We start from the raw sequence: 115343 nt of genomic DNA, 5'->3' as shown, positions 1-115343 counted from the left end.
GCCTGCTGGCAATAGTGGCAGGTGAAGTCCGAAAAGGCCACGATGCGCACCGGCGCCGCCGCATTGCCCTTGACCGGGCGGCCCGACAGCGAGATCTGCTTTTGGGGCGTGTTCTTCACTTCCTTGTGCCACTGGGCTTCCAGGGCGGCCTTGCGGCGCGCATTGGCGCCCGCCTGGGCGATGTCCAGCACGTCTTCGCTGTGGGAGCGCAGCACGTCCAGGACGATCTCGGGATGTTCACGCAGCAGATCCTCCAGCATCTGCTTCAAGTTGGCGTCGGTGACGGTGGCGGCACGGGCGGGAGTCGTGTCCATGACGGGGGCCAGGCCCACCGCCAGTAAAAGGACACCGCCCAGCACCAGAGGACGGAACAGTTTCTTCATGCAAAGATCCTATCGCGCCATGTCGCTTTCCGGCCCTTCAAGCCGGCTCTGCATGGCGGCATCTTCGATTTTGAACAGGAGTTCATCAAAATCGACAGGTTTCATCAGGTAGCCGAAAGCGCCTTCGCTCATGGCCTGCACAGCAAGCTGCATGTCCGCATGGCCGGAAAGCAGGATCACCTGGGCGGTGGGCCACTGCTCCACGATGATCTTAAGGGCGGCGATGCCGTCCATATTGGGCATCTTCACGTCCATGACGACGATGGGAAAAGGCTGTTCGCGCATGGCTTCTATGGCCTGAAGGCCGTCCGCCGCCGTGGCGCACTGGTAGCCGCGCCGTACAAGACGCTTGCCCAGCAGGGCCGTCACTTCCTTTTCGTCATCCACCAGAAGAATGCGCGTATCAGCCATGGAACCAACTCCTTGTTGCAATGCGGCGCTGATTTTAGCCAGAAACGGAATCCGGGGCAAGAACCCCTGCCCCGGGCCATGGCGGGGACCGCGATGCCGCCGGACATACCGGCATTTTTTTGTCACGGACGGTTCACGTCTTCCCATTTGCCGGGCTTTTCTTTATTTTGTTCCGCAGATGGCGGCCCCGGCAGAGGGGCCTCACTTTTTTGTTTGTTTCCCGTGAAACAGCTCCCCCTGTTTCCCGTGAAACACAGCCCGGAGGACAGCATGGCGCGCATCATTTCCATAGCCAACCAAAAAGGCGGCGTCGGCAAGACGACCACCGCCATCAACCTTTCCGCCGCACTGGCCGTCATGGAAAAGCGCGTGCTGCTGGTGGACTGTGACCCCCAGGCCAACAGCACCAGCGGTATCGGTATCGCCCAGGAAGACCTGCACCACGACCTCTACTCCACCTTCTATACGCCGGAGAACATCCACGAGAGCATCAGCAGCACCCGTACGCCCTTCCTCGACGTGCTGCCCGCCAGCACCAACCTGGTGGCCGTGGAACTGGAACTGGTGGACAAGATGGCCCGCGAGTTCTACCTGCGCGACTGCCTCGAACCCCTGGGCACGGAGTACGATTACATCATCATCGACTGCCCGCCCTCCCTGGGCCTGCTGACCCTCAACTCCCTCTGCGCCTCGCAGGAACTGCTCATCCCCCTGCAGTGCGAGTTTTTCGCCCTGGAAGGTATCGTCAAACTGCTGCAGACCTTCGAGCTGGTCAAAAAACGCCTCAATCCCAAACTGAACCTGCTGGGCGTGGTGCTGACCATGTACGATGCCCGCAACCGCCTGACCCGCGAAGTGCGCGACGAAGTGCAGCGCTGCTTCCCCGACCACCTCTTCGAGACGGTCATCCCGCGCAACGTGCGCCTTTCCGAAGCGCCCAGCCACGGCAAGTCCATCATCCATTACGACATCAAGTCCAAGGGCGCCGACGCCTACCTCAACCTTGCCAAGGAAGTGGCCCTGCGCGATCCCGCCCGCATGCCGCAGCCGCGCTAAAAAGCACATGACGGCCGGTCGTTCCTGAAAAGCCGGAAAGCCCGCCGTCATGCCCGTGCTACGGGCATAAAAAAAGCCGGGCAAAGCCCGGCAAAAACAGCGGCAACGGGAAACACCGCCGGCAAAGCTAGTCAGGATTGTACGGCGTACATTCCACGGCCATGTGGTCGCGGAAATGCTTCTGGCGCACCGTGGACTGGCAGCTCTTGCAACGGAAGACCAGCAGGCCGCCCAGATTGGCCGTGGTCAGATGGAACGGATGCGCGGGGTCGTTGCGCCAGTCGGCGGTATGGGCGCCGCAATGCGGACAGGTGACCTCGGGGCTGTACGGATAACGGAAATCCCAGAACTGGAGCAGGCGCTCAAAATCAGCCACGGGCTCGTCGTTCAGGTGTTCCAGGGGGGGCTCCATGGCCTTCAGGGCCTTGACGACGGCCGCCTCGCAATGCGACCACAGGGCGGCAGAAAGCTGCACCCCTTCCAGATTTCCCTGACGGTCGGTCAGGTACAGAAGATGCTTGTTGGACATGGTTTCCTCTGGTCAAAAGGTTTGGGGCAATCACTGTCGTAAAAAGTGCCGCCAGCACGGCATGATGTCAAGGAGAGAGCATGAGTAGCAAAGGTCTCGGCCGCGGCCTGGACGCCCTGTTGCGCCGTACGGATATGGGCGCCGCCCGGCAGGAAAAGAACGATACGCCGGAAAAAGAGACGGGCACGGAACACAGCCCCACCCTGCTGCCCCTGTCCCATCTGCATGCCAATCCCAGCCAGCCCCGCCAAACCTTCGACGCCGAATCCCTGGCCGAACTGGCGGCCTCCATCCGTGAACAGGGCATCATCCAGCCCCTGCTGGTGCGCCCCCTGGCCGACAGGCCCGGACACTACCAGATCGTGGCCGGTGAGCGCCGCTGGCGGGCCGCCCGGCAGGCGGGCCTCGGACAGGTGCCCGTGCATGTGCGCGAGATGAGCGATGCCGAAGTCATGGCCGCCGCCCTTATCGAGAACCTGCAGCGCGAAGACCTCAATCCCATGGAAGAGGCCCAGGCCCTGCAGCAGCTGCGCGAGACCCTCAAGCTGACGCAGGAGGCCCTGGCCGCCCGCCTGGGCAAGAGCCGCCCGGCCATCGCCAATGCCCTGCGCCTGCTCCAGCTCTCGCCCGTCGCGCAGGACGACCTCCATCACGGCCGCCTCAGCGCCGGTCATGCCCGCTGCCTGCTGGCCCTGGGCAATGACGAACGCGCCCTGGCCGCCGCCGAAGTGCTGCGCAGCCATATCATCAGCGAGTCCCTGAGCGTGCGCCAGGCCGAAGAGGCCGTGGCCCTCTGGCGCGAGGAGCAGCGCCTGCCCTGGACCGCCGCCAGCGAAGCCGCCCCGCAGCGGCCCGCCCCCTGCAAGCGCAAAAAGCTGCCTCAGATCGCCGCCCTGCAAAAAAGCCTCTGCGCCGCCCTGCCCTGCAAGGCCCGCGTCAGCGGCGATATGGAAAGCGGCCGCATCACCCTGCGCTACACCAGCCCCCAGGAGCTGGAAGCCCTGCTGAACCGCCTGCACTGCCACATCCCTGAAGACGAACCCGCCGGGGAAGCCATCGCGGCCCCGGTGGATGCCAAGACTCCCCGGCAGTAGCCGGGAGGCAAAGAAAGATAATGGCGAGAGGGGAAGGGGCGTTTCTTGTAAAAACTGCCCCTTCCCCTCTCGCGCTCTCCCCATCCCTGAAAAAACTTTTCTTCCGATCCGGCCGGAGGGTCCCCGCCGTTGTCTGGAAGACAGTGATTCCCTCCCTGTAAAAATGGGCAGTAACTCTTCCCACACGAGTGACAAAAAAAACAACAGGGGGCACGGTGTATCCGGTCAGGATACACCCTGCCCCCTGTTCGTATCTTTCAGGTCAATCACACTGGAGATCCAGGCTCCCCCCGGAGACCAGCAGAGACCAGCAGCCAGGGGATACCCTTAGCGTTGCCGGACTCCATCATTCCCCCTTCCCCCTCAAGCATCTTCTCCCCCTACCCACGCCGCCGCAGGCGCGCGGCGAACATGCCTTCCAGCCAGGGATGGTCGTGGGGCGTCTGCCATTGCACAAGGCGCTCCAGGCCGCTGTCTTCCGCCAGCAGCCAGTCCACGGCCTGCTCGTTCTCCAGCGGATGCAAGGTACAGGTGATGTAGGCCAGCTCGGCGCCGGGCTCCAGACGTGCGGCCAGAGCCTTGAGGATGGCCCGTTGCAGGTCGGCGTGCTCGGCAAGGGCCGTCCGGGGACGACGACGCAGATCGGGACGGCGAGCCAGCACGCCCAGGCCGCTGCACGGCACATCGGCGATGATGCCGCCCTGCCAGCGGGCGACGGGCGGCCGGGAGGCATCGGCCAGGGCCAGATGCGGCAACGCAAGGCCCAGGCGGCGGCAATGGCCCGGCACCTGCCGCAGACGGGAGAAGCTGCGGTCCGTGCACAGACGGACATCACCGCCCTGCTCCAGCAATTGCACGCTCTTGCCGCCGTAACCGGCGCAAGCATCCCAGACGGGCCAGCCACGGCCCAGCCAGTCTTCCAGCCCCAGCGCGGCCATCACTTCCTGCGAGGCCGCCGCCTGCTGCGAAAGGGCCCCCTGCTCCAGCAGACGGGCAAGCGCCTCGCCCTGCACGGCGGCAGGCGTCTGCCCGGGCGCGAAGGCCACGCCCCAGCGTCCCACGGCCTGCGGCGCGGGCCCGTCCGCCGGGACGCAGGCCAGCAAGGCCTGCTTCAGATCCACGGCCTGAGGACGCGAGGCATTGACGCGCAGCGCCTGCCAGGGGCGCGCTCCGGAACGGGCCAGCAGGGCCCGGCAGGCCTCATCACCATAGGCCTGTTGCCACAGGGCCACCAGCCAGCGCGGCACGGCATGGAAGCGGGCCAGCCGCAGTTCGGCTTCCGGCAGGGCAAGGCTGCGCAGCTTGCGGGCCGCGGCCGCATCCTCGGCAAAAAACGTTTCTTCCTCCGCAGGCCCGGCATAGAAATCGGGAGCCTGGACGGCATCCCCCAAACGCTGCACGGAACGCAGGCTGCCGTTGACCACCTTGGCCAGCCCCGGCCCGTAGAGCTGCCGGGCCAGATCCACGGCCGTATGCAGGACGGCATGGGCAGGCAGACGATCCAGGAACAGCAGCCCATAGGCCGCCACCGCCAGCAGGCGCCGCAACGGCAGAGGCAGCTTGAGCGGCTGCCGCAGCACCTTGCCCAGCACGAAGGCCAGACGGTTCTCCATGCGCAGGGTGCCGTAAGCCAGCTCCGCCGCCAGATGCCGGTCACGCTCGGCCAGACCGCCTTCCTGCTGCCGGGCCGTATCTTCCAGCACCTGCTGCAAGGCCGCCTGGATGGTGCAGCCCGCACTGAAGGCGCTGTCCAGCAGGCACAGGGCCCGCAGGGCCAGGGCCGGGGCCGCGGGCGGGAGCTGCCGCAGACGGCGGCTTTCCGTAAAATGGCCGTTGCCTTCGGCGGCAAAGGCCTGACCGGCCGTGTCCCGGCCTGCTTTCCTTTTTGTTCCTATCATAGGTATCACTTTGAAATAAAATGATTATTTTTAGCGTTATCTCCGGTCTCCGCGCTGTCCTCAAGCCCGAGGAACAGACGCACGGCCCCCTCCACGGCCGCAAGGGACACCAGCGTATCCAGACAAGGACCGCAGGGACGCTGGTTGAGGATGCCGAAGACCGGCAAGGGGTAGCTGTCCTGGATGCCGGAGGTAAGGTCCCGTTCGCAGGCCACGGCGATGATCATGCGGGGCCGCGTCTGGACCACGATGCGCCGGGCGATAGTTCCGCCGGTGGCCAGCGCCAGATGGAAACCGTAACGGTCCCGCAGCTGCAGCAGGCCGCCCACGGGGCATTGTCCGCAACGGCGGCACAGATCCACATTATGGTTGAGCCGGTGCGGGCAGGCGCTGCGCTGGATGCAGTGCGGCAGCAGCAGGAGCAGCCGCTCCGGCCGCACGCGCGGGCGATCGGCCAGCACCAGTTCGTTGTTGACCTTGATGAAGGAATGCCGCACCCGCTTGCGCTCCATGCGTACCACCTTGGCCAGCAGCTCCATGAGCGGAAAGAACAGGCGAATGGTCACATGGCGTACGCTGCTCACCCCGGGGAGATAGCGCCCCGTGTAGACATGCCAGACCAGCGTGCCGCACATCCAGATCAGGGCCAGGATGCCTGCCCCGCCCACCAGCATGCACAGCAGCGGCAACCAGGTGAGGGTCTGGCCATAGTCCGACCAGGGCAGGATGAGGAAGAAGGCCAGGGCCAGACAGGCCACGCAGCAGGAGGCCAGCATCAGGCCGATGAAGATGCGCTTGCGCCCGCCGCCGTACTGACTGGCGGGCAGGGAATAGGGAGACTTTCGCAGCATAGGACTCCAGTGAAGGCCAAAAACGGTCACACGGCCGAAAATGGCCCACAGATGCCCTGTACGGCATTTTTGCTCATCAGCCATGCCGGGCATCAAAAAAAGAAAAAAAAGCGCTCATATGGCCAGCCATGACAGGGGCCTTCAGGACACACCGGACGGGCTTGCCCGTCATGATCACAGTGCTGCCATCCTACACCAAAGCCCGCCGGGACAACAGATGCCCCTTGCCTCCCCTCCCGGCAGGAAGACGGCCTGCCTCTGCCGCGATCCGTTCCGGGCAAGGCGTCGCGTGCCCTGCCCGTCCGCATGGCACAACTGCAGCTTCAGGACGCAGAGGAGGGACAGCCGCAGACGGACAGGAGCCGGAGCATACCCTGCCCCCGTATCCGTCCTCCTCTTGACAGACGGCCCGCAATAATGTCCCCTGCCCTGAAAGGAGGACGTATGAGAAAATGCATGGATGCGGAGAACCTGCATCGCCGGATGAAGAAGCTCATGGGCCAGTTGCAGGCCATCGACCAGATGATCGACAAGGACGTGCCCTGTGAGGATATCCTTATCCAGATCAACGCGGTCAAGGGCGCCCTGCACCGGGTGGGCCAGATCGTGCTGGAAGGCCATTTGCAGCACTGCGTGCGCGACGGCATCGAACACGGGGATGCCGACGCCACCATCGCGGCCTTTGCCAAGGCCGTGGAACATTTTTCCCGTCGCAGCTAGCCGGGCCTGCCCGGCTTTTTTTTTGTCCCCCGCTTGACTACCTATACCCCTATAGGTATCTTGAAGGCCAGTTCGTAACTTTCCACCCCGCCTGTCCCGCGCACGTCCGCCGCAGAGCCCTCCGGCACATACCGGCCCTGTGGATGCCCATGACGCCCCGGACAGACAAGGAGGCTCCATGCTGGCAGACGTCAAGGAATGGCTCAGGGAAGAACCCCGGCAGGCCCTGGCCCTGGGTATCTCGGCAGTGGCCCTGCTGCTGAGTTTTCTGGAAGTTGTCCCCGGTCCTGTGGACCCGGCCTGGCTGGCCGTGCTGCTGTGCGGCGTGCCCATCATCAAGGAAGGCGCCGAAGGCCTGTTCACGCGCTTCGACATCAAGGCCGACGTGCTGGTCTCCATGGCCCTGCTGGCGTCCGTCATCATCGGCGAGATCTTTGCCGCCGGTGAGGTGGCCTTCATCATGCAGCTGGGCGCCCTGCTGGAGGAACGCACCGTGGCCAAGGCCCGGGCGGGCATCGAACGGCTGGTGCATCTGACCCCGCGCACGGCCCGGCGCCTGGACGGCACGGCCGAGAGCATCATCCCCGCCGAAGAAGTGCGCGTGGACGACCTGCTGCGCGTGCTGCCCGGCGAGACCATCCCGGTGGACGGCATCATCGTCAGCGGACAGACGGCCATCGACCAGTCCGTCATGACCGGCGAGTCCCTGCCCGTGGACAAGGGCCCCGGCGATACGGTGTCCAGCGGCACGGTGAACCAGTTCGGAGCCTTCGACATGCGCGCCGTCAAGGTGGGCGAGGACAGCTCCCTGCAACGCATGATCCGCCTGGTGCAGTCCGCCGACGCGGGCAAGGCCCGTATCGTGAGCCTGGCTGACCGCTGGGCCACCTGGATCGTAGTCACGGCCCTGACCGCCGCCGCGGGAACCTGGATCGTGACCGGCGAAGTGCTGCGCGCCGTGACCATCCTGGTGGTCTTCTGCCCCTGCGCCCTGGTGCTGGCCACGCCCACGGCCATCATGGCCGCCATCGGCAATGCCACCCGCCACGGCGTACTGGTCAAGGAAGGGGATGCGCTGGAGCGTCTGGCCCGCGTCAGGGTCGTGGCCTTCGACAAGACCGGCACCCTGACCCGGGGCACCCCAAGCGTGGCCCATGTGCACAGCGCCCTGCCCGAACTCGCGCCGCAGCAGCTGCATCTCCTGACCGCCGCTGCGGAGCGACGCTCCGAACACCCGCTGGGCAAGGCCATCGTGCGGGACGCGGGCACGCAGGACATCCCCGAAGCCGAAGATTTCCGCATGCTGCCCGGGCGCGGTGTCTCCGCCCGTGTGGACGGCCATGCGCTGCTGGCGGGCAACCCTGCCCTGCTGCAGGATAACGGCATCGCCCTCTCCCCCACGGACAAGGAAGAAGCACAGCGCGCCCTAGATGCGGGCCAGAGCCTCGTCTATGTGACCCTGGACGGACGTTTTGCCGGTTTCATCGCCCTGGCCGACAGCTTGCGCCACACGGCCGACGCCACCCTGCAGGGCCTGCGGGACGCGGGCGTATCCACCATGCTGCTGACCGGCGACAATGAGGCCGCCGCCCGCAGCGTCAGCACGGGCCTGGCCCTGGACGGCGTGCGCGCCAACTGCCTGCCCGCCGACAAGCTGGAATGGATCGCGGACAGCCAGCGTCAGGAGCGGCCCGTCTGCATGATCGGTGACGGCATCAATGACGCGCCCGCCCTGAAAAAGGCCTTTGTGGGCGTGGCCATGGGCGGCATCGGCAGCGACATCGCCGTGGATGCCGCCGACATGGCCCTGGTGCATGACGACATCAAGGAACTGCCGCACATCTTCGCCCTGTCCCGGCGCATGATGCGCACCATCACCCTCAACCTGTCCTTCTCCATGATCCTCAATTTCGCGGCCATCTTCCTGGCCATGGGCGGCCTGCTCTCGCCGGTGCTGGGCGCCCTGGTGCACAACGCCGGCTCGGTGCTGGTCATCATCAACTCGGCCCTGCTCCTGAACTGGCGGCAAAAAACGTAAAAATAAGGACTATCGCACCTACCTATTTGTGATTGGCCGGGGAACGTAAGCTCCCCGGCTTTTTTATGATGGCAGTCAGCTTATCTTCTAAAGTCACAGAAATAAAATTAGGATATATCTATATCTTATTGTAATTAATTAAATTTTTAAAATTTCTCATGCAGATAAAAACATAAATATAACACAAATTACAAAACAAAATACCTATTATATACTATTGATTTATACTATATTTTCAGCTATATGTCTTAAAAAATAAAGGAAATATTATGAATATATCATCAAATACAATATACACAGAAAAAATAACACCATCAAAAAAATACAAATATGCTGCATGCATCATTTTTATCTTAGTCATAATTACATACTCATTATTTATAGTAAAAAAAGATGCGCTTCATGTTGATGAAGTATTATCTTTTGTCATATCAACATATAATTCATATGGATTTGAAAAAAATTTCGATGAAGGAGTATTATATTCTTCAGATGCTCTAAAAAAACATTTATTTGGATACGAGGATAGTATCTATGACACTATCAATGACATTGTTTCTTTAAGGGAAAATAACAGAGACTCTCCTCATACAAATTTTTACTATTCTCTTCTTCGTTTATCGCTTATAGGAAGTCAATTTTCCGGCATAGATACGCTTATGATCCGTGCTGGAATATTAAATATTTGCATTTCAATCATCACTTTTCTATTATTATATAAACTTTCATTTGTTATCTTTACAACAGACACTGCACGAATTACATGCCTGATACTTGCTTTTTTCTCACCAGCTGCGATAGCTAATGTCCTTTTCTATCGTCCTTATCAGCTACAAACATTGTTCTTCGTCATTAGTATATTTTTATTTTACACTATCACAAAAAAAATAAATAATACCACAGCCAAAATAGAATATAATGCGCATACCATCATTAGCTATTCTTTTATTATATCATTAATAATTTTAACAGGATACTTTTCACTCCTCTATATTTTTATATTTTTTATATCATTGATATATATTTCGTATATAAAAAATATAAAATGGTTAAAAATAATAACATTCATAAGTGCCATAACGATACTTTTTATATTTATTATCTATCCAAGATTTTTTCTTGGACTGACATCATATCGCGCATCAGAATCTTTATTTAAAACTATATCACTTACACCAATAGAAAATATACAGCAATCACTATCCTATCTTTATAAACTTGTTACCAGCAACTTTCTCTGCATATCAGGAGTATTGAGCGTTATTCTGATATATGTATTATATAAATTAAAATCATTTTCTTTATTCTGGGTTACCATAGTTACGGCAGCGGTCTTCTTTTCATCCGCTGCGCTAATCATGGCCCCCTACAAAACACTACGCTACATCATGCCGATATTCCCTATTTACGCTCTTATTATCGCAAAAGTATGCGATATCGAAGGAAAAAGAGGTGTCATATCCTGCATGGTTATCCTGACATTTTTCATCTCGACAATGTTTTCAACTCCTATAGAGAATTATAAAAGCCAGCCTACATCGCTCCCCCGTCACGGGACTGTCATTGTGGCTGAAAAAAATACTTGGAAGTTATCATCTCTTATTCCATTCCTTGAAGGAGAATACAGCTTTAAAAATTCGTGTCCCAAAGCATCCTGGTATTCATCAAACGCTGCTGAAAAAGTATTTTTTATCGATGAACAATGTCTGACAGCAGAGGTAAAAGACACACTCTCCCTCGAAGGCAGACAAGGATATTATACCATCGCCAAACGAAAGGACTCTTCAGCCGAATAAGCACGGCAGAAAAAACAGAAAGGCCGCTCCGTCAGGAGCGGCCTTTCCTCTCTCTTTTCGGTCCATGTGCGCTGTCACTGCCCGCCGGTCAACGACGGGTGACGTCACCTGGATAACGTTTTTTTCGGGGTCAGGGGCGTGGGGGAAGGGGCAGTTTTTACAAAAAACGCCCATTCCCCCACAAAAAATATCTACTCGCCAAAAGGCACGGCCATGCCGCACACGCCATGCTGCGCCGGGCGCAGATGGCCGTTGACGAAGGCCGCGGCCTCCATATCCTTGCGGCCCTGGGGGCGCACCACCAGCAGGCGGTACCAGCGGTCGGCACAGGCCACGCACAGACCTTTCTTGTCCGTACGCAGGCTGCCGGGCTGCACACCGTCGCAGGGCTCGTCCACGCGACCGGGCTGGAGCAGCAGGGGCAGCAGCTCGTCCTGCCCCTCGAAACGGGCCTGAAGACGCGCACCGGGCCAGGGCGTCACGCCGCGGATGCGGGCGTGGACCTCGGCGGCCGGGCGGGCCCAGTCGATATAGCCGTCTTCCTTGGCCAGTTTGGCGGCGTAGGTGACGCGGCTCTCGTCCTGTTCCCGAGGCTGAGCGCTGCCGTCGCGGAGCTGATCCAGCACCGTGACCAGCAGCTCGCCCCCGGCTTCGGCCAGGGCGTCATGCAGGCTGCCCGCCGTATGCTCGCCGATGGGCACCTCGCACTGGGCGTAGACCGGCCCGGCGTCAAGGGCGGGCACGATGCGCATGATGGACACGCCCGTCACGTCACCGGGCTGCCAATTTTCCATGACGGCGCGCTGGATGGGCGCGGCGCCGCGGTAACGCGGCAGCAGGGAGGTGTGGACGTTGAGGGTGTCCACCGTAGGGATGTCCAGCACGGCCTGCGGCAGGATGAGGCCGTAGGCGGCCACCACCAGCAGGTCGGGCTTGAGGGCGGCCAGCTCGTCCACCGCGCCTTCCTGACGGAAGTTCAGGGGCTGGTGCACGGGCAGGCCCAGCTCCAGGGCCAGCTTTTTCACCGGCGAGGGCGTCAGCTTGTGGCCCCGGCCGGCAGGCCGGTCAGGCTGGGTGTAGACGGCCACCACGTCGCCGCCGGGCCACCGGACCAGCCGCCGCAGCACGGCGGCGGCCAGGTCCGGAGTACCCATGAAGACTATCCTTTGCGCTTGAGCCATTTCTTCACCCGGGTGTCGTACAGGGAACGGCGCAGGCGGCCGATGCGGTCGATGAAGAGGGTGCCGTCCAGATGGTCGGCCTCATGCTGGATGACGATGGCCGGGAAGCCTTCCAGATCCTCTTCCACGATCTTGCCGTCCAGATCCATGTAACGCAGGTGCACGCGCTCGGCGCGCTGCACGTCGGCCCGGTAGTTGAGGGGCACGGAGAGGCAGCCTTCCTGACGGCTGAGCACGGTGTCCTCGCTCAGGGTCAGTTCCGGGTTGATGACGACCCGGGGCTGCTTCTCCTCGTCCTGCGCGGCGGGGTCCATGACCAGCATGCGGATATTACGGCCCACCTGCGGGGCGGCCAGCCCCACGCCGGGGGCCTCGTACATGGTCTCCAGCATGTCGGCGGCCAGCTGGCGGATCTCGTCGGTGATCTCCGTCACGGGCACGCATTTTTCCTTCAGGCTGGCAGCGGGATAGGTCACAATATCCAGAATCATGGCATCCTCCCGCTAGGCCTGGGCGTTCTCGGCGGGTTTGGCGGCTTCCTTGTCGGTCTCGCGCAGGCGCAGACCCAGTTCACGCAGCTGACGCGCGGACACCGTGGAGGGCGCCTCGGTCATCAGGCAGGTGGCCTTCTGGGTCTTGGGGAAGGCGATGACGTCGCGGATGCTGGACGCACCGGAAAGCAGCATGACCAGACGGTCCAGACCAAAGGCCAGACCACCGTGCGGCGGCGCACCGTGCTCCAGGGCCTGGATGAGGAAGCCGAACTGGGCCTCGGCCTGCTCGGGCGTGAAGCCCAGGGCCTGGAACATGTGGCGCTGCACTTCGGCGGAGTGGATGCGGATGGAACCGCCGCCCACTTCGTTGCCGTTGAGCACCATGTCGTAGGCACGGGCCAGGGCGCGGGCCGGGTCGCTGTTCATGATCTCCAGATGACCGGGCGCGGGCGAGGTGAAGGGATGGTGGCAGGCCACATAGCGCTTTTCTTCCTCGCTGTATTCGAACAGCGGGAATTCCGTCACCCACAGGAAGTTGAAGGTATTCTCGGGGATCAGGCCCAGCTGGTTGCCCAGGTGCACGCGCAGGTTGCCCAGGGCGGCGTTGACCATGGCGGGCTCGCCGGCCTGGAAGAAGACGATGTCGCCCACCTGGAGGTCCAGGGCCTCACGGATGCCGGCGCGTTCTTCTTCGGACAGGAACTTGGCGATGGGCGACTGCCACTCGTTTTCCTTGATCTTGATCCAGGCCAGGCCCATGGCGCCGTAGATCTTGACGAACTCGGTGTAGGCGTCGATCTCCTTGCGGGTCATGGATTCGCCGCCGGGCACCTTCATGGCCTTGACCAGCTTGGCCTGGGCAAAGAGCTTGAAGCCGGAACCGCGCACGATGTCGGTGATGTCCACCAGCTCCAGACCGAAGCGGGTATCGGGCTTGTCCACACCGTAGCGGCGCATGGCTTCTTCATACTTCATGCGCGGGAAGGGACGGGGGATGTCCATGCCCATGACGTCGTGGAACACGCGGGCCATGAGGTTTTCGGCCATGGTCATGACCTTTTCCTCGTCCACGAAGCTCATCTCGATATCCACCTGGGTGAATTCGGGCTGGCGGTCGGCACGCAGGTCTTCGTCACGGAAGCAGCGCACGATCTGGAAGTAGCGGTCGAAACCGCCCACCATGAGCAGCTGTTTGAACAGCTGGGGCGACTGCGGCAGGGCGTAGAACTGGCCGGGGTTGAGGCGGCTGGGCACCAGGAAGTCGCGGGCGCCTTCGGGCGTGGACTTGGTGAGCACCGGGGTTTCCACTTCCAGGAAGCCGTCGTCGTCCAGCTGGCGGCGGATGGCCTGGGCTACCTTGTGGCGCAGGCGCAGGTTGGCCTGCATGCGCGGACGGCGCAGATCCAGATAACGCCAGGCCAGGCGCAGGTTCTCACCGGCGTCGCAGCGTTCTTCGATGGCGAAGGGCGGGGTCTTGGAGGTGTTGAGCAGTTTCCACTCATGCACCACCACTTCGATGGCACCGGTGACCAGGTTGGGGTTGGTCATGCCCTCGGGACGGGGACGCACCACCCCCTTGATGGCCAGCACGTATTCGGAACGCAGGATGTGCGCGTTCTCGTGCGCGGCGGGAGCGATATCGGGGCTGAAAACGACCTGGGTCAGGCCTTCACGGTCACGCAGGTCCACGAAGATGAGGCCGCCGTGGTCGCGGCGGTATTGCACCCAGCCCATGAGGCAGACCGTCTGTCCATCGTTGTCCAGGGTCAGCTGGCCGCAAGTGTGGCTGCGGGTCCAGTCGCCGAGGTCTTCGATGAACTTCTGGTGCTCCTGCTGCACGTCCAGGCTTTGCGTCTGTTCAGTCATTATTTTTTCCCATTGTCAGAATTGGCAGCAAGGAAGTCCGCCGCGGCATCCAGGGACAGGGTCTGCTGCTCACCGCTGTCCATGTCTTTGACGACCACGGCGCCGGCGGCCGCTTCATCGGGGCCCATGATGCAGCAGAAACGGGCATTGGACTTGCCCGCCTGACGCATCAGGCCCTTGAAACCGGCATCGCTGAAATTCATCTCGCCCTTGAGGCCCAGGCCGCGCAGGCGCTGCACCAGGCCGAAGCTCAGGTCGCGGCTCTGCGCGTCCATGGCCACGGCATAGAAATCCGGGCGGGGGGCTTCTTCGTCCCCGAGCATGAGGGCCAGGCGTTCCATGCCGCAGGCAAAACCCACGCCGGGCACGTCGGGGCCGCCCACGCTCTTGACCAGGCCGTCATAACGGCCGCCACCGGCCACGGCGGCCTGCGCACCGATGCTTCCGCTTACCACCTCGAAGGTGGTGCGGCAATAGTAGTCCAGACCGCGCACCAGACGGTGGTCGATCTCGTACTTGACCCCGGCGGCGTCCAGCAGGCGCAGCACGGTGTCGAAGTGTTCCTTGCACTCGGGGCAGTTGTAGTCCAGCAGGCGAGGCGCTTCGTCGGTGACGCAGCGGCATTTTTCCTGCTTGCAGTCCAGCACGCGCAGGGGGTTGGTCTCCATGCGGCGGGTGCAGTCCTCGCACAGCTGGTCACAGCAGTCCTGGCGGTGCAGATAGTCCACCAGGGCCTGCTTGAACAGCGGGCGGCAGTGGGCGCAGCCCAGGGAGTTGAGCTTGAGCGTCAGATCCTTGAGGCCCAACGCGGTGAGGAAGCGCGTGAGCATGATGATCAGATCCGCGTCGGCATAGGGGCTGTGGGAGCCCAGGCATTCGCAGTTGATCTGGTGGAACTGGCGCATGCGGCCCTTCTGGGGACGCTCGTAACGGAACATGGGACCGGTGGTGAACAGACGGCTCACGGACTCGCGACTGTAGCGGGCATCTTCCACATAGGCGCGCATGACGCCAGCCGTGGCTTCGGGGCGCATGGTCATCATGCGGCCCTTGCGGTCCGGGAAGGTGAACATCTCTTTCTGCACCACGTCGGTCTCTTCACCGATGGAGCGCTTGAACAGGTCGGTGTATTCCAGCACGGGGGTGCGCAGCTCCACGAAGCCGTAACGGCTGAAGATCTCGCGCGCGGTATTCTCCATGCGGGTGAACAGCGAGCTCTGCGGCGGATACATGTCCGCGAAGCCCTTGATACGATTAGCGATAACAGCCATGTGAAAAACCTCGGACTAACGGCTGCCGCAGCAGCCGCCGCATTCCAGACGGAGTTTGCCCGACTCGCGGCAGGGCACGGGATAATTGCCGTCGAAGCAGGCCAGGCAGTAGCTGTCGGACTGCATGACGGAGCGCAGCAGGCCGTCGATGCTCAGGTAATGCAGGGAATCCACGTCCAGCATCTTGGTGATCTCGGGCAGGCTGTACTTGGCGGCGATGAGCTCGCCGCGCGAGGCGAAGTCGATGCCGTAGAAGCAGGGGAACTTCACCGGCGGGCAGCTGATGCGGATGTGCACTTCCTTGGCGCCCAGCTCGCGCAGCTTCTTGACGCGGGTGATCATGGTGGTGCCGCGCACGATGGAGTCGTCCACGATGCAGATCTTCTTGCCTTCGATCATGGAGCGCACGGGGTTGATCTTCACGCGCACGCCGAAGTTGCGCATGCTCTGCGTGGGCTGGATGAAGGTACGGCCCACGTAGTGGTTACGGATCATGGCGTGCTCGTAGGGCAGCTCGGCGCACTGGGCGAAGCCCACGGCCGAATAGACGCCGGAATCGGGGAAGGGCATGATGAAGTCCACGTCGGGGGTGGACTCGTGGGCCAGCTGCCAGCCCATCTGCTTGCGGCACTGGTAGACCTGCTCGCCGAAGACGAAGGAGTCGGGGCGGGCAAAGTAGACCAGTTCGAAGATGCACTGGCGGGGACGTTCCGGCAGAGGACCGCGCAGCTGTTCGCTGTGTTCGCCCTTGCCGTCCATGATCAGCATCTCGCCGGGCTGGATGGGGCGCTCGTAGTCGGCTTCCAGCAGGTCGAAGGCACAGGTCTCGGAGGCCAGCACCGGCGCGCCGTCCAGACGGCCCAAGGCCAGGGGATGGAAACCGTAGGGGTCGCGCACGGCCACCATGGTGCCGCCGGCGTAGACCAGCAGACAGTAGGCGCCGCGCACGCGGGCGCAGGCTTCGCGGATGGCGTCCACCAGGTCATGCTCGCGCAGGGCGCGCACGATGAGGTGCATGAAAACTTCGGTATCGTTGGTGGTGCTGAAGATGGCGCCGCCGTTCTCCAGCTCCTCGCGCAGCTCCATGGTGTTCACCAGGTTGCCGTTGTGGGCGATGGCGATGTCCAGCCCCTTGTAGTGGGCCACGAAGGGCTGGGCGTTGCGCGCCGCGGAACGGCCCGTGGTGGAGTAACGCACATGGCCCAGAGAGATGGTGCCCGGCAGAGCCTGCAGATTGGCTTCGGCGAAGACATCGGGCACCAGGCCCATGCCTTTGTGCTCGTGCAGCAGGCCTTTCTCGTCGATGGTGACGATGCCCGCGCTTTCCTGTCCGCGATGCTGCTGGGCGTACAGACCGAAATAGGTCAGTCGCGCCGCTTCCTCATGACCGTAGATACCCAAAAGACCACACTCGTGGCGAATCATAGCGTTTCCTCACTGCCAGCGCAAAATGCGTTGTTGTCTCCTCCGCCCTGCGGCGGGACCGTCTTCCCTCTCACCGCTCCGGGGCCCGCCTTGCAGGCAAGGCGGCCGACCAGCGCACGGCGGTACAAAGGGCGTGTCATATAACGGCGGGCCGCGCAATGCAAGTCCGCGCCCGCGCCGTTCCTCCCCTGACTCCTGCTCTGCCCCGGACAGGGAAAGAAGGGATGCACGGCCGGGTCTCCCCGGTCCTGTGCCTGCCCGGGTCCGGCCCGGCAGCTGCCGAAAACCGGAACCAAAGGGCGCGGCGTCCCCAGGGGCGCCGCGCCGCGTATCTATTCGTTGCCGTCATCGGCTCCCGCTTCCGCCGGAGCGCTCTCCAGAGGTGCCGCCGTGCTTTCGGGCGCGTCGTCATCGTCCTCCAGATCGTCCATGCGGCTGCCGGTCTGGCCGCCTTCGTCCACGCGGTCGAAGCCCACCACATGCGCGCCTTCGTCCAGACGCACCAGCATGACGCCCATGGTGGCCCGGCCCTTGCTGCGCACGTCTTCCACGCCGATGCGCACCACCTTGTTGGCCGAGGTCAGCATGATGAGGCCGTCGTTGTCACGCACGGGCATGGCGCCCACCACGGGACCGGTCTTGGACGTGACCTTGAAGTTGATGATGCCCTTGCCGCCGCGCGACTGCAGGCGGTAGAGGTCCACGCGGGTACGCTTGCCGAAGCCGTTGGCGGAAATGGACATGATCTCCGTGGTCTGGTCGTTCTCCTTGAGGATGACGCCGGCCACCACCACGTCCTGGCGGCGCAGGGCGATGCCCTTGACGCCCGTGGCCACGCGGCCCATGGGGCGCACGTCCTTGCAGGCGAAGCGGATGGAGTAGCCGTCGGCCGTGGCCAGCACGATGTGGCTGTCCTCACGGATGGGCCGCACCACCACCAGCTCGTCGTCCTCGCGCAGGCCCACGGCCATGAGGCCGCTCTTACGGCAGCGCGCGTAGAGCGAGGCCGAGGAGCGCTTGACCATGCCGCGCTTGGTCACGAAGAGGAAGTACTTGTCCTCGGCGAACTCGCGCACGGCCAGCACCGTGGTGACCCACTCCCCTTCTTCCAGGGGCAGCAGGTTGTTGATGTGCACGCCCTTGGCCGTGCGGCTGCCCTCGGGCACCTGATGCACCTTGAGCTGGTGCATGCGGCCCTTGTTGGTGAACAGGCACAGGTACTGGTGGTTGGTGGTGGTCAAAAACTCCTGCACATAGTCGTCATCGGAGGTATGCAGGGCCGCGATGCCCTTGCCGCCGCGCTTCTGCTGCTGGTAGTTCTCCAGGCTGGTGCGTTTCATGTAGCCGCGACGCGACAGGGTGATGACCACTTCCTCGTCGGGGATGAGGTCTTCGATGTCGATACCGCCCAGGGCGTCGGTGAGCACCTCGGTACGGCGCGGCGTGGCGAAGGTCTCGCGGATCTCGCGGATCTCGCGCTTGAGCTCGGAACGCAGCACTTCGGGATTCTCCAGCACGGACTTGAAGAACTCGATCTTTTCCAGCAGTTCGCGGTATTCGGCCATGAGCTCTTCACGCTGCAGGCCGGTCAGGCGCTGCAGGCGCATGTCCAGGATGGCGCGGGCCTGCACCTCGGAGAGCTCGAAGCGCTGCATAAGGCCGGCGCGGGCCTCGTCCGGGCTGGCGGAGGCGCGGATCAGGGCCACCACTTCGTCGATATGGTCGATGGCGATGCGCAGGCCTTCCAGAATGTGGGCGCGGGCCTCGGCCTTCTGCAGGTCGTAGCGGGTGCGGCGGATGACCACCTCGCGACGATGGTCCACAAAGCAGGACAGGGCCGTCTTGAGGTTGAGCAGCACGGGACGGTTGTCCACCACGGCCAGCATATTGATGCCGAAGCTGGTCTCCAGCGGCGTGTACTTGTACAGGCTGTTGATGACGATGTCCGGGATGGTGCCGCGCTTCAGGTCGATGACCACGCGGATGCCCTTGCGGTCGGATTCGTCGCGCAGGTCGGAGATGCCGTCGATCTTGTGGTCATTGACCAGACCGGCGATCTTCTCCACCAGCGAAGACTTGTTGAGGCCGAAGGGGATCTCGCGGATGACGATGGCCTGCAGGCCCTTCTTGCGTTCTTCCACTTCCAGACGGCCGCGCACTTTCACGGTGCCGCGACCGGTGTGGTAGGCATCGGACAGGCCTTTGCCCGCATAGACGAAGCCGCGCGTGGGGAAGTCCGGGCCTTTGACCACTTCCATAAGGTCCGAGATGGTGCACTGGGGATCGTCCAGCAGCATCTGCAGGGCGTCGCACAGCTCGCCCAGGTTGTGGGGCGGGATGTTGGTGGCCATGCCCACGGCGATGCCCGACGAACCGTTGAGCAGCAGGTTGGGCACCTTGGTGGGCAGCACCGAGGGCTCCTGCAGGGTGTTGTCGTAGTTGGGCCGGAAGTCCACGGTCTCCTTGTCGATGTCGGCCAAAAACTCGCTGGCCAGACGCGACATGCGCACTTCCGTGTAACGCATGGCGGCCGCGGCGTCGCCGTCGATGGAACCGAAGTTGCCCTGCCCGTCCACCAGCGGGTCGCGCATGGAGAAATCCTGGGCCAGACGCACCAGGGCATCGTACACGGCGCTGTCGCCGTGGGGGTGATACTTACCGATGACGTCACCGACGATGCGCGCCGATTTCTTGTGCGGACGGTTGTAACTGTTGGCCAGCTCGTACTGGGCGTACATGATGCGCCGGTGCACGGGCTTGAGGCCGTCGCGCGCGTCGGGGATGGCGCGCCCGATGATGACCGAAAGGGAATACTCCAGATAGGACTTGCGGAGTTCCTTCTCAATGCTGACTTGCGGCTGCTGTATGCCGCTGTTCTGTTCAGACACGTTTGCCTCGCAGGTAAAATATCAAATCGGGAGCGGGTCCCGTGTTCTTTCTCAGATGTACCGGGGGAGCCGCCGGGCGGCCCCCGCCGGGGAGCGTCCTCAGGCAGCCAGCCAGTACCTGCCCCAGAGCCAGACCAGCAGCAGCATGGTCCCCTCACCGAAGCAGACACGGATCACGGCGGGCAGAAGACGACGCACGTCCCCCGCGCAGCGGGAGCTGGTGAAGATGAAGACGAAGATGTTGCTGAACAGCACCGCCATGGCTGCCGGATAGGCCAGGCTGTAGGCCTTGGGGTAACCTTCCAGCGAGATGGTCAGCCACAGGCACATGGCCGCACAGACCAACCAGCCGCAGACGGCGATGACGGAGCAGCCGAAGCAGCTCTTCTTTTCCTTGCCAGTATCCTGCATGCGTCGTTCCTCCGGCAGCTAGATGTCCAGATCCTGCACGCTCAGGGCGTTGCGTTCGATGAACTCGCGGCGGGGCTCCACCCGGTCGCCCATGAGTTCCTCGAAGGCGTCCGAAGCCTCGTTGGCGTCCTCCACCGAGACCTGCAGCAGCACGCGGTTCTCGGGGTTCATGGTGGTCACCCAGAGCTGTTCGGGGTTCATTTCACCAAGACCCTTGTAGCGCTGGATGTTGATGCCCTTGCGGGCCTCGTCCAGGGTCATCTGCATCAGGTCGAACACGTCGCCGGCCTGGCTGCTGCTGTCCTTGCGGCGCAGACTGAAGCTCAGCTCGCCGCACTGCTCGCGCAGGTCGTTGAACAGCTGCCAGGTCTGCCGGTACAGGCGGGAGGCAAAGAACTCCATGCCGCGGCGGGTGTGGTGGCTGCCCGTGTTCTCGAACACGGCGAACACGCGGCCTTCGTCCTCGTCCTCGCTGTGTTCCCGTTCCAGGCTCAGGGCGTATTCGTGCTTCTCCAGCCAGGTCAGGAAGTCGGCATCGCGGGCTTCCAGCAGCTCACGGTCCACGGCGCGGGGATAGGTGGCCAGGGCCAGGAACAGGGGACGCGGCATGCCGGTGCTCTCGGCATCGGCCACGCGCAGCTCGATCTTCTCGATGGTCTCCATGAGGCGGATCAGGTCGCTGCCCGTGTATTCCCGCCCGTTGGCGGCCACCACGGTCACGTCCTCGCTCACGCGGTTGAGCAGGAACTCGTTGAGCTCGGCGTCGTCCTTGATGAACTTTTCCATGCGCGCGTTGTGCACACGGTACAGGGGCGGCTGCGCGATGTAGACGTAGCCCTTCTCCACCATCTCCTGATACTGCCGGAAGAAGAAGGTCAGCAGCAGGGTGCGGATGTGGGCGCCGTCCACGTCGGCGTCCGTCATGATGATGATCTTATGGTAGCGCAGCTTGTCGAGGTCGGTGTCCTCTTCGCCGATGCCCGCGCCCATGGCCGTGATGAGGGCCTTCACTTCCTTGTTGGCCAGCATCTTGTCGAAGCGGGTACGCTCGGTGTTCAGGATCTTGCCGCGCAGGGGCAGGATGGCCTGGTTGCGCGGGTTGCGGCCCTGCTTGGCGGAGCCGCCTGCGGAGTCACCTTCCACGATGAACAGTTCGGATTCCGCGGGATCCTTGCTCTGGCAGTCGGCCAGCTTGCCGGGCAGGGAGTTGTCCGAGAGCGCCCCCTTGCGGCGCACCAGTTCCTTGGCGCGGCGGGCGGCGTCACGGGCGCGGGCGGCGTCCACGGCCTTGTCGATGATCAGGCGGATGTCCTTGGGGTTCTCCTCAAAGTAGACCGTGAGCCTGTCATAAACCATGCCGGCCACCATGCCGGCCACTTCGCTGTTGCCGAGCTTGGTCTTGGTCTGGCCTTCGAACTGGGGCTGGGGCAGCTTGACGCTGATGACGGCCGTGAGGCCTTCGCGCACGTCGTCGCCCGACAGGGCCGTGCCCTTGAGCTTCTTGGTCAGGTCCGGCTGGTTCTTCACATAGCCGTTGATGGCGCGGGTGAGCGCCGTGCGGAAGCCCACCAGATGCGTGCCGCCTTCCTTGGTATGGATGTTGTTGGCAAAGGTGAGGATGGTCTCCTTGTAGCCGGCGTTGTACTGGAGGGCAAAGTCGATGGCCACATTGTCCACCACGCCTTCGGCCATGATAATGGGATGAATGCCCTGCTGGCCGGAGTTGAGATCGCTCACGAACTGGCGGATGCCGCCCTCGGCGTGGAAGACGTGAGTTTCGCTGGTGCGCTCGTCGATGCACTCGATGTACAGGCCCTTATTGAGGTAGGCCAGCTCCTCGAAGCGCTTCTTGAGGGTGTCGTACGAGAACTCCAGCACCTCGAAGATCTGTTCGTCGGGCTGGAAGCGCACCGTGGTGCCGTGGCCGTCGGCCTCGCCGATGACCGTCAGCTGGTCCTGCGGCACGCCGCGGGAATAGTGCTGGCGGTAGCGCTTGCCGTCACGGCGCACCGTGACCGTCAGCCACTCGGACAGGGCGTTGACGCAGGACACGCCCACGCCGTGCAGGCCGCCGGAGACCTTGTAGCTGTTGTTGTCGAACTTGCCGCCGGCGTGCAGTTTGGTCATGACCACCTGCACCGCGGGCACGCCTTCCTTGGGATGGATGTCCACGGGGATGCCGCGGCCGTCGTCGCGCACGGTGACGCTGTTGTCGGCGTGCAGGATGACGGTGATGCGGGTGCAGAAGCCGGCCATGGCCTCGTCGATGGAGTTGTCCACCACTTCGTACACCAGATGGTGCAGGCCGCGCACGTCGGTGGAACCGATGTACATGGCCGGGCGCTTGCGCACCGCGGACAACCCTTCGAGAATGGTAATGGATGAGGCGTCGTAGCTGGAGGCCATGTCAGGAGCCATTAAACATCTTCCTCGCTATAATAGGTGGATTCGGAAATCTTCATGGGCATGATGATGACCGTGTACTCGTTGTCTTCGGAACCGCGGATGCCGCAGGGGCCCTCGGCGCCGGTCAGGATCATGTCCACGCTGGGCGAACTGAAGTGGCCCAGCACGTCCATGAGGTTGCGGGTGGGGAAGGCGATGCGGCTGATGTCACCGCGGTAGGTCACTTCCAGGCTCTCGTTGGCCGAACCGGTGTCCTGCCCCTGGGCGGAGAGGCACACTTCGTTGTCGCCCAGGTCGAGATAGGCGCAGCGGTCGCTGTCGGTGTTGAAGATCTGGATGCGGCCCAGGGCCTCGATGGCTTCCTTGCGGTTGACGGTGAGCAGGCTCACGCCGTCGCCTTCCAGGCGGCTCATGAACACCGTGTAGTCGGGATAGTCATGGCCGGCACGCGGCACGGACAGGCTCTCGGCACCGTCCAGGGTACGCAGGTACAGGCGCTTGTCGGTGATGTTGAGCTCGATCTCGTCCACGCCCAGCCACTTCTTCATGTCCTGCAGGTACTTCTTCTGGATGAGCACGCCCTCTTCGGGCAGACGGGCGGCCAGATCGTCATGGGTGAAGGAGACCAGGGCGAACTGATGGCCGTTGAGGCCGCAAACGTCGATACGGCCGTTGCCGCAGGGCTTCATGTACAGGCAGGTGATGGCGTCGGTGGCGTCGTCGTCGCTGATGCAGAAGACCACGCGATCCAGCACGTCCTGCAGGAAGTCGCCCGACCAGGTCACCGGGGACTCGGCCGGGAATTCGGAAAAGTTCTGGAACCACTCGGCCCCGCTCACAGGCAGCTTGTACGTGCGGCGGCCCTGTTCCAGCAGCAGGTTGCCGGTGCTCTCGTCCAGCGTGAGCTGGAGCACACCCGCAGGCAGCTGACGCACCAGATCCACGAAAGCGCGGCCCTGCACACCGATGAGGCCGGGCTGCTTCACTTCGGCGGGATAACGGCCGGTGAATTCGATATTGGCGTCCGTGGCCATGATGGACAGGCTGCCCTTCTCGGCCTTGAGCCAGATGGAACGCAGGTAGGCGGCTCCTGCTTTGGCAGGGATGATGGCTGCCGCTTTCTGCAGGCCTTCGATGATCTGTTCTTTATTAACAGAAAGTTTCATAAAAGAATCCTTGTAATAATTGATGCCTGTGCTTTTGTGCGGAACATATGCAACAGGCTGTTTTTACTTGAAATTTTAGCTATCCTGTTAAGCACTGTCCGTCTACGCCCCGAACACTTTGTCCGTAGGGGAGCTGTCCGGCTGTTCCTGATGTGCGCATTTCTCCAGTCTGGCGACAAGGTGTTGCACATCTTTGTTACTTTCCAGCATTTTTCCAATCTTTTTAACCGCATGGATGACGGTACTGTGGTCGCGTCCACCAAAGGCCCGGCCCAGTTCGGGATAGGAGAGGCCCAGATGGCGACGGCAGACGTACATGGCGGCCTGCCGGGCCATGACCAGCCGCGCGTGGCGTCCCGTGCCCGTGATGTCGGCGGGGGCGGCATCGCAGCAGCGTGCGGCCTCGGCCAGGATCTGTTCGTGGCCGGCATGGCAGGCCTGCACCGGTCCCGTACGGGCCAGACGTTCCAGATCGTCCAGGCTGGGGTGCCGGGCGGCATCATCTTCCCAGGCGGATTTGACCCGGAGCAGCAGGGAACGCAGGCCATGGAAATGGGCCGCGCGCCGCGCCATGAGGCGCAGATGCTCGCGGGGCAGGTCCAGGGCGTTCTCCCGGCAGCATTGCTGCAGGTAACGCATGCGGGCTTCCATATCCGGCGGGGTCAGTTCGGCGGAGAACAGTTGCCGGACGCGGGCGGCAGGACCGGGCTCCCAGGCTCCGAGGGCATCGGGACCGCCCTCCAGGGCAAGGACCACCGGGGCCTTTTCGGGGCGATGCGCCAGCAGGGCCGCCAGCAGGCGCTGGGGACGGGGCTGTCCGTCCAGGGTCTGGATATCGTCCAGGAACAGGGCATCGGCCTGTTGCCAGAACAGGGGGGCCGTCTGTTCCTCCAAAGGACAGTGCTGAAAAAAACGGGCCGCCGGGGCCAGGATGACGCGCAGGCCCTGTCGGACGAGGGACGCGGCCATATGCTGCAACAGATGGCTCTTGCCCGTGCCTTTTTCGCCGTGGAGCAGGAAGGGGCTGTGCCCGGGCTCCCGCAGGGCAACGGCCCTGGCCATGGCCAGGGGAAAGGCATTACGGGCGCCGCCCGGCAGCGGCATCTCGTCCCTGCTGCCGTCGGCATGAAAAAAGAGGGCGTCCGGGATGCGGGCCGGGGCCATTTGCGGCGCCGGGCCCTGGGGCAGGGGCTGCCCGGGCAGGACATATTCCAGCCGGGGAGTATCAGCGTCCGGCCAGACGGCCTTCACGGCTGCCGAAAAATCCGTTTTGTGCGGCGCGAACCAGCGGGCGAAGTAGATATGGGGAAAGGTGATCCGCAACACATTGCCGGACGGGAGGTGTTCCATGACCAGACCATCCAGCCAGGGCGCTCCCCCGCCATCCGGGCCACCGGGGATGCCGCCGAGCAGATGCCGGCGCAGGCGGTGGCGAAAATCCTGAAGGGAAACATGTGCATTTGTCATGAGCGGCCCCTTGCGATCCGGGACCTTCTTCCGGTCGTCGCAAAGATGTTTTTATAGCATAAAAACGTCCGCTAAACAAGTCCGCGTCTCGTTCTCAGGCGCGACGGATGGGTCAGGAAGGCTTGCATTTGGCCGGTGAGCCTTTTTGCCTTCTTCTGTGTGGGGGGATACGGCAGCGCAAAACAAAAGCCCCCAGCAGCCTGCCTGTACAGACTGCCGGGGGCCGGATCCTTACCTATGTCACTTATGACACTTTTGTGCGTATCTCTATTAATATATTGTTTTTATTATTTTTTATCAACGAACGTCTCCGGCAGGAGCCAGGCGGCCAGGGCACTGACGGCAGCCAGGAGCGCCAGCGGGGCAAAGGCCCATGTCCAGGGCTGGGAAAGGCCCGCCTGCTGGGCAAAGGAGAGCAGCGCCCCGGAGATCAGCTGGAGCAGGGCCCCGCCCACGAATACCGAAGATGCCAGGATGCCGCTCAGGCTGCCTACCATGCGGTTGCCGAAGCGTTCCCGGCCGGTGGCATAGCCCACGGGGCAGGGGCCGTTGGCCGCGATGCCCAGGCCCAGGGAGACCACGAACAGCAGGGGCACGCTCAGGCTGGCGCTGCCCAGGCTCAGGGCCGCGCCGGAGACGCAGGCCAGCAGACTGGCCAGGACCATGGCCTTGCGGCGGGACTTGAGGCGCTTTTCGCTGATCCAGGTCAAAAGCGGCGTCCCGGCGATGAAGCCCACAGCGCCCATGGCCAGGATATTGCCGATGAGGCTGGGCGAAAGGCCGAAGGTCCCGCCCATGTAGACAGCGCCCCAGAGCCCGTGGAACACGAAATACTGCGACGGCAGGGTCAGATACCAGACAACCATCTTCCAGAAGTCGGACTGCCTGGCCATGGCGGCCACGTCACGCAGCACGTCGGCCAGACGGATGCCGCTGCAGGTGGCCGCCAGATGGGGCGGCCAGTCCCGCACCACGGTATAGATGATGACGGTCAGGGAACAGGTCAGCACGGAAAGCGCAAGGAAGACCAGCCGCCAGCCCACCCAGTGGTTGGCCAGGGAAAGCGGGGTCGTGGCCAGCAGGCCGCCCATGCCGCCCGCGATGAAAAACAGGGTGCAGAGCCGGGAGAAGGTCTCGGGCGCGAACCAGCGGCTGAACAGGGTGAAGGAAGAGGACATGACCCCGGCCATGCCCAGACCGTTGAGCAGGCGCCCGGCCACGGCCATGGGCAGGCTGTGGGCCGTGGCGAAAAGGAAGCCGCCCAGGGCCGCCACCAAAAACTGGAAGCTCAGCAGGCGGCGCGGGCCGAAACGGGTGGAGAGGATGCCGGAAAAGACCTGGGTAAGGGCATAGGCATACAGGTACACGGAACCCAGCAGGCCCATGTCACCGGAGGAGAGCCCGAGGTCCTGCATGACATCGGGGGTGACCACTGTGATGGCCACGTTCTGGATGAAGACCACCAGATAGGCTGAGGAAAGGACGAAGAACAGCCATTTTTTGTAGGAAAGATGCAAAGACACGGAAAACCCCACGAAAGCGTCCTGTGACGCTGCTGCGATGATGATTGTTTGTTGCGTGAGCAACATCTACACGGCAGGCGCAAGAAAATCAAGAGGGGATGTTTTTATTATTATCTTTGTTTTCAGTATGTTATGATATTTACGCACATGATGACACAAGGAACACCCCTTAGAAAGGGCATGGTGCGCTCCGTGTTCCCCGTCCGGAGGGGATGGCGGGCATCTTGCTGGACAACTGACGGGCGCGCAGGCTATATGCCATACTGTTTGGAGTGTACCGCATGAAGAAAACAGGACTTGCAGTCTTTTTCGTCCTCGTGATCCTCCTCGGCCTGCTGGCCGGACAGCTGGGCATAGCCCACCTGCCCTGGAGCTCAGAGGATACAGATACGGCTTCCGGCCCGGCCGTGACGGAACAGGGCGCCGAGACCCCGGCCCGCGACGGGGAGGCAACGGCCCCCGCGACCGGGACGGAAGAAGACGCCGGGCAGGAAAAAGCCCCTGCCGCGCCCGAAGCTGCCGCCACTGCCGCAGAAGCAGCGACGGACCAGGATGCCCAGCCCGCAGTGCCCCTGCCCGAAGGGGCCGAGATCATCAACGGCGAGGCCGTGGTGCACGGCACGGTGGAAAAGGGCGATACCGTCAGCAAGATCATCGAGGGCAACACCTCTTCCGGATCCCATCCTTATGTGAGCGCCGCCCGGCAGGTCTTTTCCATGCGGGCCTTCCGTACCGGTCAGCCCTACACCATCGTGGTGGACCCCGCTTCCGGCCAGCTCAAGCGCTTTGAATACGAGATCGACGCCAGCCGCCGTCTGGTGGTGGAAGGGGCGGAAGAGCCCGTGGCCCGCGTGGAGCCCATCGAGTATGTGACTACCCTCGTCCAGGTGGAAGCCACCATCGACGACAATCTTTTTCAGGCCGTGGCCGACATCGGCGAAAGCCCGCAGCTGGCCCTGACCCTGGGCAATCTGTTCGGCTCGGAGATCAACTTCATCCGCGACCTGCAACCCGGCGACAGTTTCAAGGTGCTGGTGGAAAAGCGCTACCGCGACGGCGAATACAAGGGCTATGGCCGCGTGCTGGCCGCCCACTTCACCAACACGGGCACCACCTACGAGGCCTATCTGTTCCGCGACGGCAAGAATAGACCGCAGCATTACAACGCCAAGGGCGAGAACCTGCGCAAGACCCTGCTGCAGGCGCCGCTGGCCTTCACCCGCGTGACGTCCCGCTTCTCGCACAACCGCAAGCATCCCATCCTCGGCTACAGCCGTCCGCATCTGGGCGTGGACTACGGCGCGCCCACCGGTACGCCGGTCAAGGCCGTGGGTGACGGCGTGGTCACCCGGCGCAGCTGGGCCGGAGGCTACGGCAACCAGGTCATCATCAAGCATTCGGCCGGACTGGAATCCATGTATTCCCATCTGTCCGGTTATGCCCGCGGCCTGCGCAACGGGCAGCGCGTGCGTCAGGGCCAGGTCATAGGCTTTGTGGGCAGCACGGGCCTTTCTTCCGGGCCGCATCTGGATTTTCGCCTGCGGCAGAACGGCAAGTTCGTCAATCCGGCCAAGGCCATCAACCCGCGCGGCGAGAGCGTGCGCAAGGCCTCCATGGACCGCTTCCGCAAGACCGTGGAAAAGGAACGCGCCCTGCTGCTGGGCCACACGTCCCTGCTGGAGTATGATGTGGACAGCATCGTGCCCGTGGATGATGTGGAGCCTTCCGCCAAGTAGCGGTCATGATGTTTTTTGGGCAGTACGCCAATGCGAACGCCCCGTGCCATGCACGGGGCGTTCGTTTTTGGGGGGAGCCCCCCCATCCCCCTCCAAATGCACTTTCTCCGGGGGGGCCTGTCCCGCTCCTGAAAAGCAAAAGCCCCTATGGAGGGGCTTTTGCTGAAGCAGGTGGCCGTAGCCGCAACTGTTGCAGAAGCCCGGGGGAGGAAGTTTTCCCCCGGGATTGTTTCACGTGGTTACTGCCCGTCTCCGGGAAGGCTGAGATCATAGGGGATGCCGGAGAAATAGCGCGTCAGCAGCTGGTGGAGCTGCGGGTAAAAGGTGGTGCGGTTGTCCCCGGCGTCCAGCAGCTGGTCCAGGCGGTGCACGCCGGTGGAGACGCCCGGTCGGAGCTGATCCGGCGGCGGCAGGGTGATCCAGCGGGTACCTTGGAGCTTCCGGCTGCCGCCAAGGCCCTGCCTGTCCGTATTGATGAGCATGTGGATGCTGCCGTCGAAGCCCATGTAGACATCGTGCGGGGTGAAGGCACCGGACAGGCGGTTGGCGAGGAAACGCAGCAGCTGGCTTTGCCCCCGGCTTTCCTGTACGGGTCGCAGGGCCGTTAGAAAGGCGTCGATGGCGGCCTTTGCCTCACCGTGCTTGCCCTTGGTCCAGCGGCTGCCTTCCAGCAGGCCGTGCAGGGCCGTGGCGGCATCGTCCCGGCCGGATTCCAGGCAGACGGCCAGCTGTTCCGCCACGCCGGTCTCCTTGTGGATGGCGTTGTCGAGGAGCCTGCCGCAGGCCACGGCCGCGTCCCTGCCCTTTTCCAGCAGCCTCAGGCCATCCTGCAGGGCCGCGCGTGCCACCACGCCGCCTTCCTGATCCTGCAGGCCGCCAAGGATGCGTTCCACGCTCTGCCGGACAAGATCGAGGCCCTCCCGGGCGCCGTCGGTATCCAGTCCACGCGCTTCAGGTTGGGCGCTGTGTACGGTGGGGTTCTCCGTCTGCATCCGGGCCAGGGTCAGGTTGGCCATGAAACGGGCGACGGACGTGCGCAGTTCCGTGATGGCCTGCTGCCGGTGTTCCGGCTCGCGCGGGCCGTTGGTACGCAGGCGCAGGGCCAGACGGCTGATCTGGAGCCCTTGGGAGATGAGGCTGTCCGCCTGCGGCAGTCGGGCGCGCTGCAACAGCGCTCCCGCGTGGCCCACCACCTGATGCAGGGCGCGCGCTTGCTCAAGGGCGTCCAGGCGGCTCTCGGCCTGGTCGGTCCCGGCAAGCTGGAATACGGGGCGGTCCATGGTCGGTTCGAGATGGCGCAGCAGATCGGCCCGTCCTTCCTGGAAGCGCTGGCGCACGACTTCCGGCATTCGGGCATCTCCTGTCCTCCGGTCGATGACGGACAGAGCGTCCCTGACGGCCCAGGCATCCGTGGCTGGAGAGCGCAGGGCCTCGATGAGCGTGTCACAGGCCCGGCCCCATTCCTGACGGTCCATGTCCGGGGGCAGATCGCTTTCGGCCAGCTCGTGCAGCAGCAGGCAGGCCCGGCAGCGGCTGTCCCGCTGCGCCAGTTCGCTCAGCCCTTCCGTCAGCTGGCCGTACAGGCGGGAGATCTCATGTATCTGCCGACGTGCCTGCCGGATGCCCTGCCGGAACGGGTCCGCATCGGGGCGAACCGTGTCCGCCGGGGCGCTGTCCCCGCTCGCGGGCCGGTCGCCGCGTTCGATGGCGGCCAGCTCCTGCCGGACGAAGTCCGCGTCGATGCGGCGGAAGTCCTGCCCTTCCTGCCCCACGCTCTTCGACGTATCCAGATGGCGCAAGGCCAGCCCGCAGACATCGTCCAGGGCGCAGTGGATGGCCCGGCGCATCTTTTCGTCCACCTGATGCTGGACGTGGGCAAAGCTGTCCGCATCAGCCGTCAGCCTGTCCTGCAGCACGGCGTCCACGGCTTCCAGGGCCGCTTGCAGGGTGTCCCGGGCCTCGCCCGTGAAACGGGCCAGAGCGGCCTGGCGTTCCTGCAAGGCCTGCCGGGCTTCCTCCCTGAAGGTGATGCGGCCCAGGAAAAAGTCCCGCAGGGCGGCGGGGCTGAAACGGGAGCGATAGGGCTGCGGGGCCGTTTGGGGCGTCGTGTCATCGACCGGTGCGGCGGAAGCCGTTCCAAGGTCGGTGGCCCGAGCCTCCACCCGGGCGGCCATGTCGTCCGCGCCGGTGTGCAGGGCATCCCGGATCAGGGCCAGGTCGGCGGCCATATCCGCCTGTCCGTCATCGAGGTCGGCGATGACGGCATCCAGCAGGCCGCTCGTCTGCAACTGCCGCAACTCCACGGCGCGTTGCGGAGCTTCCTCGCGCAGGATGGCCATGTTGCGGCGCACACGGGTCTGGAGCAGTTCGGCATAGTCCGCGCCCCGGCTGGTCATGGGGCGCGCCGCCTGCCGCAGTCCGGCAAGCTCCCGCAGGGCCGATTCCAGATCCGCACGGCGCTGGGGATCGTCGGGCGCACCGGCAGCGGCATTGCGCAGATGGCCCAGTATCCTGCCCGTTTGGGCGCTGAAGTCTTCCAGCCCGCGACGGAACTTGCCCTGGGCACGCCAGCCGGCCGGGGTGAGGCTGTCCAGCAGCTTGGCGAACCAGCGTCCCACCGTTTTGGGCGGGCCCGGGATGCGGTCGGTCTGCCGTGTACCCGGCTCCAGCACCTCCATGCTGTGTCTGCCAAGGCGGCCCATGCCGCCCAGGGCGTCATAGCCGAAATCCGTATCGAGACTGATGTAACGTGTCTGCGTTGCCTGCACTGGTCCTGGCATGGCGTCCCCCTTCATGATGAGTATGGTTGAGAGCGGCGGCGTGGTGGCCTTCTCCGGCCCGGGCAGGCGGGCGTGGGATTCTTTGCGGCGGTGATGCCTGTGGTCTCGCCTGTGTGGCACAGGTCCGGTGCGGGGCTCTCTGCATGGCTAAGAAGTTCCGCACAGTTCCTTTGCGGCGTTGTCACCGGTGAGACATGTCTCCCGGACGCGGAGCTCCGGCCAACATCGCTCCGGTATATGGTGCCGGAAGACGGCAGCAGGCAGCGGGGCCCTCCCGTCTAGCGGCCCTGCTGCACCACATCGGCCCAGTGGGCCAGGACATCCAGAAAATCTTCCAGCGCGGTGAAGAGCGTCTCTTCCCCGGCTTCGGCCGCCGCCACGCGGGCAAAGGCCATGATCTCCTCACCGTCCAGGCCGAAAAGCGTGTTGCCGCTCTCCCGGCCCAGGCAATGGGCCCGCATCATCCGGGCCATCAGGTCCCTGCCCTGCTCACCGGCAGGGAGCGTCCCCAGGCGGGCATACAGATAGATGGCGTCCTCGTCGTCCGTGACCTCAAGGTCCACGATAAAGCGGCCGTCGAAGCGCAGGCGGCACAGACCGTCCCCGTTGAATGCCAGGGCGGCCCCGGTCTGGCGTGAAAGCGCGTCCAGCATCTGGTGCGGTGTCATAGTTGCTCCGGTCGTTGAAGATGTGAAGGATGCCTGCCCGGCCTGTCCGTGATGTCTGTACGGGCAGATGCATCAACAGTGCCAGCGCTCCCGGCAGGGACAGTGACCGTGTCATGGCTGTGTTTCGGGACGTCCTGCGCAGGAGAGGGGGAAAAGGGGTGGGAAAAATGCTGTCATGGCCGCCCGCTGGCGTGAACGCCGTTGGCGGTCCGGACGGGACGGCCTTACGGGCCGTCCCGGGGATACGGACGTGCCCTCCTTTCCGGAGAGCGTAGGATTCAAACTTATTTATCGTTCAAAAACAAAGAGTTGTGATTGTTATGCACATCTGTGCGCGCATCAGGCATGGCGCAACAGTTTGGCTGCGAAGGCCGCGGCGCCGAAACCGTTATCTATATTAAGGACGGCCAGACCGGGCACACAGGAACAGAGCATGCTGTGGAGGGCGGCCATACCGCCCGCGCCCACGCCGTAGCCCACGGACGTGGGGACGGCCAGCACCGGGCAGGGCACCAGCCCGGCCAGCACGCCGGGCAGGGCGCCTTCCATGCCGGCCACGGCGATGATGAGGCGGGCGGCGCGCAGATCCCGGATGTGCGGGGCAAGGCGGTGCAGCCCGGCCACGCCCACGTCGGTGAGGAAGCCGCAGTCATGGCCCCAGAAGCGCAGCGCTCCGTAGGCTTCGGCGCCCACGGGGATGTCGGCCGCTCCGGCCGTGACCACCATGATCTCGCCCCGTTCGGGCCACGGCGGGCCCAGTTCAGGTACTTCCTGTCCTTCACCGCCCAGACAGAAAAGGCGGCATTGCGCCCAGTAGCGTCCTGCGGGGAATTCCTGTTGCAACAGGGCCCCCTGCGCTTCCGAAGCGCGGCTGACCAGCACGGGGGCACCGCGAAGGCTGAGGCCGCGCACGGCCCCCACCAGGGCCCCGTCGGTCTTGCCCTGGGCGAAGACGACCTCGCCCAGGCCGGTACGCAGGGCGCGTTCATGATCCAGATGCAGGCCCTGCAGGCTGTCGGCCGCAGTGGCGTCTCCCAGATGCCGCAGGGCCTGTTCCGGCGGGATGTCCCCCCGGGCCACGGCCTGCAGCAGGCTTTCGATAGCTGTATGATCCATCCCCTGCATATAGGGCAAAGGACATCGCTTGTCAGCAGCGGATGGAGGGCCGGTTTCCGCGCTCTTCTTGAGTTTCTGCCGGAATGCCCCTATAGTTGTCCGTTGCCCGAATCTTTGCGGGCAATAAATTCCGTGCCTTTTTTCGGAGTGCCCATGCTTGATTATATCCGTTCCAATGCCCAGTCCTTTGGCGTCAAGGTAGCCTTCGCCATCATCATCCTCGTCTTCATGTTCTGGGGCGTCGGCAGCCTGACCGACGGCGGTTCCAGCAATGTGGTGGCCAAGGTCAACGGTGAGGCCATCACGGCCCAGCAGTTCGAGCAGGCCTATCAGCGGGCCGCCGAATACGCCATGCGCAACGATCCTTCCCTGACCCGTGAGGCCCTGGTGCAGCAGAAGCTGGGCCGTCAGGTGCTCAACGAGCTCATCAGCGCCCAGCTGATCCGTCAGGAAGCCGCCCGCGTGGGGATGACCGTGAGCCCTGAAGAGATGCATTATGTGGTCTCCAAGTTGCCCGCGTTCCAGGACGCCCAGGGCAAGTTCGATCCCGAAGCCTACAAGCGTACCATCGAAGCACAGCGCATGAGTGTGGCCGAATACGAACAGGGCCTGGCGGACAGCATCCTGCGTGATAAGGTGATGCGCACCGTGGCCGGCAGCGCCTGGGCCGCCGGTGGCGAAGCCCGCAAGTATTATGATTTCCTCACCCAGCAGCGCACGGTGGAGTACCTGTACCTGCCCGCTGCCGATTTTGCCGCTTCGGTGAAGCCCACCGAGGAAGAGCTCAACGCCTGGTACGAGGCCCACAAGGCCGAGCTGGCCAGCCAGCCCCGCGTGGAAGTGGAATATGTGGCCGTGGCCCCCGAAAGCCTGGTGCGCCCCGAGAGCGTGAGCGCCGAGGCCGCCCTCAAGTGGTATGAAGCCAACAAGCAGCGCTTCCGCCAGCCCGAACAGGTCAAGGTGGCCCACATTCTGGTGCCCCTGGCGGAGAACGCTCCCGAAGCGACTGTGAAGCAGGCTATGGAAAAGGCCGCCCGCATCCGCAGCGAGGCGGAAAAGGGCGACTTTGCCGCCGTGGCCGATGCCAACAACGGCCCCAATGCCGCCGGCCCCGGCGGTGAGCTGGGCTGGATCCAGCGCGGCCAGACCGTGAAGCCTTTCGAAGATGCCGCCTGGGCCCTGCAGCCCGGCCAGATCTCCGAGCCCGTGCGCAGCCAGTTCGGCCTGCACATCATCAAGATGGAAGATCGCAAGGACGCCAGCGTGCAGCCCTTTGCCGAAGTGGAAGCCGAAGTGCGCGCCACCCTGGCCAAGCAGGAAGGCGTGGAAAAGGTCAACGACGTGCTGGACAGCCTGATCGGTGACAACATCAACAACCGGCCCCTGCAGGAAAGCGCGGCCCGCGCCGGCAGCTACAAGGATACCGACGGCAAGGAACAGCCCCTGCTCAAGGCCGAACGTACCGGTCTGGTGGGCCAGGCCGAACTGCAGAAGGCCCTGGGCATCAGCGACGAGATGGCGGCCAGCCTGATGAAGGCCCCGGCCAACTCCCCTGTGGACACGGCCCTGGAGGCCGGTGACCGTTATCTGGTGGTGCGGGTGCTCACCTCCGAGCCGTCCACCACGCCCAGCCTGGATCAGGCCCGCGACCGCGTCATGAAGGCCCTGGTGGCGGAAAAGTCCCTGCAGGCCGCCATGGAAAAGGCCACTGCCATCCGCAAGGCCATGACCGACGGCACGCTGCCCGCTGAAGACGCCGCCCGCGTGCGGAGCGCCGACCTGACCCGTGACGGCGCCCTGGCCTCCTTCGTGCCCAACCCGGTCATGAACCAGGTTATCTTCCGCGCCGCGCCGCAGACCTGGATCGACCAGGCCTTCAGCGTGTACGAGCAGGAAGACAGCAGCAAGTGCGGTGCCCTGCTCTGCCGCGTGACCGCCGTGGAACAGCCCAAGTCCGACGGCTGGGCCGGCATGGAGAACCTGCTCACCGAGCTGGTGCAGCGCAAGCGCGTGGAAGGCATGTACCAGACCTTCATGCGCATGCTGGAGCAGAAGGCCAAGATCGAAGTCTACAACAGCCGCGTGCTGGAAAGCGCCGGTATCTAGGAAAGATAAAGGCTGGGGGAGGAAACCCCTTTTGCTAGCGGCAAAAAAGGGTTTCCTCCCCCAGACCCCCTCCTTCCCCAAAACCCGCTTATCAGAGGCTGCCCGGAAAGGCAGCCTCTTTTTTTGTTGCCGGGCGTACTCCCGAAGGCATGAGACTGAACCACCTGTGGACGGTCGGCCTTTGTCTTGTGGGGGCAGGGGATCAGGACAGGCGTCACACGCCGGACGACCATGATGAGAAGGGAAAATGTGCCGCCTTTTTTCGTGGATGCGGGAGCGGGTATTCGCCCTCCCGGCCTCCCCTTTTGGGGGATACTTGCCGGGCCGGGACTTTACTGACAAAATAACCGTTCCCTGCGGCATTTTTCCCTGATTTTTTCGGGCGTCGTACGTCCCGGAGCAGGGATTGCCCTGTGGGGCAAAACAGCATATGAGCGGTTTTTGGAAGGATGGGGGGAGTTTGAGGGGGGAAGGGAACCTTTTTTCCGCCAGGAAAAGGTTCCCTTCCCCCCTCAAAAAAGCTCCCCTCTCCGCCATCCCTTATCGCATAGGAGGTCACCATGTGTGGCATTATCGGATATGCCGGGCACCGTCCGGCGGTGCCTGTGGTCATCGAAGGCCTGCGGCGTCTTGAATACCGCGGCTATGATTCCGCGGGCGTCGCCTGCGTGCAGCGCGGCGAGCTGTGCATCACCCGTGCCCAGGGCAAGCTTTCCGCCCTTGAGGAAAAGCTGGCCAAGGAGCCTGTTTCCCTGGCCACCTGCGCCATGGGCCATACCCGCTGGGCCACGCACGGCGTGCCCGCCGAGCGCAATGCCCATCCCCATGCTTCCAACGACGGCCGCCTGGCCATCGTGCATAACGGCATCATCGAGAACTATCAGGAGTTGAAGGAAGAGCTGCTGCAGAAGGGCTACGTCTTCCATTCCGAGACTGACACGGAAGTGCTGGTCAACCTCATCGCCGACTGCCATAAGCAGGAAGCCGACCTGCTCAAGGCTTTTGCCGCGGCCCTGCGCCGGGCCCACGGCGCCTACGCCGTCTGCCTCATGAGCCGGGAATATCCCGGTGAGATCTGGGCCGCGCGCATGTCCGCCCCGCTCATCTTCGGCATCGGCACGGGCGAGCACTTCGTGGCTTCGGACATCCCGGCCTTTTTGCCCTACACGCGCACGGTGGTCTTTCTGGAAGACGGCGAGATCGTGCACGCCACCAACTCCGAGTATGAGATCCTGAGCCTGGCCGATCTTTCCCCCGTGGAGCATGAGCCCCAGACCATCCAGTGGGATATGCAGGCGGCCCAGAAGGGCGGCTACCGCCACTTCATGCTCAAGGAGATCTTCGAGCAGCCCCAGGTCATCGTGGATGGTCTGAGCGGTCGCCTCAACGCCGCCCGTGATACGGTGCTCCTGCCCGAGCTGGACGCCCTGCCCGTGCCGCGCCGCCTGCATATCGTGGCCTGCGGCACGTCCTACCATTCCGGCCTTTGGGCGCGGCATCTCATCGAGCCCTGGGCCAAGGTGCCGGTGCAGCTGGAGATCGCTTCCGAGTTCCGCTACCGCGAGAGCCTGCCCCTGGACAAGGACGACATGGTGCTGGTCATCAGCCAGAGCGGCGAGACCGCCGATACCCTGGCCGCCCTGCGCATCGCCCGCGAACACGGCGTGCCGGTGCTGGGCCTGTGCAACGTGGTGGGTTCGTCCATCGCCCGCGAGTCCTCGGCCGTCATCTACACCCAGGCCGGGCCCGAGATCAGCGTGGCCTCCACCAAGGCCATGTGCAGCCAGATGCTGATGCTGGCGCTGGTGGCCCTGTACTGGGGCGGCCGTCAGGGCATCATGGACGCGGCGGCCCGCGCCCGCCAGATCGCCCTGCTGGAATCCCTGCCCTCCCAGCTGGATGCCGCCCTGCCCGCCATGCATGAGAAGGCCCGCCAGCTGGCCCGTGCCTATGCCCAGGCCCGCAACTTCTTCTACTTGGGCCGCGGCCACTGCTACCCGCTGGCGCTGGAAGGGGCGCTCAAGCTCAAGGAGCTTTCCTACATCCACGCCGAAGGTTATGCCGCCGGCGAGATGAAGCACGGCCCCATCGCCCTCATCGATCCGGCCTTCCCCACCTTTGCCCTGGCTCTGGACGACGCCCTCTTCCCCAAGGTAAAATCCAACATCGTGGAAGTGCAGGCCCGTCAGGGCAAGGTCATCGCCCTGACCAATCCGGGCATGGATCTGGCCGTGGACGATGTCTGGGAGATCCCCGCCCTGCCCGCTCCCTTGGCCGGTTTCATGGCCCTGCCCGCCATGCAGCTGTTCAGCTACGAGATGGCCGATTATCTGGGCAAGGACGTGGACCAGCCCCGCAACCTGGCCAAGAGCGTGACCGTGGAATAGAGCCGCTCTTCCTTCCCTGACATATGAAAAAGGACGCCGTGAGGCGTCCTTTTTGCGTTTGGCCCCATGTGTCCACTGGGGCTCAAGAGAACTTTTTTGCTGGTTGGGGCCCGTTGGGGACCGTCAGCACAGAAAAATCATAGGAGTGGTGCTGCTTGGTACCCTTCAAGATAAAGCGCGTTCGGGGGAGGATGGGGGCCTTCCCCACAAAAAACACGCGCCCCTTCCGGGCATTGCCAAAGCATTTTGGCCTGTGGCATAGTATCTGGTGCAAAATTTCACGCCCGCCGGATGCTCGCGCATCGCCCCGTCGCCGTGGACGGGGAAAGGCCGGGCCTGCCTTTTATCGCCATCACGGCACAGCACAGACTACGCAGGAAGCAAGATGATCCAACTGAGCGACAAACCGGTCATTGTGCAGGGCAACACCCTGATGGAACAGGAAGAAGCCGCGGCGCGCGGCATCGACTGCGCCGCTGCCCGTCAAAATACCCTGGCCTGGAACATCCTGGCCGCCCACAACACGGCTGCCGGGGACGACCCCACCCTGCGCCTGCGTTTTGACGCCCTGGCCTCGCACGACATCACCTATGTGGGCATCATCCAGACGGCCCGCGCCAGCGGCCTGGAACGCTTCCCCATGCCCTACGCGCTCACCAACTGCCACAACAGCCTGTGCGCCGTGGGCGGCACCATCAATGAGGACGACCACCTCTTCGGCCTGACCGCCGCCCGCAAGTACGGCGGCATCTTCGTGCCGCCCCATCTGGCGGTCATCCACCAGTACGCCCGTGAAATGATGGCCGGTTGCGGCAAGATGATCCTGGGCTCCGACAGCCACACCCGCTACGGTGCCCTGGGCACCATGGCCGTGGGCGAAGGCGGCCCCGAGCTGGTCAAGCAGCTGCTGGGCAAGACCTACGACGTGGCCCGTCCCGAAGTGGTGCTGGTCTGGCTGGAGAACGCTCCCCGTCCCGGCGTGGGCCCGCAGGACATCGCCATCGCCCTCATCGGCGCCGTGTTCAAGAACGGCTTCGTCAAGAACCGGGTCATGGAATTCGCCGGCCCCGGCGTGGCGGGCCTTTCCGTGGAATACCGCTGCGGCATCGACGTCATGACCACCGAGACCACCTGCCTGTCCTCCATCTGGACCACGGACGACAAGGTGCGTGATTACCTGGCCATGCACGGCCGCGCCGACGATTACACCGAGCTGCGTCACGACAAGCCCGCCTGCTTCGACCGCTGCATCCGCGTGGACCTGTCCACCATCGAACCCATGATGGCCCTGCCCTTCCATCCCAGCAACGCCTATCCCGTGGCCGAAGTGGTGCGCCATGCCGACGAGCTGTTCGCCGCCGTGGAAGAAGAGGCCCGCAAGCAGTTCGGCAAGGCCGGTGAAGGCCTGAAGCTGCGCGACAAGATCCATGACGGCGGCGTCTGGGTGGATCAGGGCATCATCGCCGGTTGCGCGGGCGGTTCGTTCGAGAACTGCTGTATGGCCGCCTCCATCCTGGACGGCCGGAGCACCGGCTGCGGCGAGTTCTCGCTCTCCGTCTATCCCGCCAGCGAACCCCAGGCCATCGCCCTGGTGCGCAACGGCGCCGCCGCCAAGCTCATGGCCGCCGGTGCGGTCATCAAGAACGCCTTCTGCGGTCCCTGCTTCGGCGCGGGCGACACGCCTGCCCACGGCGCCCTGTCCATCCGCCACTCCACCCGTAACTTCCCCAACCGCGAAGGCTCCAAGCCCGGCAACGGCCAGATCTCTGCCGTGGCCCTCATGGACGCCCGCTCCATCGCCGCCACCGCCGCCAACGGCGGCCGCCTGACCCCGGCCACGGAACTGGATTGGGACAAGCTGGCCGTGGACACCACCTACACGTTCGATGCGGGCATCTACCAGCGCCGCGTCTACAACGGTTTCGGCAAGGCCGATGCCGCCGCGGAACTCAAGCGCGGTCCCAACATCGCCGACTGGCCGTCCATGAGCCCCCTGCCGGAGAACCTGGTGCTGCCGCTGGCTTCGGTCATCACCGACCCCGTGACCACCACCGACGAGCTCATCCCCTCGGGCGAGACCTCGTCCCTGCGTTCCAACCCGCTCAAGCTTTCCGAGTTCACCCTGTCGCGCAAGGATCCCGCCTATGTGGGCCGCGCCAAGGACGTGCAGGCCATGGAAAAGGCCCGTCTGGCCGATCCTGCCGATGCCGCCCTGCTGGCGAAGCTGGAAGGCATGCTGGCCCCCCTCAAGGCCGCGCAGCCTGAAGTCTATGCCGCGGTGCTGGGCGCCGGCCTGAAGGACACCGGCATCGGTTCCACCATCTTCGCCCTCAAGCCCGGTGACGGCTCCGCCCGCGAGCAGGCCGCTTCCTGCCAGAAGGTGCTGGGCGGCTGGGCCAACGTGGCCGCCGAATACGCCACCAAGCGCTACCGTTCCAACCTCATCAACTGGGGCATGCTGCCCCTGCTGGCCGATGCCGCTCTGGCGCAGAAGCTCAGCGTGGGCGACTGCTTCGTCCTGCCCGGCATCCGTACCGCCGTGGAACAGGATGCCGCCGGCATCACCGGCTGGCTGGTGAGCGCTGCCGGGGCCGTGGAGGCCGTGGAACTGCGCCTGGGCGACCTGACCGCCGACGAACGCCAGATTATTCTGGACGGCTGCCTCATCAACTTCTACAACCACAACTAACGCTGCGGGACGAGACCGCCGCGTCGCCATCTGGAAAGGGGCCTCACCGGGAGGCCCCTTTTTCTTTTTTGGGCCCTCCCCTCTTTGGCAAAGTATTTTTCTGTATTCCATCAGGTGGAACGTCCGCAGGGCACTCTCGATCCTGCCGCCGGGGCGCGTTCCTTGCCTGCCCTTCCAACACATATGCCAACACGGGCAAGGGGCAGCTCCGGCGGCCCTGCGGCTGCCCGGCCTGACAGTCGCGACGGCGGGAGCTCCCTTGCGAGACGGGGAACTCCCGCCTATGTTTTTAGAATGGGAGGGAGCGTAGCCTCTTCCTCCAAACATCCCTCCAGACCATCAGGCATGAAAAAAGGACGGCCCTCGCGGGCCGTCCTTGTCGTCTCCGTTACTGTACGGCAGCCTTACAGGCTGGCAGCCACTTTGCGCAGCAGGCGGGCCAGCTGGTTGGTGAAGCCGGATTCATTGTCGTACCAGATGATGAGCTTGGCCATGGTGCCGTCCATGACCTGGGTGGATAGGGCGTCCACGACGCCGCCGTGGGTGCTGCCCTTGAAGTCGATGGAGACCAGGGGCTCGTCGCAGTAGCCCATATTATCGTGCAGGGCGCCGTCATGGGCGGCCTTGAGGGCGGCATTGATCTCTTCGGCGGTGGCGGGCTTTTCCAGCTCGCAGGTCAGGTCCACCAGGGAGATGTCGGGGGTGGGCACGCGCACGGCCATGCCATCCAGCTTGCCCTTGAGGGCGGGCACCACCAGGGCCAGGGCCTTGGCCGCGCCGGTGGAGGTGGGGATCATGGACACGCAGGCGGCGCGGGCACGGCGCAGGTCCTTGTGGGAACCGTCCAGGATGCGCTGGCTCATGGTGTAGGAGTGGATGGTGGTCATCAGGCCGTGACGGATGCCGAAGGCATCGTTGAGGACCTTGGCCACGGGAGCCAGGCAGTTGGTGGTACAAGAGGCGGCGGAAAGCACGGTATGGGCGGCGGCATCATAGATGCCGTCATTGACGCCCATGACGATGGTGGCATCGGCTTCCTTGCAGGGGGCCGAGACCACGACCTTCTTGGCGCCGCACTGCAGGTGCTGGGCGGCGTCCTCGCGTTTTTTCAGGGTGCCGGTGGTTTCCACGGCGATGTCGATGCCAAGGCGGGCCCATTCCCACTCACCGGTCTTGCAGCGGGTGACTTCGATATGACGACCGTTGATGATGATGCCGTTGTCGTCATGATCGACGGTGCCGGGGAAAATGCCGTACACCGAGTCGTATTTGAAAAGGTGGGCCAGCGAAGCATTGTCGGCGCGGGCGTTGATGGCGGTGATGCGGATGTCTTCCGAGTCAGCCAGCAGACGCAGCAGATAACGACCGATGCGGCCAAAGCCGTTCATCCCCAAAGATACGGACATGTTGCGCTCCTTCACGCGAGAGAGATGGAAAACGCCGCCTCCCCGGTGGAGGCGGCGTGAGATACTGGTTTAGGCCTTGCCGGAAGATCCCATGACGTTGCGGATCTTATGGGCGACCATATCCTTGACGGCCTGTCGCGCGGGTTTCAGGTACGCGCGGGGGTCGAAGGCTTCGGGATGTTCCACCAGATACTGGCGGATGGAGGCGGTCACGGCCAGACGGATGTCGGTATCCACATTGATCTTGCACACGCCCATGCCGGCAGCCTTGCGCAGCATGTCTTCCGGCACGCCGCGGGCGCCGCCCACCTGGCCGCCGAACTTGTTGCAGGCTTCCACGAATTCCTGGGGCACGCTGGAGGCGCCGTGCAGCACCAGCGGATAGTTGGGCAGGCGCTTGCCGATCTCTTCCAGGCGTTCGAAGTCCAGCTTGGCTTCGCCCTTGAACTTGTAGGCACCGTGGCTGGTGCCGATGGCCACGGCCAGGGAGTCGCAGCCCGTGCGCTCCACGAAGTCCACGGCCTGGTCGGGGTCGGTGTACACATGGTCGGCATTGCTCACATGCTCTTCCACACCGGCCAGCTTGCCCAGTTCGGCTTCCACCCAGATGCCGCGCGGGTGGGCGTATTCCACCACCTGCTTGGTCAGGGCGATGTTTTCTTCATAGGGCAGGTGCGAGCCGTCGATCATCACGGAGGTGAAACCGCCGTCGATGCAGTCGCGGCACAGCTCGAAGCTGGAGCCGTGGTCCAGGTGCACCACCACGGGCACGGAAGGATCCTCGGCCAGGGCGGCTTCCACCAGCTTCATAAGGTATTTCTGCCCGGCATAGCTGCGCGCGCCCGAAGAGACCTGAAGGATCACGGGGGATTTTTCCTCCGAGGCGGCCTGCATGATGCCCTGCACGATTTCCATGTTGTTGACGTTGAACGCGCCCACAGCATACCGGCCCGCATAGGCGGCGGCGAACATTTCCTTAGGCCCGATAAGCGGCATGGATTCCTCCTGCACCAGGTGCGATACGACACTGCGCGCACCATGCGCGAGTGTGGGATAAAATGGGAAGGCGGACAGAAAAAGCCTGTCCGGCCGGCCTGTCTGATGTATCGACGGCCGCCGCCGGATCCGGCAGGGATGCATGCCGGAAAGACTGTTGTGGGGCAGCCGCAACGAAGCGATTCATTATATAAAAAAAAGCCCCAAAGGGGAATGACTTTGGGGCGGTCGTGGAAAAATTCATAAAATCGGCACCCGCAGGGGCCGTATGCTGTTTAGGAAAGCAGCATGTCCTCCAGACTGCGCAGGCTTTCGTGGTCCGTGAACTCGAAACGCAGGGGCGTCACGGTGATGTAACCGCGATTGAGCAGATCCTTGTCCGAACCGGCGTTGATGGTGTGCGGCGGGATCTCGCCTTCCAGCCACCAGTAGGGCTCGCCGCGCGGGTCCTTGCGTTCGGCGTAGGCGTTCTTCCACACGGCGCTGGTCTGCGGGCAGATGCGCAGGCCCTTGGCCTCGGACAGCGGGCCGCGGGGATAGTTGACGTTGATGACGCGGCGGTGCGCCACCTTTTTCCAGTCGATGCGCGCGGCCAGCTCCACGGCGTGGCGGGCGATGGCATCCATGTCCGGATGGCCGCCGCCGGCATCGCAGGAGAGCGCCATGCTGGGCAGGTCTTCATGGGCGGCTTCGGTGGCGGCGCCCACGGTGCCGGAATAAAGGATGTCCGGGCCCACGTTGCTGCCCGCGTTGATGCCCGAGATGACCATGTCGGGCCGCTTTTTCAGCAGGTTGCCCAGGGCCAGTTTCACGCAGTCCGTGGGGGTACCGTACAGGCCCAGACCTTCGAAGTCGGGTTCCTCGATCTTGTGGGCACGCAGGGGATCGAAAAAGGTCAGGGAATGGCCCACGCCGGACTGCTCATGCATGGGGGCCACCACATGCACGGTATGCCCGGCTTCGCGCAGGGCCCGGTACATGGCACGCAGGCCCTCGGCCCGGATGCCGTCGTCGTTGGTCAGGAGCACACGCATTTGACAATACCTCTGAAACAAGGGAATCTTTATGGATAAACAGGCCCCCGCGGGCCTGCGGGGATACCCCGGGACCTCAGAACATACAAGACAGGCGGCCTTTGGCCGCAGAGTCAGGATATATGCAAAAAGGCATCTTCGTCAAAGACATGGCGGCCCCCAACGAGGCGGAAGGCGTCTTCGTCATCACGCTGGCCGCGCAGGGCAGCTCGCGCAACGGGCCTTACTGGCGGCTCGTGCTGGCCGACGCCAGCGGCAGCGTGGAGGCCAAGATCTGGTCGCCCCTGAGCGCCTCTTTCCCCGCCCTGCACACGGGCAGCTTCTTCTACGCCCACGGCCGGGTGAGCACCTTCCGCGACCAGCTCCAGTTCACGGTGGAGGAAGGCCGCCTGCTCTCGCCGGAAGAAGGCGCGGCCTTGGACCTGGCCGACTTCATGCCCGCCAGCCCCTACCCGCTGGATGCCATGATGGACGAGCTCATGGGCCTGATCCGTGAGGAGTTCCGCTACAAACCCTGGCGCAAGCTGGTGGACGGCGTGTTCAAAAATGAGGAGCTGCGCGAGGCCTTCCGCACCTGCCCGGCGGCCAAGGGCGTGCACCACGCCTATGCGGGCGGCCTGCTGGAACACACCCTGAGCGTCTTCAAGCTCTGCCGTCGTCTGGCCGACCAGTATCCCGAGCTGGACCGCCAGACCCTGCTGGCCGGGGCCCTGTTCCACGACTTCGGCAAGATCCGCGAATTTTCCGGCGGCATCGCCAACGATTATACCGACGAGGGCCGCCTGCTGGGGCATCTGGAGATCTGCGTGGAGATGCTGGCCCCCTATCTGGAAAAATCGGGCCTGGAGCCCGAGTTGCAGCGTCATCTCAAGCATCTGGTCCTGAGCCACCACGGTACGTTGGAATTCGGGGCCGTGCGCGTGCCGCAGACCGCCGAGGCCCTCGTGCTGCACTATGCGGACAACATCGACGCCAAGATGGCCCAGTGCCGGGGCCTGTTCGCCCAGCTGGGCGAAGGCGAGAGCTGGACGCCCTATCAGGCCACCCTGGGCCGGGCCATGCACCGCTGCGCGCAGACGCCGGTGGAAGAAAAAGTCGAAAAGAAGCCCCGCGCTTCCCGGAAGCCTTCCGGGGAGGACGGGATGCTCTCCCTGCTGTGAGGCTGCCATGTTCATCACATTCGAAGGCATAGAAGGTTCGGGCAAGACCACGGCCCAGCAGTTGCTGGCCCTGGAACTGGAAAAGCGCGGCCACGACGTGCTGCTGACGCGCGAACCGGGCGGCTGCGGTCTGGGGCGCGCCCTGCGTCCCATCCTGCTGGATGCCCGCAATTCCGGCCTGTGCAACCGGGCCGAGCTCTATCTCTTCCTGGCCGACCGGGCCCAGCATGTGGCCGAGATCATCCGTCCGGCGGTGGAAGCCGGGCAGATCGTCATTTGCGACCGCTATACCGACTCCACCCTGGCCTATCAGGGCTACGGCCGCGGCCGTGATCCCGACCGCCTGCGCCGGGCCAACGATCTGGCCACCGGCGGCCTGCAACCGGATCTGACCCTGCTCTGCGACCTGCCCGTGTCCGTGGGGCTGGAGCGCGCGGGCCTGCGTAACCGGCGCGAGGGCACGGTACTTTCCGAAGGCCGTTTCGACAGCGAGAGCCTCAATTTTCACGAGCGCGTGCGCCAGGGCTATCTGACCATCGCGGCGGAAGAGCCCGACCGCATCGCCATCATCGACGCATCGCAACAGCCCGAGGACGTGGTGCTGCAATGCCTCTCCGCCGTGGAGCGGCATCTGAAGCAGCGCGGCAGCGGGCTGGAATAAGACGTAAGGATATTGCCATGAGCGAACTGTATACCGTCACCGCCGAGGAAGGCCGCCTGCGCTTCCTGCCCCGTACCGATGCCGCCCTGGAGCAGGCCGTGCTGGACGAGAGCCCCCTGCCCGGCTGCGAATTCGTTTCCCGCCTGGGCGATCCCGGGCTGCTGCATTGCGTGGTCTTCCGTCATGAGCAGAAGCCCGGCGGCGTCTTCGTGGTGGAAGACGACAACGGCCTGCTCTTCGCGGCCGTGGCCGAGACCAACCTTGCCTATGCCATGGCCCTGGGCCGCCTGGGCAAGATGATCTCCTATGCGCGCTACAGCGCCGACATCTTTGCCGAAAACATGCTGGACGACGATGACTGATCCCCTGAGAGCCCGTAACCGGCTGGGCGTGGTCTTCTTCCCCGCCTTCGACTGGGCCATCTCCGCCACCCATCCCGAGCGTGAGGAGCGCCTGCTCTACACCCGCGACCAGCTGGCGGAAGAAGGCCTGTTCGACATCCCCGGCATCACCGAGTACCGTCCGGAGCTCGCCACCAACGCCCAGGTGGAGCGCGTGCATTTCTGTCTGCCCTCCACCGGCGCCGTGGTCACCGATTCGCACCGGGCTTCGGCGGGCGGGGCCATCACGGCCGCCCGTCTGGTCATGGAGAAGAAGGAAGACAAGGCCTTTGCCCTGGTGCGTCCTCCGGGCCACCACGCCATGCGCGTGACCCACGGTAACCGCGGTTTCTGCAACATCAACAACGAAGCCGTGATGGTGGAGTACATCCGCGACCACTATCCGCATCCCACCGGGCGGCCCCTGCGCATCGCCATCGTGGATACGGACGTGCACCACGGCGACGGCAGCCAGGATATCTTCTGGAACGACCCGAACACCCTGTTCATCTCCCTGCATCAGGACGGCCGCACCCTCTATCCAGGCACGGGCTTCCCGCAGGAATGCGGCGGGCCGGGTGCGCTGGGCCGCACCATCAACATCCCCCTGCCGCCCGAGACTTCGGACGAGGGCTACCTTTACGCCATCGAGCATGCCGTGCTGCCCATGCTGGCGGACTTCAAGCCCGATCTGGTCATCAATTCCGCCGGGCAGGACAACCACTTCACGGATCCGCTGGCCAACATGAAGCTCTCGGCCCAGGGATATGCGGCCCTCAACCGTGCCCTGAACCCGGACATCGCCGTGCTGGAAGGCGGCTACGCCATCCGCGGCGCCCTGCCCTATGTGAACTTGGGCATCTGTCTGGCGCTGGCCGGTCTGGACGCGGGGGACATCCGCGAGCCCCAGTGGCGGCCCGAGAGCACCCGCCAGAAACAGAAGATCAGCGACTACATCGCCCGCCTTTGCGACGGCCTGCTGGAGCTGTACCACAACCCGCCGTCCGTGCCGCAGGAAGGTGAGGAAGAGAACGGTTGGTGGACGCGGCGCAAGCACGTCTTCTACGATACGGACATGCTGCGCGAGAGCCAGCGCGAAAGCTGGCGCCTGTGCCCGGACTGCTCCGGCCTGGGCTGCTTCGAGACCAGCTCCGAGCGCGTGGCCCGCTCCCTGTGCCTGCTCATCCCCCGCCATGCCTGCCCCCGCTGCCGTGCCGAGGCCGAGGCCCGCGCCGCGGCGGCCCGCAAGGCCGGCCTTCACGCCCATGTGCTGGTGCTGGACGGTGACGCCGCGTGAAATAGGCCGTTGGAACAAAGCTCGTCACCGGATACTGGCCGGTGACGATATTGAGGGGGCGGGGGGAACTTTTCCTGACGGAAAAAAGTTCCCCCCGCCCCCTCAAACTCCCCCACCCCACTCTGAAACTTTTGTCCAAGTCAATAATGAATTGCTGGCACGCGTGTCGCGGAGAGGGGGCAGTCATTTTGCCGTTCCCTGACAAGTCCGATAAACTCGTCAAGGCTCATAAGCTTCCTTTGCTGGGCTAGGCTGAATGAGCCGTGGATCTGCTTGGGAATGACAAGCTGGACCTTGTGGGCGCCCATTTCATCTGTCTGGTTTTGGCTTATGCCGGACTGCAAGGTAAACAGATGCTTTTCCTCTATCCGGTCTGCTTCTGCCAGAATTTGGCGCCAGCGGTCTTTGCAGGTTGTCTTTACACCAAGCATGGTAAGATTGCGGGCAGGGAAAGAAGGATTTCTGTATGCTTCGATACCGGGAAACAAAAAGTCGGGCTTTGAATGTCCTTCTGTCTGGGGGGTACGGGAAAACTTGATATTCAGCCTTTCAAACAGAAAGGACAGATGATTTTCGAGAGCATTTCCTGCACGTGACTTCCGCCTGTTTTGAACGGACAGCGAGAAGGAAATGAATTTGTCAACACGGGTGTCTCCTGAAAATCCTTCATCAATCCGCTTGCCGACAAGGTGCCGCTCCAGCGTACGAAAAAGGGCTTCTTCTTTTTGCATCCATGTACTTAAAACGTCATCAGCCCTGTTGTCATAGGCATCGAAATCCCCGACTTTTTCACGGGCAAAAGCTGAAAAATCTAGAGTAGAAGGGAACTTACCATTAAATCTGCACAGCATTTCTTCAAGGCAACTTTCCTCTGTAGAAGGTAAAACAATACCAAGCTGTTCCAGAAGATGCTGGGAAAATATCCCTGTTTTTATGCTATCATTTTCTGATTCTTCCCGAATTGTAAAAGATTTTTTAGAGTGTTCAGGAAGATTGAAAAGCCACATAAGTTGCTGTTCTGCTGTAGATCCCTGTTTGGCAATAATAATAAAAGCAGAACCATCATTTTTAATAGCCATGACAAAAAGGTCATTAGCGGTGGCTTTTCTCCGAAATTCAGTTTTTTGAAAATACAGACGGTATTCACTACGGGGTTTTTTGCGTGAGTCATACCATGTAAGGCAATCTTCTTCCCGGACACCTTCCTCCATGTCATCACTGAAATAACATAAAGTGGCATTTATCTTTTTCCTTGTAGTACCAAGAATTTTTTTTAGTCCAGTTACTCCATTGAATTCATGCTGACGGGAACTCTTGGGATTGACTTCAACATTACTCAGCCGCTTTGAGGCTACACTGCGGAAATATTCTGAAAGAAATCCTTTTTTCATCCCTGCACCTCCAGATCCTCAGTCCCGTGCTGCAGCCAGTCTGACAAAAGGCGGGTGACAGCATCCAGCTCCGGCAGCTGTTTCTGGCGCAGGGCGCACTCCCAGACAATGGCCACGCGCCAGCCGTTTTCATGCAACAGGGCGACAACCTCTCCATCCCGCTTTTTGTTGCGGTCGATTTTTGTCTGCCAGAAATCACGGTTTGTTGAGGGAAGACGAAAGTATTTGCAGTCATGCCCATGCCAGAAACATCCGTGTGTAAAAATGACTGCCCTGTATTTGGGGAAAACCATATCAGGCTTTCCGGGAAGGCGGCGGTCATTGATACGGTAGCGGAATCCGAGAGAAAACAGCCGTTTTCTGACGGTAATCTCTATGCGGGTATTACGGGAGCGGATGCCGGACATCATCCTGCTGCGGGTCTTTCTGTCTACAATATCAGTCATGGGGGCAAGATTCCACAATACAGGAGGAAGCCAGTTTTTTTTCTTTCATAATATATGGTTTCATATGTTCCGCTGCCCGTTTCATCAGGGGAACAATGACGGAATTGCCAAACTGTTTGTAGGCTCGTGTATCGGAGACAACAATTTTGAACGTATCGGGGAAGCCCATGATTCTTGCACACTCACGTGGCGTCAGGCGGCGGGGATTGCGGTTCTCTCCCTGGAAAACAAGAATTTCGGAACCATCCTTGTAGTAGCGGGCAGACAGGGTTCTGGCGATATCGTCAGGTCCGGTTACAGAGCATCCAAAGCCGTTGCCTTTGGCACGGTGTTTTGCGGCATAGCCCTGCAAGTAGGTCCAGAGATTGTCGGTAAGCGTATATTTGGGGAGTACCTGTCCCCGGGGATCCGTAAACCTGCCATCGTCCATGTCCTGTTCAGATCCGTCTTGCGGATGGAGGATATCCCGCAGCTTTTTCTGGCCTGCCGGAGGCAGGCTCATATCATCCCACGAAAAGTCTGTTTCATGGGCGAAACCTGCTATCAGGATGCGCTCCCGGTGCTGGGGAACAAAATGTTTTCCGTCCAAGACCTTGTAGGCGATATGATAGCCCAGTTCTTTTTCAAGAGTTTCCCTGATTACTGCAAAGGTATGCCCTTTATTGTGGGAAACAAGATTTTTGACATTTTCAAGCAAAAAAGCCTTTGGACGTTTTGCGGCAATAATTCTGGCTACATCAAAAAAGAGGGTCCCCTGAGTGGTACATTCAAAGCCATGGGGGCGGCCAAGAGAATTTTTTTTGGAGACACCGGCAATGCTGAAAGGCTGGCACGGAAAACCTGCAAGCAGGACGTCATGGTCCGGAATGTCTGCAGCATCAACAGCGGTAATATCTCCGGTGACAGGGTGCGCTTCCCCAAAGTTGGCAATATAGCTTTTTCTGGCATAGCTGTCCCACTCACTGGTAAAGATGCATTTCCCGCCATTTGCTTCAAATCCTAGCCTGATGCCTCCTATTCCTGCAAACAGATCAATAAATGTAAAATCGCAGTCCTTCTGCTCTTCAATTTGCAGAATTTCCCTCAGTGCAGGCAGCAGGGCGTGGGGAAGGGGGCTTTCACCTTTTTCCCAGCGCGCGATCTGTCGCGGTGTATAATGCAAACGGGCTGCAAGCTCTTTCTGTGAAAGGAAGTTGCGTACTTTTTTTAACAAATCAAGGTTGCCGGAATCGGAAAACAGTCCCAAGCTCATATTGATGTCTCCAGGTCATTTTGGAGACAAAATGTCATGTGTCTGTCCAACCGTCAATTCCCAGGCATCACCAAAGCGCCAGGGCCACGCTGGCCACCGCCAGATAGCGGCCCAGTTTGGCCAGCACCACCAGAAGCAGGAAGGAGGGCAGGGGCTCGCGCAAGGTACCGGCCACCAGGGTCAGGGGATCGCCGATGACGGGCATCCAGCTGCACAGCAGGGTCCAGCGGCCGTAACGGTGGTACCAACCCTCGGCCTTGCGCAGGGACTCCGGCGAGAAGGGGAACCAGAGGCGATCCTGAAAGCGGGTGAGATAACGGCCCAGCCACCAGTTGACGGCCGAGCCCGCGCTGTTGCCCAAGGTGGCCACGGTGATGAGGGCCCAGGCCGGTTCCCCGCTCTGCACCAGCAGGGTGCCCAGCAGCAGCTCCGACTGCGCGGGCAGCAGGGTGGCCGCCACCAGCGCGGTGAGGAACAGCCCGCCGTACAGGGCCAGCAAGGTCAGCATCCATGGGCCTCCTGCGGGATATATTTTTACGGTGAGCCCCTCAGGAGCCTACCGCTTGCCGTAAGGCCTCTGCGTCACCGAGGGGACGGACTGCGGCGCCATCGGCCAGTGTCGTACGGACTTTTCCTCGCGCTTTTTTTCCAATGAGCGTCATGAGGAAGGAAGCAACGGGGAAAGGCGCTTGTTCCGGCTGTGGCCATAGCCCCCTCCCCCGAAGAGCTCCCAACACTATCCCGGCCTAGCGGCCGTCGTATTCCCAGATGACCTGACCGGTCTTTTCCACGCCGTAGCCGCCCAGGGCGGCCACTTCCTTGCGGAAGGCCTCGGAGCGGATGACATCCAGCAGGGCGAGGATGCGTTCGTCCTCGGCGTAGCGCTGCGGGATGACCAGATCGTATTCCTCCACGCCCACGGGCACGAAGTCCAGGCCCAGGGCGCAGGCGGCGGCGCGCACGGCCAGACCGGTATGGGCGCGGCCGGAAAGCACGGCGGCGGCCACGTTCATGTGCGTGTATTCCTCGTCCTCATACCCGGCCAGCTGCTGCGGGCGGATGCCCAGCTGCTTCAGGCGGTAATCCAGCAGCACGCGGGTGCCGCTGCCGCGCTGGCGGTTGATGAAGCGCACGTCCTCGCGGGCCAGGTCGGCGATGTCATGGATGCCCAGCGGGTTGCCGGGGGCCACGATGAGGCCCTGCTCGCGGTCCACCAGACGCACCAGCAGCATGGGCTCGCCCTGAAGGTTGTCGCGCAGGGCCTGACGGTTGTAGACGCCGTCGGCATCATTGAGCAGATGGCTGCCCGCCAGATGGCACTGGTGGCGCTTGAGGGCCATGAGGCCGCCCAGCGAGCCCACATGGGCCGAGGCCAGACGGAAGCGCGGATGCTCGCGGCGCAGGAAACTGTCGATGAGATCCAGGGTGTTGTCGTGGCTGCCGATGGCCAGCAAGGTGCCTTCCACCTGCTGGCGGGGGCGCAGCAGCTGCACCTGTACGGGCTCGTCACGGCTGATGCCCTCGCAGTCGCGGGCCACGCTGATGATGCCGTCGGCCCGGCTCAGGCTGGTGACGGTTCCCGCGCCGCGCGGCAGGGGCACGGCGAAGAAGGTGTCGTCCACCCGGCCCAGCTTGACGCGGATGCGTTCTTCCATGCCGGGACGGGAGGGCAGCGGATTGACGGGCAGGGCCGTGACCGTTTCGCGGTGGGCCAGGCAGCGCTTCTGGAGCAGGGCCAGCAGGGGCTGGACGAATTCCTCCAGGGCCACGATGGCCGAGACGGGATAGCCCGGCGAACCGATGATGGGCACGCCGCGCACCATGCCGAGGGCCGTGGGCTTGCCGGGCATGACGGCCACACCGTGGGTCAGCAGCTCGCCCTTGTGGGCGATGACGTCGGCGGAATAGTCGTGGCTGCCCGCCGAGGAACCGGCATTGAGCAGCACCAGATCCGCGCCCTGGTCGATGGCCGCGTCGATGGCCGCGCTGATGGCTTCGGGATCGTCAGGCACGATGGGCAGGGTGAAGGCCTCGCCTCCGGCCTCCTGCACGATGGCCGAGAAGATGTAGGAGTTGAACTCCGGCAGGCAGCGGCCCGCGCACAGGTCTTCTTCGCGGGCCTCGGTGAGGGGCACGATTTCGGTACCGCTGGGGATGATGCCCACGCGGGGCTTTTTGAACACCAGTGGTTCCAGCACGCCGCCTGCGGCCAGCGCGCCCAGCTCGTAGGGGCCGATGCAGACGCCGGGCGGCAGGATGATCTCGGACGCCACCATGTCCTCGCCCAGCTTGCGCACATGCTGCCAGGGGAAGGCGGCCTTCTCGATGACCACATGCTGCCCGTCGGGCTCGGTATTGACGTTCTCCACCATGACCACGGCATTGGTGCCTGCGGGCAGGGGATGGCCGGTATTGATCCAGAACGCGTCGGTGCCGATGGTCAGGCGCAGGGGCCGCCGGGTGGAGGCGGTGAAGGTGGATTCGGCGTTGACGGCGATGCCGTCCATGGCCGCTCCGTGGAAGGCCGGGGAAGAGCGGCGCGCGGCCACGGGCTCGGCCAGCACGCGGTGCAGGGCCGCCGACAGGGGCACGCGCTCCGTGGCCAGTTCGCGGCCCTCGGCGCTGATGCGGTCCAGCCAGCCCTGGCGGGCGGCCTCCACGGTCTGCAAAGTCAGATAGGTATGACGTTCGCGTTTCATAAATATCTCCCAATATCTCGAATGGAGGCCGGAAGGGCTTCCCGCCGCATAACCGGAAGGTATTGCATCCTCCCGGTGTCGGCATGACATCTTTTCCCGTTTCTGCCTTGGAACGGGGCCGTCATTTCAAAAATGGCAGGCGGTCAGTCCCTTTTATAAAGCGCATTGGGGGGAAGATGGGGGCACGGGGGAAGGAACCCCCTTTTTGCGCTCGTAAAAGGGGGTTCCTTCCCCCGAAAAGATCTGGATCTACGACAGCAGCTCCACGCGCACGCGTTCCCCGGCGGTGAGGCCTTCGCGGTTCTCGGCGCAGATGACGAGGCCGTCGGCCTCCACCAGGCCGGAGACCACGCCGGAAGGCTTTATGAGCGGCTGGGCCAGCCAGTCCACATCGGAGCAGTCCAGGCCCTGGGGCAGCCAGGCGGCCTCGAGGGCCGCGGCGCTGGCGGGCACCAGTTTGACGCGGATGTAGTCGCGGCGGCCCTGGGCCGAAGCTACGGCGCGGGTCAGGCGGGCGGTGAGGGAGGGGACGAGCTCGTCCCCGGCGCTGCCCTGCAGATGCTCCAGCAGGGGCACGAGGAAGGCGCGGGCGCAGACCAGGGCGCTGCTCACATGACCGGGCAGGCCCATGAGGCATTTGCCGCCGCTGCGGGCCAGGATGAAGGGCTTGCCGGGGCTGATGGCTACGCCGTGGGTCAGCAGCTCGCTGCCGGGCACGGAGGTGAAGACATCCACGGTATGGTCGCGCATACCGGCGGAGGAGCCGCCGGAGACCACCACCACATCGGCCTCGTCCAGCGCGGCCAGCACCGTGCGGCGCAGGGCCTCGGCGTCGTCACGCACCAGACCGGCCAGCGTCGGGCTGGCACCGGCACTGCGGCAAAGGGCGGCAAGGCTGTAGGAATTGACGTCCCGCACCTGGCCGGGGCGGGGCTCGCTCCCGATAGGCACCACCTCGTCACCGGTGGAGATGATGGCCACCCGGGGCGCGCGGCGTACGGCCACGTCCTTCTGTCCGAAGGAGGCCAGCAGGCCGATCTCCTGCGGGCGCAGCTTGCGGCCCGCGGGGATGATGCAGTCACCGGCGGCGGCGTCCTCGTCACGCATGACCACATGGTCACCGGGAGCCTGGGTGCGGGTGAGCTCCACCATGTTGCCGCCGGCCGGGCGGGAATATTCCACCATGACCACGCAATCCGCGCCATCGGGCAGCATGCCGCCCGTGAGGATGCGCGCGCACTGGCCGGGCTGGAGGCTGATGTCCGGCACGGCGCCCATGGGGCAGTCGCCCACGCATTCCAGCAGGGCGGGGGAACCTTCCTGCGCGCCGAAGACATCACGGGCACGCACGGCGAATCCGTCCACGGTGGAACGGTCGAAACCGGGCAGGTCGGCAGGGGCGTGCAGGGCTTCCGCCAGGCGGCGGCCCAGGGTTTCCGTCAGGGGGACGGTCTCCGCGGGCAGGACGGGCAGGGCGCGCAGATGCCCCAGCACGGTCTCCACGGATTGCAGGGTCAAAAAGTTCTTCATGGCTTCTCCTTGTGCACCGGCGTGACGGGCCGGACGGCAGAAAAGCATACCGCAATGCCTGCCGGGTGCAAAGCCTTTGCTTCCTGCGGCACAGTGGAGAGAAAAGGGCGGCTGCGGGCCGTGCGGCCATCCCTGCGGGGAAAAGGAGGATGATGCAGGGGCATCGCCACGGGCGGCAGGGGCGCGGGGCCGCAGGGCGTTCAGGGAGGCCGGGCACAGGCGTGGGGAAAGTCGAAGCTGTGGCCACGCTGGAAGAAGTCCGGCCTTCACATGAGGGCTTGGCAGATCTTCCCGTCCCTCGGACTACAGGTTCTCGGTCTCCATGGCCGAGCGGTACAGGCACAGGCGGGCACACAGGCCGCCTTCCGGCCGGTTGTGCAGGCTCAGTTCCCCGCCGTTGCGGCAGGCCATGCTGCGGGCGATGCTCAGGCCCAGGCCGCTGCCGCCGGTGTGGGGGCTGCGGGCCTCGTCCAGGCGGAAGAAGGGCTCGAAGACCTGTTCCAGCATATCTGGGGGGATGCCCGGGCCGTCGTCCAGCACGTCGATCTGCAGGATATCGTCTTTTTCCCGGAGCTGGATGCGGACACTGCCGGAATAGCGCAGGGCGTTGTCCAGCAGATTGGAGAGACAGCGGCGGAAGCTGTTGGGGCGTACCGTCCAGGGGCGGGCACAGCTGCCTTCGAGGCTGACGTCCTGTCCCATGTCCTGCCGGTCGGAGACCAGGCTGTCCAGCAGGGCGTTCATGTCCATGCGCACGGCGGCCTCGTCGCGGGCGCTGCCGCGGGTGAGCTCTGCGCTGTTGGCCATGATGCCGCCCAGGATGTCGATGTCTCCCAGCAGCTTGGCCCGCAGGGGGGAAGCGGGGTCCATGCTCTCCACGCGCAGGCGGATGCGGGTCAGGGGGGTGCGCAGGTCGTGGGCCACGGCGGCCAGGATGCGTTCGTGCTGGCCCACACCGGCGCGGATGCGCTCCTGCATCTTGTTGAAGGCCCGGGCGGCCTCGCGCACTTCGGTGGGCCCGTCTTCGGGCAGGGGGGCGGTGTAGAGATTGCGGCCGAAACTCTCGGCCTTGCCGGAGAGCACCCGCAAGGGCCGCACCACGCGATGCACCACCACCAGGATAAGCAGGATCAGCAGGCCCGCTTCCAGCAGGAGCATGGTCAGGGATGCCTGGCTGGGGGAGAAATCATAGGCATCGCTGCTGATGACCACGCACAGCCACTTGCCGTCATCCAGGCGCACGCTCACCCGGCTTTCGTACACATGCGTCCAGGGCACATGGCGGCGCAGGGTGGGGTTCATGCTGTCGGCCACATGCACGCGCTGGACCTCGGTCAGCATTTCGCGGGTGTCCAGATCGGTCTCGATGCTGTTCAGGTTCTTGCGCAGGCGGTCACGCAGATACAGGGCGCGTTCGTCCTTGGCCTGCCGGGCCGGATTGGGGGCATCGCTCAGGCTCAGGTGGACCACGTCCAGGCGTTCCAGTCGCTCCAGCAGGGAGCGCTTGTACTCGAAGGGTTCGGAGTGCAGGAGCTGGAGGGAGAGGGCCAGGCTGTTGGCCTGTTCCAGCAGGGCGGAGCGGGCCGCCTGCCGTTCTTCCACCAGCTGGACCGTGAAGGTGGCCACACCGTGCAGGAAAAGGATGCCGCCGATGAGCATGCCCGCCAGCTGTGCGGAAAGCGTGGTGGAGGTCAGGCTGCGCAGCAGACGGGCAAGGAAGGCGCGCATGCTACTTTCCGGGCATGATGGGGGCATCCACGGGCAGGGCCGGGCGCACGAACTGCGGGCGCACGTCCGTGGCCAGCACGTAGCCGTCGCCGCGGACGGTCTTGATGAGCTGGGGCTCGCGGCCGTTGTCGCGCAGGCGGGTGCGCAAACGGCTGATCTGCACGTCGATGCTGCGGTCATAGGGCACGGCGTTGCGGCCCTGGGTGCGTTCCAGCAGCTCGTCGCGGCTGAGTACCCGCTGAGGGTTCTGCAAAAAGATCTCCAGCAGGCGGTATTCCGTGCCGCTCAGGGAGACCACCACTCCGTCGGGCGCCACCAGATGGCGGGCGCTGCGGTCCAGCAGCCAGCCTGCGAACTGCAGGGGCGTGGTCTCGGGCTGGTCGCGGCGGGTGCTGCCCTCGGTGCGGCGCAGCACGGTACGGATGCGGGCCAGCAGCTCGCGGGGCTCGAAAGGCTTACTCAGGTAATCGTCGGCGCCCAGTTCCAGCCCCACGATGCGGTCGGTGATGTCGCCCAGCGCGGTGAGGAAGATGACGGGTACCGTGGATTCGGCGCGCAGGGTACGGAACAGTTCCAGCCCGTTCATGCCGGGAAGCATGATGTCCATGACGATCAGGCTGCAGGGCACGCGGCGCTGGATCTCGAGGAACTCCGCCGCGTTCCCCGCCGTACAGGTGGAAAAACCGTTGCGACGCAGATAGTCGGAAAGCAAGGAGCGGATTTCCTCGTCGTCATCGACGATACAGATGGTATGGATCGTGTTCATGGTCCGCACTCTGGGGCTGAAGGACAGGGTATTATGACAAAGTATGTCATACTTTTACTGTCATTTTGCAGTTCTGTATCAAAAACGACAGTAAAGATACGAACTTATCCATAATACCTGTACTCGCGCCAGGAGGCAACCGCCGGGGAGGGAGCAGGGGGCGTCAGCGGTCTGCCGGCAGGGGCAGCCCCGCCTCCAGACGCAGCAGGAAGCGTTTGACCTCCAGACCGCCGCTGTAGCCGCCCAGGCCGCCACCGGCGGCGATGACCCTGTGGCAGGGGATGACGATCATCAGCGGGTTGCGGCCGTTGGCCTGGCCCACGGCACGGCAGGCACGCGGGCTGCCCACGGCCGCGGCCAGCTCGCCGTAGGAGCAGGTCCGTCCGTAGGGGATGTCCTGCAGGGCCCGCCAGACGCGCAGCTGGAAGGGCGTCCCCTGCGGGGCCAGCGGCAGGTCGAAGCGGCGCAGGCGGCCCGCAAAGTAGGCCGCCAGCTGTTCCCGGGCCTCCTGCAGCAGGGGGCTCGTCACGGGCTGTCCCGGCAGGGAGATGGCCTCGGGCGGGCAGTGGGCCGGGGACGGGCATGTCCTGTCCAGGGCCACCAGATGCCCGTCCTTTTCCGTGAGCCAGAGCGGCCCCACGGGGCTTGCAAGACCGGCGACCGGCATCACGCATGCTCCCCGGCAGCGTCGTCCCGCAGGCGCAGGGAGGCCAGCGCCCCCAGGGCCGCCACGGGCACCAGGCAGGCCATGGCCGTGCCCAGACCGCCGAAATTGTCCGCGATCCAGCCCAGCAGGGGCATGGCCATGCCGCCCAGGGTCATGGGCAGGCCCAGGGTCACGCCCGAGGCGAAGCCCATGTTGCGGGCCAGCAGCTTCTGGCCCAGCACCACCATGGAGCTGAAGGGCGCGAACAGGCCCACGGCCAGCGGAGCCAGCAGCAGGGCCGCCAGCCACATGCTGTCCACCCAGGCAAAGGCCAGGGCCGCGGGCAGGGCCAGCCACCACGAAAGACGGATGATGCGGGCATAGCCGATCCTGTCGGCCCAGAAACCGCCCAGCACGTTGCTGCTGACGCCGCAGACGCAGAAGAAGGCCAGCATCATGGCGCCGAATTCCTTGCTCTGGCCGAAGACGTCATGCCAGTACATGGGGATGTAGGTATTGAAGCCCAGGAAAAGGATGGAGCGCGAGGCGATGACCAGGGTCAGCACGCCGAAGGCATGCCAGTCGTTGCGCGGTTCGGCCTGTCCGGCGGCGGCATTGCTCTGGGGGATCTGGCGCTGCCAGCCGCGCATCTGGAAAAAGAGGAACGAGGCCGTACACAGGGACAGCAGCAGGAACACGGCCGTGCCGTGCAGGCCCGCCACGAAGGTGGCCCCGGCCACCAGCAACGGCCCCACCACGAAGCCGCTGTTGCCGCCCACGGAAAAGATGCTCATGCCCGCGCCCTTGCGGTTACCGGAGACGAGATTGGCATAACGGGCCCCTTCGGGATGGAACAGGGCGCCGCCCACGCCGCAAAGCATGAGGGTGAGGAAGATGGCCCAGTAACTGTCCAGAAAGCCCACCAGGCCCAGGCTGCCGCCCGCCAGCAGCACGGCCAGCGGCACGAACCAGGAACGGGCGTGTTTGTCGGCCAGATAGCCGAATACGGGCTGTACCAGGGAAGAGGTGGCCGAATAGGCGAACATCAGGGCGCCAGCGGCCTGATAGTTGAAGCCGTGGGCCGCGGCCAGATAGGGCATCAGCGAGGGCAGCGCGCCGCCGTTGAGGTCGCAGCTGAGGTGCCCCAGGGAAATGAGCAGTATTTTGCGAAGGTCCATGCCTGTCTCCTGCGGAAAGATTGCGGCATGGGCATAGCGGGCAGGGCAGGCGGCGTCAAGGGAGGCGGGCACGAAAAAGGGCCGCCCGAAGGCGGCCCGGAAAGGCAGGTCAGACACGATGCCTAGCGGCGCGGGGGCTGCTTGGCTTCCATGCTGTAGCGGTAGATCTCGTGGACTTCCTCGGTGTAACCGGGGTAGAAGCCCTTGCCCATGCCCAGCACGATGCGGGCGCCACGGTTCATGTGCACCAGCAGGTCGCCGGTGGAGGGATCGACGCACAGACCTTCGATCTCGCCCTGCTTGATGGCTTCATCGAAGACCTTTTCCATGTACACATGGGCGTTGCTGTCCGAGGTGATGTCGATGCGGTACAGGTGGTCGGGTTCGTTGTCGTCGGCGGTGCCGTCGTCAGCGGTCATGAACAGAGAGCCGTTGTAGTAGAACACACCCTGCACCCACTGCGGCACGGGCTGCAGATGCACCTTGCGCAGGTAGTTGCCCTTGAGGTCGTATTCATACAGATGACGGCCGCTTTCTTCGCCCACCCAGGAGCACATCCACACGGTCTTCTTGACCGGGTCCACGGTGATGCCGGAGACTTCTTCCTGACCGGACTTGGGCTCGAACTTGAACGTGCGCTTGAATTTCAGGGTGTTGGCGTCATGGATGGCGATCTGGATGTCCTTGCCCACGCCGTCCATGAAGTTTTCGGCGCCCACATAGATCTCGCCGTTGTAGACGTCGATGTCACCGATGTGGTTGGAGGGGATGGAGTAGCCTTCGAAGGGCTTTTTGTTCTCGGCCACCAGTTTGCCGTTCATGTCGTACTTGTACAGGGCCTTGCTGCAGCTCACATAGATGAACTTGCCGTCGCAGGCCACGCCCTGGCGACCGGCCACGGGCATGACGCTTTTCAGGGTGTAGGTGTACTTGGCACCGGGGATGGGCTTGGCCTGAGCGGCGGGCAGGGCCACGCACAGAGCGCAGAGCATTGCCAGGGAAGCGAACAATCCTTTCATCTCATCTTCCTCCTTCTTTGGACCGGGTCATTGACGGTCCTTTTTCCCCTAGTAGCGCGCTACGGGAAAAAGGGCAACGGGGGAAGATGGGCTCCGTGAAAATGTCACAGAATGACGCAGAGGCGTCATGTGGCGGGGATGAGGAAAATGGCGGGAGCCGAAAACGAAAAAAGGGTTTGCGTTTCCGCAAACCCTGATTTCCTTTTTGGTGGAGCTGAGGAGAATTGAACTCCTGACCTCTTGAATGCCATTCAAGCGCTCTCCCAACTGAGCTACAGCCCCTCGGCAGAAATGCATACTGCCCAAAAAGCCCCTGGCTGTCAACGAAAAAATCAAAAAAAGTGATTTTTCTTTTTTATCCTTTTATTTCAATAGATTGACAAAGAAACGCACAGCTCTTTCCCGGCAGCGGGGCCTCCCAAGACGCTTATGGCTGTCTTGGATCTATGCCAATTCCGACGGTAGACCGGCCCGCAAACAGGCCTGTGCCCAGGCGGCCTGCCCCAGAGAGATGCCGCCGTCACCGGGCGGCACTTCCTGCTGGCACAGGGGAGTGAGGCCATGCGCCGTAAGCAGCAGCGGCAGCAGGCGGGCCAGCAGGGCGTTCTGCATGACGCCGCCGGAAAGGCCCACCACGCGCACGCCCGTGGACGCGGCGGCCCGGACGGCCAGGGCCGTGAAGCCCTGCGCCAGCTGCCAGTGGAAACGGGCGGCCAGATCTTCCACGGGCAGACGGTCGCGCCGGGCCAGCACGGCGGCGAACAGGGCCGTGCCGTCCAGTTGTAAAAGGCCGTCTTCGTCCGTCAGGGGCAGGGCGGGCAGCAGCTCGTGTCCCGGCTGCGGGGCCCGCAGCTCTTCCGGCCCCATACGCCACCATTGTCCCGGCAGGGCGCTGCGGGCGGCGGCGTCTTCCAGACGGATGGCGGCCTGCCCTTCATAGGTGATGTGCGTGCACAGGCCCAGCGCGGCGGATACGGCATCGAACAGGCGCCCGGCGCTGGACGTGGCCGGACAGTTGAGACCCCGGCGCCACATCTCGCTGACCGCCGTGAGGGCCATGGCCTGCGGCGCACGACGGACATCGTCCCCGCCTTCAGCGCAGGCCGTCCAGATCCCGGCCAGCATTTCGGGGGCCAGGCCGGTCTGCAGGGCCAGGCCCAGGGCGATGCGCCAGGGCTCGCGGATGGCGGCCTCCCCGCCGGGCAGGCGGAAGGGCGTCAGGCGGCCCAGACGCTGCCAGCGGGGCGCGTCCAGTTCCATGAACAGCAGCTCTCCGCCCCAGATGCTCTTGTCCGTGCCCAGGCCGGTGCCGTCCAGCGTCAGGGCCAGGGCCGGGCCGGTGTGGCCGTGTTCGGTGAGCACGGCGGCCGCGTGCGCGGCATGATGTTGCAGATGCCAGAGGGGCAGGCCCTCGCGCCGGGCCAGTTCCGTGGCATGGCGGCTGGAGAGGAAATCCGGGTGCAGGTCGCAGACCACGGCGGCGGGCCGTACCTCCAGCAGATCCTGCAGGTGGCGGGCCACTTCCTCATAAAAACCGAAGGTGGGGGCGTTCTCCAGGTCGCCCACATGCTGGCTGACGAAGGCCTCGTTGCCGCGCGTCAGGCAGAGCGTGGCCTTGAGCTCGCCGCCCGCGCCCAGCACGCAGGGCAGATCCGTGCCCCAGGCTTCGGGCAGCATCACCGGACGGGGCACATAGCCGCGTGCCCGGCGGTAGAAAAAGGGCGCCGCGGCGGGTTTTTCCCCGTCGGCGGGCAGGGGACGCACACCGGCCACGCTGTCGTCCACGCGCACCAGGATGTCACGGTCGTGCAGCAGCCAGGCATCGGCCAGATGCGCCAGACGGCGCAGGGCCTCGCGGTTGCCCAGGCAGATGGGCTCGCCGCTGGCATTGGCCGAGGTCATGACCAGCACGGGCGCGGGCTCTCCGGCCGCAGCGGTCAGGCGGACAAGCTCGTCGAAAAGGACGGCATGCAGGGGCGTGTACGGCAGCATGAGACCGATGCCGGCGGTATCCGGCGCGATGGCGGGGGGCAGGCAGCCTTTGCGGGCCGGGCAGAGCACGATGGGCTTTTCCGGGCAGAGCAGCAGGGCCTCGTGCTCCGGGGCAAGGTCGCACAGCTCCCGTGCCGTGGCCAGATCCGGCACCATCAGGGCCAGCGGCTTGTGCGGGCGCCGCTTGCGCAGGCGCAGCAGGGCCACGCTGCGGGCGGAACGGGCGTCACAGGCCAGCTGGAAGCCCCCCAGGCCCTTGAGGGCCAGCAGACGGCCGTCCCGCAGCAGGGCGGCCGCCCGTGCCACGGCATCCCGCATGGACACTTCCGTCGGCAGGGTCTCCGGGCCGGGCCAGCCTGCCGGGGCGCTGTCCGGGGGCAGGGTGCCGCCGGGCGGGAGCAGCGGGTTGTCCACCAGCCACAGGCGCGGCCCGCATTGCGGGCAGGCCACGGGCTGGGCGTGGAAGCGGCGGTCCAGCGGGTCGCGGTATTCGGCCTCGCAGCGGGGGCAGAAGGGGAAGCAGGCCATGCTGGTGGTGGCACGGTCGTAGGGGATGGAGCGGGTGATGGTGTAGCGCGGCCCGCAGTTGGTGCAATTGGTGAAGGCATAGCCGAAGCGCGGATTGCCGGGCGTGTGCATGTCGTGCAGGCAGTCCTCGCAGATGCCCACATCGGGGCTGACCAGCACGCTGTGGCCGGCATGGCCGTGGCTGGCCACGATGACGAATTCCGTCTCGCCGTCCACGGGGGGCAGCTCCGTGATCTCCAGCCGGGTGAGCCGGGCCAGGGGCGGCAGCTCCCGGCGCAGACGCACGGCAAAGGCATCCACCTGTTCCGGGGGGCCCTGTACCTCGATGCGCACCCCGTCCGAGGTATTGCCCACGCTGCCGGAAAGGCCGCCTTCCACGGCCAGCCTGTAGATGAAGGGGCGGAAGCCCACGCCCTGGACCTGTCCTGCGGCCAGCAAGGCCGTACGTTTGTGCTGTGTCATGGAGTGAGCCTAGCGTTTTTTCGACGTTTGCGCTACGCACGGACTGCCGCCTTGCGGGGCCATAAGACTTTATGATATTTTTCAGAACACTTTTTACCCTTGGTTTTTCTGCACAGGCTGCAACAGGAGACAGACATGGCCGGAAAAAGCAGTGTCGGAAAGCGCATCCGCACGTTCCGCGAGGAAAGGAACGTGGATCTTGAGACCCTCTCACAGAATACGGGACTGACCGTCAATTTTCTGGAACGCATGGAAAATGACGAGATATATCCCACCATCGGCCCCCTGCAGAAGGTGGCCCGCTCGCTGGGCGTACGTCTGGGCACCTTTCTGGATGACCAGTTCACCCGCGATCCCATCATTTCCCGCATAGACCAGCTGGGCAGCGTGGACCCCGCCATGCACACCGGACGCACTCCCCGTTCCAGCTACATCTATCAGGCGCTGGGCAAGGGCAAGAGCGACCGCAACATGGAGCCTTTTTTCATCGAGATCTATCCCGACAAGGACGAAGAGCGGAAGACCATCTCGCACCAGGGCGAGGAATTCATCCTGGTACTCAAGGGCGAGCTGATGGTGGTTTACGGTCGCGAGACCTATTACCTGAAGGCCGGCGAGACCATCTATTACAACTCCATCGTGCCCCACTACGTGGGCGCGCACGGCGACGACCCGGCCCAGCTGCTGGCCGTGACCTACACGCCGTAGTCTCCGTCGTTCCCCAGCCCTTTTGCGTACACAGCCCGCGCACCCCGCGCGGTATATGAGGATGATCCATGGACGAGAAAGTGCGCCAGCGCCAGGCGCTGTTCGAACTGCGTGAAAAGACCCTTGGCCAGATCCTGGACGAGACGGTGGCCCGCATCCCCGACAAGGAAGCCATCGTCTATGCCGACCGCAACTACCGCCAGACCTGGCGCGAGTTTGCCGATACCGTCGATCTGTTCGCCAAAGGACTCATGGCGCTAGGCGTGCAGAAAGGGGAAAAGGTGGCCGTCTGGGCCAGCAACGTGCCCTACTGGGTGACCTTGCAGTTCGCCACGGCCAAGATCGGGGCCATCCTGATCACGGTCAACACCAACTACCGTGAACACGAGCTGGAATACCTGCTCAACCAGTCGGAGTGCGAGAATATCTTCATCATGGACAGCCTGCGCGACCATGATTACATCGACACGCTCTACACTCTGGCCCCCGAGCTGCGCTACCAGAGCCGCGACCGGCTCAACTTCGCGCGCCTGCCGCATCTGCGGCGCGTCTGTTTCCTGGGCGCGGAGAAGCATCGCGGCATGTATTCCGTGCCCGAGATCCTGTCCATGTCCGTCATGACCGATGATGCCGAGTACCAGGCCCGGCAGGACAGCCTGGACCCCTGGGACGCCATCAACATGCAGTATACCTCCGGTACCACGGGCTTCCCCAAGGGCGTCATGCTGACCCATGTGGGCGTGGGCCTCAACGGTTACTGGATCGGCCGCAACCAGCGCTTCACCGATGAGGACCGCGTCTGCCTGCCCGTGCCGCTCTTCCACTGCTTCGGCTGCGTGCTGGGGGTCTCGGCCTGCGTCAACCACGGGGCCTGCATGGTCATCCTCGAAGCCTACAATCCCCTGCATGTGCTGGCCGCCGTGGACAGCGAGCGCTGCACGGCCCTGTACGGCGTGCCCACCATGTTCCTGGCCGAACTGGAACACAAGATGTTCAAGCGCTTCGACGTCTCCAGCCTGCGCACGGGCATCATGGCTGGTTCCGTCTGTCCCGAGCCGCTCATGCGGCGCGTGGTGGAAGACATGTACATGAAGGACATCACCATCTGTTACGGCCTGACCGAGGGCTCGCCGGTGATGACCCAGTCCGACCCCGACGACCCCCTGCACCTGCGCTGCGAGACCGTGGGCTGCGCCATGCCCGGCATCGAGGTGCGCATCGGCGACCCCGAGACCTGTGAGGAGCTGCCGCGCGGTGAAGTGGGCGAGATCCTGTGCCGCGGCTACAACGTCATGAAGGGCTACTACAATATGCCCGAAGAGACGGCCCGCACCATCAGCCCTGACGGCTGGCTGCATTCCGGCGACCTGGGCACCATGGACGAGAACGGCTACGTGCGCGTCACCGGCCGCATCAAGGATATGATCATCCGTGGCGGCGAGAACGTTTACCCGCGCGAGATCGAGGAATTCCTCATGGGCATGCCCGGCGTGCTGGACATCCAGGTGGTGGCCGTGCCCAGCCGCAAGTACGGCGAGGAAGTGGGCGCCTTTATCATCGCCCGGCCCGACGTGCCCGTGGCGCCCGAAGACGTGCGCGCCTTCTGCCGCGGCAAGATCGCCTGGTACAAGATCCCGCGCTACATCGCCGTGGTGGACGGCTTCCCCCTGACCGCCAGCGGCAAGATCCAGAAATTCAAACTGCGCGAGATGGCCGCCGAGCGCTGGCCCGAAGCCATGGCCGAGCCGGACCCCAAGACCGCCAAGTAGGGACTATAGGTTATATTCTCAGAAAAAATCGAGGAAAGATGTCGGGGATTCCCGACATCTTTTTTTATATATGGACAGATTGAGTAAAGAGCAGAGAAGCCTGAATATGGCAAAGGTAAGGAGTAAAAACACAACTCCTGAAAAAAAAGTGCGCTCTATTTTGCACAGAATGGGGTATCGTTTTCGAATCCATAATAAAAAATTGCCGGGGACACCTGACATCGTTCTTCCCAAATATAAATCTATTATATTTGTTCATGGATGTTTTTGGCATGGTCATGAAAACTGCAAGCGGGCAACAATTCCAAAAACAAATCATGAATTTTGGAAACATAAGATTACTGTAAATAAAGAACGAGATCGGCTCGCACTGGATAGTCTAAAGAAACTAGGCTATTCTTGTCTTGTTATCTGGCAGTGCGAAATGAAAAATGAAGATATGTTGCGACAACGATTGACTGATTTTTTAGGAGGGATAAATGAGCATCGTTAAACAGAATTCTGAGCTGTACAGACGAAAACTTATTGATCTTCTCAATAATTTTGAAATGTATTTGAAGGATGGAAGTCTTCGGGAACAGGTTCTGTATCTGGTACCGGTGAATGAAACTTTACGGAATTTAGGAGCTTCTCTTGTCGAGGGGAAAAATATAACTTCCGCAAGGGATCGCATTTTATCTTATCTCAAAAAGTATAAGGGGATAATTGTTTCCGGCGATGAATTGATGGTCGTTGCAGGCATTTCTGAATACGCCCGTAGGGTTAGGGAATTACGAGTCCAGTACGGATGGAAGATTCTTACCGGTGTGACGCTTCAGGCTATGAGCCGGGAAGAAATTAAATCTTTATTTGAAACAGAAAATATAAATTTAAAACCTGACCAATATATTTTGATTTCTGATGTGCAAGATATTGAAGCCGCATACAGGTGGAATGTCGCGAATGATATCCGGAAACAAGGATACAGTGTCCGTGATAAAATATTGAAGTATATGAGAGAATTTGTAGGTAAAGAGGTGGTAATCGATGAATTGCGTTACGTTGCCGGAAATAAAACAGAGTGGGCTCGTCGTATCCGTGAATTACGAACGGAATTTGGCTGGCCGATAGTCACGCATTTTACCGGCCGCCCTGATTTGCCTGTCGGGGTATATGTGCTGGAACAGGACAGACAGGCTCCTGAACATGACAGAAAAATCCCGGAAAAAATTTACCGGGATGTTCTTGTCCGGGATAACTATACCTGTCAGGATTGTGGATGGACACATGAACAGTGGAACCGTTCTGATCCGCGCCATCTTGAAGCACATCATATAAAGCCGCATGCGGCGGGAGGCGAAAACACAACAGATAATTTAATAACACTGTGCAATATTTGCCATGACGTTCGGCACAAAAAGCATTAGGAGAGCCAGGCATCAAGCAAACCACGGATATGTCGAGCCACTGCTCCTGCGAGCGGAGGCGGTACGGCATTACCGATTTGGCGAGCAATCTCAGTCTTTGAACCGGTAAAGCGGAAATCATCAGGAAAGCCCATCAGACGCGCTGCTTCTCGATGTGTTATCGGCCGATGTTGTTCAGGATGAAGATAACGACCTTTTTCCGGTTTAAAAAATTCTGTTCTAATTGTTACAGACGGTCTATCCCACCAGAGACGGCCGAATAAATCTGTACCGCCGCTAGTTTTTCTGATCCAGCAGGCAGGGGTCAGTTCAGGGGCATTGCGTTGTAGATCAAAGCGATTCCCACCAGGAGGAACAGCCTGATAGCGCAATAAACTTTTTTCTGTCGGGTTACGGCCGAAATGAAGATCTAGCGGCGGAGGAACATCTCGGATATCTGTACCTACCGGATCGGGAAGGTCGCTTATTGCATCTCTGGTTGTTTTCCAGCGAGGAAGTCTAGATTTTTCAGGATATTGTGAGTGCGTCATCTGAGGTGGGTATGGTACGTCAGGTGCGAAACATTTTTTCCAGCCGAAAATAAAGGTTCTGATTCTGGTTTGCGGAGTTCCATAATCAGCTGCGTTTAACCTGGCTGCCGTGGTCAAAAATCCGAGCTCTGCGGCGCGATGAATGATTGCTTCGTGTTCCGGTGAACCAAGAAGTCCTTGAACATTTTCAATAACAAATGTTGCTGCACCGGATCTTGCGACAATATCCATATATGGCTGCCAAAGTGCACGTCGGGCGTCACCATGTCTGGATTTATTTAGAAGGCTAAATCCTTGGCACGGAGGTCCTCCGATGACGATATCTGCTTTAGGAATATCATGATTTTTTAAAATCCATTCTTCAATATCACCACAGACATTATGATTTCCGAAATTAAGGCTATAACTAGCAGCAGCAGATTTATCATTGTCAATAGCGAAGATGCTCTTGAAACCACCACAAAAGCGAGGATCTGTAAATCCGAGAGTCATTCCTCCGCAGCCGGAGAAGAGATCAAGAAGTTTATACATATTAAAGTTGTTTTATGTTATCTGTAAAAACGGCAGGATAAATATCCTGCCGTTTTTACAGTTTTAATATAGAAGACTGGAGAATATTTTCTACTTGCGGCTCAGGCCCAGGCGGGCCACTACGGCATCGGCGCCCATGCGGGCGAAGGTGGCCACGTCCTTACCTTCGCGGGCGCTTTCGGGCAGCAGCAGTTCGGGCTTGTTGGAAAGCTCGGCCTGGGGCTTGACGCCGTAGGCTTCGGGGAAGCTGTTGTTGAAGTACATGTCCTGGAAGCCGGAGAACTTGAGGGCGTGGGCCGTGGCGTCCAGCACGGCGTGCTCGTCATCGCCCACCAGGCCCAGCGCACGGGCGTTGACCAGACCGGCCAGGCATTCGCCGCCCTGGGTGCAGGCGATGTGGCCGTGACGGTTGGCCACGATCATGGCGTCCATGATCTGCTGTTCGGTCACCTGCACCACCTGGAAGGCCTTTTCGCCGCCCTTTTCGATGAACTTCTCGGCCAGGCGCTGCACGCGCGGGAAGGAGACCGGATTGCCGATCATGGCGGCCTGGGCCACGCTGGGGGTGACGGTCACGGGCTGCCACACGCGGGCGTCCTTGGGCGCGGCATAGTAGCGGTACACGGGGTCGGCGTGTTCGCTCTGCACGCCGAAGACGCGCGGCAGGCTGGTGATGATGCCCAGTTCCAGCATCTTGAGGAAGCCGGACATGACGGCCGTGATGTTGCCCGCGTTGCCGATGGGCACGAAGATGCACAGGCCGGACACGTCCCAGCCGTACCACTGGGCCACTTCATAGGCATAGGATTCCTGGCCCAGGATGCGCCAGCTGTTCTTGGAGTTGAGCAGGGCCACGCGGTAATTCTCGGCCAGATGCTCCACCACCTTCATGCAGTCGTCGAACACGCCGGGCAGTTCCAGCACCGTGGCGCCGCTGCCCAGAGGCTGGGAGAGCTGCTGCGGAGTCACCTTGCCGTGGGGCAGCAGTACCACGCTCTTGAGGGGCGCGCCCACATAGGAGGCGTACAGGGCCGCGGCGGCGGAGGTATCACCGGTGGAGGCGCAGACGGTCAGCACCTCGTCCCACTGGTGGCGGCGGCAGAGCCATTTCAGATAGCTGAACGCACAGGCCATGCCGCGGTCCTTGAAGGAGGCGCTGGGGTTCTGGCCGTCGTTCTTGTAGGCAAAGGGCACGCCCACACGGTCGCGCAGGGCCGGAGCGGCTTCCACGATGGGGGTCAGGCCTTCGCCCAGGTAGACGATGTCTTCCTCGTCCAGCAGGGGCGCCAGCAGTTCATAATAACGGAAGATGCCGCGCAGGGCCGTGCTGCGGGTGGAGGCACGGCGGTCGAAGATCTCGCGCCATTCCGCGCCGCTGCGCTGTTTCAGTTCGTCGAACTTGGTGTTTTCCAGCAGGAACACGCCGCCGCAGGACGGGCAGGTGTAGAGCAGGCTGTCACCGGGGTAACGCTGGCCGCAGTGCAGGCACACATATTCCATCTGACCGCGATAGGCGGGAAAATCACTCTGGCACACGGGATAATCTCCTTGCAGGGACAGGATGAGGAAAGGAGTTTTTTACCATCCTCTCCCGTGACTTGTCGAGAGGGCAGGCAGGGACGGGGGAGGCGCGGGCGGCCTCCCCTCCCCCGGGCCCCCACCCCTCTCCAAACGCATTTTATTCAGGTGGATGGCGGTCGGCGTGGCATGATGGCCGTGCCCCGCTGCCGGTCCCCCGGCAGGAAGGGCAAAAGAGTCTGAGTGGTATGAAAAATGAAAAAGAAGGAGCTCCTGCAGGAGCCCCTTCTTTGAGGGATGGCTGCTGCCCGCTTGGCGGGTACAGCCGGGCATTCATCGGGGCGCTTTTTGCCGGGAGGGCGGATCTCCTTCAAATAAAGCGCGCTGGGGAAAGGGAGGGGAGTTTGCGGGGAGGGGGAACCCCTCCCCTCAAGAAACAGCCTCTACCGCAGCTGGGACAGGGCGTCGCCGATGCGCTGCAGGGCGTCGCGCAGGGTGTCGTCGCTGACGGCGTAGGAGAAGCGGATGCAGTTGTCGTCACCAAAGGCGGCGCCGGGCACCACGGCCACGCGGGCCTTGTCCAGCAGCCAGGTGCAGAGCTCGGTGGAGTTCTTGACCGTGCCGCCGAAGCACTTGCGCACATCCACGAACAGGTAGAAGGCGCCGTCCGGGCAGGGGCAGGAGGCGAAATCCCAGCCGTTGATGATGTCCATGGCCAGGTCGCGGCGGCGCTGGAAGGCGTTGCGCATCTCGCCCAGGAAATCCAGGGGACCGGTAAGACCGGCCAGGGCGGCCTTTTGCGAGATGGAGCAGATGTTGGACGTGCAGTGGCCCTGCATGCTGGACATTTTCTTGATGATCTCGGGGTGGGCCACCACATAGCCCACGCGCCAGCCGGTCATGGCAAAGCTTTTGGAAACGCCGTTGAGGATGGCCACTTTTTCGGGATTTTTGGCGAAGTGGTGCACGGCGCTGGCCATCTTGGCCGGAGCGAAGACCAGCTGGTCATAGATCTCGTCGGTCAGCACGTAGACGTCGCGGCTGTCGGCCCAGTCCAGGATGGCGGCCAGTTCTTCGGCATTGTAGACGGCACCCGTGGGGTTGCTGGGCGTGTTGAGCACCAGCAGCTTGGTCTTGTCGGTGCACTTGGCGTCCAGCATCTCGGGCGTGACCTTGAAGCCCTGTTCCAGCGAGGCCTGCACGATGACGGGCACGCCGCCGGCCAGCTGGATGGTATAGGGGTAGCTGACCCAGTAGGGGGCGGGCAGCAGCACTTCGTCACCGGGGTTGATGGAGGCCTGCATGAAGTTGTACAGGGCATGCTTGCCGCCGGCGGAAACGATGGTGCATTCGGGGGCGATGTCCTCGCCGTAGAATTTTTTGAAGTAACCGCCCACCGCGGCCCGCAGCTCGGGGATGCCGGGCACGGCCGTGTAGCGGCAGAAATTGGCGTCGATGGCGGCCTTGGCGGCCTCACAGATATGCTTGGGGGTGGGGAAGTCCGGCTCGCCCACGGCCAGGCTGGTGACTTGTATGCCCTGGGCCCGCAACTCCATGGCGCGGGTGTTGACGCTAAGGGTCAGCGAGGGCTTCATGGTGCGCACACGTTCGGAAATCTGCATAGGGTGCTCCTTGCCTGGAATAGGAGTGGCCGGACTGCGGCGCGCCCGCTCCGGTCACGGCGCAATAGCGTATCAGGTTCATATCTGACTGTAAACGAGGGCCCTTCCTCGCGGCCCTGTGTCCCTTTTAAGGATGATCCATGGAAAAAACACCGTTGCTGCCCCTTCCCCAAGGCTGTGTGGTGGGGCGTTTCATCAGGCGTTACAAGCGCTTCAGTGTGGAGATGCTGCTGGACGGGCAGAACGTCTGGGTACACAGCAACAATTCCGGCAGCATGCTGGGTCTGACCCTGGCCGGAGCCCCGCTGCTGGCCTCGCCCGCGGCCAATCCGGCGCGCAAGCTGCCCTACACGCAGGAGGCCGTTTGGCTGGCCGAACGGGCCGTGCCGTCCCTGCCCGGCGGGGAGAAAGACGCGGATAGCTCCGCCCTGGGCCGTGGCTTTTGGGTGGGCGTCAACACCAGCGTGCCCAACCGCATGATAGAAATTGCCTTCCATGCCGGGCGGCTGGCCTTTGCCGCCGGATACACGCAATGCCGCCGGGAGGCCAAACGCGGCGAGAGCCGCCTGGATGCCTGCCTTACCGGGCCGGATCTGCCGCCGCTGTGGGTGGAGTGCAAGAACGTGACCATGGTGGAAGACGGCGTGGCCTGCTTCCCCGATGCGGCCACGGAGCGCGGCCAGAAGCATCTGCGCGAGCTCATGGACATCGTGCGCTGCGGCGAACGCGCGGCCATGTTCTATCTGGTGCAGCGCCCGGACGGCCATTGCTTCGGTCCGGCGGACGTGGTGGACCCCGCCTATGCGGCCCTGTTCTATGAGGCGATGGATGCCGGGGTGGAGATCTATCCCTACCGCGCCTCGGTGAGCCCTGTCGGTATCGAGCTGGAAGGTCTGCTGCCCGTGGCGCCCCGTCCCGCCGGACTGTGACATCCTCCTGTTGGGGATGTGATGCGGAGGGGCGCGGGGCCATTTTCATAGGGGCACCCCACAGCGCGTGAGCGCCCCTTCCCTACGCCTGTTCCTCCCTGTTGCCCATTGGGACAAAAACGCGCACAATGACGGGCGGCAAACTGTGGCGGGCGCATCGGCCGTTTCCGGCCGGAAAGGGATTCGCCGTTTGCCGCTCCGGCACAGGGCGGATACCGCCTTGCGGCGATGTGTCCCGGCGGCCCCCTGTGGCCCCTGTTGCCACGGTCCATGATCTCAAGGAGACAGTTCCATGACTCACCGTTTCATCCCCCGGCTTTCTCCCGAAGAGATCGCCCGCCAGCAGCTGGAAGGCCTGCGCTTCACCGTGCGCCAGGCTTTCAAGTCCCCCCAGTACCGCAAACGTCTGGAAGCCTGTGGCGTCACGCCTGACGACATCACCTCGCTGGACGATCTGCGCCGTCTGCCCACTGTGGACGTGGAAGACCTGCGCGAAGGCTATCCCCTGCCCCTGCTCTGCGTGCCCGAAGAGGAAGTGGTGCGCATCCATGCCTCCAGCGGCACCACGGGCAAGCGCAAGATCCTGGCCTACACGGCCAATGACGTGAACAATTTTACCTTGCAGATGGCCCGTTGCTACGAGATGGCGGGCCTGACCCCCATGGACCGCATGCAGGTGGCCGTGGGTTACGGCCTGTGGACGGCCGGTGCGGGCTTCCAGCTGGGCAGCGAGCGCTTCGGCATGCTCACCATCCCCGTGGGCCCCGGCAACCTGGAGATGCATCTGCAGCTCCTGCGCGACATGGGTTCCACCTGTTTCGGCGCCACGGCCTCCATGGCCCTGCTGCTGGCCGAAGAAGTGGAGCGCGCCGGTATCCGCGACAAGCTCAAGCTGCGCAAGGTCATCTGCGGTTCGGAAATCCGCAGCGAAAAGATGCGTCTGGCCATCGAGAGCAAGCTGGGTCTGGAAAGCAGCTATGACATCGCGGGCATGACCGAAATGTACGGCCCCGGTACGGCCATCGACTGCGACGAGCACAACGGCCTGCACTACTGGGCCGACATGTTCATCATCGAGATCCTCGATCCCGAGACCCTGCAGCCCGTGCCCGAAGGCGAAGTGGGCGAGATGGTGGTCACCAGCCTGCGCAAGGAGGCCGTGCCCCTGCTGCGCTACCGCACCCACGACCTTTCCCGCCTGCTGCCCGGCGACTGCCCCTGCGGCCTCAGCATGCCCCGCCATGACCGCATCCTCGGCCGCTCCGACGACATGATCATCTACCGCGGCGTCAACATCTACCCCGGCCAGATCATGGACGTCATCGGCGCCTTCCCCGAGCTGGGCGGCGAATATCATGTGGAACTGACCCGCGACGACCGCTCGCTGGACCACATGACCCTGACCGTGGAACGCGCCCAGGGCGCCACCTCCGGCGGCGATGCCCAGCTGGTGGCCGCGCTGGAACAGCGCCTGCACAAGTCCCTGCTGGCCCGCGTGGCCGTGAAGCTTGCCGACCACGCCAGCCTGCCCCGTACCTTCAGCAAGTCCAAGCGCGTCACCGACCTGCGCTAGGCGGTGGTTGTTTTTTGAGAGGGGAAGGGGGCCCTTTTTGAAAAAAGGTCGCCCCTTCCCCCCTCAAGCTCCCCCCATCCCTCCCAAAAACTTTTGTTCGGATCAGTGAAGGCCCGCCTGACCACGGCGGGCTTTCTTCGTACGCCCGTCCCCCGGTCGCACGAAAGCAGGGGCGGCAGGTGGGCCGGGGAGAGATGATTGCTTTTTTATGGGAAGGAAACGGCCAGGACTTCGCGGACAAACGGTCGCACAGTTTGGGCCACCCCAAAGAAGCCAATAAAAAAGGACGCCATGCGTGGCGTCCTTTTTTAGTTGAAGTCTATGATTCTCGTCTCTGCGACCGTCTGGCTGACGGGGCTGCGGGCTGCCTGTCCTGTGCCGGATGGCCTGTCCTTTCAGACAGCGACGGGGACCATCCGGCCGGACCGGAGAAAAAGTTTTAGGGGGGAAGAGGGGGTCCAGGGGGAGAAGGGGGACCCTTTTCCAAAAGGGGCCCCGTCTCCCCTTGGCGGCATCTTGTCTTACTGCTTCAGCAGATCGTCCTGGCTGTCGCGGGCGTGACGCACGAAGACGGCGCGCACGCCGGGCAGCTCGCCCAGACCGGTGAGTACGGGGCGGGGGGTGAGGCCCAGGGCGCGGATCTGCGAGGCCCAGGAATCGGGCTCGTCACCGGCCAGGTCGTTGCGGGCATGGTCCCCGGCCACCACCATGAAGGGCTGGAGCCAGATGACGGACGCGCGGCTGGTCTTGATGGCGGCAAGCACCTGGTCGAAACCGCGCGAGCCTTCCACCGTGGCCAGCACGGCCAGGTTGTCGGCATCGGCCAGGGCGGCGCGCATGCCTTCGATGATCATGTCGCCCCGGCCGTGGCTCTGGCCGTGGCCCATGAGGGCCAGCAGCTCGCCGGACTTGCGCTTGCCTTCGGTGGCGCCGAGGACGGCGCGGCAGACATCTTCGGCATCCTGCCGGGATTCCAGCAGCGGGCGGCCCAGATAGACGGCCTGGAACGTGTCGGGATGGCGGGCCAGCCAGCTGACGAGCAGACGCTCCATCTCGCTGAATTCCTCACCGGCCACCACATGCAGGGACTGGACGCGCACCACGTCCACCTTTTGCCGGGCCAGTTCTTCCAGACCGGCGGCCACGTCACCGATATGCACGCCCTTCTTTTCCAGCTTGGCCCGGATGATGCTGGAGGTATAGGCCCAGACCACGGGACTGTGGGGGAAGGCGGCCTTGAATTCCTTGTCGATGGCGGTCAGGGCGGGCTGGGCCTCGGGCACGCTGGTGCCGAAGGCCACCAGCAGCAGGCCTTCCTTCTGGGCCGCCAGGGCAGGCAGGGCCAGGCAGAGGGTGAGCAGCAGGGCCAGCAGCGTGGAGCGCAGGGATGTTGTGGGGATGTGACGCATGGAACCTCCTCAATGACGCGTTGAAAGGTTAGGGATGGGGCGGGTATTCGGACTTGAGGGAATGGGGAGGCATGCCTCCGGGCCTTTGCTTCGCCTTCACCGTGACGGCTGGCTGTCGTGGCGTGTCGCCAAAGAAGCTCCGTACCCTCTTACCGCAGCGCGACTGTTTCCGATTTGCACGGAATTCCCCGCATGGATGCGCCATCAGAAACGGTTTGGAGCATAAAAGTCAAGCCGGGCGGGAAAGTAAAAGCCTGTACTGTCCGGGAGGTGCGGGGGGAAGGCTCCTTTTGTCCGGCCGTTGCGGCACGGGCGGCGCAGGTCCGCGAGGGGAGGACGGGCATGCCGTTTTTTCGCCCTCGCGCCATCCCCGCGCGCCGAAGGAGGCCGGCGGACGCTTGGCCTTGTCCGGGCTTTGGGCTATGCTGACCGCATGAGTACGCACAGTCGATCATTTCCCGCGCCCCGTCGTGGCGCCCTCCATGAGGAGCAGGCCCCGCAGGAAGCCGACAGGGAAGAGAAAAAACGTTCAGCGCCCCGCCGTCGCAGCGGGGGCAAGGCCAGCCCGGAGCAGGGCGCGGACAGGCAAGGCCCGTCCCGCCGTTCCGGGCGTCGTGTTTCCGGGGAGCCGGCAGCGCAGGCTCCCGCCCGGGCCAAAACGGGCCGGGGCAAGAAGGCGGAACAGCCGGAACATGCCGCCGGGGAGGCCCATGCCCTGCCTCGCTGGCGGCAGGAGCGCCGGGAACAGCGGCGCGAGGCCCGGCAGCAGGAACAGGTGATTCTGGCCCGTCGCTGGCCCGACCTGCCCCGTTCGGCCCTGCCCAAAGAAGATTTCAGCGTGCAGGTGGCGGCGCGTGACTACATGCAGCCCCTGCTGGAAGAGCTGGGGGACCGCGTCATCACCGTGCGTGGCCGTCTGGTGCTGGCCCGGGGCACGGAGCCCGCGGCCTGGGCCCAGAACGTCTGGACGGAACCGCGCTGGATCCCCATCACTTCCATCGGCAGCGGAGCACGGCAGCTCTCGGCTCTGCAACGCAACTGGCGGGCGCACATCCCCACCCTTGGCGGACATGTGCGGCGTCTGCGCCTCATGCAGGAGCAGCTGCCCTATGTGGCGGCACGGCCTCTGCACTTCGGCACGCCCGCTCCGTCCGCGCCGCTGGGGGCCTTCACCCTGTGGGAAAAAGACCTGATGCTGGCCTCGCCGCGCACCACCTCGCCCTTTGCCGACGGGGAAGTGCAGTTCGTGGAAAACCGCGAGGACCCGCCGGGACGCGCCTACCTCAAGCTGTGGGAAGTATTCACCCTGACCGGGCGCACGCCCGCGCCGGGGGAACTGTGCATCGACCTGGGCGCCGCGCCGGGCGGCTGGACCTGGGTGCTGGGGCGGCTGGGCTGCCGCGTGTTCAGCGTGGACAAGGCCGAGCTGGCGCCCCAGGTGGCGGCCATGCCCGGCGTCAACCACTGTCTGGGCAGCGGCTTCGGCCTTGAGCCGCGCCATGTGGGCCAGGTGGACTGGCTGTTCTCGGACATGATATGCTACCCCGACCGCCTGCTGGAGACCGTGCAGGAATGGCTGGCGGCCGATGCCTGCCGCAACGTGGTCTGCACGCTCAAGTTCCAGGCCCAGACCGACCACGAGACGGCGCGGGCCTTCGCGGCCATCCCGGGCGGCCGTCTGCTGCATCTTTCCTGCAACAAGCACGAGCTGACCTTCGTGAAGCTGGCCGACTAAGCCATCCTTTCCATCGCCATGATGCGGGCATGCCGTCGCCGGACGGTGTGCCCGCTTTTCGTTTTCCGGTCATCGCAGGGGGCAGACGGCGATGGGTATATGCAGCCATGGCAGGCAGTCCGGCACGGCCTTCCGGGGGCGAGGCCCTGCCTTGCGGTGCCGCACCTCCCTTTTTCTTTTCAGGAACCATTGTCAGGAATGGGGAGCTCTTTTCCCTGTCCTTTCACAACGTTCCGTTCGTCGACCATGGCGTGGAAAGGGCCGTTCCGCGTGCCCTGACACGTGTCCGGGCCATTTTCGCCTTGTGCTTTGCCTTTCCTTTTGCTACTTTCTTTCACCCCCGCACAGGGGACAAATTATGTTTGGAGGCATGTCAAGCATGGCAGACAAGGAAACCGGGCACGAAAACGAAATGAGTTTCGAAAGCGCCCTTGAAAACTATCTCAATCCCGACTTCGGCGACCTCGAAGAAGGCTCTATCACCAAGGGCGAGATCGTTCGCGTGGATGACGACAATGTTCTGGTGGACGTGAACTTCAAGTCCGAAGGCCAGATCCCGGCCAGCGAGTTCCGTGACGCCGCCGGCAACATGACCGTCAGCGTGGGCGACCGTGTGGATGTCTACGTCGTTCGCAAGAACGAAATGGAAGGCACCATCACGCTGTCCTTTGAGAAGGCCAAGCGCATGCAGGTCTTTGACCAGCTCGAAGACGTGCAGGAAAACAACCGGGTCATCAAGGGCCACATCGTGCGTCGCATCAAGGGCGGCTACACCGTGGACATCGGCGGGGTTGAAGCTTTTCTGCCTGGCTCGCATGTGGACCTGCGTCCCGTGCCCGACATGGACGCTCTGGTCAACCAGGAATTTGAATTCCGCGTGCTGAAGATCAACCGCCGCCGCAGCAACGTGATCGTTTCCCGCCGCGTGCTGCTGGAAGAAGAGCGTGATTCCAAGCGTCAGGATCTGCTGCGCACCCTGGAAGAAGGTCAGATCGTGCACGGCAAGGCCAAGAACATCACCGAATACGGCGTGTTCGTGGACCTGGGCGGTCTGGACGGCCTGCTGCACATCACCGACATGAGCTGGAAGCGCATCCGCCATCCCAAGGAAATGATCACCATGGGTCAGGACCTGACCCTGAAGGTGCTCTCCTTCGACCGCGAGAACAACAAGGTCTCCCTGGGCCTCAAGCAGCTGGTGCCCGATCCGTGGCAGGACATCTCCGCCCGCTTCCCCGAAGGTGCCAAGTGCACCGGCAAGGTCACCAACCTGGTGGACTACGGTGCGTTCGTGGAACTGGAACCCGGCGTGGAAGGCCTGGTGCACATCTCCGAAATGTCCTGGACCCGCAAGCTGCGTCATCCTTCCCAGATGGTGCACACCGGTGACGAAGTCGAAGTCGTCATCCTGGGTGTGGACGGCGAGAAGAAGCGCATCAGCCTGGGCATGAAGCAGGTCCGTCCCAATCCCTGGGAACTGGTGGCCGAAAAGTATCCTGAAGGCACCATCCTCGAAGGCGTCATCAAGAACATCACCGAATTCGGTATGTTCATCGGTATCGAAGACGGCATCGACGGCCTCATCCATGTGTCCGACATCAGCTGGACCAAGAAGGTGCGTCATCCCAACGAGATCTACAAGGTGGGCGACACCGTGCAGGCCAAGGTGCTGACCGTTGACCAGGAAAACGAAAAGTTCACCCTGGGCATCAAGCAGCTGGTCGATGATCCGTGGGGCCACGTGCCCAGCACCTACCCCGTGGGCTGCACCGTGAAGGGCGTGGTGACCAACATCACCGACTTCGGTCTGTTCGTGGAAGTGGAAGAAGGCATCGAAGGTCTGGTGCACGTTTCCGAACTTTCCAGCAAGAAGATCAAGAGCCCTGCCGAGCTCTACAAGGAAGGTCAGGAGATCCAGGCCAAGGTCATCCACGTGAGCGCCGAAGAACGCCGCCTGGGTCTGTCCATCAAGCAGATCAAGGACGACGAAGACCGCCGCAAGCCCAAAGAATTCCACGCTGGTCCCCAGGAAGCCGGTCAGAGCCTCGGCGACCTGCTGAAGGCCGCTCAGGAAAACAACTAGTCCTCACGGACCGGTTTGCGAATATGAAGGGGGAGCCGCAAGGCTCCCCCTTTTTGCGTCCGCAAGGCAGCTTGGCTATGGCAGGGCATCCTGTGGGCCTCGCGTTCTTCCGCGGGCAGGGAGCCCGCGGCCGCGGCGGCCCGGCTTGCCTCGGGACTGGCGATGCCCTACAGTTGTCCTATAGCCCGACCACAGGACAGACAGGCCATCGGAGGCGGATATGAAGCGCGTGCTTTGCTGGATCGGAGGTATCGTTCTGGTACTGGCGGCGGTACTGGCCATAGTGATCAGCCAGCTGGATACCGAGTTCATCAGCGGCCAGATCTCGGCCGCGGTGGAAAAAGCCACAGGAACGCCCGTGCGCTTCGCCAGCCCGCCCGAGCTTTCCCTGCTGCCCCCCGGGGCCAAATTCACCGCTGTCAGCTGGGACGGCGTGCAGGACGGGCAGGGCATGCGCTTCACCGCCAAGGGCGGTGAGGCCCATCTGGAGCTGGAACCGCTGCTGCACGGAGAGCTGGTCATCGGCGAAGTCCGTCTGGACAGCCCCTCGCTGACCCTGCTGCTGCCGGAAGGCAAGGCCGCTGCGCCTGCGGGAACGGCCTCCGGCAATACTGCCGGCAACAAGCCCGGCAGCGAGGTGCTTCTGCCGCTGGAGCTGGGCCGCCTGACCTTGAGCAAGGGCAGCCTGCATGTGGAGAAGGGCAGCGAGCGCTACGACCTGCGCGACATCAACCTTTCTGTAGAAAACCTGCGCAACGGCCAGGACGCCGTCCTGCGCTGCGATTTCACCTATGATCTGCTTACCGCCGGGCGCACGCTGGCCGGGACCCTGGCCCTGGATGCCCAGGCCGGTCTCTTCGGCATGGCCCCGCGTGTGCAGAATCTTTCCCTGACCATCACACCTTCCCGCCGTGGCCTCCTGCCCGCGGGCCTCGGGCCCGTACAGCTGCAGGGCGATGCCTCGCTGGATACGGCGGCCCGGCAGCTGCATCTGTCCCGCCTGAGCCTTTCCGTGCCGCACGGCCGCGTGGGCCTCACCGGCACGCTGGGCCTGGACGGCCCGACCTTCACGGGCTCGGCCCTGCTGGAAGGCGCGCCGCGCAAGCTGGCCTCGGCCCTGGGCGTGCAGCTCAAGCCCCATGCGCAGGACGCCCTGCTGTTCAAGGGTTCCGTGACCTGGGAGGGTGACACGCTGGCGCTTTCCCAGTGCAAGGGCAAGCTGGACGCCACGCCCCTGCGGGCGGAACTGCGCCTGCACTTCCGGGACGTGCTCGCCATGGAAGGCTCCCTGAGCCTGGGCAAGCTGCAACTGGATGAATATCTGCCCCTGCCCGAAAGCGGCAAGGACGCGGGGACGGTCAAGGGCAAGGAAGGCAAGGCCGTGGCGGCTGCGGACAAGGAAAGCGCCACCAACTGGCCAACCATCAATCTGCGGCTGGCCATGTCGTCTTTGGGCTGGAAGAAGATGCATCTGCGTGACATCTCTCTGGCCCTGAGCGGCAGCAAGGGCGATTACCGCCTGACCTCCTTCCAGGGCGTGCTGGAAAGCGGCGGCAGCCTGTCCGCCGGCGGTCGTGCCGACCTCCGGAACCGCAAGTATGCGCTGGATCTGGATGCGGCCGAAGTGGCTCTGGGCCCCCTGCAGGAATCCCTGGAAAAGCCCCGCTCCGTGGAAGGCCTGGCGGCCCTCAAGGCCTCCTGCACCACGAGCGGCACAGGCGCCGACGCCATGATGGCCGCCCTTTCCGGTTCGGGCGACCTGCGGCTGCGCAACATGCACATCCCGGCCCTGACCTCCCTGCTGCATTCGGTGCCCGGCCTCAAGGGCGCTGTTTCCGATACCTTCGAGCAGGTGCATGTGCCCTTCGTGCTGCGCAAGGGCGAAGCCGACCTGGCGCCCATGACGGCCACCTCGCCCAAGCTCCAGGCCAGGGGCCAGGCCCACGCCAGCCTGCCGCGCCAGCACCTCAAGGGCACGGCCACCATCACCACGCTGGGCCTGAACATCCCCGTGAACTACGAAGGGCCTTTCGACAACCTTTCGTTCTCGCTGGACTCCAAGTTCGCTCTGGACGCGGTCAAGGGGCTCGGCAGCAATCTGCTGGAGGGCGGCAAGAAGGCGGGCAGCGCGGCCGGTGATACGGCCCGTGACGCGGGCAGCAGCATCGGCGGTGCCGTGCGTGGCGCCGGCGGCGCCATCCGGGGGCTGCTCGGCCGTTAGCAGGGAAAGTTTTTTTGGGGGGAAGGCCCCCCTTCTTCCCCCAAACACGCTTTATTATGGGACGTTGTGACATGAAAAAAGGCCTCTCCTCATACTGAGGAGAGGCCTTTTTAATGTATAGATATTGTTTCCTCTATAGTGATTTTATATATATATTTAAAAAATCATATATTTTTGATTTTTTGTCTAGATCTTCTGGTATTGGTCTGTTATATTTTAGTGTATTTTTTAGAGCGTCTATATGATGCTTACTATTTGTTTTGAAAATGATGATGGAATCTTTGCTGAATATGCTTGAAGCGATAAAGGCGCGCTGACGCCTAAACAATATAAGGAAATGTTTTCCAATGTCTAGGTTGGAATGACATTCAAAAGCTACACAGAGTATATGCGACGCACGCTGAAATATAGCATATGTTATTTTATTGATGACTATTTTTCTTAAAATAATATAAAATTCTCCACCTCGTAGTTTATGCTGGAAAAAAATTGGGGGTGTAATAGTTTTTCCATAGATTTTTTTATCATTTATACATAGTAATGCCTTTTCGGGGGGAAATGAGTCTACTTCTGTTGGAATTGATTCTAAATGATTGGTGATAAATATATATGCGTTATTTCTTATGGAAATAAGAATATACAATAAATTATTTACAATATGTTGCTTAATTATTTTGCATCTTGCGGGTCTCTGAACCACTTTATACTGATTTTGAAGAGCTGCTGACTTATATATTTTTGTATGTTTTTTAGTTTTCTTAAGGGCTTGAGTATGCTTTTCGGTTAAAAAAGAATTATTGGTACAGGGATGTTTGAGCCATGGAAAACCTAGACAGTCAAAATAAACTTTGCTGCCAAAATTATTTTCATAATAAAAAACATCATCTCCGCAAACGGGACATTGAGTTTTTCTGCAGAATGATTCTTTTCCGTTATACTGTGCAAGTTCTGAATCAGTATATTGCCATCGCCTAGTTTCTTTTTTCCATGCGTATGGAAGTCTTGCTCCAATTTTTATTTGATGTTCTTTTAGCCAGTTAGTTATTCGTGGATGAAAATGAATAGTGATAATTTCTCCATTGATATTTGTTTGAGTATACAGGCGCCCTTCTTCTGATAGTTTCAGCTCTGCCATAATATTTTTCTAGTATATAAATAAGTTGAGGGGCAATATTGCCCCTCAACTATAAATTACTTCTGGCGGCTCTTGAGCCAGCTCTTTTCGGTGCCGGCGCGCAGGCGGGCGATGTTCTCCTTGTGCTTCCAGACCACCAGGGCCCAGATGCACAGCGACAGGGGCACCCAGGCGTACTTGGTGGCGGCCAGCAGGGCAAAGGGCAGCACCGTGACCAGGGTCAGGGAACCCAGCGAGACGAAGCCGCTGCGCCAGATGACCAGCACGCAGGCCGCGCAGGAGAAGAGCAGGGGGAAGAAGGCCAGCGGCAGGAACACGCCGATGCTGGTGGCCACGGCCTTGCCGCCGCGGAAGCCCATGAAGCAGGAGAACACATGGCCCAGCACGCAGGCCAGGGCCACGCAGGTCACCAGCAGGGGCGAAAGGTCCAGCCACAGGGCCAGGGCCACGGGCAGGGCGCCCTTGCCCAGGTCACAGGCCAGGGTCAGCACGCCCCAGCGGAAACCGCACAGGCGGGCCACGTTGGTGGCGCCGGTGTTGCGGCTGCCGTCGTTACGGGGATCGATGCCGCAGAAGGTGCGGGCGATGACCAGCCCCCACGGGGCGGAACCCAGCACATAACCCAGAACGATACACAAAAAGGCCGTCATATTCCTCCTCCTTGAACCGGGGCTGTCCTTGCCCCGCCACAGCGGCTGCCATGGCGTTGTTTATCCCTGTAGTGTCCCGTTTCCGTACGGCCCGTTTCCCCTGATGAAGCGCATTTGGGGGAGGATGGGGGGCCTGGGGGGAAGGGACACCCTTTGGGCGCTGGTTAAAGGGGGTCCCTTCCCCCCGGAAACTCTGCTCCGAATATCCGCATCAGCCGTCCATGCTGACGGCTTCGAGGATCTGGATCTCGTTGTACAGCGGGTGCACGCGGCCGATGCGCACCTGCACGGCCATACCGGGGCAGGTACGTTCATCGAACATGCGGCGTTTGCCGCGCACGTACATGCCCTGTGCGGGCAGGCTCACATTGACGAACATGTCGTTTTCTTCGGTGACCACGCCGTCCCACCAGACCTTGTCGCCCTGCTGGCGGAAGTAGAGCAGCTTCCAGTAACGCGGGCGGAAGCGCTGCACCTGCCCGGCGGCGTCCAGCACGGCATTGAGGCTGACCAGCAGGGTGGACAGGGCCTCGCTGTCCCAGCGGGGCGTGCCGTGGGTGAGCCAGTGCAGCAGCTGGGCCTCGTTGATGAGGTCGGGATAACGGCGCAGGGGCGAGGTCATGGGCGTGTAGCGCGCCAGGCCCAGGGCGGCGTGCGGCCGGGCCTGCACTTCGAGGCTGGAGGGGATCAGGGCGCGCATGATGCGCGTCATGTCCTGGGGCTCCTTCCAGACGCCGGCGTATTCCTTGGGCAGGGCCACGTCCTGGGTGCGGTGCAGCATGGGGATCTCGCGTTCCGCGGCCCACTGGGCCACGGCGGCGCTGGCCAGGATCATCATCTCAGCCACCAGCGGCTGGGAATCCGGGGTCTCGTGGCCGGGCTCGATGGATACGCGCGTCTGCGCGCCTTCGCCTTCCAGCACGATGGACGGTTCGGGCCGGTCCATGATGACGGCCCCGCGCGCGATGCGGGCCTTTTGCCAGACGCGGGCAAAGTCGTTGCCGCAGGCCAGCATGGTGGCCCAGGGCGCGGCGGGGTTGTCCGCCTGCGGGGCCTCACCGGCGGCCAGGGCGTCGAGGACGGCCTGGGTGTCGTCGTAGGTCAGGTTGGCGGCCAGGCGCACCCGCGCGGCCCAGGGCTCGCAGGAAAGGATCTCGCCCGCGGCCGAGATGCGCGTCCGCACACAGAAGGCCGGGCGGTCCTGACCGGCCAGCAGGGAGAATGCGTCCGTGCCCAGGGCTTCGGGCATCATGTGGCTGTCGCCCTCGGGCAGGTAGATGCTGGTGCCGCGGCGGAACACGGCCTTGTCCAGGGCCTCGCCGAAAGGCCAGCAGGCGGCCGGGCAGGCCAGGGCCAGGGTCAGGTCGAAACCGCCGTCGTCCGTGGGCAGGATGTGGAACGCGTCGTCCACGTCACGGGTGGTGGCGCTGTCGATACTGATGAAGGGCAGGTCGCAGGCGGGCAGCTCCACCTCGCGGGCGGCCTGCTGCAGGGCCTCCACGGCCGGGGCCAGAGGCTGCCACCAGTCGTCGCCGGGGGCGTAGCCCGCGCGGTCATACCAGAAATTGTAATGGGCGGGCACCTGTTCCCAGGCCATGAGCAGCTGCACGGGCAGGTGCGGCACGTCGGGCAGGCCCTTGGAGAGCATGCGCCACAGTTCGTCGTATTCCTGGCTCTCGGGGTCGGCCATGCGGGCGAACAGGATCTGCTTCAGGCGTTCGGCCACTTCGGGGGCCGGCCATTCGGAGATGCCCCGGGTATCCTCGCCGGGCTGGGGCGGCAGCGCGCGTTTTTTGCAGGCCACGTCCCAGAGCAGGCGGAAAAAGCTGTTGCCGCCCAGCACCAGGGCCTCGCGGGCGGCGCGTTCCTGCTGTTCCTTGAGGCGCTTTTCCACCATCTCGGCGGAAAAGATCTGGAAGACGGGCGGCTGGAAGCGGAAGTGGCTCTTGCAGGCCAGCAGGGCGCGCCCGCAGGCGGCGACGCTGTCGGCGTCCCCGGCCTGACCGGCCAGTTCGGCGAACCACTGGGCCGAGGCTTCCGGCACCTCGCCCTGGCTCATTTCCCACAGTTCCAGCACGGGCAGGGCCGCGGCCAGTTCCTCGCGGCGGGCGCGGTGCTGCTCCAGCACGCGGGCGGACTCGTCCTTGCCGGGCACGGAGCCCAGTGCGGGCCCGGCCCAGGGCAGCAGGCGCGACGTGGTGAGACGCGTCTCGCGCCGGTTGGGCAGCAAAAGACGCAGTTTGCCGCCAGATTCTTCGGTGACCAGCGCGATCTGGATGGCATTGCCTTCAAGATATTCCACAATGCAGCCCGCCGAGGGGTACTGCACACAAACCGACATAAAAGCTCCTTCAACCGGAGGATGGGCTCCGATAGGCGGTACAATCCGTCATTTTGCCTGTTCTGGCAAGTCCCGGCGGCGCATCCTTCGACACGTCCGAAGGCCGGAGCGCCGTCCCGCCGGCCCTTTGACGCGCCGTCGCTAACAGGATATATTCCTTACCTTGTACGTCACTTTTCAGGCCGGACGGAGTTCCATGAGCAGCATCATCCACCAGACGGGCAGCGTTCGCCCGCTTTCGCTTCAGGAACGGGAACAGCCCCAGCTGTACCGCGAGCTTTTTCCTTACACCAGCATCTGTCGCACGACTTTCGACGAGGTGCTCCTTGCCCCGCGTCCTGCCGAACAGATGCGCATCACGGACACCACCTTCCGTGACGGCCAGCAGGCCCGGCCGCCGTATACGGTCAAACAGGTGGCCAAGATGTTCGACTTCCTGCACCGCATGGGCGGCAAGACGGGCCTCATCACGGCGTCGGAGTTCTTCCTGTACTCGGCCAAGGACCGCAAGTGCATCGACGTCTGCCGGGCGCGCGGCTACCGCTTCCCGCGCGTGACCTCCTGGATCCGCGCCAACAAGGAAGACCTCAAGCTGGCCCGGGATATGGAGTTCGACGAGACCGGCATGCTGACCAGCGTGTCGGACTACCACATCTATCTCAAGCTGGGGAAGACCCGCCAGCAGGCCATGGACATGTATCTGGACCTGGCCCGGCAGGCCTTGGAATGGGGCATCATCCCGCGCTGCCATTTCGAGGACGTCACCCGCGCCGATATCTACGGCTTCTGCCTGCCCTTTGCCCAGAAACTCATGGAGCTGAGCCAGCAGAGCGGCATGCCGGTCAAGATCCGCCTGTGCGACACCATGGGCTACGGCGTGCCCTATCCCGGCGCGGCCCTGCCCCGCTCGGTGCAGCGCATCGTGCGTGCCTTCACCGACGAGGCCGGTGTGCCCGGCGAATGGCTGGAATGGCACGGCCACAACGACTTCCACAAGGTACTGGTCAACGGCGTCACGGCCTGGCTCAACGGCTGCGGCGCGGTCAACAGCACGCTGTTCGGCTTTGGCGAGCGCACGGGCAACACGCCGCTGGAAGCCCTGATCATCGAATACATCTCGCTCACCGGTGACGATGCCGCCGCCGACACCACCATCCTGAGCGAGGTGGCCGAGTTCTTTGAAAAAGAACTGCACTACAACATCCCCTACAACTATCCCTTCGTGGGCCGCGACTTCAACGCCACCAGCGCCGGTGTGCATGCCGACGGTCTGGCCAAGAACGAAGAGATCTACAACATCTTCGACACCAAGCATCTGCTGGGCCGTCCCGTGCCCATCATCATCACCGACAAGACCGGTCGTGCCGGGGTGGCCTACTGGATCAACGTCAACCTCAAGCTGCCCGAGGGCAAGCAGATCTCCAAGAAGCACCCCGCCGTGGGCCAGATTTACGAAGCCATCGTGGCCATCTACGACACCGGCCGCACCACGCACCTGTCGCATGATGAAATGGCCGCCCTGGTGCAGCGCTACATGCCGGAACTGTTCGAGACCGAGTTCGACCACATGAAGGAACTGGCCGACGAGCTGGCCGCCCACCTCATCGCCCGTCTGGCGCAGAACGAGGACCTGCGGGACTTCGGCAAGCATGCCTGCGCCCGCCTGGACAGCTTCTCGCGCGAGTATCCCTTCATCCAGTACCTCTACCTTACGGATACTCAGGGCAGCCTCAAGTGCGCGGCCATCACCGACCCGGCCTACCGTGAAAAGTACGAGGCCCTGCCCATCGGCTTCGACTTCTCGCAGCGCGAATGGTTCAAGATGCCTATGCAGACCGGCGACATGCACATCATGGACGTGTACCAGTCCCAGTTCACGGGCAAGCTGGTCATCACCGTGTCCTGCCCGGTGACGGACGATGACGACAACATCGTGGGCGTCATCGGTGTGGACATCCAGCTTGAGCAGCTGCTCAAGCGCTCGCAGGCCCTGCAGCAGGAAGCCCGCGCAGCCGAAGACTAGACGCATGACGGCGCGCCGGTGTCCCCGGTGCGCCGTTTTTTGCCTGCAGGCCCGCCCCCGGCGGCCGCAATCAGGAATACAGAAAAGGATGCAGACAATGAGCAGCAAACGAGTTTACTGGATCGAAGGCGACGGCATCGGCCCCGAAATCTGGCGCGCCGCCCGCCCTGTCATCGACGCCGCGCTGGCCAAGGAATCGGACATGCGCATCGAGTGGGTGGAACTGCTGGCCGGTGAAAAGGCCACGGCCGAGACCGGCTCCCCCCTGCCCGAGGAGACCATGAACGCCCTGCGCACCGCCGATTTCGCCATGAAGGGCCCCCTGGGCACCCCCGTGGGCACCGGCATCCGCAGCCTCAACGTGGCCCTGCGCCAGACGCTGGACCTGTACGCCTGCATCCGTCCCGTGCGTCACTTCGAAGGCCTGGAAACGCCGGTCAAGCATCCCGAGCGCGTGAACATGGTCATCTTCCGCGAGAACACCGAAGACGTGTACGCGGGCATCGAATACGCCGCCCAGACCCCGGAAGCCAAGAAGCTCATCGCCTTCCTGCGTGAAGAGTTCGGCGTGACCAAGATCCGCGAGGAAGCCGCCGTGGGCATCAAGCCCATGAGCGAGTTCGGCTCCAAGCGTCTGGTGCGCCGCGCCCTGCGCTTTGCCCTGGATACCGGCAGCAAGAGCCTGACCCTGGTGCACAAGGGCAACATCATGAAGTTCACCGAAGGCGGCTTCCGCCAGTGGGGCTACGATGTGGCCGCCCAGGAATTCGGCGACCTGACCTGCACCGAGAAGGAACCCGTGGAAGGCCGTCTGGTGGTCAAGGACCGCATCGCCGACGCCATGTTCCAGGAAGCCCTGCTGCGTCCCGAACAGTACCAGATCCTGGCCACCCCCAACCTCAACGGCGACTACATCTCCGATGCCCTGGCCGCGCAGGTGGGCGGTCTGGGCCTGGCCCCGGGCGTCAACATGTCCGACTCCCTGGCCTTCTATGAGGCCACCCACGGCACCGCTCCCACCATCGCCGGTCAGGACAAGGCCAACCCCGGCAGCGTGATCCTGTGCGGCGCTCTGATGCTGGAACAGATGGGCGTGCCCGCGGCTGCCGAGCGCATCCGCAACGCCATGAGCAAGGCCATCGCCGGCCGCGCCGTCACCGTGGACCTGGCCGCCCAGGTGGAAGGCGCCCGTGTGGTGGGCTGCCAGGAATTCGGCGAGATCATCGGCGCCTGTCTGTAGCAGCCGCGTCATCTCGCACTGTCTCCGTATATCCGGGAGGAAGGGCGCACCCCTGCGGGAAGGGCCCTTCCTCCCTTTGTTTCCCGTCCCGTGATCGCGGACGGTCTACAGGAACGACGCATGGTCTCGCTGGAAAACCTGCTCCTCTACATCCCGCTGGCGGCGCTGTTGGTCATGCTGCCCGGCCCGGACTTTGCCCTCATCGTCCGCACGTCCCTCACGGAGGGGCGCAGCTCCGGTCAGGCCGCGGCCTGCGGCGTGGCGCTGGGCATCATGGTCCACACCTCGGCCGCCATGCTGGGCATCAGCGCGGTCATCGCCCAGTCCGTCACCCTGTTCACGCTTTTGCGCTATGCCGGGGCCGCCTATCTGTTTTGGATGGGCATCCATGCCCTGCGGGCCGGACGCGAGGTCACGGCTGCCGTGGTGCGCCATGGAGGGCGGGAAACGGAAGCGCAGCCTGTCCGCGGCCTGCGTCGCCGGGCCTTCCGGCAGGGATTTTTGACCAATGCCCTCAACCCCAAGGCCGTGGTCTTTTTCCTGACCATGCTGCCGCAGTTTTTGGACCCGCATGCCGCCCTCTGGCCGCAATTCCTGGAGCTGGGCGGCATCATGGCCTTTTTCTGCCTGGGCTGGTTCGTGCTGCTGGCCAGCCTGCTGCACCGCATCCGCCGCCTGTTCGCCCGGCCGTCCTTCCAGGCCTGGCTGCACCGGCTCACGGGCCTCATCTTCATCTGTTTCGCTTTCCGGCTGGCGCTGGAGAAGATCTAGGCGCCGGCCCCCAACACCCTTCCCGCTGAGGTACCCATGCACGAGATCCCCCTGCAACGTGTGGCCGCCATCCATGACCTTTCCGGTTTCGGGCGTGCCTCGCTGACCGTGGTCATCCCCATCCTTGCCAGCATGGGCGTCCAGACCTGCCCCCTGCCCACGGCGGTGCTGTCTTCCCAGACCTCCGGCGTGGAGGGCTTCACCTTCCATGACCTGACCGCCGAGATGGGGCCCATGCTGGATCACTGGCAGCGGATGGGCCTGAGCTTCGACGCCGTCTATTCCGGCTTTCTGGGCAATCCGCTCCAGCTGGAGATAGCGGCCCGCTGCATCGGCCATTTCCTCAAGCCCGGCGGCTTCGCGCTGGTGGACCCCGTGCTGGGCGACAACGGCACCCTGGACCCCACCCAGACGCCGGAGATGGTGGAGGCCATGCGCCAGCTCATCGGCCACGCCCACGTCATCACGCCCAACCTCACCGAAGCGGCCTTTTTGCTGGACGAGCCCTACCGGCCGGACATCTCGCCCGACGGCCTCAAGGAGCAGCTGCAACGCCTGGCGGCCATGGGGCCGGACAGGGTGGTCATCACCAGCGCCCCGGCGACCCGTCCCGGCCATTGCGCGGCCGTGGCCTATGACAGCGAGCAGGGGCGCTTCTGGAAGATGGAGTCGCCCTATATCTCGGCCTTCTATCCCGGCACGGGCGATACCTTCTCCAGCGTGCTGGTGGGGGCGTTCCTCCAGGGAGACAGCCTGCCCGTGGCCCTGGAGCGCGCGGTGCGCTTCGTGACCCTGGGCATCCGCGTCACCTACGGCTACGACACCCGCCACAGCGACGGCGTGCTGCTGGAGCGCACCCTGCCCGCGTTGCAGGACCGCTGCGCCATCGGGGAATACGAGGCGTTTTAAACATATAGCACTATGTTATGACGATAATTCTGGAAAATACTTGTTGCGTATATTGTTAGCTAAATTTTTGTTACTCCCTAATAGACCGAGTGCAAGTTCAGAGTATCTTGGGACAAATCTATTCGCGATGCCGTTAATTATTTCTCCATGTCCTAAGCAACAGAATTTGAGTGCCTCATCATAGTTTTTACGTTCAATTATATTACTTACTTGTTCATCGCATGTATTCCATATATTGTCGATATCTATTTTGGTGAAAATTTTATGGAGATTGTCTTTTATTTCTTCTTTTGTTTTGTGTTGCTTATCGTCTATAACAGAACTTCTAAGTTTGTCATCGACTTGTGTTTTGACAAGTCTGCTGATGATGTGTTCTTTCCTGTTATTAAGCTTATTAAAAAACTCATCCTTAAATTGTTCAAATAATTGAGGCTCTTTAAAAGTGTGTTCTAGTACTGCTTTGAAGATAAACTCGTCTAAAAGCAACATCTCGATTTCATTACATTTTAATGAAAAAATAGACTGTTTTTTTAAATTTGCCAACGATTCTTCACTTTTTAAGTCTGAATCTATAATGCCAACGGCAGACTGTATGCTGTATGTCTGTGCATGTTTATTGCAGGCGATAACGCTATTAGCAACAGAAATACATGAACCTGTAGCAATTACCGTAAATTTTTCTCCAAAGAGCTTTTCGTATACCTTATAGTCATAGTCAGTTTTTGTACCTTCACAGAATAAAATCGTCTTGCGACTTCCTATTATTTCAACAAGGTGCTCTGTTTGTATATCTTCAAGTGAACATCCAAGAAATTCAAAGTCAAAGTCATTTGGGTGCACGAATTTTTTTATTTTGACAAGCTCAAAGTTTGTTCTTGCTCTGATGAAGTCAATGGTATGTGAAATAAAAATAAATTGACAGTCATCTCTGACGTCTATGAGTTTATCCCAGATTTTATTATATATCGCAGGATTTAGATGGTTTTCAGGTTCATCAACGATAATGAACGCTTGGTCAGGCGCTGCCATTACTGTAGCAATATAGAAAAAAGCGACACGTTCACCATCGCTCATATCGTTAAAGTCAAAAGGAGGCTCTATTCCCTTTTTGGCTTTCATCTTTTTTTCTGAGAATTCTGAGTTATCTAATTTTACTTCAAAAAACTCATCAAAGATGTTTTTTACTTTATTATAGATAGAATCTTTCTCTGTTGTTTTTGTATCATAATATTTGCGGGCAATGTCATCATGTTCTTTACATAGCCCGATAATAAGTTTTTGTAGGACATCTTCATTGAGTGTGTGGCCACTATATAAAGTATTGTTAAATGATTGTAATGTTTCCCCATATAGACTAGGCATGTATCCTAATGCTTTTATAGGCTTTGAGGCTGGAATTACTTTTACATTATTTTCTAGGTTTTTAATATGATTAGCAAAAGATGTTTTGCCGCTTCCGTTTGGTCCTAGGATAATCAATGTTTTATTATGTCCAGCCAAATGCTGTAGTACACTATAGGCAGATAATAAATTTTTAAAATTATTCGTATTTAACTTGGTTATAATTTTAGATATTACGCTGTTTATGTTATGAAAATCTTTGGAAGATTCTTTATATGTCAAAAAATTTGATATATCTATATTCAGTAGATTACTTAATTCGTTTAGCTCATTTGCAATATTACTACTGAGCTTACCAAGAGGGCATCGGATTCCTTGAGCGTATTTTTCAGAGTACTCTTGTAAGGTATGAATATTGGGGGCATCTTTTACAAAGTTTGCTGTGGATTCAAGAAAACTTAGTAGGTTAGTGAGAATTTTAAGATGCCCCATAAGTTGCGCAGATTTTGCTTCTTCTGCCAGCAATTGAGAGTCATTGTAAAGATTTAAAATATTTTCTTTGATGTCATGGATATTCATTGGTAGCCCTTCCTGTATTTAGGGTAACTATGGCATCGCATTAATCTAAATAGCAATAAGTAAATCTCGCCGGATAGTAAAAAACGAAAAAGCCCTTACGGCATTCACCGTAAGGGCTTGATCTTTCTGGTTGCGGGGGCAGGATTTGAACCTACGACCTTCGGGTTATGAGCCCTTTTTGACAGAATTTGAAAGAGTTAGACGCAGATAGATAGACTTTGATTTATTTTTATTTTCAATAAGTTATCAAAAAATAAGACTTTGCCGCACATTGACCTGAATGGTTAGAAATTGACGGCGTGGTTAGAAATAGGTTAGAAAAATTTTGCCGGTTAAAACCTGCTCCCGCGTATGAACCACAACCCAAGGCAGTTCATGGCTACCCAAAAACGGCGATACCACCCCAAGAAGTGGGCTGGCGTTTATGTATACGAAACGTCAGAAATGTATAATGGCGCGCCTGACCTGTGTTTCTACATCACGTTTAAATCCGGCCGCCGCCTCATTTGGGAAAAGGTAGGCAAAATTTCCGAAGGATACGGGCCGGACGTGGCGGCGGAAATTCGCGCTGATCGAATAAAGGCCATCAGACATGGCGAAGAAGTCAAAACCGCCAAAGAACTCCGCCGCGAACAGGCGGAGAAAGACAAGCCCTTTGCCGAAATTGCGGATGCATATTTTGACATCAAGGGGCCGACCCTCAAAGGGCTGACCACGGATCGCAACCGTTACCTCAAACACCTCAAACCGCTGTTCGGCAAGCGAAGCGTCTCGGAAATCACGCCCCAGATGGTGGAGGAGCTGCGCAAATCCCTGAGCGAACGCAAACCGGCCACTCTATGGAATACTCTTGAGCTTCTGCGGCGTATCATCAATTTTGGCGTCAAGACCAACCGCTGCCCCAATCTTGCCTTTCAGATCGAAATGCCCGTCAAGGACAATGAGGTTATTGAGCATCTGACGCCGGAAGAAACTCGCCGCTTTCTGGATTGCGCCCGCACATGGCCAGCCCGCAATGTGGGCAATATGCTCTTGCTGGCCTTTTTTACCGGTATGCGGCGCGGGGAGATGTTCAAGCTGCAAGATGAGGACGTGGCCTTTGACCTCAAGCTCATTCGTTTGCGCGATCCCAAGGGCAGAAAAACCCTCTCCATCGGTATGAGTTCTCTGGTGGAAGAACTGTTACAAGAACAAATGGCATGGCGTGACGAACATTTTCCCGGCAGTCACTATGTTTTCCCCGGCAAAAACGGCGAGATGCGCAAAGACTGCACAGCGGTTGACCGCTTCCGCAAGGCGGCGGGCCTGCCGCCCAAGTTCCGGCCCTTCCACGGGCTGCGGCATCACTTTGCCGTAAGCCTCGCCAACAGCGGCAAATTCAGCATGGACATGATCTCGGAAATGCTGACACACAAGAATGTGGATTTCACCAAAAAGAAGTATGCCCAATTCCTGCCGGAGACCTTGGCCGCTGCCAGCAACGCGGCGGCGGACATCCTCTCCGGCCAACGGTAACTTTTGCGGCTGTTCCGATTATCGTGTACACATAGTGAGGAAAAAGATAGTATTGTAAGGAGCAGGCATGGCATTCACACTTCAAACGCTCAGGGAACAGGCCGCCGCAGGCGAGGACAGCACACGCCAGTTCAAGTCCCGAATCGACAATGCGGATTCTCTGGCTGCGGAAATGGCCGCCTTCGCCAATGCCAACGGCGGCGTAATTTTTATCGGCGTGCAGGATGATGGAACACTGTCCGGCATAACATCCCGAGAATTGCATGATGCGAACCAGTTGATCGGCAACGCCGCCAGCCAGCATGTCCGCAGCCCGCTTGTGGTGCAGACGCAGAACATTCTTCTCGAAAATGGAAATGTGGTTATCGCCCTGACCGTTCCTGCAGGAATGGACAAGCCCTACTTTGACAGGAAAGGCGTCATCTGGCTGAAAGCCGGGGCGGACAAGCGACGTATCAATTCTAAAGAGGAACTGCGCCGTCTTTTTCAGTATACCAGCCAATTCCATGCCGATGAATTGCCCACAAAGGCGGGCATTAACAAACTGGACAAGCTGCTGTTCCGGGATTTTTTGAAAAAGCGGTATGACAGTGACTTCCCGGATACCCACGCAGAACAACTGCGCCTGCTGCAAAATCTGAACCTCGCCGCTGGCGATGGCAATCTCAATCTGGCCGGAGTGCTGCTTTTTGCCGAACAGCCGGAGCTGATTTTTCCGCAGTTCGTGGCAAAAGGCGTCCGCTTTCCGGGAATTGCCGTTCATACTGACAGCTACGATGACACCGAAGATTTTGAAGGTCCGTTGAGCAGACTTTTCAAGGACGCCCTGGCTTTTGTCATGCGCAACCTGCACAAGGTACAGGGCAAGAATGGCGTCAACTCACCGGGCACGCCGGAAATACCGGAACAGGTTTTTGAGGAACTGCTGGTCAACGCCCTTGTACACAGGGATTATCTTGTCAGCGCGCCCATCCGCATTTTCATTTTTGATGACCGCGTGGAAATCATCAGCCCCGGCACGTTGCCGAACAATCTGACCATAGCCAATATCAAAGCCGGCAATTCCAATATCCGCAACCCCATCCTGATTTCTTACGCCGCCAAGGGGCTTTTGCCCTACCACGGCATCGGCTCCGGCATTCTGCGCGCTCTTAAGGCATGGCCGGATATTGATTTTGAAGACGATCGGGAGAGTTCGCTGTTCAAGGCCATTGTACGCAGAACCCACCGGCCTGCGGAAAACACTGGGGTACTTGCACCAGAACTTGCATCAAAAACACAAAATTTGCACCAGAAACAAGGGCTTTCTGATGCAACTCTGCGCGATATTGCACCGGAAATTGCACCAGAACTTTTTGCGCTCCTTGAGCATATCTCCGCCAATCCGCGCATAACCACAACCGAACTCGCTACTGTTCTAAACGTGAGCCGACGCACGATTCTTTACAGAACAACCATGCTCAAGAAAAAGGGCATCTTGCGCCGCATCGGTCCCAGCAAGGGCGGACAATGGGAGATTCTCCCATGAAGTTTGTTCCCAACGGTTCGATTATCAAATTTCTGCTGATTGCTGTTCTGGGCTGTGGCCTTGCCTTTCTCATGGCATGGCTGACAACCATGTTTACCGTTATTAAAATTACGCAAGGCGTTTCACTTGCAGGAGTAGCGCTGATACTGCTCTGGTGCGTCGTGATCGGCGGGGCCGCTGTTTGGAGCATCTGCGCCTTTTGTGCGCTTTATGTGGGAACATGGCGCAAACATCACGTTGATCACGCAATCCGTCTGAGTGAAGCCATGCTCATGCTGCATGCTTCCACGAACCATGAACAGTTGGAAGCGCTTCGCCATTATCGTATCCGGGTGTTCAAAAGTCATGAAGCAATCCCGGCGGGAGGAAAACTCGGCGTGGATTGCCGTGAAGTTTCCAACTTTCTTTCTCCCATGCTCTTTGGGTTCAATAAGTTTTTTGCTCTCGGATCGCCCGAATATTGTTGCGATGCCACACAACTTTCCGCAATTGTGGAGGAAAATCAGACGCGCTGGTGTGGCGAAAGCAGTGTAGCTCCAAGCTGTGATGCCGCAAAACTCAACAGGGAGATTGAAGAGCTGAAAAAGAAATACAAGGAAATGACGGAGAAATATACCAGCGCAGCGGGACGAGAAGGCAAATTAAAAAACGAAATCGAACAAATGGAAGCACATATACACATTCTTGTCATATTAGCGAATAAGGTTACCAGAGAATTCACCCACCCACTCGCCAAACACGAAATTATGCGCCAATACAAGGAAATCGGCAAGACGTTGGGGGTTGAAAACGCTCCGGGCAATTACATAGAAATTTTTCGCAAGGCAATGCCGAAAGAGTATATCAACCACGGCGGAGCGCCTATTCAAAATCCCTGAAAGGCAAGAAACCTGACCTGCTCAGGTTCGCAGCCCTCAACTTGTCCCCGTTATAACATAGTAAAATAACATAAAAATTATCAACCTCCCTTTCTTAGGCCTAAGAAAGGGAGGTTTTGTTTCGCCTTTGCTAACACCCCGTCTGTTCAGCGTTTTCCTCTGGGCATAGGGTGTGTTCTCTCCAGATGCTTCTGGATGGATTCATACACTTCAGCCTGAATACAGGGAGATGCTGATGGCGACCAAAAAATTATCACCGCAAGAAGTTGCCGACATGTACGGCGTGAAGACATGCACACTGGCCCGCTGGCGCTGTAAAAAAGTTGGCCCGCGCTACGCCAAGCTCGGCAGCCGTGTCATGTACGACATAGAAGACCTTGAAGACTGGTTTACGTCACGCTGCGTCCATACCAGAGATTCCGCCCCTCAATTGAGGAAGCGATAATGAGCGCCGACATTCTGCACAGTTTTGGCGAGTGTCTGCGTGCAGCGGGGCTGGAGATCGAGGCCGTGCAGGCCGACGGCCTCCTGCACCGCTGTGGCACAGCGGACAGGCCCCATCGCAGGGACGGAGCGTACAAGGCGTTTCTGGCTACTCCGGCCTCCATCTGGTGGAAAAACTGGCGCACCGGCGATGAAGGTACATGGACATACAAGCCAGAAAAAGAACTGACCGCAGCCGAACGGGATGCCCTGCGTGAACGCATTCGGGCCATCAAAGCGCACAAGGAAACCGAGCAGAACCGCCGCTGGCAGGCCGCCGCCAAACTGGCCGCGAGCATCTGGAACTGTTCCCGAAACGCCGGGGACGACCATCCCTACCTGCAACGGAAGGGAGTCCCGGCCATCGGATTGCGCCGAACAAAAGATGGGCGTCTGATTGTGCCTGTCCTGAACCAGTCCGGCAGAATACAAAGTCTGCAATTCATCCTGCCGGAAAAACCTGCCGAAGGGACGGACAAGTTCTTTCTCAGGGGAGGACGCACGGGGGGAGGCTTCTTTTCCCTTTCCGCCGGAGACGGAAAGAAAGACGGCCCCCTGCTGATTGCCGAGGGGTATGCCACAGCGACCAGTCTTCATCTGGCGACCGGTTATGCCTGTCTTGTGGCCTTCAATGCCGGGAATCTGAAAGGCGTGGCCGTCATGGCCAGAGAGAGGTATGCAAAGCGTGAAATCATTCTCTGTGCCGATAACGACACGGAGACACAAGGGAATCCCGGCAAGAAGATGGCCTCTCTGGCGGCTCAGGCCGTGGGCGGCAAGCTGGCCGTCTGCCCGATTCATGAAGGCAAGGCGACGGACTTCAACGACCTGCACCGGCTGCGTTCCCTTGAAGCCGTCCGGGCCGTTGTGGAAGAAGCGCGAAAGCGGGATGACGACTGCCCCATGCCGGAAGGCTTTTTTCTGGTGAAGGAAGGCAGACGCGCCGGGCTGTACAAGCTGGAGACCAGATCGGACGGAGACAGTCAGGAAATCCGGCTTGGTCCTCCGCTTCTGGTCAAAGGCATGACGCGGGGAGCTGACGGCAACGAATGGGGCCTGATGCTGGAATGGATTGACCCGGACGGCAACAAGCACGCATGGGCCATGCCCGTGGAAATGCTGTTCCGGCAGGGAAACGACTGGTACAGCATACTGGCCTCCGGCGGGTGGTTCGGCAATCCGTCCACCCGGTCGAAGCTGGCGGCATTTCTGTCCACGGTCCGGCCTCTCCGACGGATACGCTGTGTTTTGCGCACAGGCTGGCATGAATCCGTCTACGTGCTTCCCGATACCGTTTACGGCGTAACAGAAGAAGACACCGTGCTGCAATCCTCGCAGCATGGCGGGTTGTACCGTATATCTGGAACGCCGGAAGGCTGGCGGGAGATAGCGGAATTGTGCGTCGGCAACTCCCGCCTCAGTTTTGCGTTATGTGCGGCCTTCACCGGGCCTTTGCTTCGCCTTGCCGGTCTGGAAGGTGGAGGCTTCAGTTTTGAGGGAGGCTCATCCTCCGGCAAGACCACGGCCTTGCAGATCGCCGCCTCCGTCTGGGGCGGCCCTGAGCATGTCCGAAGCTGGCGGGCTACGGACAACGGGCTTGAAGGCATCGCCGCCCTGCACAACGACAATGTGCTGATTCTGGATGAAATGGGGCAGGTCAACGGACGTGTTCTTGCCGAATGCGCCTACATGCTGGCCAACGGACAGGGCAAAGGCCGCTCGAACCGTGAAGGCGGAATTCGTCGTTCCCAGAACTGGCGTCTGCTCTTTCTCTCCAGCGGCGAACTTGGGCTTTCCGACAAGCTGGCCGAGAACGGTCTGAAGTCCAGAGGCGGACAGGAAGTGCGTTTCGTGGGGCTGCCTGTGGACTCGTCCATGCTCACCAGCCTGCATGGTCTTCCCGATGCCGGAGCCGTGGCCAATCGTATCAAACAACTTGCTTCCGAACATTACGGCCATGCGGGGCATGATTTCCTGCAAAAGCTGACGAAGGTCGAAACCCTGAACACCGTTCGGGAGGAAATCGGTCCGGCAATGGCCGATGCCGTCAGGCATCTTGTCCCCGAAGGCGCTGACGGACAGGTGCGACGTGTGGCCATGCGTTTCGCCCTGTGCGGCATGGCCGGAATGCTGGCCCTGCGGCTGGGCATCCTTCCCGAAAAGCTGGACGTACTGAACTGCATCGAAATCTGCTTCCGGGACTGGCTCACGGCAAGAGGCGGAACCGGAGCTTCCGAGGATACCGCCATCCTTTCCACGGTACGGCTGTTCATCGAACAGCACGGCGCAAGCCGCTTTCAGGACTTGGATACGCAAATGTCCACCTGCATCAACCGGGTGGGCTTTCAGCGCACTCGCAACGGCACGACCGAGTATCTGATTCTGCCGGAAAGTTTCAAATCCGAAGTTGTCAGTGGCTACTCGGAACGCCGCGCAATCAAAGTCCTTTCCGAGGCGTATTGGCTTCAGACCGAACGTCCGGGACGTTTCAAATCCAGAAGGACTCTTCCAGGCATGGGGCGTCAGGAGTGTTACGTTCTTGTCCTTCCCCAAGAAGAAACTGCTTCATAACCCTTATCCCAAAATACTGTCCCAAGTGTCCCAACTGTACCAATACTAATATATTCAGCATGTTATCTTGGTACAGTCGGCAAAATAAAAAGTGTCCCACGAAAAAACTGTCCCAATTAGCGGCTTGAATTTTGGGACAGTGGGACAGTCCTCAAAAACGTAAGTTATCATGTGCCCCACACGCAACCTATTGAAAAGAAAAGGTATGGGACGTTTGGGACACTTGGGACAGTCGAAAACATAAAGTTTCAGGAGCAGGAGCTATGTCCTATCTCGTACTCCACATGGACAAATTCAAGAAGGAAGCCATACGCGGCATCCAGAGCCACAACCGGCGGGAGCGGGAGAGCCACAGCAACCCCGATATTGACTACGACAGGAGCGCAGCGAACTACGAACTGCACGAAGCCGCCTCATCAAACTATGCCGAAGCCATTCAGAATCGCATTGACGAGCTTCTGCTGGTCAAGGCCGTGAGAAAGGACGCCGTGCGCATGTGCGGGCTTATCGTCACCTCGGACAAGGCGTTTTTTGATGGCCTCACGCCGGAGGAAACAAGGCGTTTCTTTGAGGAGAGCAAAGCCTTTCTCACGGAGTTTGTGGGCACGGAGAATGTCATTTCCGCAATGGTTCACATGGATGAAAAGACGCCGCACATGCACTTCCTTCACGTGCCGGTGACGCCGGACGGGAGGCTCAACGCCAACAAAATCTATACCCGTCAGAGTCTGCGGAAACTGCAAGCCGGGCTTCCCGCCCATCTGCAAAGCCGGGGCTTCGTCATTGAACGCGGCGTGGAACAGACACCCGGTTCCGCGAAAAGGCATCTGGATACCCGCGAGTTCAAGCAGCAACAGGAAGCATTGGAGAAACTGATTCAGGAATCCGAAGAGACTTCCCGAAATTCACGGCAGCTTATCAGCGCATTGGAACAGCGTGAGGAAGAGTTGAGAAAGAGCATTGAAGAGTATGAGCGGCAGGCTAAGGAAGCGGAAAAGGTGCTTCGGGAGGAGACCGATCTACCGAAAGCCTCTTTTCTCAATTATCCGTCCGTGCTGAAAAAAGCCTCTTCCCTCATTGAAGAACTGAAAAAGGCGCTTGCCGTCAAACACCTTGTCCAGCAGCGGGAAGAAACACTGCAACGGGAAGTGGATACCCTTCGCGGAAAACTGACGCGGCTTGAAGCGGGATACACGGCCCACAGAAAACAAAGCCATGAGGAAAAAAAGGAGCTGGAGAATCAGTTGAAGAAAATGAAGAGAATCATGGCAGGCTATCAGGAATTTCTGCGTCTGCCGGAAATCCGGCCGCTCCATATCGAGTTCGTGGAGCGTAAGCGTGCCGACCAGCTCCAACGTCAGCAGGAAGAGGAACGGCAGCGGCAGGAGCAGGAAGCGCGGGACAGGGAGCGTCGGCAGGCGCGCTCCGCCCGTGGCATGAGAATGAGGTAAGGCGTCGGAGGGAAATCTTCGCACAGGCCGAAGATATAGCCCACTATGCTTCACTTTGTGAAGCGTGGGCGACCGTCCCGCTCGACCGGAAAGACAAAACGCCAATCCGGGGAGATACCCCGGCGAAACACAGGAGAACACGCCATGACCATTACCGCGACTCAGTTGAAGGAAATCAGACAGGAGTTTGCCGCTCTCAAACCCGCTTCCGTCACATTGGACGGTAATCGAACCATGTCCGTGAAGGAAGCCGTGTTCATCCTTGCCCCAACACTGGAGCGCATGAAGAAGCGCGGCTTCGACACACAGGAGATTGTCGAAAAACTGCATGAAAAAGGAATTGAGGTGAAGGCCCAAACCCTGACCAAATACCTGACCGAAGCCAGACGGCAGCGGGAAGGACGAAAGGTAAAGAAGCAAGACACACCCCCGCCGCCTCCGAAACGCGAACAACGCTCCAGCTTCATTACTTCTGATATACCGGATGATGAATTGTGAAGATAGTGCTACCCCGTTCCCGTAGTCCTGGCATGGGGAGGTGAGAGCCTTTGGCCCCTGTTCGGCCCAAGAGGTCACATTGTGCGAACAAGCTTTTTCGTATAGTATCCGGGCACGTCAATTCTTGGTGAATACCCGTACTCCCCCCACCGGACACCTTGTGAACGGAAAAGTCGGATTACACGATACAGTCTAATCTTCCAATTGGGGCAGCAAGCTCATGACAGAGCAACAAATCGAACAAGAGCTGATAAAGCACCTGACTGATCTTAAATATATTTATCGACAGGATATTCACGATCGCGCTTCGTTGGAGGCCAACTTCCGGGAGAAATTTGAAGCTTTGAACCGGGTACGCCTGACAGACGGCGAATTTTCACGCCTGCTGGAACAAATTGTTACCCCAGACGTGTTCAGCGCCGCCCGACTTTTGCGCGAACGCAACAGCATTGAACGCGACGACGGCACACCGCTCTTCTACACACTGGTCAATATCAAGGATTGGTGCAAGAACACCTTTGAAGTTGTCAACCAACTCCGCATAAACACAGATTACAGCCACCACCGCTATGACGTCATATTGCTCATCAATGGCGTCCCTGTAGTGCAGATTGAGTTGAAAACACTGGCTATCAGCCCGCGCCGGGCAATGCAGCAAATTATTGACTACAAAAATGATCCCGGCAACGGCTACGGCAAAACACTGCTCTGTTTTTTGCAATTATTCATTGTCAGCAACATGAGCGACACATGGTATTTTGCCAACAATAACAACCGCCATTTCAGTTTTGATGCGGATGAACGCTTTTTGCCGCTCTATCAGTTTGCCGGAGACGACAACAAAAAAATTACCCAACTTGATCGTTTTGCAGACCGTTTTCTGGCCAAATGCACGCTGGCAGAGATGATCAGCCGTTATATGGTGCTGGTGGCCAGTGAACAAAAGCTCATGGTTATGCGCCCTTATCAGATATATGCCGTCCAGGCCATTGTGGACTGCATTCACCAAAACTGTGGCAACGGCTATATCTGGCACACCACAGGCAGCGGCAAAACGCTGACTTCCTTTAAGGCGTCCACCTTGCTCAAAGACAACCCGGACATAGAAAAGTGTCTGTTTGTGGTTGACCGCAAAGACCTTGACCGTCAGACGCGGGAAGAGTTCAATCGCTTTCAGGAAGGTTGTGTCGAGGCTAACACCAACACGGCTGCGCTGGTGCAGCGGCTGCTTTCCGATGATTACGCCGACAAGGTCATCGTCACCACCATTCAGAAACTGGGGCTTGCCCTCGATGCCGGCAATCCCGGCAACTACAAGGAGCGTCTGAAACCGCTGCGTAACAAGCGCATGGTGTTCATTTTTGACGAGTGTCACCGTTCTCAGTTTGGTGATAACCACAAAGCTATCAAAGACTTTTTCCCAAATGCTCAATTGTTCGGCTTCACTGGAACACCTATTTTTGAAGAAAACGCTTCCTATACGCAAATCACAGGGGAGCAAGGTTACTATAAAACTACAGCGGATATTTTTCAGCGTGAGCTACACGCCTATACTATCACTCATGCCATTGAAGATCGCAACGTGCTGCGTTTCCTTGTTGAATACTACAAACCAGAGGAAAAATGCGCCTCCAAGCTCAATGAGTCGATGCGCAAGCGTGCTATTGTGGAAGCTATACTGGATAAACACAATGCTTCAACCGCACAGCGCAAGTTCAATGCGTTGTTTGCCACATCGGGCATCATTCACGCGATAGAGTATTATCAACTTTTCAAAGAGATTCAGGCAGAGCGCACGGCGGCGGACAGCCATTATGAGCCGTTGAACATCGCCTGTGTGTTTTCCCCTCCTGCGGAAGGCAACAAGGATGTGCAGCAGATTCAAGAAGACCTGCCACAGGAAAAGCACGATAATGCCGAAGCTCCCGAAGAAAAAAAGGCTGCTCTCAAAACTATTATTGCCGACTATAATGCCAGCTACAACACAAATCACAGCATCAATGAATTTGATCTGTACTATCAGGACATACAAAAGCGCATCAAGGATCAGCAATATCCCAATGAGGACTTGCCTCACGCACAAAAGATCGACGTCACCATTGTGGTGGATATGCTGCTCACCGGTTTTGATTCCAAATTCCTCAACACCTTGTATGTGGACAAAAATCTCAAACATCATGGCTTGATTCAGGCATTTTCGCGCACTAACCGCGTACTGAACGACACCAAGCCCTATGGCAAGATTCTGGACTTCCGCCAGCAGGAAAAGGCCGTTGATGCGGCCATAGCCATGTTTTCCGGCGAAAAATCCGACACCGCCAGAGAAATCTGGCTTGTCGATCCCGCCCCTGCTGTCATTGCCAAATTGGAAAGCGCAGTCACGCAGCTGGATGCCTTTATGCACTCCCAGGGTCTGACGTGTGCCCCGGAAGACGTGAACAATTTAAAGGGTGACGAAGCCCGCTGCCAGTTCATCAATCTGTTCAAAGAGGTCAAGCGCCTGAAAACCCAGCTTGACCAATATACGGATCTCACCCCGGAACACGCCGAAACCATAGAAAAAATTATTCCGCCCGATCAATTGCAGGGCTTGCAGGGGGTGTACCTGGAAACTGCCCAGCGCCTGAAAGCCCAGCAGGAAAAGAAGGATGGCAAGACCAACTCTACAGATGATGCGATCCAGCAACTGGAATTTGAGTTTGTGCTCTTTTCCTCCGCAGTGATCGACTATGATTATATCATGAAGCTCATTGCCGGATATACCCAGGCGGTTCCGGGCAAGCAGTCCATGACCCGCGATGAACTCATCGGCCTTATCCAGGCCGATGCCAAATTTGTGGACGAGCGCGACGATATTGCCGCCTATATCAAGACGTTGAGCCCTGACAAGGGGATGAGCGAGGCCGCTATCCGTGAAGGATACAAGCAGTTCAAGGTCGAAAAAAATGCTCGCGAGCTGGCGGAAATCGCCGCAAAACACGGTCTTGAAGCGATCTCTCTGCAAGCTTTTGTGGACAGCGTCATGCAGCGCATGATCTTTGACGGTGAGCTGCTCGGCGAGCTGCTCGCCCCTCTGGACCTGGGCTGGAAGGCCCGCACCCGGAAGGAACTGGCCCTGATGGAAGACCTCATCCCCCTGTTGCGCAAGCTTGCCAAGGGGCGCGATATTTCGGGGCTGGGAGCCTATGAGTAACGCTGTTGCCATAAATCCGGCCTTGCTGACCTGGGCGCGAGAACGCGCCGGTGTGGAAGCATTTATGCTGGAAGATCGCTTCCCCAAGCTTACCGCATGGGAGGCGGGCGAAACGCAACCCACCTTGGCGCAATTGGAAAAATTTGCCCATGCCGTGCATGTGCCCATTGGGTATTTGTTTTTACCTGCCCCCGTGCAAGAAACATTACCCATCGCCGATTTTCGTACCGTCCCTGGCCATGCTTCTTTGCGCCCAAGCCCTGACCTGTTGGATGCGCTGTACCTCTGTCAGCAAAGGCAGGATTGGTATCGCGACTATGCCCGTATAAACGCTTTTGCACAGTTGGACTTCATAGGTAGTGCCACCATAGCAAGGGAGCCCGTGGCTGTGGCAGAATCCATGCGCCACATCTTGGGGCTTATCTTGACGGAGCGCCAGCAACTGCCTAGCTGGGAAGATGCCTTGCGCCAACTTGTCGCGAAGGTCGAAGACGCAGGCGTGCTGGTTATGGCGAGCGGCATTGTGGGAAGCAATACCCACCGGACGCTGCGCGTGGAAGAATTTCGCGGCTTTGCGCTAGCCGACGAGCTGGCCCCCCTAATCTTTATCAATGGCGCGGACAGCAAGGCGGCACAAATGTTTACGCTGGCGCACGAACTCGCCCATCTGTGGCTGGGGAAAAGTGGTATTTCCAATACCGAGGCAGGCCGCCTGCCCGAGCAACGCACAGAGCGCTGGTGCAATACCGTTGCCGCTGAACTTCTAATGCCCCTTCAGGCGACACGTGAAGCCTACAGGCCCGACCTGCCGCTGACGGATGAAATGACCCGGCTGGCGCGTCTGTTCAAAGTCAGCACGCTGGTGGCCCTGCGCCGCCTGTTTGACGCTGGGTTCATTGACAAAGACCAGCTTTGGCAACTTTATCGCACTGAACTGGCACATGCCCAGGCACGCGGTCAGCGCTCCGGCGGTGGTGACTTTTATCGCTCTCTGGGCGCACGCACCAGCAAGCGCTTTACGCGGGCCTTGTTGGCCAGCACATTGGAGGGACAGACTCTGTTCCGCGACGCTTTCCGCCTGCTGGGAGTAAAAAAGAGCGATACACTTTTCAGCGCGGCGCGTGCGCTGGGGGTAGCGCCATGACCTACCTACTGGATGCCAACGTTTTCATTCAGGCAAAAAATCTGCACTACGGTCTGGATTTTTGCCCGGCTTTCTGGGAATGGCTGGCAGAAAAAAATGCGGCAGGCACGGTGTGCAGCATCGACAAGGTGGCGGATGAGCTGGAAGCCGGATCGGATGAACTGACCACCTGGATGCACCGGCAAAACCCGGACCTGTTCCGCAAAACCGACGCGCACGTCATGCCCCATTTTGCCACAGTCAGCACCTGGGTTATGGGGCAGAACTACGAGCAAACAGCCATCAACACCTTTTTGCAGGTGGCGGACTACTACCTGATTGCCCATGCTCTGGCCGACAACCTTGTAGTTGTGACCCACGAGGTGCCTGCCAGCTCAACCAAAAAAATTAAAATCCCCAACGTCTGCGCCGGGCTCGGCCTGCGCTTTATGACTCCCTACCAGATGTTGCGCGTTGAAAGAGCGCGTTTCGTACTTGGGTTCGTATGAACAAGGCTGAAATAATGACCAAAAAGCATGACAAGAAATGTCCCCTGGCTCCGCGCCTGCGCTTTCCTGAATTTCGGGATGAATGGTACAGCCAAGCGCTGGGTGCAATCGCTTCCATTATCAAAGAAAAAGCGGGGAATAAAAAGTGTACTTTGATGAGTATTATGACAGGAGTCGGCCTTATTTCACAAATTGACAAATTTGGAAAAGAAATTGCTGGAAATCAATATAAAAATTATATTATCTTACGCAATAATGATTTTGCGTACAATAAAAGTGCGACAAAAGATTATCCACAGGGATTCATTGCTCTTTATACAGGCTCTGAAATTGCCGCAGTGCCTAATAGTATATTTACTTGCTTTAAAGTTCAACAGAAAATAATTGTTCCTGCATATTTAAACTATCTGTTTTTAGGCAATTTTCATGGAAAATGGCTACAAAGGTACATTACCGTTGGGGCACGAGCGCATGGTTCCTTAAGTATTGATGATGACGACCTGCTGTCATTACCAATACCTTATCCCAAAGGAGTTTCTTCCTTGGGCGAGCAGCAAAAGATTGCCGACTGCCTATCCTCCCTCGATGAACGCATTGCCGCCGAAACTAATAAGTTTGACAGGCTCAAAGACCATAAAAAAGGGCTGCTCAAACAGCTTTTTCCGGCAGAAGGCGAAACGCTACCGCAGTTGCGTTTTCCTGAGTTTGGAAACTCTGGGAAATGGCAAAAAATAGCATTAAGTGATATTTGCGATATCATTACTGGATATACGTTTCCTGAATGCTTACAAGGTAAGATACATGGACTCTATCCATTTTGTAAAGTTAGTGACATATCTAAAGCAGTAAGCGAGCATGGTGGGTTATTGGACAGAGCTCTAAATTATGTAGGCGATGATGAGCTTTCGATATTGAAAGCGAAGCCGCTTCCTGTTGGGACTACCGTATTTGCAAAGATCGGAGAGGCACTTCGGCTTAATAGACGAGCCATTACTACAGTTGAATGTCTCATTGATAATAATGCAGTAGGGATTAAAGCAAAATCAAAAAAATCAACTGATTATTTTCTGTATACACTATCACAACTGATAGATTTAAGTGAATACTGCGGGGGAGCTGTTCCATCTGTAAACAAAACAGTATTAGAAAATATTTCCGTAGTGATTCCTACCAGTTATGAGCAACAACGCATCGCCGACTGCCTGTCGTCTCTTGATGAACTCATCGCCTCCCAGACCCAAAAAATCGATCTGCTCAAAGACCACAAAAAAGGGCTTATGCAGCAGCTTTTCCCACGCATTGACGAGGTTCTGGCATGAGTAATTCACGAAAAATCTGGGAATTTCAATCTCTTCCCAAACTGGTGACGCGTCTTCGAGATGACCTGAATAACGTAAATTATGTATTGCTGTTCGCCTACAACGGCACAGGAAAAACCCGTCTTTCCATGGAATTCAAAAATGCAGGAAAAAAAGACGGCAGCAGCGATACGCTCTATTTCAATGCCTACACCGAGGATCTCTTTTTCTGGGACAATGATCTTGAAAACGATACGGAGCGTTATTTACGTCTTAACACAGCCTCTAGCTTTTTTTCCGGCTTTAAAGAGCTGGCGCTGGAAGAAAAAATTTTTTCATATCTCGAACGCTATGCGAATTTTGACTTCAAGATTGACTATGAGCAGTGGTTGATTTCGTTTTCTCGTGGCGAAGAAGAAAATATCAAGATTTCTCGTGGCGAAGAAAATATCTTTATCTGGTGTATTTTCCTTGCCATTTGCACCCTTGTTATTGAAGGACACGAGTCCTATGCATGGGTGAAATATATCTATATTGATGACCCAATATCATCTCTTGATGATAATAATGCCATTGCCGTGGCAACAGACCTTATCAATACACTAAAAAAACCAGAGAATGCCATAAAATGTATCATTTCTTCCCATCATGGATTGTTTTTTAATGTCCTGTGGAATGAGTTCAGGCGCTCACGTACAAAATATAACACTTATTTCTTTTACCGCACGGCACAAGGTGAAAAGTACTCTTTGCAAAAAACGGATGAAGCACCCTTCTTTCATCATGTGGCCATGCTCAGCGAGTTGCAGCATGCTGTAGAGAGTAACCACATCTACACGCATCATTTCAATGCCTTGCGCAGCATTATGGAAAAAACAGCTGTCTTCTTTGGCTACAAAGATTTTTCATCGTGCGTTCATGGAGTTGATGACGAAGTGCTGTATACGCGCGCCCTCAATCTCTTGAGCCATGGCCAATACTCCATCTATACCCCTCGGGAGATGATGGACGACACCAAAGAGCTTTTTAAAAGTATTTTCACGGCATTTCTGAACCGCTACCAATTTGAAATTCCCAAGCTCACCAAAGAAATTGCCAACACCTCTAACTCCAAGGAACAGGCATGACCGAACAAAACCAAAAACAACTGGGCGCTGTCCTTTGGAGCATTGCCGATACCCTGCGCGGAGCCATGGATGCGGACGACTTCCGCGACTATATGCTTGCCTTTCTCTTTTTGCGCTACCTGTCTGACAATTATGAGGCCGCAGCCAAAAAGGAATTGGGAAACGAGTACCCCGATGCCAGCACACAGCCCGGCGTGACGCCCCTTCGCATCTGGTATGCCGCCAATCAGGATGATGTGCCGGACTTTGAAAAGCTTATGCGTCGTCGCGTACATTACGTCATCAAGCCGGAGTATCTCTGGGGTAGTATTGCCGAAATGGCGCGCACGCAGGATGGGGAATTGCTGAACACCCTTCAGGACGGCTTCAAATATATTGAAAATGAATCCTTCGACAGCACTTTTCAGGGGCTGTTTTCAGAAATCAATCTCACTTCTGAAAAGCTTGGTAAGCGCTACGCCGAACGCAATGAGAAACTTTGTGATATTATTAAGAAAATTGCCGAAGGCTTATCCAGCTTTTCCAGTGAGGGCGATACGCTGGGCGACGCCTATGAATATCTGATCGATAAATTCGCGGCAGGCTCCGGCAAAAAAGCTGGCGAGTTCTATACACCACATGAAATATCCAACATTTTATCAGGGATAGTGACGCTGGACAGCCAGGATCCCAGCACCGGCCCCAAAAAGCATCTTGCCAGCGTGCTTGATTTCGCCTGCGGTTCCGGTTCGCTTTTGCTCAATGTACGGAGGCGCATGGGCGCGCAAGGCATAGGCAAAATCTACGGTCAGGAAAAGAACGTCACCACCTATAACCTGGCGCGCATGAACATGTTGCTGCATGGTGTGAAGGACTCGGAATTTGAGATATTCCACGGCGACACTCTGACCAACGACTGGGACATGCTGCGCGAAACCAATCCCGCGAAAAAAACCTATTTCGATGCTGTGGTGGCCAATCCCCCTTTCAGCTACCGCTGGAATCCCAATGAGGCGCTGGGCGAAGACGTGCGTTTCAAAAATTATGGGCTGGCCCCGAAATCCGCCGCAGACTTCGCCTTTTTGCTGCACGGCTTCCACTATCTGAAGAGGGAAGGCACTATGGCCGTTATCCTGCCGCATGGCGTACTATTCCGTGGCGGCGCGGAGGAACGCATCCGCCGCAAGCTGCTTGAAGACGGCAACATAGACACCATTATCGGCCTGCCCGCCAATCTTTTTTATTCCACGGGCATTCCCGTATGCATCCTTGTGCTCAAAAAATGTAAAAAATCTGATGACGTGCTCTTCATCAATGCCTCCGAGCAATTTGACAAGGGTAAGCGGCAAAACAGACTGTCCACGGACCACATAAAAAAAATTGTAGATACCTATCAGTTCCGCACAGAAGAAGAACGGTATTCCAGATGTGTCGACATGGAAGAAATTTCCGAAAACGGCTACAATCTGAATATTTCCAGATACGTCAGCACGACAATGCCGGAAAAGGAAATTGACCTTGCCGATGTTCATAAGAAAATGATAGCAGTGGATGAACAAATCAAAGCCGCCACGGAAAAACACAATACGTTTTTGAAAGAGCTGGGTTTGCCCCTCTTGCCATAGGGAAACACGTTATCTTTTACGAAGGAATAGCTCATGGCTCAAATCACTAATAAGCGTCTTGGGGAGCTGATACAGGCCCTTTTCCGCATTCTTGAAAAGTACCCAGACGGCATGAAAGCCAGAGATGCCTTGGCGGCGTTGGCTGCTACCGTCACGCTTACAGAATATGAGGCGGGTAGTTATGAAAGCGGGCGACGCTTTGAAAAAATTGTGCGCTTTGCCACTGTAGATACGGTACGCGCGGGCTGGCTCATCAAGAATGACGGCATATGGACGCTGACCGGAGAAGGAGCGAAAGCCCTGAAGCTGTATAAAGATCCATTGGAATTCCACAAGAAAGCCGCACAGATATACCAGTGCTGGCTCAAGGATCATAAAAAGAGCAAGACTGGACTTGATTCGCCCATCGCCGAAGAAAGTGACCTTGAAGACGAAAGCGACAAAAGCGTCAGTGTCTCCTATGAGGAAGCGAAGGAACAAGCACAGGAAAAAATCGACACCTTCCTGCACGCTATGGACGCCTATGACTTCCAGAGGCTTGTCGCTGAACTGCTTAAAGCCATTGGCTACCACGTGACCTGGATTGCTCCTCCGGGCAAAGACGGCGGCGTGGATATTCTGGCCTACACCGATCCTCTGGGTACGCAGGGACCGCGCATCAAGGTACAGGTCAAGCAACAGCAAAAAGCCGTCACAGAGCCCGACCTGAAGTCCTTTATGGCAAATATCGGTCAGCATGACAGCGGCATTTTTTTCTGCACTGGCGGATTCACCAAGGATGCCGAGGCGTATGCCCGCAGTCAGGAAAGCAAACGTATCATGCTTGTGGATAGTGCCAAACTTGTCCAGCTCTGGACGGATAATATCCCCCGCCTCAGCGATCAAGCATGGCAAAGATTACCACTGACGCCCATCTATTTTTTGACGCCGGAAGGGTAGGCTCTACAATGGGGAAATGGTTAGGAAAGCAGTTAGGACGTTCCTTGAGGCATCCCCGGCCAGCTGAAACACAGGGAGCAAATTTTCCTTTTCCCACCATGCTCCTCCTACATACGGAATACCGAGCCGAAACCTCTTCAAGTCCAGTCAGTCCGCATCAATCCACGCCATCCACTATCTCCCACTTTCCCCTTCTGGTTAGAAATAGGTTAGAAAAATGAAAAGGCACTTATGGTTATGATTCCATAAGTGCCTGAACTTCTTGGTTGCGGGGGCAGGATTTGAACCTACGACCTTCGGGTTATGAGCCCGACGAGCTACCGAGCTGCTCCACCCCGCGACGCGGTAGCATTCACACGTCATCCGTGCGAGAAGTCCTTTCTAGCTAAAAGCCCCCTGCCTGTCAATAAAAAAATCATTTTTGGGCAAATTTTTTTATTGCCGTTCTCCAGGACTTTGCCTGCAAGGAGTTCATCTACCTGAAATCGCTTATGTTCTTTTTCAGGAGCGGGCCTGTGCCGCTTTCCTGCGCATCCAGAGCGGCAGCAGGCAGAGCAGCAGGGCCGCTGCCGTGAGGTAGGCCGCATCCATGCCCCAGATATCCTGCACGCCGTAGGCCAGCACCGGGCCCGCAGCCGCGCCGCAATCCACGATGAAGGCATAGGAGGCCAGCGTATGCGTGGGATGGCCGTGCCGTTCGGCCGTATCCGAGGCTGCGGCATCGGAGAGGGTGGCCAGGCCCGTGGCGCAGAGCTGCGAGCAGAGCAGCAGCGGCAGCCACAAGGGCGCGGGCAGATACAGGGCCACCAGGGCCAGCGCACAGGCGCCGCCGCCAAGGCAGGCGCACAGCACCGGGCCCCGACCGCGCGGGCCGTCGGAAAGGCGGCCGAACCACGGCGCCAGCCACGGCTCCCAGAGCCAGCGCAGGGCCTGCAACGTCCCGGCCAGGGTGGCGCAACCGATGACGAGGCCGCCGGCAAGGGCCAGCTCGCCCACGTGCAGGGCCACCATGCGGCTGAGAGTAGCGGCATAGATGCCCTGGAAGACCAGGGCCACCAGCAGCCCGGTGATGAAGGCGCGCCGCATGTCGGGGTGGCGCAGGTACAGACCCGAAAGCAGGGATGTGGCGGCCTGGCTTGCCGCTCCGGTGGCGCGGCCGCTGCGGGGGATGCGGGTCAGGGCCAGCGGCAGGCCCGTCAGCGTCAGGGCGCCGAAGAGCAGGGCCACGGTGGAGAAACCCAGCAGGTCGGCCAGAAGGCCGCCGCCGATCATACCCAGCAGGCTGCCCAGGCGCACGAGGCCGTTGTAACTGCCCATGAGATAGCCGCGATTGTCCTTGCGGGAAGCCGCCATCAGGGCGAACAGGGAGCCGAGGCGCAGGAGCGTCCAGGCCAGGCCCCAAAGGCAGCGCAGCAGCAGCCAGAGCGCAAAGGACTGGGCCACGCCGTACAGCAGGGTGGTCGAGGCGGCCAGCACCACGGCCAGGGCCATGCCGGTGCGCTGGTCGATGCGGGTATAGAGCAGGCGCACCAGCGGGTTGAGCGGCAGACGCACCAGCCGGTTGACGGCCAGCAGCACGCCCACCTGCCAGAGCGCGGTCAGGCCGCATTCCTGCCAGAACAGGGGCAGGGCGATGTAGAGCATGGTGTCGCCGGTCAGGCAAAAGGCCGAGACCACGGCCATGCTGCGGGCCAGACGCCGGGCTGCGGCGTCATCGGGGCAGGATGGGGAAGGAGCGCTCATGGGCCTGTCCTCTGGCACGGACTCAGTCCAGGCGCCGGGCCAGTGCGGCCACGGCCAGCCGGGCCAGCAGTTCCAGGCCCCGGGGCAGGACGCTCTCGTCGAAGGTGAAATGGCTGGTGTGATGCCCGTCGGACCTGTTGGCGCCCAGTTGCAGATAGGCCGCCAGACCGCCGTCTTCCTGCACCTTGTTCATGAACCAGCCAAAGTCCTCCGAGGCCCAGAAGTCGGCCTTGCGGCGTACTTCGCGGAAGGTGCCCATATCCCGGGCCGTGCGTTCCACCAGATCCACCAGCTCGGGGCTGGACATGGCGCCCGGGCAGTGGCTCTGGCAAAGGAAGCGGCTGCGGCAGCCGTGCATGCGCGCCGCGCCGTCCACCACGCGCCGGGCCTCGGCCAGCATGTAGCCGTTGATGTCCCCGTTTTCGCCGCGGGTCTCGCCGCGCAGCCAGGCCTTGGCCGGGATGATGTTGGGGGTCTCGTTGACGTGCATCTCGCCCACGTTGATGCGCGAAGCCCCCTGACCGTGGCGGGCGATGGCCAGTAGGTTGGTCACGGCCGTACAGGCGGCCAGCAGGGCGTTGCGGCCTTCGTGCGGGGCCAGCCCCGCATGGGCGCTCTGGCCGGTGAAGAAGACTTCGAAGTTTGTGGTGGCCAGGAATTTGTCCGTACCGCAGACCAGATCGCCGCTGCGGCTGGCCTGCATGCTCAGGTGCAGGCCGAACAGGGCCCGGACGCCGTCCACGGCCCCGGCGGCCACCATACCGGGCGCGCCTTCGCCCTCTTCCTCGGCAGGCTGGAAGATCAGGCGGATGCGGCCGCTCAGGTGGCGTGACAGCTTGTCCCGCAGGCCGCCCAGCAATCGGGCCAGCTCCACGCCCAGGGCCACATGCCCGTCATGCCCGCAGGCATGCATGCAGCCCGCATGGCAGGAGGCGAAGCCTTGCGCCGCAGGGAAGTGATCTTTGTCCGTGGCTTCGGTAATGCCGGCGTTGGCGTCCATGTCGAAACGGAAGGCCACCAGCGGGCCGCGCTCGTCTTCAGGGGTGCCGGGGGCGTCCAGATCAAGGTCGCCCCACAGGCCCGTAAGGCCGCCGGCCATGCAGGCCACCAGAGTGGGGTCGGCGCCCTCGTTGAGGGCCCGGCCGCTCTGGGCCGTACAGAAAGCCGCCTCGGGCTGACGGGGACGGGCCGAAGGCCGCAGGGCATTGGCCCCCAGGGTGAGCCGGAAACCGGCATCCTGCAGGGCTCGGGCCACCAGCGAAGCGGTCAGGTATTCGCCCCAGGCCGGTTCCGGGTGGCGGTGCAGGTGACGGCGCAGGGCCGTCAGTCGCGGGCCGGCCTCCCCGGCCCTTCGTCGGATCTCCTCCGCAAGACGTTCCATATGGGCATCTCCTTTGACGCGGCACATTGCCAAGGCCGCCTGCACAGGATATATGCCGGAGACACGTTCATGCAAGCCGCCGGATGCCTTGCGGCGGCTTTCCATTTTTCACGAGGGACCTATGCTCACCCTGATTCTCGCTGTCAGTGTCGCGGTCGTCATCTCCTTTACCTGTTCTCTGACGGAGGCGGCCCTGTACGCCGTGCCCTGGTCAGCCATCGAGAAGATCCGCAACGACGGCAGGCCCGTGGGGGAAGTGCTCTTCCGCCTGCGCAGCAATGTGGAAAAACCCATCGCCGCCATCCTTACCCTGAACACCGTGGCCAATACCGCGGGCTCCGCCGTGGCGGGCGCGGCCTTCATGGCGGCTTTCGGCGCCGAATACATGGCCCTGTTCGCCGCCGGTTTCACGGTGCTCATCCTGGCCTTCGGCGAGATCGTGCCCAAGACCCTGGGCGTGGCCTATGCCACCTCCATCGCCGTGGTGCTGGCCCGGCCGCTGGAAGTGGCGGTCAAGCTGCTGACCCCGGTCATCTGGCTGACGGGCCTGCTGACCCGTTTGCTGACGCCGCCGTCCAACGGCCCGGACATCTCCGAGGACGATATTCGCGCCGTGACCAGCCTGTCGCGTCAGGCCGGGCAGATCAAGGCCTATGAGGAGGCCTACATCCGCAACATCCTGGCCCTGGACCAGAAGCGGGTCTACGACATCATGACCCCGCGCACCGTGGTCTTCTCCCTGCCCGAAGACATGACCGCCGCCGAGGCCTACAAGAACCCGCGCCTGTGGCATGTGAGCCGCATCCCCGTCTACGGCGAGGACAACGAGGATCTGGTGGGCCTGGTGGACCGCCGTACCATCCTCCACTGCCTGCTGGAAGAAAAGGGCGAGACGCCGCTCTCCGAGATTATGAAACCCCTGCACTTCGTGCTGGAGAGCCAGACCCTGGACAAGCTGCTCAAGGAGCTGCTGCACTCGCGTTCGCATTTGTTCGCCGTGCTCGACGAATACGGCGGCCTTGCCGGTGTGGTGACGCTGGAGGACGTGTTCGAGGAGATGCTCGGCAGCGAGATCATGGACGAGAGCGACAGCGTGGCCGACCTGCGCCAGATGGCCCGGCAGCGGCGCCAGGCCCTGCGGGCGGCCGGTCTGCTGGAACAGCAGAAAAAGGAAGAACAGGCGGAACAGTCCCGGTCATGACCGGGCGGCAGATGCCCTGATACAGATTGATGTGATGACGAAGCCCCGGCGGAACTGCCGGGGTTTCTGCGTTTGGGGGGCAAAAAGACTTGAGGGGAGGGAGGACCCCTCTGCTGGCGCGAGAGCGGTCCTCCCTCCCCTCAAACTCCCCTCCCTCTCCCCAGCGCGCTTTGCTAGGGGGGATGAGCGACGTGACAGGGGAAAAGAGAAATCCCGCTGGTTGGCTGTAGGGAGGAAAAAGGGCGTGATTGCGTCCTTACGGGCATCGACAGCAACGCGCGACCGAAAGGCGGCCGGAGGCCGTGCCCGTTGGCGACGAAGGGAGCCTTACGGGCATCGACAGCAACGCGC

85 protein-coding genes, 2 tRNA genes, 1 pseudogene and 1 riboswitch (1 of these 89 running past the window's edge) are annotated in these 115343 nt (G+C 60.8%); of the genes and pseudogenes, 42 read left to right on the top strand and 46 right to left on the bottom strand.

Annotation, left to right across the window (positions count from 1 at the left end; genetic code table 11):
- Positions 1 to 383, bottom strand: partial view of a DsbA family protein gene (locus ACQRBR_RS05595; RefSeq protein ID WP_303877859.1) — the beginning only. 433 nt of this gene lie to the left of the window's left edge; only the first 383 of its 816 coding nucleotides appear in the window; it begins with the start codon at positions 381 to 383; the stop codon falls past the left edge of the window.
- Positions 384 to 392: 9 nt separating this feature from the next.
- On the bottom strand, positions 393 to 794 hold the full coding sequence (locus ACQRBR_RS05590) for a response regulator (RefSeq protein WP_303877857.1): 402 nt from the start codon (positions 792 to 794) through the stop codon (positions 393 to 395).
- A gap of 270 nt (positions 795 to 1064) precedes the next feature.
- Here ACQRBR_RS05590 and ACQRBR_RS05585 point away from each other — a divergent pair, with 270 nt between their 5' ends.
- The gene (locus ACQRBR_RS05585; RefSeq protein WP_168936181.1) at positions 1065 to 1850 is read left to right on the top strand and encodes a ParA family protein; all 786 of its coding nucleotides are present in this window, start codon (positions 1065 to 1067) and stop codon (positions 1848 to 1850) included.
- 127 nt (positions 1851 to 1977) lie between these two features.
- Here ACQRBR_RS05585 and ACQRBR_RS05580 read toward each other — a convergent pair whose 3' ends face one another.
- Positions 1978 to 2379: a hypothetical protein gene (locus tag ACQRBR_RS05580; protein ID WP_006006916.1), complete on the bottom strand. Its 402-nt coding sequence runs from the start codon at positions 2377 to 2379 to the stop codon at positions 1978 to 1980.
- Between the two features lie 80 nt (positions 2380 to 2459).
- Here ACQRBR_RS05580 and ACQRBR_RS05575 point away from each other — a divergent pair, with 80 nt between their 5' ends.
- Positions 2460 to 3473 carry a ParB/RepB/Spo0J family partition protein gene (locus tag ACQRBR_RS05575; RefSeq protein ID WP_427812532.1) on the top strand — a complete coding sequence of 338 codons (1014 nt, stop codon included), beginning with the start codon at positions 2460 to 2462 and terminating at the stop codon, positions 3471 to 3473.
- 380 nt (positions 3474 to 3853) lie between these two features.
- Here ACQRBR_RS05575 and ACQRBR_RS05570 read toward each other — a convergent pair whose 3' ends face one another.
- Together ACQRBR_RS05570 and ACQRBR_RS05565 are read right to left on the bottom strand one after the other, a co-directional pair.
- Positions 3854 to 5371: a transcription antitermination factor NusB gene (locus tag ACQRBR_RS05570; protein WP_427812531.1), complete on the bottom strand. Its 1518-nt coding sequence runs from the start codon at positions 5369 to 5371 to the stop codon at positions 3854 to 3856.
- A gap of 5 nt (positions 5372 to 5376) precedes the next feature.
- Entirely contained in the window at positions 5377 to 6222 is an 846-nt protein-coding gene (locus tag ACQRBR_RS05565) for a DUF116 domain-containing protein (protein WP_168936178.1), read from the bottom strand.
- A gap of 444 nt (positions 6223 to 6666) precedes the next feature.
- Here ACQRBR_RS05565 and ACQRBR_RS05560 point away from each other — a divergent pair, with 444 nt between their 5' ends.
- The 3 genes from ACQRBR_RS05560 to ACQRBR_RS05550 all read left to right on the top strand — a co-directional run bounded on the left by ACQRBR_RS05560 (position 6667) and on the right by ACQRBR_RS05550 (position 10776).
- On the top strand, positions 6667 to 6942 hold the full coding sequence (locus tag ACQRBR_RS05560; RefSeq protein WP_040369674.1) for a metal-sensing transcriptional repressor: 276 nt from the start codon (positions 6667 to 6669) through the stop codon (positions 6940 to 6942).
- A gap of 178 nt (positions 6943 to 7120) precedes the next feature.
- Positions 7121 to 8980: a heavy metal translocating P-type ATPase gene (locus ACQRBR_RS05555; RefSeq protein ID WP_427812530.1), complete on the top strand. Its 1860-nt coding sequence runs from the start codon at positions 7121 to 7123 to the stop codon at positions 8978 to 8980.
- 269 nt (positions 8981 to 9249) lie between these two features.
- Positions 9250 to 10776, top strand: a complete 1527-nt coding sequence (locus ACQRBR_RS05550; protein ID WP_427812529.1) for a hypothetical protein — start codon at positions 9250 to 9252, stop codon at positions 10774 to 10776.
- 191 nt (positions 10777 to 10967) lie between these two features.
- On the opposite strand, the gene fmt is transcribed toward ACQRBR_RS05550, so the two are convergent.
- From fmt to ACQRBR_RS05495, 11 genes are all read right to left on the bottom strand, one after another.
- On the bottom strand, positions 10968 to 11957 hold the full coding sequence (gene fmt, locus ACQRBR_RS05545; RefSeq protein WP_303877847.1) for a methionyl-tRNA formyltransferase: 990 nt from the start codon (positions 11955 to 11957) through the stop codon (positions 10968 to 10970).
- Positions 11936 to 12448, bottom strand: a complete 513-nt coding sequence (def, locus tag ACQRBR_RS05540) for a peptide deformylase (RefSeq protein ID WP_168936021.1) — start codon at positions 12446 to 12448, stop codon at positions 11936 to 11938. Before def ends, fmt begins: the two co-directional genes overlap by 22 nt.
- A 12-nt stretch (positions 12449 to 12460) precedes the next feature.
- Positions 12461 to 14317, bottom strand: a complete 1857-nt coding sequence (aspS, locus tag ACQRBR_RS05535; RefSeq protein WP_168936020.1) for an aspartate--tRNA ligase — start codon at positions 14315 to 14317, stop codon at positions 12461 to 12463.
- Entirely contained in the window at positions 14317 to 15588 is a 1272-nt protein-coding gene (hisS, locus tag ACQRBR_RS05530) for a histidine--tRNA ligase (protein ID WP_168936019.1), read from the bottom strand. The genes aspS and hisS overlap by 1 nt, the downstream gene beginning before the upstream one ends.
- Positions 15589 to 15603: 15 nt before the next feature.
- A complete protein-coding gene (gene purF / locus ACQRBR_RS05525) occupies positions 15604 to 17013 on the bottom strand; it encodes an amidophosphoribosyltransferase (protein ID WP_427812528.1) in 1410 nt (469 codons plus the stop codon).
- A gap of 332 nt (positions 17014 to 17345) precedes the next feature.
- Positions 17346 to 19901 carry a DNA gyrase subunit A gene (gene gyrA / locus ACQRBR_RS05520; RefSeq protein ID WP_278338317.1) on the bottom strand — a complete coding sequence of 852 codons (2556 nt, stop codon included), beginning with the start codon at positions 19899 to 19901 and terminating at the stop codon, positions 17346 to 17348.
- Between the two features lie 99 nt (positions 19902 to 20000).
- A complete protein-coding gene (locus ACQRBR_RS05515; RefSeq protein WP_168936016.1) occupies positions 20001 to 20312 on the bottom strand; it encodes a hypothetical protein in 312 nt (103 codons plus the stop codon).
- 18 nt (positions 20313 to 20330) lie between these two features.
- A complete protein-coding gene (gene gyrB, locus ACQRBR_RS05510) occupies positions 20331 to 22730 on the bottom strand; it encodes a DNA topoisomerase (ATP-hydrolyzing) subunit B (RefSeq protein WP_427812527.1) in 2400 nt (799 codons plus the stop codon).
- Positions 22730 to 23884 carry a DNA polymerase III subunit beta gene (gene dnaN, locus ACQRBR_RS05505; protein ID WP_427812526.1) on the bottom strand — a complete coding sequence of 385 codons (1155 nt, stop codon included), beginning with the start codon at positions 23882 to 23884 and terminating at the stop codon, positions 22730 to 22732. The genes gyrB and dnaN overlap by 1 nt, the downstream gene beginning before the upstream one ends.
- Before the next feature lie 102 nt (positions 23885 to 23986).
- Positions 23987 to 25351: a helix-turn-helix domain-containing protein gene (locus ACQRBR_RS05500; protein ID WP_427812525.1), complete on the bottom strand. Its 1365-nt coding sequence runs from the start codon at positions 25349 to 25351 to the stop codon at positions 23987 to 23989.
- Positions 25352 to 25638: 287 nt separating this feature from the next.
- Positions 25639 to 26874 carry an MFS transporter gene (locus tag ACQRBR_RS05495; protein ID WP_427812524.1) on the bottom strand — a complete coding sequence of 412 codons (1236 nt, stop codon included), beginning with the start codon at positions 26872 to 26874 and terminating at the stop codon, positions 25639 to 25641.
- A 281-nt stretch (positions 26875 to 27155) separates the two neighbouring features.
- Here ACQRBR_RS05495 and ACQRBR_RS05490 point away from each other — a divergent pair, with 281 nt between their 5' ends.
- Positions 27156 to 28610 (top strand): peptidoglycan DD-metalloendopeptidase family protein, encoded by a 1455-nt coding sequence (locus ACQRBR_RS05490; RefSeq protein WP_427812523.1) that lies wholly within the window; start codon positions 27156 to 27158, stop codon positions 28608 to 28610.
- A gap of 239 nt (positions 28611 to 28849) precedes the next feature.
- On the opposite strand, the gene ACQRBR_RS05485 is transcribed toward ACQRBR_RS05490, so the two are convergent.
- From ACQRBR_RS05485 to larB, 3 genes are all read right to left on the bottom strand, one after another.
- Positions 28850 to 31390: a hypothetical protein gene (locus tag ACQRBR_RS05485; protein ID WP_427812522.1), complete on the bottom strand. Its 2541-nt coding sequence runs from the start codon at positions 31388 to 31390 to the stop codon at positions 28850 to 28852.
- A gap of 278 nt (positions 31391 to 31668) precedes the next feature.
- The gene (locus ACQRBR_RS05480) at positions 31669 to 32058 is read right to left on the bottom strand and encodes a type III secretion system chaperone (RefSeq protein ID WP_321127965.1); all 390 of its coding nucleotides are present in this window, start codon (positions 32056 to 32058) and stop codon (positions 31669 to 31671) included.
- Positions 32059 to 32397: 339 nt separating this feature from the next.
- Positions 32398 to 33174, bottom strand: coding sequence for a nickel pincer cofactor biosynthesis protein LarB (gene larB / locus ACQRBR_RS05475; protein WP_303877832.1), 777 nt, complete (start codon positions 33172 to 33174; stop codon positions 32398 to 32400).
- A 153-nt stretch (positions 33175 to 33327) separates the two neighbouring features.
- On the opposite strand from larB, the gene ACQRBR_RS05470 reads away from it, so the two are divergent.
- From ACQRBR_RS05470 to ACQRBR_RS05460, 3 genes are all read left to right on the top strand, one after another.
- Positions 33328 to 35280: a SurA N-terminal domain-containing protein gene (locus tag ACQRBR_RS05470; RefSeq protein ID WP_427812521.1), complete on the top strand. Its 1953-nt coding sequence runs from the start codon at positions 33328 to 33330 to the stop codon at positions 35278 to 35280.
- Between the two features lie 560 nt (positions 35281 to 35840).
- The gene (glmS, locus tag ACQRBR_RS05465; protein WP_303876794.1) at positions 35841 to 37667 is read left to right on the top strand and encodes a glutamine--fructose-6-phosphate transaminase (isomerizing); all 1827 of its coding nucleotides are present in this window, start codon (positions 35841 to 35843) and stop codon (positions 37665 to 37667) included.
- 385 nt (positions 37668 to 38052) lie between these two features.
- Positions 38053 to 40356: a hydratase gene (locus ACQRBR_RS05460; protein ID WP_303739938.1), complete on the top strand. Its 2304-nt coding sequence runs from the start codon at positions 38053 to 38055 to the stop codon at positions 40354 to 40356.
- Positions 40357 to 40760: 404 nt separating this feature from the next.
- On the opposite strand, the gene gap is transcribed toward ACQRBR_RS05460, so the two are convergent.
- From gap to surE, 3 genes are all read right to left on the bottom strand, one after another.
- Positions 40761 to 41762, bottom strand: a complete 1002-nt coding sequence (gene gap, locus ACQRBR_RS05455) for a type I glyceraldehyde-3-phosphate dehydrogenase (RefSeq protein ID WP_427812520.1) — start codon at positions 41760 to 41762, stop codon at positions 40761 to 40763.
- Positions 41763 to 41831: 69 nt separating this feature from the next.
- A complete protein-coding gene (gene fba / locus ACQRBR_RS05450; RefSeq protein WP_040369657.1) occupies positions 41832 to 42758 on the bottom strand; it encodes a class II fructose-1,6-bisphosphate aldolase in 927 nt (308 codons plus the stop codon).
- Positions 42759 to 43033: 275 nt separating this feature from the next.
- Positions 43034 to 43792, bottom strand: coding sequence for a 5'/3'-nucleotidase SurE (surE, locus tag ACQRBR_RS05445; RefSeq protein WP_204625768.1), 759 nt, complete (start codon positions 43790 to 43792; stop codon positions 43034 to 43036).
- 122 nt (positions 43793 to 43914) lie between these two features.
- Here surE and ACQRBR_RS05440 point away from each other — a divergent pair, with 122 nt between their 5' ends.
- From ACQRBR_RS05440 to ACQRBR_RS05425, 4 genes are read left to right on the top strand one after another with little or no spacing between them, the layout of a single operon-like run.
- A complete protein-coding gene (locus ACQRBR_RS05440; RefSeq protein WP_427812519.1) occupies positions 43915 to 44952 on the top strand; it encodes a 3'-5' exoribonuclease YhaM family protein in 1038 nt (345 codons plus the stop codon).
- A gap of 7 nt (positions 44953 to 44959) precedes the next feature.
- Positions 44960 to 45613 (top strand): dTMP kinase, encoded by a 654-nt coding sequence (gene tmk, locus ACQRBR_RS05435; protein ID WP_168936058.1) that lies wholly within the window; start codon positions 44960 to 44962, stop codon positions 45611 to 45613.
- Between the two features lie 17 nt (positions 45614 to 45630).
- Positions 45631 to 45975 (top strand): hypothetical protein, encoded by a 345-nt coding sequence (locus tag ACQRBR_RS05430; RefSeq protein ID WP_006006835.1) that lies wholly within the window; start codon positions 45631 to 45633, stop codon positions 45973 to 45975.
- Positions 45968 to 47290 carry a histone deacetylase family protein gene (locus tag ACQRBR_RS05425; protein WP_427812518.1) on the top strand — a complete coding sequence of 441 codons (1323 nt, stop codon included), beginning with the start codon at positions 45968 to 45970 and terminating at the stop codon, positions 47288 to 47290. The genes ACQRBR_RS05430 and ACQRBR_RS05425 overlap by 8 nt, the downstream gene beginning before the upstream one ends.
- Before the next feature lie 140 nt (positions 47291 to 47430).
- On the opposite strand, the gene ACQRBR_RS05420 is transcribed toward ACQRBR_RS05425, so the two are convergent.
- The 13 genes from ACQRBR_RS05420 to hypF form a co-directional block, all read right to left on the bottom strand.
- Complete coding sequence (locus ACQRBR_RS05420) at positions 47431 to 48681, bottom strand: type II restriction endonuclease (RefSeq protein WP_427812517.1); 1251 nt, start codon at positions 48679 to 48681, stop codon at positions 47431 to 47433.
- Positions 48678 to 49127, bottom strand: a complete 450-nt coding sequence (locus ACQRBR_RS05415) for a very short patch repair endonuclease (RefSeq protein WP_427812516.1) — start codon at positions 49125 to 49127, stop codon at positions 48678 to 48680. The genes ACQRBR_RS05420 and ACQRBR_RS05415 overlap by 4 nt, the downstream gene beginning before the upstream one ends.
- Positions 49120 to 50379 carry a DNA (cytosine-5-)-methyltransferase gene (gene dcm, locus ACQRBR_RS05410; protein ID WP_427812515.1) on the bottom strand — a complete coding sequence of 420 codons (1260 nt, stop codon included), beginning with the start codon at positions 50377 to 50379 and terminating at the stop codon, positions 49120 to 49122. Before dcm ends, ACQRBR_RS05415 begins: the two co-directional genes overlap by 8 nt.
- 67 nt (positions 50380 to 50446) lie before the next feature.
- Entirely contained in the window at positions 50447 to 50887 is a 441-nt protein-coding gene (locus tag ACQRBR_RS05405) for a YqaA family protein (protein ID WP_205906088.1), read from the bottom strand.
- Between the two features lie 238 nt (positions 50888 to 51125).
- Positions 51126 to 53078, bottom strand: a complete 1953-nt coding sequence (locus ACQRBR_RS05400) for a molybdopterin biosynthesis protein (RefSeq protein WP_168936055.1) — start codon at positions 53076 to 53078, stop codon at positions 51126 to 51128.
- Between the two features lie 249 nt (positions 53079 to 53327).
- Positions 53328 to 54608: a molybdopterin molybdotransferase MoeA gene (locus ACQRBR_RS05395; protein WP_427812514.1), complete on the bottom strand. Its 1281-nt coding sequence runs from the start codon at positions 54606 to 54608 to the stop codon at positions 53328 to 53330.
- Positions 54609 to 54911: 303 nt separating this feature from the next.
- Positions 54912 to 56336 carry an ATP-binding protein gene (locus tag ACQRBR_RS05390; protein WP_303880533.1) on the bottom strand — a complete coding sequence of 475 codons (1425 nt, stop codon included), beginning with the start codon at positions 56334 to 56336 and terminating at the stop codon, positions 54912 to 54914.
- Between the two features lies 1 nt (position 56337).
- Positions 56338 to 57102 carry a response regulator transcription factor gene (locus ACQRBR_RS05385; RefSeq protein ID WP_297231024.1) on the bottom strand — a complete coding sequence of 255 codons (765 nt, stop codon included), beginning with the start codon at positions 57100 to 57102 and terminating at the stop codon, positions 56338 to 56340.
- Between the two features lie 163 nt (positions 57103 to 57265).
- Complete coding sequence (locus tag ACQRBR_RS05380; RefSeq protein WP_427812513.1) at positions 57266 to 57769, bottom strand: methylated-DNA--[protein]-cysteine S-methyltransferase; 504 nt, start codon at positions 57767 to 57769, stop codon at positions 57266 to 57268.
- Positions 57769 to 58926, bottom strand: a complete 1158-nt coding sequence (locus ACQRBR_RS05375) for an MFS transporter (RefSeq protein ID WP_427812512.1) — start codon at positions 58924 to 58926, stop codon at positions 57769 to 57771. Before ACQRBR_RS05375 ends, ACQRBR_RS05380 begins: the two co-directional genes overlap by 1 nt.
- A 122-nt stretch (positions 58927 to 59048) precedes the next feature.
- Positions 59049 to 59945: a hypothetical protein gene (locus ACQRBR_RS05370; protein ID WP_040369654.1), complete on the bottom strand. Its 897-nt coding sequence runs from the start codon at positions 59943 to 59945 to the stop codon at positions 59049 to 59051.
- A gap of 206 nt (positions 59946 to 60151) precedes the next feature.
- Positions 60152 to 60227, bottom strand: a tRNA-Ala gene (locus ACQRBR_RS05365).
- A 162-nt stretch (positions 60228 to 60389) separates the two neighbouring features.
- Positions 60390 to 62927 (bottom strand): carbamoyltransferase HypF, encoded by a 2538-nt coding sequence (hypF, locus tag ACQRBR_RS05360; protein WP_427812511.1) that lies wholly within the window; start codon positions 62925 to 62927, stop codon positions 60390 to 60392.
- Positions 62928 to 63062: 135 nt separating this feature from the next.
- Between hypF and ACQRBR_RS05355 the strand changes: the two genes are divergently transcribed.
- From ACQRBR_RS05355 to ACQRBR_RS05340, 4 genes are all read left to right on the top strand, one after another.
- A complete protein-coding gene (locus tag ACQRBR_RS05355) occupies positions 63063 to 63635 on the top strand; it encodes a cupin domain-containing protein (protein WP_204626583.1) in 573 nt (190 codons plus the stop codon).
- A gap of 68 nt (positions 63636 to 63703) precedes the next feature.
- Positions 63704 to 65404 (top strand): AMP-binding protein, encoded by a 1701-nt coding sequence (locus ACQRBR_RS05350; RefSeq protein ID WP_427812510.1) that lies wholly within the window; start codon positions 63704 to 63706, stop codon positions 65402 to 65404.
- Between the two features lie 79 nt (positions 65405 to 65483).
- Positions 65484 to 65897: a very short patch repair endonuclease gene (locus ACQRBR_RS05345; RefSeq protein ID WP_427812509.1), complete on the top strand. Its 414-nt coding sequence runs from the start codon at positions 65484 to 65486 to the stop codon at positions 65895 to 65897.
- On the top strand, positions 65884 to 66810 hold the full coding sequence (locus tag ACQRBR_RS05340; RefSeq protein WP_427812508.1) for an HNH endonuclease: 927 nt from the start codon (positions 65884 to 65886) through the stop codon (positions 66808 to 66810). Before ACQRBR_RS05345 ends, ACQRBR_RS05340 begins: the two co-directional genes overlap by 14 nt.
- On the opposite strand, the gene ACQRBR_RS05335 is transcribed toward ACQRBR_RS05340, so the two are convergent.
- The 3 genes from ACQRBR_RS05335 to ACQRBR_RS05325 all read right to left on the bottom strand — a co-directional run bounded on the left by ACQRBR_RS05335 (position 66807) and on the right by ACQRBR_RS05325 (position 71011).
- A complete protein-coding gene (locus ACQRBR_RS05335; RefSeq protein WP_427812507.1) occupies positions 66807 to 67871 on the bottom strand; it encodes a DNA cytosine methyltransferase in 1065 nt (354 codons plus the stop codon). The genes ACQRBR_RS05340 and ACQRBR_RS05335 overlap by 4 nt on opposite strands.
- A 90-nt stretch (positions 67872 to 67961) precedes the next feature.
- Entirely contained in the window at positions 67962 to 69371 is a 1410-nt protein-coding gene (thrC, locus tag ACQRBR_RS05330) for a threonine synthase (RefSeq protein WP_303880597.1), read from the bottom strand.
- A 461-nt stretch (positions 69372 to 69832) separates the two neighbouring features.
- Positions 69833 to 71011 (bottom strand): pyridoxal phosphate-dependent aminotransferase, encoded by a 1179-nt coding sequence (locus ACQRBR_RS05325; protein ID WP_168935023.1) that lies wholly within the window; start codon positions 71009 to 71011, stop codon positions 69833 to 69835.
- A gap of 140 nt (positions 71012 to 71151) precedes the next feature.
- Between ACQRBR_RS05325 and sfsA the strand changes: the two genes are divergently transcribed.
- Positions 71152 to 71940 carry a DNA/RNA nuclease SfsA gene (gene sfsA / locus ACQRBR_RS05320; RefSeq protein WP_427812506.1) on the top strand — a complete coding sequence of 263 codons (789 nt, stop codon included), beginning with the start codon at positions 71152 to 71154 and terminating at the stop codon, positions 71938 to 71940.
- A 292-nt stretch (positions 71941 to 72232) separates the two neighbouring features.
- Positions 72233 to 73513, top strand: coding sequence for a phenylacetate--CoA ligase (locus ACQRBR_RS05315; RefSeq protein ID WP_006006795.1), 1281 nt, complete (start codon positions 72233 to 72235; stop codon positions 73511 to 73513).
- A gap of 521 nt (positions 73514 to 74034) precedes the next feature.
- Here ACQRBR_RS05315 and ACQRBR_RS05310 read toward each other — a convergent pair.
- Positions 74035 to 74922: a sirohydrochlorin cobaltochelatase gene (locus ACQRBR_RS05310; RefSeq protein WP_427812505.1), complete on the bottom strand. Its 888-nt coding sequence runs from the start codon at positions 74920 to 74922 to the stop codon at positions 74035 to 74037.
- A gap of 21 nt (positions 74923 to 74943) precedes the next feature.
- Positions 74944 to 75141, bottom strand: a riboswitch (cobalamin riboswitch).
- Between the two features lie 643 nt (positions 75142 to 75784).
- Here ACQRBR_RS05310 and ACQRBR_RS05305 point away from each other — a divergent pair.
- The 3 genes from ACQRBR_RS05305 (at position 75785) to ACQRBR_RS05295 (ending at position 80961) form a co-directional block, all read left to right on the top strand.
- On the top strand, positions 75785 to 76657 hold the full coding sequence (locus ACQRBR_RS05305) for an SAM-dependent methyltransferase (protein WP_050760317.1): 873 nt from the start codon (positions 75785 to 75787) through the stop codon (positions 76655 to 76657).
- Positions 76658 to 77036: 379 nt separating this feature from the next.
- Complete coding sequence (locus ACQRBR_RS05300; protein WP_168935027.1) at positions 77037 to 78740, top strand: 30S ribosomal protein S1; 1704 nt, start codon at positions 77037 to 77039, stop codon at positions 78738 to 78740.
- Positions 78741 to 78960: 220 nt separating this feature from the next.
- Positions 78961 to 80961, top strand: a complete 2001-nt coding sequence (locus ACQRBR_RS05295; RefSeq protein ID WP_427812504.1) for an AsmA family protein — start codon at positions 78961 to 78963, stop codon at positions 80959 to 80961.
- Between the two features lie 133 nt (positions 80962 to 81094).
- Here ACQRBR_RS05295 and ACQRBR_RS05290 read toward each other — a convergent pair whose 3' ends face one another.
- The 3 genes from ACQRBR_RS05290 to ACQRBR_RS05280 form a co-directional block, all read right to left on the bottom strand.
- Positions 81095 to 82096, bottom strand: coding sequence for a hypothetical protein (locus tag ACQRBR_RS05290; RefSeq protein ID WP_427812503.1), 1002 nt, complete (start codon positions 82094 to 82096; stop codon positions 81095 to 81097).
- 56 nt (positions 82097 to 82152) lie between these two features.
- On the bottom strand, positions 82153 to 82746 hold the full coding sequence (gene plsY / locus ACQRBR_RS05285; RefSeq protein ID WP_204674917.1) for a glycerol-3-phosphate 1-O-acyltransferase PlsY: 594 nt from the start codon (positions 82744 to 82746) through the stop codon (positions 82153 to 82155).
- Between the two features lie 211 nt (positions 82747 to 82957).
- Positions 82958 to 85087, bottom strand: a complete 2130-nt coding sequence (locus ACQRBR_RS05280; protein ID WP_427812502.1) for a ribonuclease catalytic domain-containing protein — start codon at positions 85085 to 85087, stop codon at positions 82958 to 82960.
- A gap of 196 nt (positions 85088 to 85283) precedes the next feature.
- Between ACQRBR_RS05280 and ACQRBR_RS05275 the strand changes: the two genes are divergently transcribed.
- The 4 genes from ACQRBR_RS05275 to ACQRBR_RS05260 all read left to right on the top strand — a co-directional run bounded on the left by ACQRBR_RS05275 (position 85284) and on the right by ACQRBR_RS05260 (position 90030).
- Positions 85284 to 87110: a triose-phosphate isomerase gene (locus ACQRBR_RS05275; protein WP_168935031.1), complete on the top strand. Its 1827-nt coding sequence runs from the start codon at positions 85284 to 85286 to the stop codon at positions 87108 to 87110.
- A gap of 97 nt (positions 87111 to 87207) precedes the next feature.
- Positions 87208 to 88350, top strand: a complete 1143-nt coding sequence (gene icd, locus ACQRBR_RS05270; protein ID WP_040369647.1) for an NADP-dependent isocitrate dehydrogenase — start codon at positions 87208 to 87210, stop codon at positions 88348 to 88350.
- 120 nt (positions 88351 to 88470) lie between these two features.
- Positions 88471 to 89121 (top strand): LysE family translocator, encoded by a 651-nt coding sequence (locus tag ACQRBR_RS05265; RefSeq protein ID WP_427812501.1) that lies wholly within the window; start codon positions 88471 to 88473, stop codon positions 89119 to 89121.
- Positions 89122 to 89157: 36 nt separating this feature from the next.
- On the top strand, positions 89158 to 90030 hold the full coding sequence (locus ACQRBR_RS05260; RefSeq protein WP_427812500.1) for a pyridoxamine kinase: 873 nt from the start codon (positions 89158 to 89160) through the stop codon (positions 90028 to 90030).
- Between the two features lie 15 nt (positions 90031 to 90045).
- On the opposite strand, the gene ACQRBR_RS05255 is transcribed toward ACQRBR_RS05260, so the two are convergent.
- Positions 90046 to 91950 carry an AAA family ATPase gene (locus ACQRBR_RS05255; RefSeq protein WP_303880549.1) on the bottom strand — a complete coding sequence of 635 codons (1905 nt, stop codon included), beginning with the start codon at positions 91948 to 91950 and terminating at the stop codon, positions 90046 to 90048.
- Positions 91951 to 92325: 375 nt separating this feature from the next.
- On the opposite strand from ACQRBR_RS05255, the gene ACQRBR_RS05250 reads away from it, so the two are divergent.
- The 15 genes and pseudogenes from ACQRBR_RS05250 (at position 92326) to ACQRBR_RS05180 (ending at position 110667) form a co-directional block, all read left to right on the top strand.
- A complete protein-coding gene (locus tag ACQRBR_RS05250; RefSeq protein ID WP_427812499.1) occupies positions 92326 to 93465 on the top strand; it encodes a tyrosine-type recombinase/integrase in 1140 nt (379 codons plus the stop codon).
- Positions 93466 to 93532: 67 nt separating this feature from the next.
- Positions 93533 to 94993 carry an RNA-binding domain-containing protein gene (locus ACQRBR_RS05245; RefSeq protein ID WP_427812498.1) on the top strand — a complete coding sequence of 487 codons (1461 nt, stop codon included), beginning with the start codon at positions 93533 to 93535 and terminating at the stop codon, positions 94991 to 94993.
- A complete protein-coding gene (locus tag ACQRBR_RS05240; protein WP_279076167.1) occupies positions 94990 to 95871 on the top strand; it encodes a hypothetical protein in 882 nt (293 codons plus the stop codon). The genes ACQRBR_RS05245 and ACQRBR_RS05240 overlap by 4 nt, the downstream gene beginning before the upstream one ends.
- A 235-nt stretch (positions 95872 to 96106) precedes the next feature.
- Positions 96107 to 96316: a helix-turn-helix transcriptional regulator gene (locus tag ACQRBR_RS05235; protein ID WP_427812497.1), complete on the top strand. Its 210-nt coding sequence runs from the start codon at positions 96107 to 96109 to the stop codon at positions 96314 to 96316.
- A pseudogene (locus ACQRBR_RS05230) lies at positions 96316 to 97137 on the top strand (toprim domain-containing protein); the annotation flags it as partial. The gene ACQRBR_RS05235 and the pseudogene ACQRBR_RS05230, both read left to right, overlap by 1 nt.
- A 120-nt stretch (positions 97138 to 97257) precedes the next feature.
- The gene (locus ACQRBR_RS05225; RefSeq protein WP_427812634.1) at positions 97258 to 98925 is read left to right on the top strand and encodes a DUF927 domain-containing protein; all 1668 of its coding nucleotides are present in this window, start codon (positions 97258 to 97260) and stop codon (positions 98923 to 98925) included.
- Positions 98926 to 99188: 263 nt separating this feature from the next.
- Positions 99189 to 100376 (top strand): MobV family relaxase, encoded by a 1188-nt coding sequence (gene mobV, locus ACQRBR_RS05220; protein ID WP_427812496.1) that lies wholly within the window; start codon positions 99189 to 99191, stop codon positions 100374 to 100376.
- A gap of 144 nt (positions 100377 to 100520) precedes the next feature.
- Complete coding sequence (locus ACQRBR_RS05215; RefSeq protein ID WP_412625917.1) at positions 100521 to 100874, top strand: protein MobC; 354 nt, start codon at positions 100521 to 100523, stop codon at positions 100872 to 100874.
- Between the two features lie 220 nt (positions 100875 to 101094).
- Complete coding sequence (locus ACQRBR_RS05210) at positions 101095 to 104067, top strand: type I restriction endonuclease subunit R (protein ID WP_427812495.1); 2973 nt, start codon at positions 101095 to 101097, stop codon at positions 104065 to 104067.
- Entirely contained in the window at positions 104060 to 105211 is a 1152-nt protein-coding gene (locus tag ACQRBR_RS05205) for an ImmA/IrrE family metallo-endopeptidase (RefSeq protein WP_427812494.1), read from the top strand. Before ACQRBR_RS05210 ends, ACQRBR_RS05205 begins: the two co-directional genes overlap by 8 nt.
- Complete coding sequence (locus ACQRBR_RS05200) at positions 105208 to 105699, top strand: DUF4411 family protein (RefSeq protein ID WP_427812493.1); 492 nt, start codon at positions 105208 to 105210, stop codon at positions 105697 to 105699. Before ACQRBR_RS05205 ends, ACQRBR_RS05200 begins: the two co-directional genes overlap by 4 nt.
- Complete coding sequence (locus tag ACQRBR_RS05195) at positions 105696 to 107018, top strand: restriction endonuclease subunit S (RefSeq protein ID WP_427812492.1); 1323 nt, start codon at positions 105696 to 105698, stop codon at positions 107016 to 107018. Before ACQRBR_RS05200 ends, ACQRBR_RS05195 begins: the two co-directional genes overlap by 4 nt.
- Positions 107015 to 108124, top strand: a complete 1110-nt coding sequence (locus tag ACQRBR_RS05190; protein ID WP_427812491.1) for an AAA family ATPase — start codon at positions 107015 to 107017, stop codon at positions 108122 to 108124. Before ACQRBR_RS05195 ends, ACQRBR_RS05190 begins: the two co-directional genes overlap by 4 nt.
- Positions 108121 to 109728, top strand: a complete 1608-nt coding sequence (locus ACQRBR_RS05185; RefSeq protein ID WP_427812490.1) for a type I restriction-modification system subunit M — start codon at positions 108121 to 108123, stop codon at positions 109726 to 109728. Before ACQRBR_RS05190 ends, ACQRBR_RS05185 begins: the two co-directional genes overlap by 4 nt.
- 33 nt (positions 109729 to 109761) lie before the next feature.
- Positions 109762 to 110667 (top strand): restriction endonuclease, encoded by a 906-nt coding sequence (locus ACQRBR_RS05180; RefSeq protein WP_371298689.1) that lies wholly within the window; start codon positions 109762 to 109764, stop codon positions 110665 to 110667.
- Between the two features lie 263 nt (positions 110668 to 110930).
- Here the strand turns inward: ACQRBR_RS05180 and ACQRBR_RS05175 are convergent.
- The 3 genes from ACQRBR_RS05175 to ACQRBR_RS05165 form a co-directional block, all read right to left on the bottom strand.
- Positions 110931 to 111007 (bottom strand) — tRNA-Met (locus tag ACQRBR_RS05175).
- A 161-nt stretch (positions 111008 to 111168) separates the two neighbouring features.
- Positions 111169 to 112410, bottom strand: coding sequence for an MFS transporter (locus ACQRBR_RS05170; protein WP_427812489.1), 1242 nt, complete (start codon positions 112408 to 112410; stop codon positions 111169 to 111171).
- Positions 112411 to 112432: 22 nt separating this feature from the next.
- On the bottom strand, positions 112433 to 113791 hold the full coding sequence (locus ACQRBR_RS05165) for an amidohydrolase (RefSeq protein ID WP_427812488.1): 1359 nt from the start codon (positions 113789 to 113791) through the stop codon (positions 112433 to 112435).
- A 121-nt stretch (positions 113792 to 113912) separates the two neighbouring features.
- Here ACQRBR_RS05165 and ACQRBR_RS05160 point away from each other — a divergent pair, with 121 nt between their 5' ends.
- On the top strand, positions 113913 to 114992 hold the full coding sequence (locus tag ACQRBR_RS05160; protein ID WP_006006750.1) for a CNNM domain-containing protein: 1080 nt from the start codon (positions 113913 to 113915) through the stop codon (positions 114990 to 114992).
- The last annotated feature ends 351 nt before the right edge of the window (positions 114993 to 115343 follow it).

It is taken from the genome of Desulfovibrio sp. SGI.133, from assembly GCF_050313955.1.
GTDB lineage: Bacteria > Desulfobacterota > Desulfovibrionia > Desulfovibrionales > Desulfovibrionaceae > Desulfovibrio.
The sequence above is the reverse complement of the archived record's forward strand: the minus strand, read 5'-3'. Positions and strand labels throughout refer to the sequence as shown.

What these genes read in the sequence shown, in the direction of transcription:
- ACQRBR_RS05590 (WP_303877857.1), bottom strand. Translation starts at nt 794, where the DNA reads ATGGCTGATACGCGCATTCTTCTGGTGGATGACGAAAAGGAAGTGACG.
- ACQRBR_RS05585 (WP_168936181.1), top strand. Translation starts at nt 1,065, where the DNA reads ATGGCGCGCATCATTTCCATAGCCAACCAAAAAGGCGGCGTCGGCAAG.
- ACQRBR_RS05580 (WP_006006916.1), bottom strand. Translation starts at nt 2,379, where the DNA reads ATGTCCAACAAGCATCTTCTGTACCTGACCGACCGTCAGGGAAATCTG.
- ACQRBR_RS05575 (WP_427812532.1), top strand. Translation starts at nt 2,460, where the DNA reads ATGAGTAGCAAAGGTCTCGGCCGCGGCCTGGACGCCCTGTTGCGCCGT.
- ACQRBR_RS05570 (WP_427812531.1), bottom strand. Translation starts at nt 5,371, where the DNA reads ATGATAGGAACAAAAAGGAAAGCAGGCCGGGACACGGCCGGTCAGGCC.
- ACQRBR_RS05565 (WP_168936178.1), bottom strand. Translation starts at nt 6,222, where the DNA reads ATGCTGCGAAAGTCTCCCTATTCCCTGCCCGCCAGTCAGTACGGCGGC.
- ACQRBR_RS05560 (WP_040369674.1), top strand. Translation starts at nt 6,667, where the DNA reads ATGAGAAAATGCATGGATGCGGAGAACCTGCATCGCCGGATGAAGAAG.
- ACQRBR_RS05555 (WP_427812530.1), top strand. Translation starts at nt 7,121, where the DNA reads ATGCTGGCAGACGTCAAGGAATGGCTCAGGGAAGAACCCCGGCAGGCC.
- ACQRBR_RS05550 (WP_427812529.1), top strand. Translation starts at nt 9,250, where the DNA reads ATGAATATATCATCAAATACAATATACACAGAAAAAATAACACCATCA.
- fmt (WP_303877847.1), bottom strand. Translation starts at nt 11,957, where the DNA reads ATGGCTCAAGCGCAAAGGATAGTCTTCATGGGTACTCCGGACCTGGCC.
- def (WP_168936021.1), bottom strand. Translation starts at nt 12,448, where the DNA reads ATGATTCTGGATATTGTGACCTATCCCGCTGCCAGCCTGAAGGAAAAA.
- aspS (WP_168936020.1), bottom strand. Translation starts at nt 14,317, where the DNA reads ATGACTGAACAGACGCAAAGCCTGGACGTGCAGCAGGAGCACCAGAAG.
- hisS (WP_168936019.1), bottom strand. Translation starts at nt 15,588, where the DNA reads ATGGCTGTTATCGCTAATCGTATCAAGGGCTTCGCGGACATGTATCCG.
- purF (WP_427812528.1), bottom strand. Translation starts at nt 17,013, where the DNA reads ATGATTCGCCACGAGTGTGGTCTTTTGGGTATCTACGGTCATGAGGAA.
- ACQRBR_RS05515 (WP_168936016.1), bottom strand. Translation starts at nt 20,312, where the DNA reads ATGCAGGATACTGGCAAGGAAAAGAAGAGCTGCTTCGGCTGCTCCGTC.
- gyrB (WP_427812527.1), bottom strand. Translation starts at nt 22,730, where the DNA reads ATGGCTCCTGACATGGCCTCCAGCTACGACGCCTCATCCATTACCATT.
- dnaN (WP_427812526.1), bottom strand. Translation starts at nt 23,884, where the DNA reads ATGAAACTTTCTGTTAATAAAGAACAGATCATCGAAGGCCTGCAGAAA.
- ACQRBR_RS05500 (WP_427812525.1), bottom strand. Translation starts at nt 25,351, where the DNA reads ATGACAAATGCACATGTTTCCCTTCAGGATTTTCGCCACCGCCTGCGC.
- ACQRBR_RS05490 (WP_427812523.1), top strand. Translation starts at nt 27,156, where the DNA reads ATGAAGAAAACAGGACTTGCAGTCTTTTTCGTCCTCGTGATCCTCCTC.
- ACQRBR_RS05485 (WP_427812522.1), bottom strand. Translation starts at nt 31,390, where the DNA reads ATGCCAGGACCAGTGCAGGCAACGCAGACACGTTACATCAGTCTCGAT.
- ACQRBR_RS05480 (WP_321127965.1), bottom strand. Translation starts at nt 32,058, where the DNA reads ATGACACCGCACCAGATGCTGGACGCGCTTTCACGCCAGACCGGGGCC.
- larB (WP_303877832.1), bottom strand. Translation starts at nt 33,174, where the DNA reads ATGGATCATACAGCTATCGAAAGCCTGCTGCAGGCCGTGGCCCGGGGG.
- ACQRBR_RS05470 (WP_427812521.1), top strand. Translation starts at nt 33,328, where the DNA reads ATGCTTGATTATATCCGTTCCAATGCCCAGTCCTTTGGCGTCAAGGTA.
- glmS (WP_303876794.1), top strand. Translation starts at nt 35,841, where the DNA reads ATGTGTGGCATTATCGGATATGCCGGGCACCGTCCGGCGGTGCCTGTG.
- ACQRBR_RS05460 (WP_303739938.1), top strand. Translation starts at nt 38,053, where the DNA reads ATGATCCAACTGAGCGACAAACCGGTCATTGTGCAGGGCAACACCCTG.
- gap (WP_427812520.1), bottom strand. Translation starts at nt 41,762, where the DNA reads ATGTCCGTATCTTTGGGGATGAACGGCTTTGGCCGCATCGGTCGTTAT.
- fba (WP_040369657.1), bottom strand. Translation starts at nt 42,758, where the DNA reads ATGCCGCTTATCGGGCCTAAGGAAATGTTCGCCGCCGCCTATGCGGGC.
- surE (WP_204625768.1), bottom strand. Translation starts at nt 43,792, where the DNA reads ATGCGTGTGCTCCTGACCAACGACGACGGCATCCGGGCCGAGGGCCTG.
- ACQRBR_RS05440 (WP_427812519.1), top strand. Translation starts at nt 43,915, where the DNA reads ATGCAAAAAGGCATCTTCGTCAAAGACATGGCGGCCCCCAACGAGGCG.
- tmk (WP_168936058.1), top strand. Translation starts at nt 44,960, where the DNA reads ATGTTCATCACATTCGAAGGCATAGAAGGTTCGGGCAAGACCACGGCC.
- ACQRBR_RS05430 (WP_006006835.1), top strand. Translation starts at nt 45,631, where the DNA reads ATGAGCGAACTGTATACCGTCACCGCCGAGGAAGGCCGCCTGCGCTTC.
- ACQRBR_RS05425 (WP_427812518.1), top strand. Translation starts at nt 45,968, where the DNA reads ATGACTGATCCCCTGAGAGCCCGTAACCGGCTGGGCGTGGTCTTCTTC.
- ACQRBR_RS05420 (WP_427812517.1), bottom strand. Translation starts at nt 48,681, where the DNA reads ATGAAAAAAGGATTTCTTTCAGAATATTTCCGCAGTGTAGCCTCAAAG.
- ACQRBR_RS05415 (WP_427812516.1), bottom strand. Translation starts at nt 49,127, where the DNA reads ATGACTGATATTGTAGACAGAAAGACCCGCAGCAGGATGATGTCCGGC.
- dcm (WP_427812515.1), bottom strand. Translation starts at nt 50,379, where the DNA reads ATGAGCTTGGGACTGTTTTCCGATTCCGGCAACCTTGATTTGTTAAAA.
- ACQRBR_RS05405 (WP_205906088.1), bottom strand. Translation starts at nt 50,887, where the DNA reads ATGCTGACCTTGCTGGCCCTGTACGGCGGGCTGTTCCTCACCGCGCTG.
- ACQRBR_RS05400 (WP_168936055.1), bottom strand. Translation starts at nt 53,078, where the DNA reads ATGAAACGCGAACGTCATACCTATCTGACTTTGCAGACCGTGGAGGCC.
- ACQRBR_RS05395 (WP_427812514.1), bottom strand. Translation starts at nt 54,608, where the DNA reads ATGAAGAACTTTTTGACCCTGCAATCCGTGGAGACCGTGCTGGGGCAT.
- ACQRBR_RS05390 (WP_303880533.1), bottom strand. Translation starts at nt 56,336, where the DNA reads ATGCGCGCCTTCCTTGCCCGTCTGCTGCGCAGCCTGACCTCCACCACG.
- ACQRBR_RS05385 (WP_297231024.1), bottom strand. Translation starts at nt 57,102, where the DNA reads ATGAACACGATCCATACCATCTGTATCGTCGATGACGACGAGGAAATC.
- ACQRBR_RS05380 (WP_427812513.1), bottom strand. Translation starts at nt 57,769, where the DNA reads ATGCCGGTCGCCGGTCTTGCAAGCCCCGTGGGGCCGCTCTGGCTCACG.
- ACQRBR_RS05375 (WP_427812512.1), bottom strand. Translation starts at nt 58,926, where the DNA reads ATGGACCTTCGCAAAATACTGCTCATTTCCCTGGGGCACCTCAGCTGC.
- ACQRBR_RS05370 (WP_040369654.1), bottom strand. Translation starts at nt 59,945, where the DNA reads ATGAAAGGATTGTTCGCTTCCCTGGCAATGCTCTGCGCTCTGTGCGTG.
- hypF (WP_427812511.1), bottom strand. Translation starts at nt 62,927, where the DNA reads ATGACACAGCACAAACGTACGGCCTTGCTGGCCGCAGGACAGGTCCAG.
- ACQRBR_RS05355 (WP_204626583.1), top strand. Translation starts at nt 63,063, where the DNA reads ATGGCCGGAAAAAGCAGTGTCGGAAAGCGCATCCGCACGTTCCGCGAG.
- ACQRBR_RS05350 (WP_427812510.1), top strand. Translation starts at nt 63,704, where the DNA reads ATGGACGAGAAAGTGCGCCAGCGCCAGGCGCTGTTCGAACTGCGTGAA.
- ACQRBR_RS05340 (WP_427812508.1), top strand. Translation starts at nt 65,884, where the DNA reads ATGAGCATCGTTAAACAGAATTCTGAGCTGTACAGACGAAAACTTATT.
- ACQRBR_RS05335 (WP_427812507.1), bottom strand. Translation starts at nt 67,871, where the DNA reads ATGTATAAACTTCTTGATCTCTTCTCCGGCTGCGGAGGAATGACTCTC.
- thrC (WP_303880597.1), bottom strand. Translation starts at nt 69,371, where the DNA reads ATGGAATATGTGTGCCTGCACTGCGGCCAGCGTTACCCCGGTGACAGC.
- ACQRBR_RS05325 (WP_168935023.1), bottom strand. Translation starts at nt 71,011, where the DNA reads ATGCAGATTTCCGAACGTGTGCGCACCATGAAGCCCTCGCTGACCCTT.
- sfsA (WP_427812506.1), top strand. Translation starts at nt 71,152, where the DNA reads ATGGAAAAAACACCGTTGCTGCCCCTTCCCCAAGGCTGTGTGGTGGGG.
- ACQRBR_RS05315 (WP_006006795.1), top strand. Translation starts at nt 72,233, where the DNA reads ATGACTCACCGTTTCATCCCCCGGCTTTCTCCCGAAGAGATCGCCCGC.
- ACQRBR_RS05310 (WP_427812505.1), bottom strand. Translation starts at nt 74,922, where the DNA reads ATGCGTCACATCCCCACAACATCCCTGCGCTCCACGCTGCTGGCCCTG.
- ACQRBR_RS05305 (WP_050760317.1), top strand. Translation starts at nt 75,785, where the DNA reads ATGCAGCCCCTGCTGGAAGAGCTGGGGGACCGCGTCATCACCGTGCGT.
- ACQRBR_RS05300 (WP_168935027.1), top strand. Translation starts at nt 77,037, where the DNA reads ATGGCAGACAAGGAAACCGGGCACGAAAACGAAATGAGTTTCGAAAGC.
- ACQRBR_RS05295 (WP_427812504.1), top strand. Translation starts at nt 78,961, where the DNA reads ATGAAGCGCGTGCTTTGCTGGATCGGAGGTATCGTTCTGGTACTGGCG.
- ACQRBR_RS05290 (WP_427812503.1), bottom strand. Translation starts at nt 82,096, where the DNA reads ATGGCAGAGCTGAAACTATCAGAAGAAGGGCGCCTGTATACTCAAACA.
- plsY (WP_204674917.1), bottom strand. Translation starts at nt 82,746, where the DNA reads ATGACGGCCTTTTTGTGTATCGTTCTGGGTTATGTGCTGGGTTCCGCC.
- ACQRBR_RS05280 (WP_427812502.1), bottom strand. Translation starts at nt 85,087, where the DNA reads ATGTCGGTTTGTGTGCAGTACCCCTCGGCGGGCTGCATTGTGGAATAT.
- ACQRBR_RS05275 (WP_168935031.1), top strand. Translation starts at nt 85,284, where the DNA reads ATGAGCAGCATCATCCACCAGACGGGCAGCGTTCGCCCGCTTTCGCTT.
- icd (WP_040369647.1), top strand. Translation starts at nt 87,208, where the DNA reads ATGAGCAGCAAACGAGTTTACTGGATCGAAGGCGACGGCATCGGCCCC.
- ACQRBR_RS05265 (WP_427812501.1), top strand. Translation starts at nt 88,471, where the DNA reads ATGGTCTCGCTGGAAAACCTGCTCCTCTACATCCCGCTGGCGGCGCTG.
- ACQRBR_RS05260 (WP_427812500.1), top strand. Translation starts at nt 89,158, where the DNA reads ATGCACGAGATCCCCCTGCAACGTGTGGCCGCCATCCATGACCTTTCC.
- ACQRBR_RS05255 (WP_303880549.1), bottom strand. Translation starts at nt 91,950, where the DNA reads ATGAATATCCATGACATCAAAGAAAATATTTTAAATCTTTACAATGAC.
- ACQRBR_RS05250 (WP_427812499.1), top strand. Translation starts at nt 92,326, where the DNA reads ATGGCTACCCAAAAACGGCGATACCACCCCAAGAAGTGGGCTGGCGTT.
- ACQRBR_RS05245 (WP_427812498.1), top strand. Translation starts at nt 93,533, where the DNA reads ATGGCATTCACACTTCAAACGCTCAGGGAACAGGCCGCCGCAGGCGAG.
- ACQRBR_RS05240 (WP_279076167.1), top strand. Translation starts at nt 94,990, where the DNA reads ATGAAGTTTGTTCCCAACGGTTCGATTATCAAATTTCTGCTGATTGCT.
- ACQRBR_RS05235 (WP_427812497.1), top strand. Translation starts at nt 96,107, where the DNA reads ATGGCGACCAAAAAATTATCACCGCAAGAAGTTGCCGACATGTACGGC.
- ACQRBR_RS05225 (WP_427812634.1), top strand. Translation starts at nt 97,258, where the DNA reads ATGCCGGAAGGCTTTTTTCTGGTGAAGGAAGGCAGACGCGCCGGGCTG.
- mobV (WP_427812496.1), top strand. Translation starts at nt 99,189, where the DNA reads ATGTCCTATCTCGTACTCCACATGGACAAATTCAAGAAGGAAGCCATA.
- ACQRBR_RS05215 (WP_412625917.1), top strand. Translation starts at nt 100,521, where the DNA reads ATGACCATTACCGCGACTCAGTTGAAGGAAATCAGACAGGAGTTTGCC.
- ACQRBR_RS05210 (WP_427812495.1), top strand. Translation starts at nt 101,095, where the DNA reads ATGACAGAGCAACAAATCGAACAAGAGCTGATAAAGCACCTGACTGAT.
- ACQRBR_RS05205 (WP_427812494.1), top strand. Translation starts at nt 104,060, where the DNA reads ATGAGTAACGCTGTTGCCATAAATCCGGCCTTGCTGACCTGGGCGCGA.
- ACQRBR_RS05200 (WP_427812493.1), top strand. Translation starts at nt 105,208, where the DNA reads ATGACCTACCTACTGGATGCCAACGTTTTCATTCAGGCAAAAAATCTG.
- ACQRBR_RS05195 (WP_427812492.1), top strand. Translation starts at nt 105,696, where the DNA reads ATGAACAAGGCTGAAATAATGACCAAAAAGCATGACAAGAAATGTCCC.
- ACQRBR_RS05190 (WP_427812491.1), top strand. Translation starts at nt 107,015, where the DNA reads ATGAGTAATTCACGAAAAATCTGGGAATTTCAATCTCTTCCCAAACTG.
- ACQRBR_RS05185 (WP_427812490.1), top strand. Translation starts at nt 108,121, where the DNA reads ATGACCGAACAAAACCAAAAACAACTGGGCGCTGTCCTTTGGAGCATT.
- ACQRBR_RS05180 (WP_371298689.1), top strand. Translation starts at nt 109,762, where the DNA reads ATGGCTCAAATCACTAATAAGCGTCTTGGGGAGCTGATACAGGCCCTT.
- ACQRBR_RS05170 (WP_427812489.1), bottom strand. Translation starts at nt 112,410, where the DNA reads ATGAGCGCTCCTTCCCCATCCTGCCCCGATGACGCCGCAGCCCGGCGT.
- ACQRBR_RS05165 (WP_427812488.1), bottom strand. Translation starts at nt 113,791, where the DNA reads ATGGAACGTCTTGCGGAGGAGATCCGACGAAGGGCCGGGGAGGCCGGC.
- ACQRBR_RS05160 (WP_006006750.1), top strand. Translation starts at nt 113,913, where the DNA reads ATGCTCACCCTGATTCTCGCTGTCAGTGTCGCGGTCGTCATCTCCTTT.